The organism is Methylobacterium sp. CM6247 (genome assembly GCF_054817925.1).
The window spans coordinates 2,603,926-2,717,030 of sequence record NZ_JBTXKX010000003.1 but is presented as its reverse complement, the minus strand read 5'-3'; the positions used below and the strand labels follow the sequence as shown (position 1 = coordinate 2,717,030).

The 113,105-nt window shown below is 61.9% G+C and carries 86 protein-coding genes, 1 tRNA gene and 41 pseudogenes (2 of these 128 only partly in view); 53 read left to right on the top strand and 75 right to left on the bottom strand.

Annotated elements, in window-relative coordinates; genetic code table 11:
• Both ACYQOP_RS13715 and ACYQOP_RS13710 read right to left on the bottom strand, forming a co-directional pair.
• A protein-coding gene (locus ACYQOP_RS13715) for a cupredoxin domain-containing protein (RefSeq protein WP_461222708.1) crosses the window boundary here: on the bottom strand, positions 1-90 show its 5' end (the start). The gene continues 246 nt to the left of window position 1, outside the view; 90 of the gene's 336 nt are visible here — the first part of the coding sequence; the start codon lies at positions 88-90; its stop codon lies beyond the left edge, outside the window.
• 8 nt (positions 91-98) lie between these two features.
• Positions 99-662, bottom strand: a complete 564-nt coding sequence (locus ACYQOP_RS13710; protein WP_018042582.1) for an iron transporter — start codon at positions 660-662, stop codon at positions 99-101.
• Positions 663-1,401: 739 nt separating this feature from the next.
• Between ACYQOP_RS13710 and ACYQOP_RS13705 the strand changes: the two genes are divergently transcribed.
• Entirely contained in the window at positions 1,402-1,641 is a 240-nt protein-coding gene (locus tag ACYQOP_RS13705) for a hypothetical protein (RefSeq protein WP_461222707.1), read from the top strand.
• Positions 1,642-1,669: 28 nt separating this feature from the next.
• Here the strand turns inward: ACYQOP_RS13705 and ACYQOP_RS13700 are convergent, their stop codons facing one another.
• The 3 genes from ACYQOP_RS13700 to ACYQOP_RS13690 all read right to left on the bottom strand — a co-directional run bounded on the left by ACYQOP_RS13700 (position 1,670) and on the right by ACYQOP_RS13690 (position 4,870).
• Positions 1,670-2,854, bottom strand: a complete 1,185-nt coding sequence (locus ACYQOP_RS13700; RefSeq protein ID WP_461225314.1) for a glycosyltransferase family 2 protein — start codon at positions 2,852-2,854, stop codon at positions 1,670-1,672.
• A 151-nt stretch (positions 2,855-3,005) separates the two neighbouring features.
• Positions 3,006-4,391, bottom strand: a complete 1,386-nt coding sequence (locus tag ACYQOP_RS13695; RefSeq protein WP_461222706.1) for an MATE family efflux transporter — start codon at positions 4,389-4,391, stop codon at positions 3,006-3,008.
• Positions 4,382-4,870, bottom strand: a complete 489-nt coding sequence (locus ACYQOP_RS13690) for a gamma-butyrobetaine hydroxylase family protein (protein ID WP_461222705.1) — start codon at positions 4,868-4,870, stop codon at positions 4,382-4,384. Before ACYQOP_RS13690 ends, ACYQOP_RS13695 begins: the two co-directional genes overlap by 10 nt.
• Positions 4,871-5,044: 174 nt before the next feature.
• Here ACYQOP_RS13690 and moaA point away from each other — a divergent pair, with 174 nt between their 5' ends.
• Positions 5,045-6,079 carry a GTP 3',8-cyclase MoaA gene (gene moaA, locus ACYQOP_RS13685; protein WP_461222704.1) on the top strand — a complete coding sequence of 345 codons (1,035 nt, stop codon included), beginning with the start codon at positions 5,045-5,047 and terminating at the stop codon, positions 6,077-6,079.
• A gap of 75 nt (positions 6,080-6,154) precedes the next feature.
• Positions 6,155-7,021 carry an NAD(P)-dependent oxidoreductase gene (locus ACYQOP_RS13680; RefSeq protein WP_461222703.1) on the top strand — a complete coding sequence of 289 codons (867 nt, stop codon included), beginning with the start codon at positions 6,155-6,157 and terminating at the stop codon, positions 7,019-7,021.
• Here the strand turns inward: ACYQOP_RS13680 and miaA are convergent.
• Positions 6,999-7,952: a tRNA (adenosine(37)-N6)-dimethylallyltransferase MiaA gene (gene miaA, locus ACYQOP_RS13675; protein ID WP_461222702.1), complete on the bottom strand. Its 954-nt coding sequence runs from the start codon at positions 7,950-7,952 to the stop codon at positions 6,999-7,001. The two genes, ACYQOP_RS13680 and miaA, sit on opposite strands and share 23 nt — an antisense overlap.
• 17 nt (positions 7,953-7,969) lie before the next feature.
• Here miaA and serB point away from each other — a divergent pair, with 17 nt between their 5' ends.
• Positions 7,970-8,866 carry a phosphoserine phosphatase SerB gene (gene serB / locus ACYQOP_RS13670; RefSeq protein ID WP_461222701.1) on the top strand — a complete coding sequence of 299 codons (897 nt, stop codon included), beginning with the start codon at positions 7,970-7,972 and terminating at the stop codon, positions 8,864-8,866.
• A gap of 10 nt (positions 8,867-8,876) precedes the next feature.
• Here serB and ACYQOP_RS13665 read toward each other — a convergent pair whose 3' ends face one another.
• The 7 genes from ACYQOP_RS13665 to ACYQOP_RS13635 form a co-directional block, all read right to left on the bottom strand.
• Complete coding sequence (locus ACYQOP_RS13665) at positions 8,877-9,242, bottom strand: CCDC90 family protein (RefSeq protein WP_461222700.1); 366 nt, start codon at positions 9,240-9,242, stop codon at positions 8,877-8,879.
• 136 nt (positions 9,243-9,378) lie between these two features.
• Positions 9,379-10,902 (bottom strand): Do family serine endopeptidase, encoded by a 1,524-nt coding sequence (locus tag ACYQOP_RS13660; RefSeq protein WP_207412669.1) that lies wholly within the window; start codon positions 10,900-10,902, stop codon positions 9,379-9,381.
• A gap of 81 nt (positions 10,903-10,983) precedes the next feature.
• Positions 10,984-11,937 carry a protease modulator HflC gene (gene hflC / locus ACYQOP_RS13655; protein WP_056424635.1) on the bottom strand — a complete coding sequence of 318 codons (954 nt, stop codon included), beginning with the start codon at positions 11,935-11,937 and terminating at the stop codon, positions 10,984-10,986.
• Positions 11,934-13,109 (bottom strand): FtsH protease activity modulator HflK, encoded by a 1,176-nt coding sequence (gene hflK / locus ACYQOP_RS13650; protein WP_056424630.1) that lies wholly within the window; start codon positions 13,107-13,109, stop codon positions 11,934-11,936. The genes hflC and hflK overlap by 4 nt, the downstream gene beginning before the upstream one ends.
• 185 nt (positions 13,110-13,294) lie before the next feature.
• Complete coding sequence (locus ACYQOP_RS13645) at positions 13,295-13,801, bottom strand: dihydrofolate reductase (protein ID WP_461222699.1); 507 nt, start codon at positions 13,799-13,801, stop codon at positions 13,295-13,297.
• On the bottom strand, positions 13,801-14,595 hold the full coding sequence (locus tag ACYQOP_RS13640; RefSeq protein WP_461222698.1) for a thymidylate synthase: 795 nt from the start codon (positions 14,593-14,595) through the stop codon (positions 13,801-13,803). Before ACYQOP_RS13640 ends, ACYQOP_RS13645 begins: the two co-directional genes overlap by 1 nt.
• Before the next feature lie 54 nt (positions 14,596-14,649).
• On the bottom strand, positions 14,650-15,450 hold the full coding sequence (locus ACYQOP_RS13635) for a lysostaphin resistance A-like protein (RefSeq protein WP_461222697.1): 801 nt from the start codon (positions 15,448-15,450) through the stop codon (positions 14,650-14,652).
• Between the two features lie 323 nt (positions 15,451-15,773).
• On the opposite strand from ACYQOP_RS13635, the gene ACYQOP_RS13630 reads away from it, so the two are divergent.
• Positions 15,774-16,418, top strand: a complete 645-nt coding sequence (locus ACYQOP_RS13630; RefSeq protein ID WP_207413685.1) for an SspB family protein — start codon at positions 15,774-15,776, stop codon at positions 16,416-16,418.
• Between the two features lie 45 nt (positions 16,419-16,463).
• On the opposite strand, the gene ACYQOP_RS13625 is transcribed toward ACYQOP_RS13630, so the two are convergent.
• Positions 16,464-17,858 carry a cytochrome P450 gene (locus tag ACYQOP_RS13625; protein ID WP_461222696.1) on the bottom strand — a complete coding sequence of 465 codons (1,395 nt, stop codon included), beginning with the start codon at positions 17,856-17,858 and terminating at the stop codon, positions 16,464-16,466.
• A gap of 143 nt (positions 17,859-18,001) precedes the next feature.
• On the opposite strand from ACYQOP_RS13625, the gene fumC reads away from it, so the two are divergent.
• The 3 genes from fumC (at position 18,002) to ACYQOP_RS13610 (ending at position 20,014) form a co-directional block, all read left to right on the top strand.
• On the top strand, positions 18,002-19,426 hold the full coding sequence (gene fumC / locus ACYQOP_RS13620) for a class II fumarate hydratase (protein WP_461222695.1): 1,425 nt from the start codon (positions 18,002-18,004) through the stop codon (positions 19,424-19,426).
• 11 nt (positions 19,427-19,437) lie between these two features.
• Complete coding sequence (locus ACYQOP_RS13615; protein ID WP_207413679.1) at positions 19,438-19,629, top strand: DUF4169 family protein; 192 nt, start codon at positions 19,438-19,440, stop codon at positions 19,627-19,629.
• 166 nt (positions 19,630-19,795) lie between these two features.
• Positions 19,796-20,014 (top strand): ribbon-helix-helix domain-containing protein, encoded by a 219-nt coding sequence (locus ACYQOP_RS13610; protein ID WP_056424607.1) that lies wholly within the window; start codon positions 19,796-19,798, stop codon positions 20,012-20,014.
• Between the two features lie 12 nt (positions 20,015-20,026).
• On the opposite strand, the gene ACYQOP_RS13605 is transcribed toward ACYQOP_RS13610, so the two are convergent.
• Positions 20,027-20,794, bottom strand: a complete 768-nt coding sequence (locus ACYQOP_RS13605) for a helix-turn-helix domain-containing protein (RefSeq protein ID WP_419952318.1) — start codon at positions 20,792-20,794, stop codon at positions 20,027-20,029.
• An 86-nt stretch (positions 20,795-20,880) separates the two neighbouring features.
• On the opposite strand from ACYQOP_RS13605, the gene ACYQOP_RS13600 reads away from it, so the two are divergent.
• Positions 20,881-21,855 carry an MBL fold metallo-hydrolase gene (locus ACYQOP_RS13600; RefSeq protein WP_461222692.1) on the top strand — a complete coding sequence of 325 codons (975 nt, stop codon included), beginning with the start codon at positions 20,881-20,883 and terminating at the stop codon, positions 21,853-21,855.
• Positions 21,856-21,950: 95 nt separating this feature from the next.
• Here the strand turns inward: ACYQOP_RS13600 and glcF are convergent, their stop codons facing one another.
• From glcF to ACYQOP_RS13575, 5 genes are all read right to left on the bottom strand, one after another.
• Positions 21,951-23,336 (bottom strand): glycolate oxidase subunit GlcF, encoded by a 1,386-nt coding sequence (gene glcF / locus ACYQOP_RS13595; protein WP_461222691.1) that lies wholly within the window; start codon positions 23,334-23,336, stop codon positions 21,951-21,953.
• Positions 23,337-23,789: 453 nt separating this feature from the next.
• A complete protein-coding gene (locus ACYQOP_RS13590) occupies positions 23,790-24,458 on the bottom strand; it encodes a hypothetical protein (protein WP_461222690.1) in 669 nt (222 codons plus the stop codon).
• Position 24,459: 1 nt separating this feature from the next.
• Complete coding sequence (locus tag ACYQOP_RS13585; RefSeq protein ID WP_461222689.1) at positions 24,460-25,647, bottom strand: FAD-binding protein; 1,188 nt, start codon at positions 25,645-25,647, stop codon at positions 24,460-24,462.
• A gap of 88 nt (positions 25,648-25,735) precedes the next feature.
• Entirely contained in the window at positions 25,736-27,184 is a 1,449-nt protein-coding gene (locus ACYQOP_RS13580) for a lipopolysaccharide biosynthesis protein (RefSeq protein ID WP_461222688.1), read from the bottom strand.
• 102 nt (positions 27,185-27,286) lie between these two features.
• Entirely contained in the window at positions 27,287-28,288 is a 1,002-nt protein-coding gene (locus ACYQOP_RS13575) for a magnesium transporter CorA family protein (RefSeq protein WP_207413668.1), read from the bottom strand.
• Positions 28,289-28,502: 214 nt separating this feature from the next.
• On the opposite strand from ACYQOP_RS13575, the gene groES reads away from it, so the two are divergent.
• Together groES and groL are read left to right on the top strand one after the other, a co-directional pair.
• A complete protein-coding gene (gene groES / locus ACYQOP_RS13570) occupies positions 28,503-28,790 on the top strand; it encodes a co-chaperone GroES (protein WP_018042554.1) in 288 nt (95 codons plus the stop codon).
• A 93-nt stretch (positions 28,791-28,883) separates the two neighbouring features.
• On the top strand, positions 28,884-30,527 hold the full coding sequence (gene groL / locus ACYQOP_RS13565; protein WP_056424589.1) for a chaperonin GroEL: 1,644 nt from the start codon (positions 28,884-28,886) through the stop codon (positions 30,525-30,527).
• Between the two features lie 232 nt (positions 30,528-30,759).
• On the opposite strand, the gene ACYQOP_RS13560 is transcribed toward groL, so the two are convergent.
• The gene (locus tag ACYQOP_RS13560) at positions 30,760-31,491 is read right to left on the bottom strand and encodes a hypothetical protein (RefSeq protein ID WP_461222687.1); all 732 of its coding nucleotides are present in this window, start codon (positions 31,489-31,491) and stop codon (positions 30,760-30,762) included.
• Between the two features lie 302 nt (positions 31,492-31,793).
• Between ACYQOP_RS13560 and ACYQOP_RS13555 the strand changes: the two genes are divergently transcribed.
• Both ACYQOP_RS13555 and ACYQOP_RS13550 read left to right on the top strand, forming a co-directional pair.
• Positions 31,794-32,126: an HdeA family protein gene (locus ACYQOP_RS13555; RefSeq protein WP_246748126.1), complete on the top strand. Its 333-nt coding sequence runs from the start codon at positions 31,794-31,796 to the stop codon at positions 32,124-32,126.
• A 143-nt stretch (positions 32,127-32,269) separates the two neighbouring features.
• Entirely contained in the window at positions 32,270-34,381 is a 2,112-nt protein-coding gene (locus ACYQOP_RS13550) for an ABC transporter ATP-binding protein/permease (RefSeq protein ID WP_461222686.1), read from the top strand.
• 9 nt (positions 34,382-34,390) lie between these two features.
• On the opposite strand, the gene ACYQOP_RS13545 is transcribed toward ACYQOP_RS13550, so the two are convergent.
• The 3 genes from ACYQOP_RS13545 to ACYQOP_RS13535 all read right to left on the bottom strand — a co-directional run bounded on the left by ACYQOP_RS13545 (position 34,391) and on the right by ACYQOP_RS13535 (position 36,035).
• Positions 34,391-35,107 carry an LrgB family protein gene (locus ACYQOP_RS13545; RefSeq protein WP_461222685.1) on the bottom strand — a complete coding sequence of 239 codons (717 nt, stop codon included), beginning with the start codon at positions 35,105-35,107 and terminating at the stop codon, positions 34,391-34,393.
• Positions 35,104-35,499, bottom strand: a complete 396-nt coding sequence (locus tag ACYQOP_RS13540) for a CidA/LrgA family protein (protein WP_461222684.1) — start codon at positions 35,497-35,499, stop codon at positions 35,104-35,106. Before ACYQOP_RS13540 ends, ACYQOP_RS13545 begins: the two co-directional genes overlap by 4 nt.
• A gap of 68 nt (positions 35,500-35,567) precedes the next feature.
• Positions 35,568-36,035 carry a tellurite resistance TerB family protein gene (locus ACYQOP_RS13535; protein ID WP_056424570.1) on the bottom strand — a complete coding sequence of 156 codons (468 nt, stop codon included), beginning with the start codon at positions 36,033-36,035 and terminating at the stop codon, positions 35,568-35,570.
• A 202-nt stretch (positions 36,036-36,237) separates the two neighbouring features.
• Between ACYQOP_RS13535 and ACYQOP_RS13530 the strand changes: the two genes are divergently transcribed.
• A tRNA-Thr gene (locus ACYQOP_RS13530) sits at positions 36,238-36,313 on the top strand.
• A gap of 95 nt (positions 36,314-36,408) precedes the next feature.
• On the opposite strand, the gene ACYQOP_RS13525 is transcribed toward ACYQOP_RS13530, so the two are convergent.
• The 11 genes from ACYQOP_RS13525 to ACYQOP_RS13475 all read right to left on the bottom strand — a co-directional run bounded on the left by ACYQOP_RS13525 (position 36,409) and on the right by ACYQOP_RS13475 (position 43,074).
• Positions 36,409-36,645, bottom strand: a complete 237-nt coding sequence (locus ACYQOP_RS13525) for a hypothetical protein (protein WP_461222683.1) — start codon at positions 36,643-36,645, stop codon at positions 36,409-36,411.
• A gap of 38 nt (positions 36,646-36,683) precedes the next feature.
• Positions 36,684-36,965, bottom strand: coding sequence for a hypothetical protein (locus ACYQOP_RS13520; protein WP_461222682.1), 282 nt, complete (start codon positions 36,963-36,965; stop codon positions 36,684-36,686).
• Positions 36,966-37,025: 60 nt separating this feature from the next.
• Complete coding sequence (locus tag ACYQOP_RS13515; RefSeq protein ID WP_461225312.1) at positions 37,026-37,955, bottom strand: DUF7146 domain-containing protein; 930 nt, start codon at positions 37,953-37,955, stop codon at positions 37,026-37,028.
• Between the two features lie 4 nt (positions 37,956-37,959).
• Positions 37,960-39,480 carry a DEAD/DEAH box helicase gene (locus ACYQOP_RS13510; protein WP_461222681.1) on the bottom strand — a complete coding sequence of 507 codons (1,521 nt, stop codon included), beginning with the start codon at positions 39,478-39,480 and terminating at the stop codon, positions 37,960-37,962.
• An 85-nt stretch (positions 39,481-39,565) separates the two neighbouring features.
• Complete coding sequence (locus tag ACYQOP_RS13505; RefSeq protein WP_461222680.1) at positions 39,566-40,378, bottom strand: hypothetical protein; 813 nt, start codon at positions 40,376-40,378, stop codon at positions 39,566-39,568.
• 14 nt (positions 40,379-40,392) lie between these two features.
• Entirely contained in the window at positions 40,393-40,731 is a 339-nt protein-coding gene (locus tag ACYQOP_RS13500) for a hypothetical protein (RefSeq protein ID WP_461222679.1), read from the bottom strand.
• An 89-nt stretch (positions 40,732-40,820) separates the two neighbouring features.
• Positions 40,821-41,108, bottom strand: coding sequence for a hypothetical protein (locus ACYQOP_RS13495; RefSeq protein WP_461222678.1), 288 nt, complete (start codon positions 41,106-41,108; stop codon positions 40,821-40,823).
• A 914-nt stretch (positions 41,109-42,022) separates the two neighbouring features.
• Positions 42,023-42,259 carry a RusA family crossover junction endodeoxyribonuclease gene (locus ACYQOP_RS13490; protein WP_461222677.1) on the bottom strand — a complete coding sequence of 79 codons (237 nt, stop codon included), beginning with the start codon at positions 42,257-42,259 and terminating at the stop codon, positions 42,023-42,025.
• Positions 42,252-42,395, bottom strand: a complete 144-nt coding sequence (locus ACYQOP_RS13485; protein WP_461222676.1) for a hypothetical protein — start codon at positions 42,393-42,395, stop codon at positions 42,252-42,254. The genes ACYQOP_RS13490 and ACYQOP_RS13485 overlap by 8 nt, the downstream gene beginning before the upstream one ends.
• A gap of 7 nt (positions 42,396-42,402) precedes the next feature.
• The gene (locus ACYQOP_RS13480) at positions 42,403-42,519 is read right to left on the bottom strand and encodes a GapR family DNA-binding domain-containing protein (RefSeq protein WP_461225310.1); all 117 of its coding nucleotides are present in this window, start codon (positions 42,517-42,519) and stop codon (positions 42,403-42,405) included.
• Between the two features lie 207 nt (positions 42,520-42,726).
• Positions 42,727-43,074 carry a hypothetical protein gene (locus ACYQOP_RS13475; RefSeq protein WP_461222675.1) on the bottom strand — a complete coding sequence of 116 codons (348 nt, stop codon included), beginning with the start codon at positions 43,072-43,074 and terminating at the stop codon, positions 42,727-42,729.
• Positions 43,075-43,097: 23 nt separating this feature from the next.
• Here ACYQOP_RS13475 and ACYQOP_RS13470 point away from each other — a divergent pair, with 23 nt between their 5' ends.
• Positions 43,098-43,325, top strand: a complete 228-nt coding sequence (locus ACYQOP_RS13470; protein WP_461222674.1) for a hypothetical protein — start codon at positions 43,098-43,100, stop codon at positions 43,323-43,325.
• Positions 43,294-43,780 (top strand): annotated as a pseudogene (locus ACYQOP_RS13465) (IS630 transposase-related protein); the annotation flags it as partial. The gene ACYQOP_RS13470 and the pseudogene ACYQOP_RS13465, both read left to right, overlap by 32 nt.
• A gap of 361 nt (positions 43,781-44,141) precedes the next feature.
• Here ACYQOP_RS13465 and ACYQOP_RS13460 read toward each other — a convergent pair.
• The 4 genes and pseudogenes from ACYQOP_RS13460 to ACYQOP_RS13445 all read right to left on the bottom strand — a co-directional run.
• The gene (locus tag ACYQOP_RS13460) at positions 44,142-44,414 is read right to left on the bottom strand and encodes a hypothetical protein (protein WP_461222673.1); all 273 of its coding nucleotides are present in this window, start codon (positions 44,412-44,414) and stop codon (positions 44,142-44,144) included.
• Positions 44,415-44,457: 43 nt separating this feature from the next.
• Entirely contained in the window at positions 44,458-44,811 is a 354-nt protein-coding gene (locus ACYQOP_RS13455) for a hypothetical protein (RefSeq protein WP_461222672.1), read from the bottom strand.
• A gap of 11 nt (positions 44,812-44,822) precedes the next feature.
• Entirely contained in the window at positions 44,823-45,104 is a 282-nt protein-coding gene (locus tag ACYQOP_RS13450) for a hypothetical protein (protein WP_461222671.1), read from the bottom strand.
• A gap of 727 nt (positions 45,105-45,831) precedes the next feature.
• Positions 45,832-46,098 (bottom strand): annotated as a pseudogene (locus ACYQOP_RS13445) (IS66 family transposase); the annotation flags it as partial.
• Positions 46,099-46,157: 59 nt separating this feature from the next.
• On the opposite strand from ACYQOP_RS13445, the gene ACYQOP_RS13440 reads away from it, so the two are divergent.
• The 5 genes and pseudogenes from ACYQOP_RS13440 to ACYQOP_RS13420 all read left to right on the top strand — a co-directional run bounded on the left by ACYQOP_RS13440 (position 46,158) and on the right by ACYQOP_RS13420 (position 51,548).
• A complete protein-coding gene (locus ACYQOP_RS13440) occupies positions 46,158-47,228 on the top strand; it encodes an IS630 family transposase (protein ID WP_461222640.1) in 1,071 nt (356 codons plus the stop codon).
• Positions 47,229-47,239: 11 nt separating this feature from the next.
• Positions 47,240-47,685, top strand: a pseudogene (locus ACYQOP_RS13435) (DDE-type integrase/transposase/recombinase); the annotation flags it as partial.
• Positions 47,686-47,995: 310 nt separating this feature from the next.
• A pseudogene (locus tag ACYQOP_RS13430) lies at positions 47,996-48,852 on the top strand (IS5 family transposase).
• A gap of 416 nt (positions 48,853-49,268) precedes the next feature.
• Positions 49,269-49,622 (top strand): hypothetical protein, encoded by a 354-nt coding sequence (locus tag ACYQOP_RS13425; RefSeq protein WP_461222670.1) that lies wholly within the window; start codon positions 49,269-49,271, stop codon positions 49,620-49,622.
• 540 nt (positions 49,623-50,162) lie between these two features.
• On the top strand, positions 50,163-51,548 hold the full coding sequence (locus ACYQOP_RS13420; protein WP_461222669.1) for a calcium-binding protein: 1,386 nt from the start codon (positions 50,163-50,165) through the stop codon (positions 51,546-51,548).
• A gap of 304 nt (positions 51,549-51,852) precedes the next feature.
• Here the strand turns inward: ACYQOP_RS13420 and ACYQOP_RS13415 are convergent.
• Positions 51,853-52,091 (bottom strand): annotated as a pseudogene (locus tag ACYQOP_RS13415) (IS5/IS1182 family transposase); the annotation flags it as partial.
• Between the two features lie 57 nt (positions 52,092-52,148).
• On the opposite strand from ACYQOP_RS13415, the pseudogene ACYQOP_RS13410 reads away from it, so the two are divergent.
• Positions 52,149-52,343 (top strand): annotated as a pseudogene (locus ACYQOP_RS13410) (IS481 family transposase); the annotation flags it as partial.
• Between the two features lie 44 nt (positions 52,344-52,387).
• On the opposite strand, the pseudogene tnpC reads toward ACYQOP_RS13410, so the two are convergent.
• From tnpC to ACYQOP_RS13390, 4 genes and pseudogenes are all read right to left on the bottom strand, one after another.
• A pseudogene (gene tnpC, locus ACYQOP_RS13405) lies at positions 52,388-53,893 on the bottom strand (IS66 family transposase).
• Between the two features lie 96 nt (positions 53,894-53,989).
• Positions 53,990-54,343, bottom strand: a complete 354-nt coding sequence (gene tnpB, locus ACYQOP_RS13400) for an IS66 family insertion sequence element accessory protein TnpB (RefSeq protein WP_461222668.1) — start codon at positions 54,341-54,343, stop codon at positions 53,990-53,992.
• Positions 54,340-54,546: a hypothetical protein gene (locus ACYQOP_RS13395; RefSeq protein WP_461222667.1), complete on the bottom strand. Its 207-nt coding sequence runs from the start codon at positions 54,544-54,546 to the stop codon at positions 54,340-54,342. The genes tnpB and ACYQOP_RS13395 overlap by 4 nt, the downstream gene beginning before the upstream one ends.
• A gap of 71 nt (positions 54,547-54,617) precedes the next feature.
• Positions 54,618-54,752: pseudogene (locus ACYQOP_RS13390) on the bottom strand (transposase); the annotation flags it as partial.
• Here ACYQOP_RS13390 and ACYQOP_RS13385 point away from each other — a divergent pair.
• Positions 54,729-55,667, top strand: a pseudogene (locus ACYQOP_RS13385) (integrase core domain-containing protein). The pseudogenes ACYQOP_RS13390 and ACYQOP_RS13385 overlap by 24 nt on opposite strands.
• Positions 55,668-55,846: 179 nt before the next feature.
• The gene (locus ACYQOP_RS13380; RefSeq protein WP_461222666.1) at positions 55,847-56,977 is read left to right on the top strand and encodes a hypothetical protein; all 1,131 of its coding nucleotides are present in this window, start codon (positions 55,847-55,849) and stop codon (positions 56,975-56,977) included.
• 726 nt (positions 56,978-57,703) lie between these two features.
• Here the strand turns inward: ACYQOP_RS13380 and ACYQOP_RS13375 are convergent.
• A complete protein-coding gene (locus ACYQOP_RS13375; protein WP_461222665.1) occupies positions 57,704-58,807 on the bottom strand; it encodes an IS5 family transposase in 1,104 nt (367 codons plus the stop codon).
• Between the two features lie 93 nt (positions 58,808-58,900).
• Positions 58,901-59,856 (bottom strand): IS630 family transposase gene (locus ACYQOP_RS13370; RefSeq protein WP_461222664.1). Its coding sequence is split into 2 segments (ribosomal slippage): positions 58,901-59,505 and positions 59,505-59,856, totalling 957 coding nucleotides; the frame shifts between segments, so codons are not numbered across the junction.
• A gap of 803 nt (positions 59,857-60,659) precedes the next feature.
• Between ACYQOP_RS13370 and ACYQOP_RS13365 the strand changes: the two genes are divergently transcribed.
• Positions 60,660-61,553, top strand: a complete 894-nt coding sequence (locus ACYQOP_RS13365; protein ID WP_461222663.1) for a glycoside hydrolase family 5 protein — start codon at positions 60,660-60,662, stop codon at positions 61,551-61,553.
• An 827-nt stretch (positions 61,554-62,380) separates the two neighbouring features.
• Positions 62,381-62,593: a hypothetical protein gene (locus ACYQOP_RS13360; RefSeq protein WP_461222662.1), complete on the top strand. Its 213-nt coding sequence runs from the start codon at positions 62,381-62,383 to the stop codon at positions 62,591-62,593.
• Positions 62,594-63,150: 557 nt separating this feature from the next.
• On the opposite strand, the gene ACYQOP_RS13355 is transcribed toward ACYQOP_RS13360, so the two are convergent.
• Positions 63,151-63,405, bottom strand: coding sequence for a hypothetical protein (locus ACYQOP_RS13355; protein WP_461222661.1), 255 nt, complete (start codon positions 63,403-63,405; stop codon positions 63,151-63,153).
• Between the two features lie 42 nt (positions 63,406-63,447).
• A pseudogene (locus ACYQOP_RS13350) lies at positions 63,448-63,932 on the bottom strand (IS5 family transposase); the annotation flags it as partial.
• 74 nt (positions 63,933-64,006) lie between these two features.
• Between ACYQOP_RS13350 and ACYQOP_RS13345 the strand changes: the two are divergent.
• Positions 64,007-64,979: pseudogene (locus tag ACYQOP_RS13345) on the top strand (IS110 family RNA-guided transposase).
• Positions 64,980-65,223: 244 nt separating this feature from the next.
• On the opposite strand, the pseudogene ACYQOP_RS13340 reads toward ACYQOP_RS13345, so the two are convergent.
• Positions 65,224-65,563 (bottom strand): annotated as a pseudogene (locus ACYQOP_RS13340) (transposase); the annotation flags it as partial.
• 55 nt (positions 65,564-65,618) lie between these two features.
• Between ACYQOP_RS13340 and ACYQOP_RS13335 the strand changes: the two are divergent.
• The 8 genes and pseudogenes from ACYQOP_RS13335 (at position 65,619) to ACYQOP_RS13300 (ending at position 70,695) form a co-directional block, all read left to right on the top strand.
• A pseudogene (locus tag ACYQOP_RS13335) lies at positions 65,619-66,242 on the top strand (lysozyme).
• A 220-nt stretch (positions 66,243-66,462) separates the two neighbouring features.
• A complete protein-coding gene (locus ACYQOP_RS13330; protein ID WP_461222660.1) occupies positions 66,463-66,636 on the top strand; it encodes a hypothetical protein in 174 nt (57 codons plus the stop codon).
• 205 nt (positions 66,637-66,841) lie between these two features.
• Positions 66,842-67,185 (top strand): annotated as a pseudogene (locus tag ACYQOP_RS13325) (IS630 family transposase); the annotation flags it as partial.
• A 2-nt stretch (positions 67,186-67,187) separates the two neighbouring features.
• Positions 67,188-67,891, top strand: a protein-coding gene (locus ACYQOP_RS13320; protein WP_461222659.1) for an IS5 family transposase whose coding sequence is annotated in 2 segments (ribosomal slippage) — positions 67,188-67,464 and positions 67,464-67,891 — 705 coding nt in all. Because the reading frame shifts where the segments join, the coding sequence is not laid out codon by codon here.
• Between the two features lie 190 nt (positions 67,892-68,081).
• A complete protein-coding gene (locus ACYQOP_RS13315; RefSeq protein WP_461222658.1) occupies positions 68,082-68,615 on the top strand; it encodes a hypothetical protein in 534 nt (177 codons plus the stop codon).
• Between the two features lie 124 nt (positions 68,616-68,739).
• The gene (locus ACYQOP_RS13310) at positions 68,740-69,336 is read left to right on the top strand and encodes a hypothetical protein (protein ID WP_461222657.1); all 597 of its coding nucleotides are present in this window, start codon (positions 68,740-68,742) and stop codon (positions 69,334-69,336) included.
• 224 nt (positions 69,337-69,560) lie between these two features.
• Positions 69,561-69,997 (top strand): annotated as a pseudogene (locus ACYQOP_RS13305) (iron chelate uptake ABC transporter family permease subunit); the annotation flags it as partial.
• 2 nt (positions 69,998-69,999) lie between these two features.
• A complete protein-coding gene (locus ACYQOP_RS13300; RefSeq protein WP_461225308.1) occupies positions 70,000-70,695 on the top strand; it encodes an IS110 family RNA-guided transposase in 696 nt (231 codons plus the stop codon).
• Positions 70,696-70,904: 209 nt separating this feature from the next.
• Here ACYQOP_RS13300 and ACYQOP_RS13295 read toward each other — a convergent pair.
• A pseudogene (locus ACYQOP_RS13295) lies at positions 70,905-71,491 on the bottom strand (transposase); the annotation flags it as partial.
• 224 nt (positions 71,492-71,715) lie between these two features.
• Between ACYQOP_RS13295 and ACYQOP_RS13290 the strand changes: the two are divergent.
• A pseudogene (locus ACYQOP_RS13290) lies at positions 71,716-71,880 on the top strand (transposase); the annotation flags it as partial.
• A 112-nt stretch (positions 71,881-71,992) separates the two neighbouring features.
• Complete coding sequence (locus tag ACYQOP_RS13285; protein WP_461225513.1) at positions 71,993-72,199, top strand: hypothetical protein; 207 nt, start codon at positions 71,993-71,995, stop codon at positions 72,197-72,199.
• 91 nt (positions 72,200-72,290) lie between these two features.
• Here ACYQOP_RS13285 and ACYQOP_RS13280 read toward each other — a convergent pair whose 3' ends face one another.
• From ACYQOP_RS13280 to ACYQOP_RS13250, 7 genes and pseudogenes are all read right to left on the bottom strand, one after another.
• On the bottom strand, positions 72,291-73,334 hold the full coding sequence (locus tag ACYQOP_RS13280; protein ID WP_461222655.1) for an acyltransferase family protein: 1,044 nt from the start codon (positions 73,332-73,334) through the stop codon (positions 72,291-72,293).
• Between the two features lie 866 nt (positions 73,335-74,200).
• Positions 74,201-75,006 (bottom strand): IS5 family transposase gene (locus ACYQOP_RS13275; protein WP_461222654.1). Its coding sequence is split into 2 segments (ribosomal slippage): positions 74,201-74,676 and positions 74,676-75,006, totalling 807 coding nucleotides; the frame shifts between segments, so codons are not numbered across the junction.
• A gap of 405 nt (positions 75,007-75,411) precedes the next feature.
• Positions 75,412-75,779 (bottom strand): annotated as a pseudogene (locus ACYQOP_RS13270) (transposase); the annotation flags it as partial.
• Between the two features lie 279 nt (positions 75,780-76,058).
• A pseudogene (locus ACYQOP_RS13265) lies at positions 76,059-76,215 on the bottom strand (IS21 family transposase); the annotation flags it as partial.
• Positions 76,216-76,548: 333 nt separating this feature from the next.
• Positions 76,549-76,926: a hypothetical protein gene (locus ACYQOP_RS13260; protein WP_461222653.1), complete on the bottom strand. Its 378-nt coding sequence runs from the start codon at positions 76,924-76,926 to the stop codon at positions 76,549-76,551.
• Positions 76,923-77,702: a WecB/TagA/CpsF family glycosyltransferase gene (locus tag ACYQOP_RS13255; RefSeq protein WP_461222651.1), complete on the bottom strand. Its 780-nt coding sequence runs from the start codon at positions 77,700-77,702 to the stop codon at positions 76,923-76,925. Before ACYQOP_RS13255 ends, ACYQOP_RS13260 begins: the two co-directional genes overlap by 4 nt.
• Positions 77,703-77,957: 255 nt before the next feature.
• Positions 77,958-78,542: a sugar transferase gene (locus tag ACYQOP_RS13250; protein ID WP_461222650.1), complete on the bottom strand. Its 585-nt coding sequence runs from the start codon at positions 78,540-78,542 to the stop codon at positions 77,958-77,960.
• Between the two features lie 246 nt (positions 78,543-78,788).
• Here ACYQOP_RS13250 and ACYQOP_RS13245 point away from each other — a divergent pair.
• Positions 78,789-79,557 (top strand): annotated as a pseudogene (locus ACYQOP_RS13245) (IS630 family transposase); the annotation flags it as partial.
• Between the two features lie 101 nt (positions 79,558-79,658).
• On the opposite strand, the pseudogene ACYQOP_RS13240 reads toward ACYQOP_RS13245, so the two are convergent.
• Positions 79,659-79,811 (bottom strand): annotated as a pseudogene (locus tag ACYQOP_RS13240) (NAD-dependent epimerase/dehydratase family protein); the annotation flags it as partial.
• 153 nt (positions 79,812-79,964) lie between these two features.
• Here ACYQOP_RS13240 and ACYQOP_RS13235 point away from each other — a divergent pair.
• Positions 79,965-80,600, top strand: a complete 636-nt coding sequence (locus ACYQOP_RS13235) for a transposase (RefSeq protein ID WP_461222648.1) — start codon at positions 79,965-79,967, stop codon at positions 80,598-80,600.
• On the top strand, positions 80,569-81,102 hold the full coding sequence (locus tag ACYQOP_RS13230; protein WP_461222647.1) for a hypothetical protein: 534 nt from the start codon (positions 80,569-80,571) through the stop codon (positions 81,100-81,102). The genes ACYQOP_RS13235 and ACYQOP_RS13230 overlap by 32 nt, the downstream gene beginning before the upstream one ends.
• 79 nt (positions 81,103-81,181) lie before the next feature.
• On the opposite strand, the gene ACYQOP_RS13225 is transcribed toward ACYQOP_RS13230, so the two are convergent.
• The 3 genes and pseudogenes from ACYQOP_RS13225 to ACYQOP_RS13215 form a co-directional block, all read right to left on the bottom strand.
• Positions 81,182-82,345, bottom strand: a complete 1,164-nt coding sequence (locus tag ACYQOP_RS13225) for a glycosyltransferase family 4 protein (RefSeq protein ID WP_461222646.1) — start codon at positions 82,343-82,345, stop codon at positions 81,182-81,184.
• A gap of 520 nt (positions 82,346-82,865) precedes the next feature.
• Positions 82,866-85,667 (bottom strand): glycoside hydrolase family 5 protein, encoded by a 2,802-nt coding sequence (locus ACYQOP_RS13220; RefSeq protein WP_461222645.1) that lies wholly within the window; start codon positions 85,665-85,667, stop codon positions 82,866-82,868.
• 161 nt (positions 85,668-85,828) lie between these two features.
• A pseudogene (locus tag ACYQOP_RS13215) lies at positions 85,829-86,212 on the bottom strand (transposase); the annotation flags it as partial.
• Positions 86,213-86,277: 65 nt separating this feature from the next.
• Here ACYQOP_RS13215 and ACYQOP_RS13210 point away from each other — a divergent pair.
• Positions 86,278-87,223, top strand: a protein-coding gene (locus ACYQOP_RS13210) for an IS630 family transposase (protein ID WP_461225306.1) whose coding sequence is annotated in 2 segments (ribosomal slippage) — positions 86,278-86,633 and positions 86,632-87,223 — 948 coding nt in all. Because the reading frame shifts where the segments join, the coding sequence is not laid out codon by codon here.
• Between the two features lie 85 nt (positions 87,224-87,308).
• Positions 87,309-87,925: pseudogene (locus ACYQOP_RS13205) on the top strand (transposase); the annotation flags it as partial.
• Here the strand turns inward: ACYQOP_RS13205 and ACYQOP_RS13200 are convergent.
• Positions 87,925-88,197 (bottom strand): annotated as a pseudogene (locus ACYQOP_RS13200) (IS110 family transposase); the annotation flags it as partial. The pseudogenes ACYQOP_RS13205 and ACYQOP_RS13200 sit on opposite strands and share 1 nt — an antisense overlap.
• Between ACYQOP_RS13200 and ACYQOP_RS13195 the strand changes: the two are divergent.
• Both ACYQOP_RS13195 and ACYQOP_RS13190 read left to right on the top strand, forming a co-directional pair.
• Positions 88,180-88,572, top strand: a pseudogene (locus ACYQOP_RS13195) (IS21 family transposase); the annotation flags it as partial. The pseudogenes ACYQOP_RS13200 and ACYQOP_RS13195 overlap by 18 nt on opposite strands.
• Positions 88,569-88,700, top strand: a pseudogene (locus ACYQOP_RS13190) (ATP-binding protein); the annotation flags it as partial. The pseudogenes ACYQOP_RS13195 and ACYQOP_RS13190, both read left to right, overlap by 4 nt.
• A 57-nt stretch (positions 88,701-88,757) precedes the next feature.
• Here the strand turns inward: ACYQOP_RS13190 and ACYQOP_RS13185 are convergent.
• A pseudogene (locus ACYQOP_RS13185) lies at positions 88,758-90,304 on the bottom strand (ISL3 family transposase).
• Positions 90,305-90,394: 90 nt separating this feature from the next.
• Here ACYQOP_RS13185 and ACYQOP_RS13180 point away from each other — a divergent pair.
• Positions 90,395-90,688, top strand: a pseudogene (locus ACYQOP_RS13180) (ATP-binding protein); the annotation flags it as partial.
• A gap of 15 nt (positions 90,689-90,703) precedes the next feature.
• Here the strand turns inward: ACYQOP_RS13180 and ACYQOP_RS13175 are convergent.
• Positions 90,704-91,659, bottom strand: a protein-coding gene (locus ACYQOP_RS13175) for an IS630 family transposase (protein ID WP_207414330.1) whose coding sequence is annotated in 2 segments (ribosomal slippage) — positions 90,704-91,320 and positions 91,320-91,659 — 957 coding nt in all. Because the reading frame shifts where the segments join, the coding sequence is not laid out codon by codon here.
• Positions 91,660-91,751: 92 nt separating this feature from the next.
• Between ACYQOP_RS13175 and ACYQOP_RS13170 the strand changes: the two are divergent.
• Together ACYQOP_RS13170 and ACYQOP_RS13165 are read left to right on the top strand one after the other, a co-directional pair.
• Positions 91,752-92,072 (top strand): annotated as a pseudogene (locus ACYQOP_RS13170) (ATP-binding protein); the annotation flags it as partial.
• Between the two features lie 958 nt (positions 92,073-93,030).
• Positions 93,031-93,432 (top strand): VanZ family protein, encoded by a 402-nt coding sequence (locus ACYQOP_RS13165; RefSeq protein WP_461222644.1) that lies wholly within the window; start codon positions 93,031-93,033, stop codon positions 93,430-93,432.
• Positions 93,433-93,493: 61 nt separating this feature from the next.
• Here ACYQOP_RS13165 and ACYQOP_RS13160 read toward each other — a convergent pair.
• The 3 pseudogenes from ACYQOP_RS13160 to ACYQOP_RS13150 all read right to left on the bottom strand — a co-directional run bounded on the left by ACYQOP_RS13160 (position 93,494) and on the right by ACYQOP_RS13150 (position 96,244).
• Positions 93,494-94,449, bottom strand: a pseudogene (locus ACYQOP_RS13160) (IS481 family transposase).
• 106 nt (positions 94,450-94,555) lie between these two features.
• A pseudogene (locus tag ACYQOP_RS13155) lies at positions 94,556-94,833 on the bottom strand (IS110-like element ISMno7 family transposase); the annotation flags it as partial.
• A gap of 388 nt (positions 94,834-95,221) precedes the next feature.
• A pseudogene (locus ACYQOP_RS13150) lies at positions 95,222-96,244 on the bottom strand (IS110 family RNA-guided transposase).
• A 20-nt stretch (positions 96,245-96,264) separates the two neighbouring features.
• Here ACYQOP_RS13150 and ACYQOP_RS13145 point away from each other — a divergent pair.
• Positions 96,265-97,251, top strand: a complete 987-nt coding sequence (locus ACYQOP_RS13145) for an IS481 family transposase (protein ID WP_461225304.1) — start codon at positions 96,265-96,267, stop codon at positions 97,249-97,251.
• Here ACYQOP_RS13145 and ACYQOP_RS13140 read toward each other — a convergent pair.
• A pseudogene (locus ACYQOP_RS13140) lies at positions 97,251-97,916 on the bottom strand (IS110 family transposase); the annotation flags it as partial. The gene ACYQOP_RS13145 and the pseudogene ACYQOP_RS13140 sit on opposite strands and share 1 nt — an antisense overlap.
• A gap of 150 nt (positions 97,917-98,066) precedes the next feature.
• Between ACYQOP_RS13140 and ACYQOP_RS13135 the strand changes: the two are divergent.
• From ACYQOP_RS13135 to ACYQOP_RS13125, 3 genes and pseudogenes are all read left to right on the top strand, one after another.
• Positions 98,067-98,857, top strand: a pseudogene (locus tag ACYQOP_RS13135) (IS5 family transposase).
• A 211-nt stretch (positions 98,858-99,068) separates the two neighbouring features.
• Positions 99,069-99,874: pseudogene (locus ACYQOP_RS13130) on the top strand (IS5 family transposase).
• A gap of 446 nt (positions 99,875-100,320) precedes the next feature.
• Positions 100,321-101,364: an acyltransferase family protein gene (locus ACYQOP_RS13125; RefSeq protein ID WP_461222643.1), complete on the top strand. Its 1,044-nt coding sequence runs from the start codon at positions 100,321-100,323 to the stop codon at positions 101,362-101,364.
• A gap of 951 nt (positions 101,365-102,315) precedes the next feature.
• On the opposite strand, the pseudogene ACYQOP_RS13120 reads toward ACYQOP_RS13125, so the two are convergent.
• Together ACYQOP_RS13120 and ACYQOP_RS13115 are read right to left on the bottom strand one after the other, a co-directional pair.
• Positions 102,316-103,097, bottom strand: a pseudogene (locus ACYQOP_RS13120) (IS5 family transposase).
• 107 nt (positions 103,098-103,204) lie between these two features.
• Positions 103,205-104,782: a flippase gene (locus tag ACYQOP_RS13115; RefSeq protein WP_461222642.1), complete on the bottom strand. Its 1,578-nt coding sequence runs from the start codon at positions 104,780-104,782 to the stop codon at positions 103,205-103,207.
• A gap of 1,152 nt (positions 104,783-105,934) precedes the next feature.
• Between ACYQOP_RS13115 and ACYQOP_RS13110 the strand changes: the two are divergent.
• Positions 105,935-106,497 (top strand): annotated as a pseudogene (locus ACYQOP_RS13110) (helix-turn-helix domain-containing protein); the annotation flags it as partial.
• A gap of 35 nt (positions 106,498-106,532) precedes the next feature.
• On the opposite strand, the pseudogene ACYQOP_RS13105 reads toward ACYQOP_RS13110, so the two are convergent.
• From ACYQOP_RS13105 to ACYQOP_RS13095, 3 pseudogenes are all read right to left on the bottom strand, one after another.
• Positions 106,533-107,721: pseudogene (locus ACYQOP_RS13105) on the bottom strand (IS3 family transposase).
• Positions 107,722-108,027: 306 nt separating this feature from the next.
• A pseudogene (locus ACYQOP_RS13100) lies at positions 108,028-109,071 on the bottom strand (IS110 family RNA-guided transposase).
• Between the two features lie 118 nt (positions 109,072-109,189).
• Positions 109,190-109,336, bottom strand: a pseudogene (locus ACYQOP_RS13095) (IS110 family transposase); the annotation flags it as partial.
• A 1,228-nt stretch (positions 109,337-110,564) separates the two neighbouring features.
• Between ACYQOP_RS13095 and ACYQOP_RS13090 the strand changes: the two are divergent.
• Positions 110,565-111,140 (top strand): helix-turn-helix transcriptional regulator, encoded by a 576-nt coding sequence (locus ACYQOP_RS13090; RefSeq protein WP_461222641.1) that lies wholly within the window; start codon positions 110,565-110,567, stop codon positions 111,138-111,140.
• A 105-nt stretch (positions 111,141-111,245) separates the two neighbouring features.
• On the opposite strand, the gene ACYQOP_RS13085 is transcribed toward ACYQOP_RS13090, so the two are convergent.
• Entirely contained in the window at positions 111,246-112,316 is a 1,071-nt protein-coding gene (locus ACYQOP_RS13085; RefSeq protein WP_461222640.1) for an IS630 family transposase, read from the bottom strand.
• Between the two features lie 55 nt (positions 112,317-112,371).
• Positions 112,372-113,105: pseudogene (locus ACYQOP_RS13080) on the bottom strand (IS481 family transposase); it runs 222 nt beyond the window's last position.

Below are 113,105 nucleotides of genomic sequence, written 5' to 3'. Positions count from 1 at the left end.
CTTGATCACCGGCATGTCATTGGCCGATGCAAAGCCGATGCCGGCTGCCATGAAGGCGCAGGCGAGTGCAAGGCTGCGGACGTGCTGCATCACGGTGCTCAATACGCGCCCTTCTTGCCGGTGCCGGCGAAGGTGAAGTCTTGGATCAGGTCGAAGGGCTTGAACCATTCGGCGACACCCGTCTCCTTGTCCACGTGGCGGCCGAAATGCTGGTTCTTGCCGGGAGGCGCCACCGTGAGCTTGAGCCGGTAGCGGCCGGGGCCGCTCAGCTTGACGTTGTCGCCGTAATGCGGGCCGTCATTGGCGACCATCGGCATCAGCGAGCCGCTCACCTTCGGACCCGTGGCGGCCTCGCCCTCCAGCTTCGTCAGTTCGAAGCTCACGTCGAGGGAGGGCAGCCAGTCGCCCTCGGCGAACCCGTTACGGTTGTCCTTGGCCGCGCGGATATCGGCTTCGAGGTGGATGTCGGATTGCGCGGCGGCGCGCATCATGTCCGGCGGGTCCATCTCGATCGGCTGAAGATAGACCGCCGTCACTTCCAGTCCGTCCTTGAGCATGGGAGGGCCGATCGGCGTCTCCTTGGCCGAGGCGAAGCCGGTGCCCAGGGCCGCGAAGGCCAGCAGGGAGGCGGAAATCAGTGCGGAGTGAGTGATCTTGCGCATTGTCGCTAGCGCGTAGCCCAGCGATCGTCGGAAGCAAAGCCGGTTCTTGAGAAAAACCATATATCAGAATACTTCCAATGTGTTGCGCCTATAGGAAGCCAGGGTGTTCGCCCGGCCTTACCCTGACGGACAGGGCTGGCGTCGGTTTTTCAGCCCGATGGCGGGAATCACCCATCATCGGGAATTTTCTAAGGCACCTTCGATACCGTTGCGGCTCATCCCACGCCGGATGGTCGGTTCGCGGCGGGCGACGGCCGGGCGTTAACGGACGCGCGACCAATCCGTGAACAATGGGATGCGCTGGCTGGGGGGCTTGGCCGGAGACATCATCTCGTCCGCTCCGTACGGTTCGGCCGGGAAATCCTCAAGCTGTTCACGACCTCGCAATCGGAGCGCGCGACGGCGCCCGAAGCGATGCATGGCATGACGGCGGCCTTCCAGGCCCTCTCCGTCACGACGGCACAACGTGTGGTTCGCATGAACGCCGCGCGATATCCGGCCAGCACCAATCATGGCTGATCGGTGCGACTTTGCGCACGATTTTGCATGCCATATTTTGTTGACGAACAGAGACTATCCTCACGGCCTATGAAGTCCAACCCCGACCGACCTTATTGTCATGACGCAGCTGCACAAAGACATCGCGACGAGTTTCGTGAACGTTCGCATGAAGATCGAAGCTTATGCTTCCGTGGGTGAGGATTTATCTGGCGAGTTGAGGCGGTGGACCGATAGTGCGATGCGGTTCATCGAACCCGACCCTACGATCCACTCGCTTCACCGCATCGTCCTGGAAAGTACGGACGACCTTGTCGGCCTGATGATGGAGCAGCCCCGTCCGCGCGCCACGACCATCCTGACGGCCAAGACCCATCTCACGAAAACCTTCGACGAACTCGAAGACGCCATCTTGAAGCGAGGCATCCTTTCGGTGAGAGGCGAGAAAGTCGGCCTGGGGATCGCAGGCAAGCCGATCTGAAGGCGTCGTCTTTGTCGAAGCGCGAGGCTCAGCGAGAGGCGGGATCGACCGCCATTGTCTTGGCTTCAGGCAGTGTCTTGGCTTCAGGCAGTTCGGGGGACGGCAGTTTGCGGTTCAGGGCCGAAGCAGCGCGTAGGAATGTAAGGACGACCGTTGCCAGGCGGATATGGCGGGGCAGTTGCCGAGGGCCGAGCGGGCGGTAGACTAGTTTGGGGCTGACACGCTCGATCTCGGCGACCGCGAGTCCGACGAGAGGCTGCTTGGCGATCCGCACGGCATCCGCCTCGGGGATCGACAGTTTGCGTGCCCAGGCCGTGGTGGTCGCCAAGGCGCTCGAGGCGTGGAGCCGACGAAGGCGGCGTCGCCACAGATAGCGGTAGAGCGCGCGGGGAACCGCCTCCATACGTGCATCGCAGAGGCTGTCAGGCACCTCGCAGCGCGCGCGTATCGTATCGGCGACGCCACCGGGCGCGCGGCCGACCAGGCGGCCGGAAACGGTGACGACGACGTCCTTGGCGTGCCGGACCCGCAGCCCGTGCTGCAGCAGGGCTGCTACGAAAGCGCCGTCCTCGCCGAGAGCGATCATCGGCATGCCCCCCACCTTACGGTAGGCCGAGAGGCGGACGGCGAGCGTGGCGCCGATCGTCGTCCGGTGGCACGGCCAGGGATCGTGCGGATCGTGATCGATCCGTGCTTCCAACTCGGTCAGGAGATCGCTGTAGGCATCTTCGAGCTTGCCCCGTGCGCGAAGCGACTTGGGCAGTGCCGCCCATTCGTCCTCATCGATCTGGATGCGCCCCGCTACGGCATCGGCCCCGGCATCCAAGGCTGCGAGGTTGCGCGCAACCCAATCCGACGGCACCCGGCTGTCGGCATCCGAGGTCAGGATCGTTCCGGCGGTGCCGTCCGGGCCGATCCATTCGGCAGCGGCTTCCATGGCCGCGCGGCGCGCCCATCCGGCATGGGCGCCGTCGAAGGTCACCATCCTGACCCGGACCGGGATCGACATGTCCTGTACGAGTTCGGCAACGATCCGATCCGTGCCGTCGCTGCAATTGTTCAGGAACAGATAAAGCCCGAGGCTGCCGGGACGCACGCCCTCCTGCGCGTCGATGGCGCGGAGGCAGGCCTCGATCCGCTCGGCCTCGTTGTAGACCGGGATCGCGATGACGGTGTCGGGAACCGAGGAAGCGAAGCGCGGCGACGTATCGATGGCGGGGGCGACGTCGGAGAGGGTGGTATAGGGCACGGAGGACTCCGATGAGGCGGCGCGGATGGATACCGGCGCCGATCCCCGGCAGGTGAGACGTGCTCAGTGTATCGATCGAAGCTGAACGGCACCAATCCGGCTCGGACGGCGACGGTCAGGGCGTGCCCACCTCCCTTGCTATAGGCGCAGTATCGAAGGTCCGGCGGGCGAGCCCCGGATAGGCCAGGGCCTGACTGGCGCCGCGTGCCGCCAGCAGAATCAGGAACGAGAGCCACAGACCCATATTCCCGAAGCCTGCGGTGTGAGCGATGCCGATCGCCACGGCGTAAACGCCGGTGGCCGCGATCATCAGATTGCGCATGGCCCGTGTCCACGTGGAGCCGATGTAGATTCCATCGAAGGCGAACGGCACGGAGGCAACGAGAGGTGCGAGTGCGGCGGGCGCCAGATACGCACGCGCCGTTTCGCGCACCTCCGGGCTCGTCGTGACCGTATCGATGAAGGCCGCGCCGAAGGCCAGGAACAGTGTCGCCACCGCTAGGCCGAAGGCAACGCACCAGATTACGCTAAGGCGGGCCGCGCGGCGGAAACCGGCTTCGTCACGCGCGCCGACCGCCTGCCCGCACAGCGTCTCGGCCGCGGTGGCGAATCCGTCGAGGAAAAACCCTCCGATGAGGAAGAGATTCCACAGGACGGCATTCGCCGCCAGGATCACGTCGCCCGAGCGCGCACCGAGCGCGGAAAACAGGGCGATGGCACCGACCAGCAGCAGGGTGCGGATCATGACGTCGGCATTGACGCTGAGCATGCGCGCCAATGCCAGGGGATCGCGAATGACGGCGAACGGTACCGCGAACGGACGCGAGCCGAGCCGGGCCAGCAGGACGAGCCCGATGCCGGTTCCGGCGGTTTCGGCGACGAGCGTGGCCATGCCGGCTCCCGCGACGCTGAGATCCGCCCAGAGCACGAGGATGAGGGTCAGGACGATGTTGACGAGGTTGATCGCCACCTGAAGCAGAAGTCCGAGATCGGTCCGCCCACGACCGAGCACCGAGCCGAGGATGGCATAGTTCGCCAGCGTGAATGGGGCCGCGAAGATGCGGATGTGGAAATAGGTGGCGAGACCCGCGATTACTGCCGGGCTCGCGCCGCTGAGCGCGAAGGCCCCGGTCGCGATCGGCACCTGAGCGGCGACAATGACGAGCCCCACCAGGATTCCGGCCGCAAGCGAGCGGGCCAGGATCCGGTCGATCTCGGCCGAGTCGCGGGCACCTGCCGCCTGAGCCGTGAGCCCCGCCGTCGCCATGCGAAGCGAGCCGAAGGACCAGAAGATCGCATCGAACACCACCGCGCCCAGCGCCATGGCGCCGAGGAGAGCGGCATCGCCGAGTCGCCCGATCACCGCCGCCCCGACGAAACCGAGGAGCGGGGTGGTGACGTTGGCGAGCGTCATCGGCAGGGCCAGCGCCAGGATGCGGCGGCTGGTGGCGGGAGTCGGGGTCGCGATACCGTTCGGGTCCGCGGTGGCGGTCAGTGACATCCGCACCCGCTTCCGCAGCTTCCTTCGCTCTTCGGAGGCTCGCCCTTTGCCGGATTGGTGGCCGGACGCCGGGCGGCATCGCGCACGAGGCCGCGCTCTTCGAGCTCGGACAGGTACGTCGCCCACCGGTTCCGGTACTCACGGCCGAGGTCGTAGAGATAGCCCCAGCCGAACAGCCCGGTATCGTGCATGTCGTCGAAGGTCAGCTTCACCGCGTAATTGCCCACCGGCTCCACCGAGAGGATCGCCACGTCTCGCTTTCCGCCGATGACCTTGCGCTCGGCGGGGGAATGTCCCTGAACCTCGGCCGAGGGGCTCGAGACGCGCAGATATTCCGCTGGCAGCGCGAACTTGCCGCCATCCTCGAAGGAGACGTTCAGCGTCCGCTTGTCGCCTGACAGGCGGATCTCGGTGGGCCACCGCTCCGGTGCGGCGACCTGCTGTCCGGTGGGGAGGGGATCGGCGTGATGCTGGCTCATACTGGAACTCTCATGCCTGTAACAGTCTCGGATGCAATATATGTGTAGAGCGTACGGGGCATGCGTCGGCATGCGCTTGCTCCCTGGCCACCAACGCCTCATATGCCAGTGATGCTAGGTTCCTCGCGCGACCACGCTTCAGAAATCTCCCCAGCCAAGAGCCACGAGTCTCCCATGGGTGTTGCCTATGCCGAACCCGTAGCTTCGAAAGCGCAAGCGCCCCTGATAGACCCGTTCCAGCGGGCTATCACCTATCTTCGCATCTCCGTGACCGATCGCTGCGACCTGCGATGCGTCTATTGCATGTCGGATGACATGACGTTCCTGCCCAAGCGTGATCTGCTCACGCTAGAGGAACTCGACCGGCTCTGTGGCGTGTTCATCGACCGGGGCGTGCGCAAGCTCAGGATCACCGGCGGCGAGCCGCTCGTTCGCCGCGACATCATGCATCTCTTCCGTCGTCTGTCGCGCCATCTGGGCACCGGCGCCCTGGAAGAGCTGACGATGACGACGAACGGCACGCAGCTCGGTCGCTTCGCATCGGAACTCGCCGAACTCGGCATCAAGCGCGTGAACGTGTCTCTCGACACGCTTGACCCGGACAAGTTCCGCGCCGTGACGCGGCGCGGCGACCTCAAGGTCGTGCTCGACGGCATCGAGAAGGCCCGCAAGGCCGGGATCAAGGTCAAGATCAACGCCGTGGCGCTGAAGGGCGTGAACGAAGACGAGATCGCCGACATGATCGCCTGGGCCCATGGCGATGGCATGGACATGACCCTCATCGAGGTGATGCCCCTCGGTGAAGTGGATGGTGACCGCACCGACCAGTTCCTGCCACTGTCTGTTGCCCGGGCACGTCTCGAACAGCGATACACCATGATTCCGCTGCCGGACCGCACCGGTGGCCCTGCCCGCTATGTCCGCATTGCCGAGACCGGGGGGCGGCTGGGCTTCATCACGCCTCTGACCCATAATTTCTGCGAGAGCTGCAACCGTGTCCGCCTGACCTGCACGGGGAAGCTCTACATGTGTCTCGGCCAGGAAGACGCGGTCGACCTGCGTGAGGCCCTGCGCGCCTCAGCGGACGACGCCCTCGTCACTCAAGCCGTGATCGATGCGATCGCGCGAAAGCCCAAGGGCCATGACTTCGTCATCGAGCGCGCCCGTCCGGCCGCCGTGCCGCGCCATATGAACGTCACCGGCGGCTGAGTCCGTCTCGCGTTTGACCCCTACGGCCATCGAATCTAGACCCGTCGCAAACGTAGTGACGGATGGAGACGGATGATGGCGAAGGTCGCGTTCCTGGGCCTGGGTGTGATGGGCGGCCCGATGGCGGGTCATCTCGCCAAGAATGGCTACGACGTCACCGTCTACAACCGGACCACCGCCAAAGCGGAAGCCTGGGTGAAGGCCAATGGGGGCGCCTTCGCTAAGACCCCGCGCGAGGCGGCTGCCGGACAGGAAATCGTCTTCGCCTGCGTCGGCAACGACGACGACCTGCGCGGCGTGACGCTGGGTGAGGACGGTGCCTTCGCCGGAATGGAGGAGGGCGCGATCTTCGTCGATCACACCACGGCCTCGGCCGAGGTCGCGCGCGAACTGTCCCAGGCCGCGTCCGAACTCGGCCTTGGCTTCATCGACGCTCCCGTTTCCGGCGGACAGGCCGGCGCCGAGAACGCGGCGCTCACTGTGATGTGCGGCGGGGACGAGGCCACCTACGCCAAGGTCGAGCCCGCGATCCTCAGCTTCGCCAAGGCCTCACGCCTGATGGGACCGGCGGGCTCCGGCCAGCTCACCAAGATGGTCAACCAGATCTGCATCGCCGGCATCGTCCAGGGCCTGTCGGAGGCGATCCACTTCGCCAAGCGTGCCGAGCTCGACGTGGATGCGGTGCTCGACGTGATCTCGAAAGGCGCGGCCGGCTCCTGGCAGATGGAGAATCGCGGCCGGACGATGAATGCCGAAAAATTCGATTTCGGCTTCGCCGTCGACTGGATGCGCAAGGATCTCGGCATTCTCCTCCTCGAAGCCCGGCGCAACGGCGCCAAGCTCCCGGTCACCGCCCTCGTCGACCAGTTCTATGCCGACGTGCAGGCCATGGGTGGCAACCGCTGGGATACGTCGAGCCTCATCGCCCGCCTGGAAAAATGAGGCTGGTCGCCACGGCGAGGGCCGCGTCGGGATCGGTCCAGGCCCAGTCCTCGCCCATCTGGTGGCGGAACCAGGTGAATTGCCGCTTGGCGTAGCGCCTTGTATCGCCCTGGCCGCGCTGGATCGCCTCGGCGAGGGGGATCGTCCCGTCGAGATGGGCGATGAGGCCCGGAACGCCGTGGGCGCGCATGATTGGCAGGAGCGGATCGAGGCGGCGCTCCCGCAGGGCCGAGACCTCGTCGAGGGCGCCCTCCTCGATCATCGCCACGAAACGTCGGTCGATCCGGGCGCGCAGGGTCTCGCGTTCGGGGGCGAGGAACAGCTTGAGCAGACGTTTGCCCGCCAGCGGCCCGGCGACGCGCTCGCCATGAAACGCCGAGATCGGTCTCCCGGTGGCGGCGAAGATTTCGAGCGCTCGCATGATCCGGGCGCGGTCGGTGGGGCGCAGGGTCGCCGCTCCAGCGGGATCTACCTCCGCGAGGTCGGCATGGAGCAGGTCGGTGGCCCGGTCCTCGGCCCGTGAGCGAAGCGCGGTTCGGATCTCATCGGGGACCGGCGGCAGGTCCGACAACCCCTCTTCCAGGGCACGAAAATATAGGCCGGTGCCGCCGACGAAGATCGGAAGCCGGCCGTTCAGGTTGTCGAGGAGGTTCGCGGCATCGCGGGCGAAGTGCCCGGCCGAGTAATTCACCGCGCCATCCACTTCGCCGTAGAGCCGGTGAGGCGCCAGCGCCTCCTCCTCGACGCTCGGTCTCGCCGACAACCGTCGCAGGTCGGCATAGACCTGCATGGAATCGGTGTTGATGACCACGCCGTGGTGACGGCGCGCGAGTTCCGTCGCGAGCCCGGACTTGCCCGAGGCGGTAGGCCCTGCGATGAGGATCGCCGCCGGGGGCGCCTGTCTGTGTGATCCGTCCGTGACCGGCGGCAAGGCGTGGACACTCCCCGATGACCCTCGTCGCGACCCTGATAGCAAACGAGAGCCGGCCCGCCATCACCGATGCGGTTCTCGCGGAAGCCCGTTCCGTGCTGCGGACCGATCATCAACCGCGCATCCTCCATGGCGAGGTGGCGGCCGAGATCCTGTTTCCCGGCTCCGGTGAAGAGGTTTCCGCGATGGCGCGGCGGCTACGGGCGGCCTTCGCCGCCGAACCGTTCGACGTCGCCGTGCAGGTGGCCGGCTCCCACCGCCGCAAGCGACTGTTCCTGGCCGACATGGATTCGACCATGATCGAGCAGGAATGCATCGACGAGCTCGCCGACACGATCGGCCTGAAGGACCGCGTCGCCGCCATCACCGAGCGGGCCATGCGCGGCGAAATCGCCTTCGAGCCGGCCCTGCGCGAGCGTGTCGCCCTGTTGCGCGATCTGCCGGTCGGCGTGGTGGACGATCTCATCCGGGACCGCATCACCCTCACACCGGGGGGCCGCGTCCTCGTCCGGACGCTGAAGGCCAACGGCGCCCATACCTGCTTGGTCTCCGGCGGGTTCACCCTGTTCACGGGACCGATTGCGGCGACGATAGGTTTCGACGAGGCTCACGCCACCACCCTCGGGGTGAAGGATGGTCATCTCACCGGCGAGGTGCTGGAGCCGATCGTCGGCAAGGAGACCAAGCGCGCGACGCTGATCGCCCTGCGCTCGCGCTTCGGCCTCGACCGTGAGGACACGCTGGCGGTGGGCGACGGGGCAAACGATCTCGACATGCTCGGCGAGGCCGGGCTCGGCGTGGCGTTTCGGGCCAAGCCCAAGGTCGCGGCGGCGGCGGATGTCCGCATCGACCACGGCGACCTGACCGCGCTTCTCTACCTGCAGGGTTACGGGGCGAACGAGTTCGTCGCGTAGGACTACGCCGTCAGCGGACGATCCGTGCCAGGGCAATGACGGCGCCGAGGATGATCAGGGTCTGAAAGCCGATCGTGCCGAACATCCACTTGATGATATCGGCCTTCGTGGCTTCGATCTTGGCTTCCAGCCGTGCCAGGGCTTCGCGAAGGTCTGATCTCGTGGACAGCCGAAGAGCTTCAATATCCACTCGTGTCGACAAGTGAAGAGCTTCGATATCGACTTTCACCGATCCGATATCGGACTTCGTGGCGATGTCGCCCTGAAACAGTTCGGTGAATGCGTCCGCGAGGCCCTCGGCCTGTTCGGACGACAGCTTCGCCTTCTCGCAAAGGGAGCGGGCGAATTTCAAGGTGTCGAAGGCGACCGCCGTCATCGGTTGTCTCGTCTCATCGTGAAGATGAGCCTACGCGCCGGCCGCCGAGTCGCACAAGCCGAATGTCCCGGCCGGGCGGCATAGCTAGGCCCATCCCGCGCACGGGACGGGCCGATATTGTCGATGGAGACAGCGCCTATTCCAGTCCAATCGCCACGAAGCGCACATCACCCGATGCGGCCGCCACGAGGAGGAGAACCGATTTGCGGTTCTCCTTCTTCAGCTGATCCACCCGCTTCGTCACGTCGGCGGGAGACGAGACCGATTCCTGACCAACCTCCACGATCACCTCACCCGGCTTGATCTGCTTATCGGCGGCGGTGGAATTGGGGTCGACGCGCGTGACGACGACGCCCTTGACGCTGTCCTTGATGCTGAAGCGGCGGCGCAGCTCGTCTGTGATCCCGGACAGGTTGAGTCCGAGGGCCTGCCGAATCGCGGGCTCCGCCTCAGGCTGCTTGGCATTGGCGAGTTGCGGCTTCTCAGGATCGTCCAGGCGGCCAAGGGTGACCGATTTGGTTGTCTCGGTACCCTTCCGGACCACGATGACCTCGACCACCTTGCCGACCGGCGTCGATGCGACGATGCGGGGAAGGTCGCTGGACGATTTCACCGTCGTTCCGTTGAACTTGGTGATGACGTCACCGACTTCGAGTCCGGACGTCTTTGCAGGGCCCTTCTCGTCGACGCCCGCGATCAGCGCGCCCTTGGCGCCGCCCTTGAGGCCAAGGGCGTCGGCGGTGGCGTCATCGACGTTCTGGATGCGTACGCCGAGCCAGCCACGACGAACCTCGCCGAACTCACGAAGCTGGTCGATGACCTGCGAGGCCGTAGCGGAAGGAACGGCGAATCCAATGCCGACCGAGCCACCCGTCGGCGACAGGATCGCCGTATTGATGCCGATGACTTCGCCATCCATGTTGAACAGTGGGCCACCGGAATTGCCCTTGTTGATGGCCGCATCGGTCTGAATGTAGTTGTCGTAGGGGCCGGACTCGATGTTGCGGCCCCGTGCGGACACGATGCCGGCTGAGACCGAGCCGCCGAGACCGAACGGGTTGCCGATGGCGATGACCCAGTCGCCGGGGCGCATCTTCTCTGAATCGCCGAAGGGCACAGCTTTCAGCGGCTTGTCGGCCTCTGGCTTCACCCGCAGAACGGCAAGATCGATCTTGGGATCCTTGCCGATGATCTCTGCCTTCAGCTTGGTGCCGTTGTGCAGGATCACCTGGATGTCGTTGGCGTCTCCGATGACGTGGTTGTTCGTTACTACGATGCCCGACGCGTCGATGATGAATCCCGAGCCGAGGGAGTTCGACTTGCGCGATTGCGGACGCGGTGAATCCCCGTCACCGCGCTGACCACGCTTGCTGAAGAACTCTTCGAAAAGATCTTCGAATGGTGTGCCCTGAGGCAGCTGCGGCATCGTCCGGCCAGGCGTCTTCGACTCCACAGTGGTAGAGGCCGAGATGTTGACGACGGCGTCGGTCACCTTTTCGGCAAGATCGGCAAGGGATTCAGGTCCCTTCGCCAGGGCCGGAGTCGCGAGGCCCGTGAACGCCACCGCGGTGGCGAACGACACGGCGGCGAAGGCCGAGCGTGCCGTCTGGTGGAACGCTCGGGGACGTCGCGCCGTTCTGGCGCTCGCGGCGGAAATCATGGTCGACCTCTTGTTGAGACGAGGCTTAGATCGTCCGCCGAAGCGGACGATCAAGGGTAGGTCAGTCAGTGGACGCCCGTTTCAGCGGACGGTCCCGGTCGTCGGAGCCGCATCCGCCGAACCCGATGCGCGCGGTGCAGTTGCCGGAGCACGCCCCTGCGGATCGTTGAAATAACGGAAGAAATCCGAGTTCGGGTTGATGACGAGGCGTGTCTCGGGCCCCTTCAGACCAGTTTCGTAAGCCTGCATCGACCGATAGAAGGCGAAGAAATCAGGGTCCTTGCCGAAAGCCTCCACGAGAATCCGGTTCCTGTCGCCGTCGCCCTGGCCTCGCAGGGTTTCAGCAGTCTGGTTGGCCTCCGACAGGACGACGGTGACGTCGCGGTCCGCTTTCGCCTTGATCGTCGCAGAGATCTGATCGCCGTTCGCGCGGATATCGGCGGCCTCACGGTTACGCTCGGTGATCATCCGCTTGTAGACGGCGGTCGAGTTCTGCGCCGGAAGATCGACTCGGGTCATGCGCAGGTCGACGATTTCCACGCCCAGCTCTTTCGCCTGATTGTTCACATCACCCTGGATGACGTTCATCAGATGCGAACGCTCGGTCCGCACGATGGCGTCGCGGGTCGAACGGGCGAGCACGTTACGCAGGGCCGAGTTGGTGAAGCTCGCCAGAAGCGTGTTGGCGCGCAGGACGTTATTTGCGGACTGATAGAAGCGCAGCGGATCGACGATGCGGTAGCGGGCGAACGCATCGACTTCCAGATTCTGCCGGTCGGCAGTCAGAAGCGTCTGAACCGGAAGATCGAGATCGAGGACGCGCTTGTCGAAGAGCACCACGTTCTCGATCAGCGGAACCTTGAAGTACAGGCCCGGCTTCTCGGTGCCGGTCTGATTGAGGACCGTGCGGACCCGGCCGAACTGGATCACCAGGGCCTGCTGCATCTGTCCGACGGTGAAGACCGAAGCATAGAGCGCGACGGCGAGCACTGCGAGGAGGAAGAGGACGCCGGTGCGAAGAGCGGGATTGTTCATCGTCCAGCCCCCGTATTGGTGTTGCGATTGCCGAATTCGGTCAGCGGAAGCACCGGAACGACGCCTGCGCCCGTTGCTCCACCGGCAACGCCGGTTCCGTTCTGGTCGATGATGACCTTGTTGACCGAGCCCAGGACCCGCTCCATCGTTTCGAGGAAGATGCGCTCACGGCTGACAGCCGGTGCGAGCTTGTAGGATTCGTAGACCTGCTGGAAGCGGGCCGCCTGACCAGTAGCGTCCGCTGTCGCCTGGGTCTTGTAGGCTTCCGCGGCCTGGACGATCTGCGAGGCTTTACCGCGAGCCTGCGGAACCTCGCGGCTCGCATAGGTGCGGGCTTCGTTCTGAGCGCGTTCCGCATCCTGCTGAGCCGCGTTCACGTCGATGAAGGCGGGCCGAACATCCGGCGGCGGGTTGACGGCCACGAGCTGGACGACTTCGATGCGGACACCGGCGCCGTACTCGTCGAGAGCCTTCTGGGTGATCTCCTTGACCTCCTGGGCCACGCTGGACTGCTCGTTGGTCAGGATCGCCTGGATATTCCGGCGACCGATCACTTCGCGCATGGCGCTCTCGGAAATTGCCTTGATCGTCCCTTCGGGATTCTCGAGGTTGAAGACGAAGTCCGACGCCTTCAGCGGATTGATGCGCCACTGCACCTCGAAATCGAGGTCGACGATGTTCTCGTCGCCCGTGAGCATCAGGCTTTCCTCAGGCATGTCGCGGCCCCGCGACTGGGACCCGGCGCCTGCGCGGTAGCCGATCTGGACGCTGTTGACCTGACCGACATTCGGCTTTGTGACTGCGCCGATCGGATAGGGAAAGTTGTAATGCGGCCCCTGGCCGGTGGTGTTCGTGTAGCGGCCGAAGATCGTCTCGATACCGACCTGCTGCGGCGCGACCGTGTAGATGCCGGTGGCGAGCCAGATGAACAGCACGATGCCGCCGGCCACAGCGACACCCTTGCCGCCGCCCATGGAACCGCCGGGGATGATGCCACGCAGACGGTCCTGGCCACGACGGAGGATCTCTTCGAGGTCGGGGGGCGTTTTACCGCCGCCGCCTCCACCGCCGCTACCCCACGGGCCGCCCCCGCCTCCATTGCCGCCGCCGCCACGGCCCCAGGGCCCTCCCCCGTTGCCGCCACCGCCGCCGCTTTGATTGCTCCAAGGCATGCTCGCCGATATCTCCCGCTGAGGCAGTGACGTTCGAGTTCGGACCGGCGCGTTGCCGCTTCGGGCCGATCCGTCTCACGGTACTGAGTGTCGCCACTCCGTCCTGTCAAGGCTGGCAAGTGGGCATCATGAAGGGGAAAGGCAACAGCGCCGGGCGCTCTTGCACAATGCGTCGCGGCGTAGAGTTACCGGACCCGTTCCATATCAACGAATGCGAAGGCGCATTCATCCCGATCGCCGGACGGGTGTGCGACCCGGGATGTCTCGCGGAAGGTACCTCTGTCGAAGCTGGGGAAGACGGTGTCTCCCTCAGGAGAAATGTCGACTTCCGTCATGTAGATGCGGTCGGCATGCGGTAGCGCCAGGGCATAGATCTCCCCCCCACCGGCCACCATCAGATCCTCCGCATCGCCGGCCGCCGCGATGGCCCCTTCCCAATCGTGCACGACATTGACGTCCGCAATCGAGAGTGACTGATCGCGGGTGAGAACGATGATGCGTCGGCCGGGTAATGGTCGTCCGATGGATTCGTAGGTCTTCCGGCCCATCAGGAGCGGCTTGCCCATGGTGAGTGCCTTGAAGCGGCGCAGGTCGCTGCCGAGGCGCCAGATCAGGCCGTTGTCGCGGCCGATGACGCCATTGCGGGCCATGGCGACGACGAGGCTGATGAGGGGGCGGGAGGAGACAGACATCAGACCGCCACCTGCGCACGGATGGCGGGATGCGGCGCGTAGCCTTCGATGGCGATGTCTTCGAACCGAAATTCAAACAGCGAGCGGACTTCCGGATTGAGAACGAGGCGTGGCAGCGGGCGCTGCTCACGAGTCAGCTGTAACCGCGCCTGGTCGAGATGGTTCACGTAGAGATGGGCGTCGCCCAGGGTATGGATGAAATCGCCGGGCCTGAGACCGGTCACCTGCGCGATCATGGCAGTGAGCAGCGCGTAGGACGCGATGTTGAAGGGCACGCCGAGAAACACGTCGGCCGAGCGCTGATAGAGCTGGCACGAGAGCCGTCCGTCGGCGACATAAAACTGGAACAGGCAATGGCAGGGCGCCAGCGCCATCCTATCGAGGTCGGCCGGGTTCCAGGCCGAAACGATCAGGCGACGGGAATCGGGGTTCCGCCTGATTTCGTCCACGAGCCAGGAAATTTGGTCCACCGCACCGCCGTCGGGCTTAGCCCAGGAACGCCATTGCCGGCCATAGACCGGACCGAGATCGCCGTTGGCGTCGGCCCATTCGTCCCAGATCGTGACGCCGTTGGCCTGGAGCGCCCGCACGTTGGTGTCACCGGTGAGAAACCAGAGCAGCTCGTGAATGATGGAGCGCAGATGCAACTGCTTCGTCGTCACAAGCGGGAAGCCCTGCGCCAGGTCGAAGCGCATCTGGTGGCCGAAGACCGAGAGCGTGCCTGTGCCGGTTCGGTCGTCCTTGCGCGTCCCCTCGGAGAGGATGCGTTCGATGAGCTGATGATAGGCGTGCATCGGGATCCCATTCTTGTCTCCTGCGATACCGCGAAGCGGGTCGGGAGGCGAGCGTCAGGCGGACGCCGGCCACAGCAAGTAGGCGACGACGGCGAGATTGCTCCAGACGTGGAGCAGGATGCATGGCCATAGCCGCCCGGTCCGCCAACGCAGCCAGCCTAGCATCAGGGCCAGGGGGACTAGGGAGACCGGACGGGCGATGCTGCCGACCTGGAGATGAAGCAGCACGAACAGCGCCGAGGTGGAGAGGATGGCTCCCCACGGCTTGAGGAAGCGCGATGCCCTCTCGAACATGGCCCCGCGCATCAGCAGCTCCTCCGCCACGGGAGCCAGGACGATCGTGAAGGCGAGCCAAGCGACCGCGCCCGTCCTGCTGAGCAGGGGCGACAGGCCGACATTGCGTCCGAACGCCATGTGAAAGGCATCCGCGGTCGCGATCACCCACAGAATATGGAGGAAGGGCCAGAACAGGATGATGGCGAGAAGCCTCGAAGGAGCGAGGCCGGGTGCGTCGACCGGACTGAGCGCGAGCTTGGCGCGCCAAGCCTTGCCCGCGGACCAGATCGCCGTACCGATGACGATGGTGACGATCAGGCATTGTCGCAGGATGTCGCTCGCCACCTCCCGTAGGACCATCTGTTGCGGATAGAGCCGGGGTCGGCGGACGTCGCTGGCCAGCGGATCGATACCCTGCAGGATGTCTGCGCCGACTCGAACGATGAGCATCGCGGCGATGGCCGCGACGACCATGATGGACAGCGTTACCAGGACGAGGCCGATGGCATCCCGAAACGCGGTCGCGGCCAGATGGAACGACGAGCGCCTCGACCGCCCGTCGCCTTCATGGCGAGCCATTTCAGCGATTGCCCGCTCCGCGGACATCTCCACGACAGGATCGGGCTTCAAAAGCGACGCCTCTCCCTCTATATTCAATCCGCTCGGTCGAGAGGCCGGGCTAGGCGCCTGACAGACTTCGGTGAAAGCCGATGGACCCAGGCGTTTTCAGCAGAATTCTGGGTACTTGGATACGGTGTCAATTCACCGCCCCCCGTGGCCACCACGGCGGCAACGGCGCGATTGAAACCTGGGCCCGAGTCCGGCAAGCCTTCACGTCAATTCACCGACCCGGTGCGCCACCAGCGCGATATTCCGGCAGGTACCGGGCAAAGCGACAAGCGATGGCAGACGATCTGATCCGTTACGACCTTCTGGTTCAGGATGCCCTTCGCGGCGTCGTGCGCAAGGTATTGACCGACGCGGCCCGCGAAGGCCTCGCGGGGGAGCATCATTTCTACGTATCGTTCCGGACAGAGGCGCCGGGGGTGCGGATGTCCCAGCGGTTGCGGGAGAAATACCCTCAGGACATGACCATCGTCCTCCAGCATCAGTTCTGGGACCTCGGCGTCACCGAACATGCGTTCGAGGTCGGTCTGTCCTTCTCGGGAGTACCAGAGCGTCTGCTCGTACCGTTCGATGCTCTGAGCGGGTTTTTCGATCCCTCCGTGCAGTTCGGCCTGAAGTTCGACTTGAACGAGACGGCTGAGGATGACGCTTCGGACGATGCTCCACAGGTCCCGGGCTCGAAGAACGCGCCGCGTGGCGCCGCATCGGAGCCGAGCGAGATCATGCCGAAAGGCAATGCCGTCGCGGCGATCGGCGCAAGCGTTCCCAAACTTCTGCCCGCGCAGGGTGCGAGCCAGAACCTCGACAAGACCGAGGATGGCGCGGACGGAAAGCCGGCCCGGCCAGCGGCCAAGAAGCCCGAGGGTGGTGAGGCCGGCGCCGAAGTCGTGAGCCTTGATGCGTTCCGCAAGAAGAACTGAGCCGAAGCGCGCTTCGCTTATCCCATAATGGTGCCGCGGGTCAGGTCAGGCCCGCCGCTCCACTCGCATCCGTAAGCCATGTTCTGGTCGGAGCGTTACGCGCTGCAACGGCGTCACCGGGGCATGATCCGCCGGCAATGTGAAGCGTACTCGACGGATCATATGCGCCAGCACGATGACGGCTTCCTGGAGCGAGAAGCTCTGGCCGATACAGACGCGCGGTCCGGCTCCGAACGGCAGGTACGAAAATCGCTGCACCGCCGCTCTGTTCTCCGGCAGGAAACGTTCAGGCATGAACGTCTCGGGCTCGTCCCATAACGTCCGGTGGCGGTGGAGCACGTAGGGTGCCACCATGATCAGTGATCCCTGCGGGATCTTGATCCGGCCGATCCGATCCTCCGCGATGGCCTGCCGGCTCATGAACGGAACGGGCGGGAACAGCCGCATCGTCTCCTCCATCACCGCCTTGGTGTAGGGGAGTGCGTCGGCATCGAATACATCACCCTGCACCGCATCGACTTCACGCTCCACGTGAGCTCGGGTATCGGGGTCCTGCGACAGACAATAGAGAGCCCAGGTCAGCGCATTCGCCGTCGTCTCATGACCGGCGGCGATGAAGGTGACGATGTTGGCGCGGACTTCGAAGTCGCTGAGACCTTTGCCGGTTTCAGGGTCCTGAGCCTGAAGCAGCAACGTCAGAAGATCGGAAGGCGCCGTTCCACCATCGAGTTGCGCGCGCCGGCGCTCGATGAGCGCGTTCACGACCTCCTCGAAGAAGCGGATCGCGGGCCTCGCCCGAAGGCGGCCGATACGCGGCACGAAGGCGGGGACACCGAATACGTCCATCGGGTCCACCGGCCCGACCGATTCGAGGAAGCGCGTGATGGCGCGGCCGAGAGCGTCGGGATCGCTGGAGAGCCCCTCGGTGAAGATGGTTCGTTCGAGCACGTCGAGGGTGACCCGGGTCGTTTCCAGCGCCACGTCGACGGTGGTGCCATCGCGTCGGGCGAGGCGACGGCCGATTTTCGCCCCGGCCTCATTCATGGGAGCGGCAAAACCGAGGACGTGGCGGGCCGAAAAAATCGGCGCGAGGGTCCGCCTCTGCAGTTTCCACTCCTCGCCCTCCGCCGTGAGAAGGCCGTTGCCGAGGCCCGGCGCGAGAACCCGGCGCTGCAGGTCGTCCTTGCGGTAATTGGCAGCGTTCTCGACGAACAGGTAGCGGATCAGGGCAGGGTCACTGACCACGGTCACGCGGCCCATCGCACCCTCTCGCGCCACGACCGGCTCAACGAAATGCTCTTCGAGCCACGTGGTGATCGGATTGGCGCGCACCGCCTTTAGGAAGGCGAACAGCCCCGGCTGTTCGCGAAGCGGGCGGGGAACGGAAGGACGGAAACGCGGTCGGGCATCGGGCTCCATGGTCGCTGCGTCCACGGGCATCGGCATGTATCCTCGTTGGATTCGACGCGGGGGCGGTGCCTGACTCCGGCACGGACCTGTGACGCCTTTGGTAAAAGCACCATCGCGGTTTGGCCCCGCACCGTCTAAGTAGGGCCGCATACTCCGCCATCTAAGAGGCCACGATGTCGCCGCTCGAAAGCCCCACCGAAACGTCCGCCACCCGGACCGAGTCCGACACGTTCGGCCCCATCGAGGTTCCGGCCCATCGCTACTGGGGCGCGCAGACCCAGCGCTCGATCCAGAATTTCAAGATCGGCACCGAGAAGATGCCGGCCCCCCTGGTCCATGCCCTCGGGATGGTGAAGCAGGCCGCCGCCCTGGTGAACCAGGATCTCGGCGCCCTCGACCCGAAGGTGGCTCAGGCCGTCGCCGCCTCCGCCGCCGAGGTGGTGTCCGGTGAGCACGACCACGAATTCCCCCTCGTGGTGTGGCAGACGGGGTCGGGCACCCAGTCGAACATGAACGCCAACGAGGTCATCGCCAGCCTCGCCAACGAGCTGCTCGGCGGAAAGCGGGGCGGCAAGTCACCGGTCCATCCCAACGATCACGTCAATCGCGGCCAATCCTCCAACGACGTGTTCCCCACGGCGATGCACATCGCGGTCTCGCGCGAGATCAACGACCGGCTGCTGCCCTCCCTGAAGCACTTGCACGACGCGCTCCAGGCGAAGTCCGAGGCGTTCTCGTCCATCGTCAAGATCGGCCGCACCCATTTGCAGGACGCGACTCCCGTCTCCCTCGGCCAGGAATTTTCCGGCTACGTCGCGCAGGTGGCGTTGGGCACCGAGCGCGTGAAGGCGACGCTTCCGGGTGTGCTGGCTCTCGCACAGGGCGGCACGGCGGTCGGCACCGGCCTCAACGCCCATCCGGAATTCGCGGAGAAGTTTGCGGCCAAGGTCGCCGAGCTGACCGGCCTGCCCTTCACCTCGGCCGCCAACAAGTTCGAGGCGCTGGCAACCCACGATGCCCTCGTCTTCACGCAAGGTGCGCTCTCGGCCCTGGCGGCGGGCCTATTCAAGATCGCCCAGGACATCCGCTTCCTCGGCTCCGGCCCGCGCTCGGGCCTCGGCGAACTCTCCTTGCCGGAGAACGAGCCGGGCTCCTCGATCATGCCGGGCAAGGTCAACCCGACGCAGTGCGAGGCGCTGACCATGGTCTGTGCCCAGGTGATCGGCAACGGCACCACGGTGAGCTTCGCCGGCTCCCAGGGCAATTTCGAGCTCAACGTGTTCAAGCCGGTCATCGCCAATGCGGTGCTGCAATCGATCCGCATCCTCGCCGATGCCGCCGTGAGCTTCGCCGACAATTGCGTCGTCGGCATCAAGGCCAACGAGGACAAGATCGCCGACCTGATGAGCCGCTCGCTCATGCTGGTGACGGCGCTGGCCCCCTCCATCGGCTACGACAAGGCTGCCGAGATCGCCAAGACTGCGCACAAGCGCGGCACCACCCTGAAGGAAGAGGCCCTGCGCCTCGGCTACGTCACGGAGGAGGAGTTCGATCGGGTCGTGCGCCCCGAGACCATGCTGGCACCGAGCGTCGACTGACGAGGTTCGATATGGCCGAGATCATCAACCTGCGCTCGGTCCGCAAGGGCAAGGCGCGGGCCGAGAAGGAGGCGAAGGCGGAGGACAACCGCATCGCCTTCGGCCGGCCGAAGAAGGCCAAGACCCTGGCCGAGGCCAAGAAGGCCATCGAGTTCTCGCGCCACGAAGGCCACAAGCTCGTGGGACCGGATTCGGACGGGTGACGACCCTAAAGCGCTCGCAAGTCTCCCCTCCCCCCTCTGCGGGGGAGGGTGGCCCTCGCATGAGCGAGGGTCGGGAGAGGGGAGCGCCATCTCCGGAGAGGTCGTCCCCTCTCCCGCCTGCTCCGCAGGCACCCTCCCCCGCAGAGGGGGGAGGGATGCGCGCTCGATGACCACCGGCACCACCAAACGCTCAGTCATGATCGCCGGCCACCGGACCAGCGTGTCGTTGGAGACGCCGTTCTGGGAGGCTTTGCGCGAGATCGCCGCCGCCCGCGAGCAGTCGGTGCAGGTGCTGATCGGCGAGATCGACGAGGCGCGGGGCGCGCAGAATCTGTCCTCGGCGATCCGGGTGTTCGTGCTGGCTGAAGTGCGCCGGCCGAACTGAGGCCACTGGCGTCTATGGCCGCCGGATACCGACGAGGCTCGCCGAGGCGGGTGCACCGAATGTCTGCCGGAACGCGTTGGCGAAATGGGCCTGATCGGCGAAGGCCGCGTCGTGGGCCGCGACCGTGAAGGTTTCACCCCGAATGACGGCGTCGATCGCCCGCCGCATGCGCAGCCACGAGCGATAGCGCCGGAATGGAACTCCCACCTCGCGGGTGAACAGGTGCTGCATCCGCGAGGAGGACAGCCCAACGGATGCCGCGAGGCGCGGCGCCGACATGCTCGCGTCCTGGCGGGTGCCGAGGCCGGCCATGATTCGAGTGATGCGCCCATCGAGCGTCGGTTCGTTCCGACGCATTGCGAAGCCGGCGAGATCGGCGATGGCCTGCCCCGCCCAGACCGTGGCGCGCCGGCATTCGTAGAGCGAACGAAGCGGCTCGATCTCACCCCGCATGGCGACGCGTGCGCCGTCGATGTCCTCGCCGGCGGCGATCAGGCCCAGGAGAGCCCGCGCTCCGGCCTCCGGCTCGAGATAGAGGACGCCCAAGGGATCGCCGGCGCAATCGAGTTCGTGCCGCATCCCGGCCGGGACGAAGGCCGTGCGGCAGGCGATCCACGGACCAGGCCTGAACCGGATGCGGAAAGATCCATACAGGCCGGCCAGATAGACCGGCGCACCATGCTGGTGGCTAGCGTTGTAGCCGAGCGGTCCGGCAAAGAAGGTGTGCCCGCCCTCGACGTGCCAAAGGGGGCCGAGCGCTGGGCCAGCACGTTCGTTCAAGCGGTGCCCCCTCCCCACGCGCTAGGCCGGTGATCCCCGCCTCGCGGCCCACCGGCGCGGTTGGGTCAGCCGGAGATCCTGTCACGATGATCACATTGAGCCGCCGCCTTGTCACGGGCGCCCTCGCGGGCTTCGCTCTTTCCGGCGCGAGGCCGGCCCTGGCCGGGGCGGCTGCCCTCGCCGAGGCACCTGCATCGCGACGCATCCGGCTCGGCGCCTTCACCATCACCAGCTTGCTCGATGCGGACGAGACCATCGACGGGCCATGGCCGATCGTCGGTGAGGACCGGCCGAGAGAGGAGGTGCAAGCGCTGATGCGGGAGAACCGGCTTTCGCCGGACCGGTTCACGCCGGGCTTCACCCCGACGCTGATCGAGACCGGCACACAGCGCATCCTCTTCGATACCGGAAACGGCGAGGTCGGCTTCATCCCCAGGCCGGAGGGAGGTAGGCTGGGTCAGGCGCTACGGCGCGCCGGAATTGCGCCGGAGACGATCGACCTCGTGGTGATCACGCATTGCCATACGGACCATATCGGCGGCCTCCTGGAGGGCGGCATTCCGCAATTTCCCAACGCGGCCTACGTCGTGGGAGAGGCGGAATACCGCTTCTGGACCCCGGAGGAGCGCCTGTCGGCGCCGGCGGACAGCAACACCTACCGATCGGCCGCAGTGGTGCGCAGCCATCTCGTCCCGCTGCGCGAACGCATCCGCTTCGTCAGACCCGGCGACACGGTCGCGCCCGGCATCGACGTTTTGGCCGCCTTCGGGCACACGCCGGGGCACCTTGCCTTCCATTGCGAGAGCGAGGGGCAGCGAATGCTCGTGTGGGGCGATTGCGCCCATCACGAGGTGGCGTCCCTGAGCCACCCCGAATGGCACGCGTTGTTCGATCTCGACAAGGATCAGGGCATCGCTACCCGTCGGGCAATCTACGCGCTGGCCGCCACCGAGAGGCTGCTGGTCGCGGCCTATCACACGGCGTTCCCCTCGCTCGGCCATGTCGAACCGCGAGGGACAGGCTATCGCTGGATTCCGCTGACCGGATCAGGAACCCCTTGAACCCCGTCTTCCCGTCCGTCCGCTGCCGATCCGAGCCATCGACAGGAAATGCGCAGATCTTGGGGAAATGGTCAGGTCTTGGCGTCGCTTCGGGCTTACTCCGCCGCCTCCAGCACCCGCGTCCCGCCCAATCCCTCGAGCACCGCCGGCTTCGGCCCGCCCGTCGCCCAGTCCAGCAGTTCCACCGTGTGCACGATGGGGATGCTCGTGCCGTTCCCGATCTGAGTGGCGCAGCCGATATTGCCGGTGGCGATGAGGTCGGGGCGCATGCGCTCGATATTCGCCACCTTCCGGTCGCGGAGCCGCCCGGCGATCTCGGGCTGGAGGATGTTGTAGGTGCCGGCCGAGCCGCAGCAGATATGGCCCTCGGGCACGTCCTTCACGGTGAAGCCGGCCTTCTTGAGCAGGTTCTTCGGCTCGGAGCGGATGCCCTGGCCATGCTGCATCGAGCAGGCGGAATGGTAGGCCACCACGAGATCGCTCTCGAACAGAGGCGGCATCAGGCCGAGGCTCGCCACATATTCGGTGACGTCCTTGGCGAGGCCCGAGACCCGCGCCGCCTTGTCGGCATAGGCTGGGTCGTCGCGGAACATGAAGCCGTAATCCTTGATCGTCGTGCCGCAGCCCGAGGCCGTGACGATGATCGCGTCGAGACCGCCGCCGTCCATCTCGGCGATCCAGGCATCGATGGTGCGCTTGGCCTGGGCGTGGGAGGTTTCGGACTTGCCCATATGGTGGGTGAGCGCGCCGCAGCACCCCTCCCCCTTCGCCTGCACCACCTCGACGCCGTGGCGGGTGAGAAGCCGGACCGCCGCCTCGTTGAAATCCGGCCGCAACACGCTCTGGGCACAGCCGCGCAGGAGGGCGACCCGGCCGGCGCGGGCGGGGGCGGCCTCGCCCTGGAGCAGGGCGCTCGCTTCCCGCGCTCGGTTGTCGGCCGGGAAGGTGCCGGGCCGGTCGTTGACGGTGCGGTTCGGCAGGAGCGCGGGGGCGAGGTCGAGCATCGCCGCGAGGCGGTTGCCGACACGGGGCAACTGGGCGACGAGGGGCCGGAACGGCGAGCCGATCTTGGCGGTCAGAAGCGCGAGGCGGAAGCGGTTCGGATAGGGCAGCACGAAGGCGAGCACGCTGCGCAGGAGCCTGTCGCTCAAGGGCCGGCGATAGGTCTCCTCGATATGCGTGCGGGCATGATCCACGAGGTGCATGTAATGCACACCGGACGGACAGGTCGTCATGCAGGACAGGCAGGACAGGCAGCGGTCGACATGCTTGACCACTTCCGGCGTGGCCGGTTTGCCGCCTTCCAGCATGTCCTTGATGAGGTAGATGCGACCTCGCGGGGAATCGAGTTCGTCGCCGAGGAGGAGATAGGTCGGGCAGGTCGCAGTGCAGAATCCGCAATGCACGCAAGTACGCAGGATCTTTTCCGAAGCGGCCATCGCCGGGTCGGCAAGCTGCGTCAGGCTAAAATTGGTCTGCACGGCGTTTCCTCAGGGTCCCGATACGTCAGCCCGCCCGGCGATCTTCCGCCGCCCGGCGCTGTTTCCCGCAGCTTAGAGGGAATTTGGTCAGAAGCCGAGGCTTGGAACGGCTCTAAGCGGCAGCCTGCCGCACCCTGTTAATTCGGGAGGCGTGCGTCGGAATGAAGCGCGTTGAGTGTAAGGATTTGTCGCGGATGCAGATAGCGAACCCAATGCCAAGCCCGTCGACGCCAACGCTGTCAGCCAGCGAGCCAGCCCTCGACGATCATGATGGCGATATTTCCGAGAAACGCTAAAATCGGTTATGCGCGCGAGAACTGGTAGATCTTAGTCAAGAAATAAAAGAGGGATCTTGGGCTATCCATGACAACTCGCGACAAATCTCATTTCTCTGCATAATTTGGAGGCTGCCATCGGGGTATGAAGTCATTAGTAAATCCATTACATCGCAAACTAGTTATTTCGATCGCTTCTTCTCAAATAGACGCAAACGGCTCCGCCGACCCACCAAGAGGGTTCTTCAAAGCTTTTTGGCTCGTCGTCAAGATAAAAGAAATCGACGACGTCGATATCTGCTTCATCGTGTAGATACTCGATGCATTGATCTTTCTTTGATTTGATATTCTCCAAGCATTTTTCTCTTGTGCTACCTTTTCCGAATATAAATCCACATATCAAGCCATATTTGACTGACCCGCTCGATAGGGTGTCAGAACGCTTTAAGACACCAAGAATACGCTTTGCGTCCTTAGCAAACCCTACGGTGGCTGCGTTTCTTTTAACTTCAATCGGAATGATCGGTCTTTCTTTCTTATCAAATATCACTATGTCTACACGTTTTGCGCCATCAACTAGTTGTGGAATTGCGCCTCGTATTTTATTGGCACCGGATTGTTCAAATATTTTTTTAAATGGATACTCCATTACAATAAATTCTTCGTCCAAATTTCCCTCATTATCTTTGAGCAGGGAATCATAGATCGACTCGGCAATTTTTGTCTGTAAAATACCTTCGACGCCGGAATCATTTATAGAAAAACCTTTGGTAATCTTCTCATAGAAGTCGTTTGCGCCTATAATTCCATCTAAAACAGCGTCAATGAGTTCGTCTTTTTTTATCATCTCAAATCCCCGCATACATCCGGCCGGGGTTGAACACTCCCTTTGGATCATGGGCCGCCTTGATCCCGGCCGTCATCCGCAGCAGCGGATCGGACAGGGGCTCGAACACGGCGTTGGCCGCGCGGACCGCGTCCGGCGCCCGCACCAGGGTGGCGTGCCCGCCGGTGGTGCGCAGGACGTCGCGGATGGTCTCGGCGCCGGCATCGCCCTCGGCCGAGGTGGCGAGCCAGACGAGGCCGCCGCCCCAATCGTAGAACCAGCGCGCCGGGCGCCGCTCCGCGATGGCGGCGGTGACGGCAGGGCCTTTGGTGGGCGTGGTGGAGATCCGCCACACAGCGGCATTGCGCGGCTCCGTCAGCGGGATCACGTCGCGGATCGCGGCCCAGAGGACGGCGCCGATTCCGTCCTCGATGATCTCCGGCTCGCCGAAGCGCCGCAGGAGCTTGCGCAACTCGCCCAGGCGGTAATCGAGGGAATCCGAGAATCCCTCCAGGCGCATCAGGGTGCGGGGGCTCGGCCCGTCGAGGCCGCTCGGGAGGTGAGCGGCGCCGGTGAGTTCGAACGGCGATCCGAGGGCGGCGCTGAGGGCCGCCACCGCCGTGGCGTCGTCCAGGCCGGAAAAGGCCAGGGTCGCCGTCCGTTCCTGCACCGGCAGAACCTTGAAAGTCACCTCGGTGAGAAGGCCGAGGGTGCCCCACGAGCCGGCCATCAGCTTGACGAGGTCGAGGCCGGTGACATTCTTCATCACCCGGCCGCCGGACTTGATGGCCTCGCCCCGCCCGTTGACGAAGCGGACGCCGATCAGGCTGTCGCGGGCCGCTCCCGCATTGATCCGGCGCGGTCCCGCATTGTTGGTCGCTGCCACGGCACCGAAGGTCGGCTCCCCGGCCGAGCCCATCAGGATGCGATGGTCCATCGGCTCGAAGGGCAGCATCTGGCCGCGTTCCGCCAGCAAGGCCTGGACCTGCGCGAGGGGAGTTCCGGCCCGGGCGGCGACCACCATCTCGGCCGGCTCGTAGAGGGTGATCCCAGTCAGACGAAGGGAAGAGAGGGTGGCTTCGTCCTGGGCGGGGCGGCCGATCGCGGCCTTGGTTCCCCCACCAACGAGCCGCATCGGCTCGGACCGGCCGGCGGCGTCGGCGACGATGGCTTGTGCCTCGCCCTCGTCCTGAGGCTCGTATGACCGCATCGTTTCCTGCCCGCTGCGATGCTCGACGGCATCTTCAGGCGACCATATGCGTGAAGGGATGCCCCGCTTTCAAGCGGTGCGTTCTGTCTCACGCCGCCGGGGTGACGGCGCGCTGCCGCAGATAGGTCGTCACGAGGCCGCGTAATCCGGCGATGTCAAACACCGCAACGAGCAGGGCATAGACCAGCACACCGAGAGGCAGGCAGATGGCGAGTGCCATGGTCGGATCCATGTGCCTGAACGGTGCCAGGCAGGCCATCATCGCCAGGGTGGCGGTACAGGCGGCAAAGATCTCCCACCAGTCGATCCGCAGGCGCTCCGGACCCGCGAGGGCCCGGACTGCGAGCCAGAGCGTCGAGGCGACGAGGCCGGCGCTCTGCGCCATGGCGATGCCGGGCGCCCCGAAATGCGAGGGCAGGACGACCAGGCAGATGGCATTCACGGCAAGGCCGACAAGGGCGGCGGCGATGACTGGCACCGTCTTGCGCCGGATCTGGAAGATCGGGTTGAGCCCGAAATTGAGCAATGTGCCGCAGAGCAGGCCGGGGATAAGGATCAGCGCATAGAGGGCGAAGGGGCCGCGATAAGCCTCCGGCACGACGAGCCCTTGGAGTGCTGGAAGCACAGCCCAGAGTCCGCCGGCGCAAGGCACCATGAGCGCCACCACGATGGCCGCATTTCGGCCGATCTGGGCCTCGGCCGCCACATGGCCCTCGTGCTCGTCCACCCGCACGGCGAGCTGGAACAGGATAAGGTCCAAGGCCGTGCCGATCATGCTGAGGCTGCGCGAGGCGACATCCGCCGCAAGGGTGAAATAACCGGCCTCCGCCAAGCCGAACGACATGGCGATGGCGCTACGGTTGAGGAACGGCGTGATCTGGTAGATCGCGTTCGCCACGATCAGCGGAAGCCCGTAGGCGCGAAACAGCCGCCAGGTCTCCCCCATCCGAACGCGCACGATCGGCACGGGCGGATCGAGCAGCGGCTTGCGCAGCATCACGACGGGTAGAAACTGGCTGAGCCCGCAAGCGACCAGCACCCAGAGCGGCTGCGGAAACAGCCAGGCTGCGCCCGCCATGAGCAGGAATGACAGGCCGTTCTTGATGAGGGTGAGCTTGAGATAGAGGCCGCCGTCGAATCGCGCGCGAGTGAGGGCTGCGTGATAATCGAACAGGCCGATGCCGAAGGCGGCGAGCCCAGCCCCCGCCGCGATGGCGAAACGGCCCTCCGTGTTCATTTCCACAGTCGCGCCGACGACGGCGCAGAGAGCCGATGCGACCAGGAGGAGGACGGCCAGGATGGCGTAGGCCCGGTCCAGCCCATGGCGGATCCAAGGTTCCTCGCGCCGGACGCGATTGGAATAGAACCGTGTCGCCGACAGCCGCAGCCACTCGAAGACCAGGGTGTTGAGCACCACGGCACCCGTGGTGGCGAGGCCGAACAGGCCGAAATCCGCCGGCCCCATGAGCTTGGCCAGAAGGAGGCCGAGGCCGAAATTGAGCCCGGCATTCAGGATGAAGGCGACGATTACGGCCATGCGGTCGACTCTGGTCGCCGGATTGCCGGCGATGCTCCCAATCCTTGCGCGCTGGGCCGAAAAGATTTCCCTAAACCCCGAAAACGCTCGATCGAACGCGCGTCAGAACCAGCCGCGCAGCTTGAAGAAGACGATGGGGATGATCGCGCTGATGACGATCAGCGATAGACCATAGGGATAGCCATAGGCCCAGTCGAGTTCCGGCATGTGCTTGAAGTTCATGCCGTACATCGACGCGATCAGGGTCGGCGGCACGCCCACTACCGAGACGACGGTGAGCACGCGAAACGTGTTGTTCTGCTCGATGTTGATGAGGCCGAGAGTGGCGTCGAGCAGGAACTGGACGTTTTCCGACAAGCGGATCTCGAACTCGTCGAGGGAGGCGATGTCCCGGCGTAGGGTCTCGAAGCGCGGCATCTCGGCCGCGCCGAGCAGGTGTTCGCACTCGCCGGCGACGAACGGGAGGATGCGCTCAAGGCCGAGCAGGCTCGAGCGGATCTTGCCGAGCGCCTTGCCCCGCCGACCGACGCTGCGGAGGATGCGGCGCAGCGCGAGGTCGCGGCGGCGCGGGGTCTTGCCGGAATCGCCGGCGACGCCCCCTGCCCTCACGTCGAAATCGAAGATCCGGGTCGAGAGCGCGTCGAGATCGGCACCCATCTCCTCCAGAGCGTCGGCGAGGCTGTCCACCAGTTCCTCCACCAAGAGGAGGAAGATCTCGGTGCCGGTCTGGCAAGCGCCGTCACCGTCGCCGATGCGCTTCTTGACCTCCTCGAAGGCGCGCAGTTCGTTGAACCTGACGGTGATGAGCCGGTCCCGGGTCAGGACGAAGCCGAGCGGGGTCAGCTGCGAATCCACCTTGTCGAAGGTGATCATCGGTGTGGAGAGCGAAAGACCGTTCTTGAGCCGGCGCAGGCGGCTCGAATTCTCGACCTCGCTCAGAGCCTTTCGCGAGGGGACGCGCAGGCCGGTGGCGGCCTCGATATGCTCGGCCTCCTCGGCGCTCGGATCGTTGAGGTCGATCCAGATCGCATGGCTCGGCACGCCGCCGCCATTGGCTGCGCCGGAATGCTCGACCGCGCCCTGCGGTCCCTGGAGGCTGATCATGGGGTGATTGTCATCCGTCTGTCAGCGACAGGAGAGCAGAACATGCTGCGCAAACGCGGCATGACGCGTCGTCCGCGTCTTGACTCGCAAGGAGCTTGAGCCTACCTCCGCCCTTGCTTTGGCACTCTTCGCTCGGGAGTGCTAACAGCCTGGGTTGGGCGAGCCCTTCGGCCGCATCAACGCCATCCATGAATTTGAAGCAAGAGGGCAGCTCATGAAGTTCCGTCCGCTGCACGACCGTGTCGTCGTCCGCCGTATCGAAGGCGAAGAGAAGACCAAGGGGGGCATCATCATCCCCGATACCGCCAAGGAGAAGCCGCAAGAGGGCGAGATCGTCGCCGTCGGCCCTGGCGCCCGTGACGAGGCCGGTCGCGTGAACCCGCTCGACGTCAAGGCCGGTGACCGCGTCCTGTTCGGCAAGTGGTCCGGCACCGAAGTCAAGATCGACGGTCAGGACCTCCTGATCATGAAGGAATCCGACATCATGGGCGTCGTCGCCTAAAGCGACCCGGCCCTCTTCCTTCTTCCATTCGAGCCTTTCGAGCGCGCCCTTCGGTGAGCGCCTCAAGGCTCTCAACCTGATGAGGATCTATACATGGCAGCGAAAGAAGTACGCTTCGGCTCAGATGCCCGCGAGAAGATGCTCCGCGGCGTCGACATCCTCGCGGATGCCGTCAAGGTGACCCTCGGCCCCAAGGGCCGTAACGTCGTCATCGAGAAGTCCTTCGGCGCTCCGCGCATCACCAAGGACGGCGTCACCGTCGCCAAGGAGATCGAGCTCGCCGACAAGTTCGAGAACATGGGCGCCCAGATGGTGCGCGAAGTGGCCTCGAAGACCAACGACATCGCTGGCGACGGCACCACCACCGCCACCGTCCTGGCCCAGGCCATCGTCCGTGAAGGCGCCAAGTACGTGGCCGCCGGCATGAACCCGATGGACCTGAAGCGCGGCATCGACCTCGCCACCACCGCCGCCGTGAAGGACATCACGAGCCGCGCCAAGAAGGTCGCCTCGTCCGAGGAAGTTGCCCAGGTCGGCACCATCTCGGCCAATGGCGACAAGGAAATCGGCGAGATGATCGCCCACGCCATGCAGAAGGTCGGCAACGAGGGTGTCATCACCGTCGAGGAAGCCAAGACCGCCGAGACCGAGCTCGACGTCGTCGAGGGCATGCAGTTCGACCGCGGCTACCTCTCCCCGTACTTCATCACGAACGCGGAGAAGATGGTCGCCGAGCTCGAGGACCCCTACATCCTCATCCACGAGAAGAAGCTCTCGTCGCTCCAGGCGATGCTGCCGGTTCTCGAGGCCGTGGTGCAGACCGGCAAGCCGCTCGTCATCATCGCCGAGGACATCGAGGGTGAGGCTCTCGCCACGCTCGTCGTGAACAAGCTGCGCGGTGGCCTCAAGGTCGCTGCCGTCAAGGCTCCGGGCTTCGGCGATCGCCGCAAGGCCATGCTCGAGGACATCGCGATCCTGACCCAGGGTCAGATGATCGCCGAGGACCTCGGCATCAAGCTCGAGAACGTCACCCTCCCGATGCTCGGCCGCGCCAAGCGCATCCGCATCGAGAAGGAGACCACCACGATCATCGACGGTCTCGGCGAGAAGGCGGACATCGAAGCCCGCGTCGGCCAGATCAAGGCGCAGATCGAGGAGACCACCTCGGACTACGACCGTGAGAAGCTCCAGGAGCGCCTGGCCAAGCTCGCCGGCGGCGTCGCGGTCATCCGCGTCGGCGGCGCGACCGAGGTCGAGGTCAAGGAGAAGAAGGACCGCGTCGACGACGCGCTCAACGCCACCCGCGCTGCGGTGGAAGAAGGCATCGTCCCCGGCGGCGGCACCGCCCTCCTCCGTGCCCGTGAGGCCGTCCGCGCTCTCCAGAGCGACAACCCGGACGTCCAGGCCGGCATCAAGATCGTGCTGAAGGCCCTTGAGGCCCCGATCCGCCAGATCGCCGCCAACTCGGGCGTCGAAGGCTCGATCGTGGTCGGCAAGATCACCGACAACACCTCTTCGATCACCTACGGCTTCAACGCCCAGACCGAAGAGTATGTCGACATGATCCAGGCCGGCATCGTCGACCCGGCCAAGGTCGTGCGCACCGCTCTGCAGGACGCCTCCTCGATCGCCGGCCTCCTCGTCACCACCGAGGCCATGATCGCCGATGCTCCGAAGAAGGACAGCGGCGCTCCCCAGATGCCGGGCGGCGGCGGCATGGGCGGCATGGACTTCTAAAAAGTCCCTATCGTCACGTGGAATGGATGCTCTCGCGGTTACCGCCGCGAGAGCGGAGAGGGTCGTCGCAAGACGACCCTCTTTTCGTTACGGATGATCGGACAAGACCGGGCGCTGGGCGGTTAAATGTCGTCGCGCGGACGGATTTGGCCGAATTGAATCCGTGAAACCTTCGCCCGACATTTCAGCCCGTCACGGCAGAGAGCCGGCGAGACTTCAGTATCGGCGGTATTTACCCGGCGCGGCGATTGCACCGGACGTAAGAGGCGTCGCCCTTGGCGCTCGACCATGTCAGACGGTCGCCTTCGACGATCAGCTTCACTTGGGATGTCCAGCGCCGGCCGCCATCGCTGCAGGATGCCGCCACGCTCCAACTCGCGCCCATGCGCCGCCCGTCGCGGAAGGTACAGACGGTATTTCCCGCCCGCGCGCCATTCTCGGTGATCCGCGCCGGAATGTATCCACGGCGCCGCGCGCCGCGGCGGCATGCCACCTCGTTCGGCCCCCAGACGCCGACATAAGCCGCCGCCTCGATCGGTGGAGAAGCGGCAGCGGGGGCATCGGCGCGGGGCGTCACTTCCGTATCCTGCTTGAGCGCGACCGGCCGGATGCCCGGCTGGGCAGGGGATGCAGCGAGCCTGTCCCGGGCAGGCGCTCCAGCGTGAGCAGAGCCAAGCCCCACATCCGACCAGGGCGCATTGGCACGGGGCAGGCGTGAGGATGCCGCCGTGTTCTCGAACGGACCCGGCTCGTTCAAGGCAGCCTGTCCCGTGCCGGTCTCAGGGCGGACAGGGGTATCGTTCGTCAACAGAACTGTGCTGTAGCCGAGGAGAACGCCCCAGCCCATAGCGAGGGATACTGGGAGTATCAAGGCACGGCGCGACCCTCCCGACGGTCCGGTCACCGTCACTGACGGCGTGCCGTCCTCGTTTCTCATATCCTCGCTTTCGATGCCGGCGGCCATCGTTGTCTCCCGTCAAGCCCGACCCTGAGGCCGAGCCAATCCCGTGCGCGCCAATTTCTCGGCGGCACCCACCACCTCACTATTCCGCGACATTCGATCCCCCACCCCGTCCGACATGCAGGCCGTTATCATTCTCAAAGTTGGCTCTCGTCAGGACAGGTGTGTGATTATTCTGTCTCGGTGCGTTTGATAGCGGTGGATAGACTCCGGGAATAGGGCGAGCGAACGGCAAGGCCTTCCCGTCGCTTGCCAAAACTGCCATGCTCAAGCTTGTGAGAAACATACCAGCGCGCAGATCCATCGTGACGAGACGCCTCGCCATCGCCGTCTGCGTCGTCATCGCCACCTCGGCCGGCGCTCAGACGCCTCCCTCCACTCCGCGGATGTCCTGCGCGGACGCGATGGCGCTCGTGAAGCGCGACGGATCGGCGGTCCTGTCCTGGTCCGTGGGCAAGGCGGATAGGTCCGGCAGGGGGGAGCAGCCGGTAAAGACGGAACGCTTCGTCAGCGATCGCAGCCTTTGCGGCCTGACGGAAATCGCCGAGCTGCGTTTCGTCCCGACCCGCGATAATCTGGAATGCCCCGTGGGGTACCGCTGTCGCGAGCCCGATTACGGCGACTGGGATTGGCCCTGATCCGATCTGACGCATCCGGCGGGTGAAGCCCTCGCCACGATCTCGCCACGACCGGCCGTCACTGCCGCCGTCACGACCGGGTGCTAATCCCGCGGGCGAAGACCCATTCGCACATTTGAATTTACCGAGTTGAGGAGACGCGCGTGGCCGTACTCAGGACAGGCCTCGGCCTGCAGGCCGCCATAACGGCGCTCTTTGCCCTCGTTCTTCTGATCCTGCCGGGCACCTCGACACCGCTCTACGTCAGCCTCAGCGGCTTCGCGATGGTGGTGATCCTTTTTGCCTCCGCCAAGCTCTCAGATTATCTCAAGGTATTCGTTTCCGTCTACGGTATCGGGTATTTGTTCCTAGCCGGTGCCAAGCAACTGGCAGCATCCGGTTTTCTGCCGGAGACGCTGGCGGCACTGCTGCCACCTGCCTTCGCGGCCACGGGCGCGGTGGTCTTCGCAGGCATCGTGTTCGGAATTTCCCATCTCGAACCCATCCGCGCGATCACCCGCATCGCCGATCCGTTCTTCGCCGCACGCGAGGAGCCGAACCGGGAAATCCGACCGTTCCGTTTCTTCGGCGGTACCGAAGGCCGCGTCGCACGGCGCCTCGTTGCGCTTTCGATCTTCATCACCTTTGCGCAGGTTGCGCTACAACTGCGCCTGAACTTCTGGTACCGCGACCTCTTCAACGCGCTGCAAGAGTATAACGCCGACGCATTCTGGTATCAGCTCGTCTGGATCTTCGTGCCTCTTGCGACGATCTGGGTCATCATCGGCATGTTCGACACTTTCGTCGATGCTTCGCTGCATATCCGCTGGCGCACTTGGCTCGCACGCAGCCTCTACAGCCGCTGGCTCGATGGGGGCACGCATTACCGCATACCCTTCACCGACGAACCGGCCGACAACCCGGATCAGCGCATCCAGAGCGACGTCAACCTCTTCATCCAGCAGACGACGAGCCTGTCGATCCGGCTCCTGTCCCAGGCCGCTACCCTGGTTTCCTTTATGGTTATCCTTTGGGGGCTGTCGCGGGATTTCGTTCTTCCCTTCACCGACATGGTAGTGCCCGGCTTCCTGGTGTGGCTGGTCATCGTCTACGCGGTGGTCGGAACTTGGCTGACCCATCTCATCGGCCGTCCGCTCATCGGCCTCGACTTCCGGCAGGAGAAGGTGGAGGCCGATTTTCGCTTCTCACTCGCGCGGACCAGGATCTATTCCGAGCAGATTGCCCTGCTGCGCGGTGAGCGGTCGGAGACCTTGCGACTGCGCGAGCTGTTCCGGGAGATCATCGAGAACTACCTCGCCATCATCTACCGACGGATCAAGATCGGCAGCTTCACCCTGTCCTACAACCAGATCAGCGTGGTGTTTCCCTACATCCTCGCTGCTCCATCCTACTTCCTGAAGAAAATCACCCTCGGCCAGTTCCAGCAGACGGCGAATGCCTTCAGCAGCGTCCAGGGTTCCCTGTCCTTCTTCATCGATTCCTACACCACCATCGCGTCGTACCGCGCCAATACCAACCGTCTGACGTCGTTCAAGCGGGCGATGACGAAGGCGGAGGCCCTGTCCGGTGCCGGATACGGCTTGGTGCAGGGCAGTGGACCGGGCCCGGCCGTGACGGCGTCCGGCATGACCCTGGCGCTGCCCGATGGTCGCGAGATTGTCTCCGCCAAGTCGTTTACCCTCACCAAGGGTGCCGCCACTCTCGTCACCGGCCCGTCTGGATCGGGCAAGTCGACCCTGTTCCGGGCGATCGCCGGGATCTGGCCGTTCGGCAAGGGCCGGATCGACGTGCCCGAAGGTCAGTCGGCGCTGGTGCTGCCGCAGCGGCCGTATATTCCACTCGGAACCTTGCGTGGCGCGGTGGTCTATCCCAGCACCACCGACCAATTCTCCGACGAGGCGATCCGCGAAGCCTTGATTGCCGCGCAACTGCCGCAGCTCGCCGACCGTCTCGACGAGATCGATGCCTGGGACCAGCGACTGTCCGGCGGTGAACAGCAGCGTTTGGCCATTGCCCGCGCCGTGCTGGCGAAGCCCGCCTGGCTTTTCCTCGACGAATCCACCGCCGCCCTCGACGAGCCGAGCGAAGCCGGCATCTACCGCATGCTGCGCGAGCGGTTGCCGGGGACGACCATCGTTTCCATCGGCCATCGCTCGACGCTGCACGCCCTTCACGACACGCGCATCGACATGAAACCGGGCCAGGACGGCCGCTTCATCCCGACGGAAATGCCTGAAGCTGCGCTCGCCAAATAGGAGGTGACGTCAGCGCAAAAACGTCACGGCGAGCGGTGCGAGGATCGCCGTGATGAAGGCGTTGAGACCGAGTGCGATTCCCGCGAAAGCACCCGCCACCTCGTTCACCTGAAAGGCCCGTGCGGTGCCGACACCGTGCGCGGCGAGACCCGCGGCGAAGCCTCGTGCCCGCATGTCCTGAATGCGGAGTAGGTTCATGAGCGGCGTTACCAGGATTCCGCCGGTCATACCTGTCAACATCACTAGTACAGCCGCCAGGGTCGGATCGCCGCCGAGATTCTGGGCAATCCCCATCGCGACACCGGTCGTCACCGATTTCGGGACGAGGGCGATGATGACGTCGTGCGGGATGCCGAAGGCCGTGCTCAACGTCATGGCAGAGATGAGAGCTACGACGGAGCCCACGAGGAGAGCTGCCAGCATTGGCGCCAGCGAGCGGAGCACGGTGGCGCGGTATTCGTAGAGCGGGATCGCCAGGGCCACGGTGGCGGGACCGAGCAGGAAGTGAACGAATTGGGCACCGTCGAAATAAGTCGCGTAGGGCGTTCCGGTCAGCTTAAGCACGCCGGCCATCAGGATGATGGCGACGACTACGGGATTCGCCAGGGGATGCCTGTGCGTTGCCGTGGCGACGCGGTCGGCCAAGGCATAGACCATCAGAGTCACGGTCAGCCACAGCAGGGGCGTGCGCGAGAGATAGACCCAGAGCGCGAAATCGCCGGTCATGGATCCCTCACCGGGGCGACCCAACGCTTGACGGCGACGAAGGTGAGCGCCGTCGCCGTGAGGGTCGCCAATGTCGAGACGACAACGACGCAGGCCAGCGCCAGGCCATGAGCTTCGAGCACGTCGAGCCGTCCGACGATACCGGCGCCGGCCGGGATGAACATCAGCGACAGATGGGCGAGCAGCCCTTTCCCGGAACGCTCGAGGGTGCCGTCCACGAGGGGCGCAGCGAGGACGCGTGAGGCAATGCCGGACCAGCGGTCGCGCAGCATCATGAACAGGAGAAGCAGTGCCATCCCGATGACCGGTCCCGGGACTGAGAGGGCCGTGGCACGTGCGAGCACCTCTCCGACGAGTTGGGCCAGGAGGATCAGGGTGAAGCTGACGATCATCGCGTCGCGATTCTTTCTTCCGGCCTGATCCAGCCCGGCGAAGCCGAGGATCGTCTGCCGAGCTGCCGCTAGGAGACCGCCCCCGATTCTGCGCCGGCCCTGGCGAGACGGATCGCCGTGTCATCGAACCGGAGCAGGCGACCGAGCCGCCAGACCAACGCCTCTTCGAACTCATGAACCGTGCCATCGGCGCCGGCCACCGACCATGCCATGGAGAGCAGCCGCGCGCGCTCCGTCTCGCCGAACTCGTGGCCCATCATTTCCACGAGCAGCGCCATGTCGCGGGTCTGGGCATCGACACCGGCTGCGCGAGCGATCAGCGCTTCGGCCTCTTCTCGGTTGCCGGCATAGCGTCCCTCGACTAAGCGGCAGAGCCGCTCCGACTCGGCCCCGTCGAGAACGCCATCCACCCGTGCCACATGGACGAGAAGAGCAATCGCCGCCAAGCGCTCATCTACAGCTTCCGAATCGTCCGGGCTCGCGGACAGGCCGAACGCGTCGGCAGCATAGGCTCGCAAGCGGGCAATGAGGGACATGGCTTTTCCTGAAACGTGCCGCGAGCCTTCGAAGCCGCATCGCTCCGCGTCAAGGCAGCATGGCGCATCGCGGGACAGTGATGCACCGTCCGTGGCACAGTTGCATCACGAAGACGACGCGGGCCGCCTTGCCATCGGTCGAGCGTGCGGATATGAAGCCGCAACGATCCGAAGCGACACCAGCCGTCGCACTACGGATCTCGCCGCAATAGCTCAGCTGGTAGAGCACCTCATTCGTAATGAGGGGGTCGGGGGTTCGAATCCCTCTTGCGGCACCAACGTTGTTTTTAAACGCTTTTTTGCCCTCCGTGACCTCGTTTAGGCACCGTCTTTAGGCACCCCTGCAGATCCAATTCGGTCGTTCGGGCTTCCTCTACATCCACCGGAGCCGGAACTGGAAGCCGACCGTGGCGTCCACGTCTAGGCGGTACTTGAGCGTCTTTTCGGCGATCAGAGGGTAGCCTCGGGACGACCACCAATCCCGAAATTGTTTCGAGTCTCCGGCCCTACCGAGGGATTTGAACGCGACGTGGTTAACGAAGATGCCCCTCGGATCGCCAAAGGGGACCATCGCGAAGATGAAAAATCCCTGCTTGACGAGGATCTCCACGGTGTAGCTCGCGTCGAAGTCGGTGACCTACCGACCCATCAAAGCCAGCGCATCCGGAAAGCGAACGCGTCGTCGTGAGAAAGGTGAAAGCGGTGATCGAACTGCGTCGAACCGAAGTAGCGGCCTCGCTCCGCCCACCACGATCTGAAGTCGTGAGCATTTTGCCCGAAGCAGGCCCGGATGGGGACCCCGACATTGGCGAAGGCTCGCTGGTCGCCGTAGGCTACCATGCTGTAGACGATCTGCTGAGCGGCCGAGATCACGACCGTGTGCGTCAGTGGATCGGGCGGCGGCAGCAGCGCTCCCGTGAAGGGAGGCATCAGCCAGACAGTCGGGTCCGACAAGTTTGATGCGCTCATAGCCGGCTCCCGGTCTCTGTTTTAAGCGGCTGCCGTGGATGTATCGAAACGCTTAACAAGCACATCGGCCCAGTCGGTTCCGGTGGTGGGCGGGATCTCGACCGCGACGCGGAGGCCCGTCTTCGGCCGCGCCAACCGATGTGCTAGGGTAAAGGCAGCGAACTGACCGGTGAAGCTTTTGTCGTTGTCGCCGAGGATGACCACGTGCTCGACGTTGGGTGGTGGGGACCACGCCGCGAGCCGCCCTGCGTTCAGTGCCGCCCAGACCGGAATCTCGAAGATGCGGCTCGCAGCCAGCGCGGTCTCGATCCCCTCCGCGATGCCCAGCGTTGGCCCTGCCCTGGACAGGCGGACGGCCGATCCATCCGGAAGCGGACCGAGCGACAGCCGGGCCTTGGGGACATCCGCCTTCTTACCCTCGGCCGTAAGGTACGTTCGGTGGATCGCTACGGGATTGCCGGCGTGATCCAGAACCTGAGCAAGCATCGCGGGATGGAAACTCGGCGTCGAAACCTCGTGGCTATAAGCGAGACAGGAGATCGCCCGGAGGCAGCGAGGCGCAGGGTCGGTGTAGACGCGGCGATACCTCAGCCATCGAAGAGCGGCAGGATCTCCCTCCTCGACCGACCCGACCGAGCGCCAGAGCTTCCTGAGGTAGGCGTAGAGATCGCCTTCCGGTCGCGCGGGGGCCACCGGCATCGCGGTGATCGTCCCGAGCATCGGCTCGACCAGTTCGGCGAGTTCCCGGAATCTGAGGCCAGTGACACGCATCGCCAGTTCGGCGCCGTCACCGGCGCCGCAGTCGTTGCAGATCCAGGTCCCGCGCCCTTGAAGGTTGTCGAATCGGAACTTGGTCTTCCCGACGCACATCGGGCAGGATCCCTGCTTCCCTGTAAGGAGGTGCCCAGGGACTCCCAGGGCGGTCAGGAAGCCGGTCCAGCGGCCAAGCATGCGCTCAGATAGCGGCTGATACATCACGGCCTCCCTGATTCTTCTGACGTGATTTGGCTGCGCGGATGTTCTGGGACTTGATCCAGTTCAGGATCTGCGGCGTCGGGGTGAGGTCCGGCGCGACGACGCGGCGATCCGGCCATTCGCCATATTTCGCCTTAAACTTCTGTGCGGCGTATCCGGGCTTGTGGCCGTAGCACTTGGCGTACGCCTGGAGCTGACCGAGGAACGAGATCCGCTTTGCAGCGTCGGCCTTCGCATGGACGGCGGTCCGCTTTGTCAGTTCCATCAACTCGCCGTCGTCGCAGCGGATGTCGGTCTGCCGGGTGGCCTTGAACCCGCATGCCGGACAGATCGGCATCCTCGGGGGCTTCAGGAAGTCACACGCGGGGGAGGCGCACAGCTTCGGGAGAGCTTCTTCCCGCTCCTCGTCCTTTCGTGTGCTGCTCTTCCGCTGCTGGCCATCGTCGAGTTTGTCGTGGCGGATGTGGTCTACGAAACCGATGCGGGCGGTCGTGTCGCTATGATCGAGGATGAGAAGGTCGTCTTTACCCTTCGCTGTCCGGAGCCCGCGTCCGATGATCTGGACGTAGAGCATCTCGGATTTGGTCGGGCGGGCGAGGACGATGCAGCGAACGTCCAGGTCGACGCCCGTGGTGAGGCAGCCGACGCTGGCGATCACGCGGATCCCCCCGGCGGTGAACTGCCGGAATAGCGCCTCCCGATCGGCCGATTTTGTGTGGGCGTCGATGTATCCGCAGTGAACGCCCGCTTGGGTAAATTCAGCCTGAAGGTGCAGGGCGTGTGCACGGTCGACCGCAAAAACGAACGTGGGGCGATCTTGTGCGCGGGAGAGCCACGTCTCGACGATATCAGCGACGAGTTTCGGCTGATCCATCGCCTTTGAGAGATCGCCCTCGTGGAAGTCGCCAGCCACCGTCCGGACGCTGCTCAGGTCAGGTGTGGCCGGGGCGAACACCCGGAAGGGCGAGAGGAATCGCTTCTCGATCAGTTCGGCCGTCGAGGTCACGGAGATCAGGTCATCGTAGAATCTGCCGAGGCCCTTGGTCCACGGGGTCGCCGACAACCCGATGAACGGCACCGAGGTCCAGTCCGCGTCATCCATCCATTCGCCGGTCAGGTCGTACCAACGGTGCGCCTCGTCGATCACCACGATGTCGGTTGGCTGGATACGGCCCTTCTGGTGGAGGGTCTGGATCGTCGCGACCTGGATCGGTGCAAGAACGTTCGTCCGAGGGTGACGGGACTGGATCACGCCGATGTCGCTGCAGGGGATGCCCTCCGCTTCGAACGTGCGAACCGTCTGGTCGATGAGGGAGAGCGCCGGAACCACGAACGTCAGCCGCCGGCTCTTCTGCAACGCGCCCAGGACGAGGTTCGCCGCGAGGACGGTCTTCCCCGCTCCGGTTGGGAGGTGGAGCATGGGCCGGCTCTTCCCGTGTTTGAGGGAGGCTCGGAGAGCGGCAATCGTATCGATCTGATGCTGGAAAAGGGGCCGGCTCATAGGGGCGATCCGAGTCTGGAGAGGGTGGCGGTCCTGGTTGCGTCCGGGCGAGTGAGATGCCTCGGTGGTCTAGTGCTTTCGTTTTTCAAGTCGGAGCGGCGCAGTCGTCCAGATCCAAGCCGTGTTCGAGGCTTTGAGATCGGTCGGCCTTCTTCGACCGAGGGGGTTGTCCATCCTCGGGAGGGCATCCCACCCCATCTTCACGGCTAGGTTTTTCGGCTGAGCCAGAAATGTCGGTGAGAGATAGAAAGAGTACGGGCGACATTCCTGGTTCACGGTCCGGCGGGGTACCGTGGAGAGCCAGATTCCGAGCGTGCGCGATGTGCGTGGCCCGCTTCTCTTTCGGCATCCGTTTGAAGGTCGAGCGGGAGATCCCGAGCCCGATCCAGGGGGCCAGCCGCTCGATTGACAACTCGCATGGCATCAGTGACGTGCCGGCGGCGTGGCGCTTTGCTTTTAGGGCAAGAGCCTTGCGCTTCCGGGCCTTAGCGGCACGCTTCCGCTTGTTGCATCCGACCGGCGTGATGTGCGTGAGCCCGAGGCGGTCACGCTCGCCCTCGGTGACGTTCAGGCGTGCACCGATGGAAGCCGAATCGTAGCGCGGCGGCGCCGGCAGAATGCGAGCGCAAGCGTCCTCGATGTCGTCCTCGGTGAGGCCCGGCGTATTTAGCCGGACCCAGTCCGCGGCGACGAAGGTAAACGACTTTGTGGACGTGGTGAGCCGGATGAGTGGCAGGATCTCGTCCAGCCAGACCGTCGCATCATCGGCGAAGCAGGGACCGTTGCCGAACCTGTCCCGAAGGAGCGCGGTGATCTCCTGCCGGCGCTTCCGAGCGATAAGTGCGATGGTTGGGTTGGTAGAAAGCCGCGTCCTGAACCGGGGCGCCTCGGCGTACACGGTGGATGCCACGCTCATGCGTTGCCCTCCGGGGTCATCGACGCGAAGCCGAGAGTTTCCGGAGGCACGGGGGCTTGCTGACAATCCAGCGAGCCGGACATCCACTGAGCGCGGACTCGATCGACGGTGCGGGTGGCGTATTTCCCCTGCTTCTCGATTAGCCCGCCCTTCTCGGCCACGTGTGAGAGCAGGCTCGCGATGAAGCCAAGGTCCTTGTCGGCCGCGTCCATCACTGCGATCAACCAGCGGAGATAGTTCACCCAGCCATCGCCCGTATGACAGGCAGGCACGCAGTCCGCTTCGAGGAGGTAACCTCGGCCTTCGTCGTCTTCGCCTGAGTATGGTTCGGCCATAGGGCACCGTTCCGGGAACGGCCTCTAGGCCTCCCGATGATCACGTTGATGAGGATAGGCGGACAGGTCCGGCGCGGGGCGCCTTCAGATCACGTGGGCGGTCGGAGCCTGGGCGCTTCGGCGATCCGATCGCGCGGTCGTACGAATACCCTCTGAGGCCCGCGAGGTGCCGCCGCCGGTTCCTTTGGGACGAGGCGGCGGAGATGCTCTGCGGTGAGGCGATGGGCCTTCGCCCGCTTGAGGTTTCTCTTCACCGCCTCGGGCCAGCCTTGTGAAGCGCATGACTTCGCCATGGTGGCGTCTGCCTTCGCGCGCTGCTCGTGCCAGCGGATGAGGAAATTCACCTCGTCCACGTCTACTTCGGAATACGGGATCATCGATTGCTCGCTCCCGTCATGTGCGCCGAGACCAAGGTCTCGTAGTTCAGACTGGTGATCCCGCGCTGGTCAGCGGCTGAGATCAACCTGTCCCAGTGGTGAACCGGGGTCGAATTGCGCCACACGAAACCGGATACATGCTCTTTCCGCCGAAGCCCCATGTCCGCTGCCAGGACATTATAGGACGGCCATTTATTGAAGATTCCTTGGATGTTCATCTGAGTTCACTAGGTCTCTGCCTGGATGCGCATTATCTAGGCGCCAAAACTTCGGGTAGTCAAGTGTAGCATATTGGCTATACTTGAATTTCTCGGAAAACGGTGTATCGTCGGGAAGTAAATTAATCGTTGCCTTCCAAGTGCAGGATCAGTACAGGCACGGCTTAATCATAAAAAAACAGCGCTATCGGCTACATCCGGAAGAGAGAGGGGAGCATAGAATTATTTTTTTACTGATGTCATGTTTGAGCGCTCGACCCAGCGGCGGCACGAGGGCGTATCGTGGGGGAGACCGGCTCCGGCGGCGCCTTGCATGAGCCGGCTGAACTGGACGCACCGACGCGGCAGAAGCTGGCCCTTGCGTCACCGGAGCCGCTTACTTTTGCCCCAATACAAGCATCCACCGCAGGTTCGATCATCGGGGCCGGTGCCGGCAAAGCGCGCCATGCCAGGCCAAGAGACGCCGAGGCGATGCGCGAGCACCGAGTCTGGAGTGGTCAGCCCCGGCGTCAGGAGACCTCGCAGGACTGGCTGGGCCTCGGTCGTGGCTCCACTTTTTTCGAATCGAGAACCATGACACAAGCGCCCTCGACGCAGGTCGTCCACGCCGCATCGATCCGTTGGCAGTTGCTATCGTCGGCGACCGCCCCGGCGAGGACGAGTGCGTCGTTCAGCGGCTGGATCAAATTGTCGAGGTCAGCGCCGTCGCCGATCTGGTCGACCGATGTGGAGCTTGAGACCGTAAGGGCTGGCGATGCCCCTCCCCTTCGTCTCAGCATGAATGAGGTCGACAGCGGCCTTCGGCCACTTCTCGTATTCCGCCGAGCGCAGCACCTTACGGCCGACGTGTCTCCACATCCGGCTCGCGCTCGGCGGATACGGCAACGTGCCGATGACGTGCTGGAGGCCAGTCACCGCGACTGGTTCAGCCATCGCGCTTGTCCCGGACGTCCACGATGTAGGAGCCGGGGAAGGCACGCAGGACGGCCTTCACAAACTCGCGAGATGGGGTTTCGCGCGGCGGCGGCGGGGCCGGAACTGGGCGATCCTGGTCCTTGGCAGCGGGCATTAAAGACTCAAAGCTTTGCTTTGGAGTGGACGATTGCCGGCTCCTCTTGCCGCTCAGCCTGATCCTTCTTCCGAAGGGCGAAGATCCGGCGGAAGGTGACGACGTCGAAGCCGGCCCCTTTTATCCGGCAGACGCAGGGCGTTGACGCGTTGGTGCGGAAGGCCGGCGATACGGTGCACCGGCCTTACCGTATCTGTCTGACCTCGGCTAGTGCCACCGGATCGTGAGTTGAGCGAAGACATGACTCTACCGTTCCAGGAACGGCCACCGGCCTCCCGACGAAATCGAATTGATGGGACGGGCGGATCGGGCGGTCGCGGTGCCGGTCGGGTCACGGCGGAAGACGAAGCTTCGGCGACTCGTCTACAGATCGCATGTGGCGCGTAAAGACGTTCGTGGGGCGGTTCGGGTGCAAGCGTCCCGGGGCCCGTGGATAGGCGAGGTCATGAAGCAGGGACAAGCACTTCACCTTGACGTCGGACCGGTTGGAGCGGACGCGGTTCTTGTCCGAGGCGAACCTCAGGCCCTGGCCGTAATCGTCGCCAACGGGAAGAACACGATGGGCCTCGATATCGGCCTGATCCAAGAGGGATCTCGCAAGGCAGGCCTCGCTCTCGGCCAGCCCGCGGTGGTACTTATTGAGACGGTCGATGACCGCTGCGGGCGGAGATTCGGTCATTGGACCGCCCTCACCCGATACTGATGGCTGACGAACCACGCGGTCAGCATCTATTCGCAGACAACGGGATCAAGAGCATAGAGACAACCTTCCGCTTCATCCCGGAAGTACGCGTCGGTCCGCTCGGCGATCTGGCGCTCCACCTCGGCCTTAGAGCATGGTCCGAGCGGCTTGAAACGGATATCGGGCTGAAGGGTTGGTCGGTGAAGGAGAGCGCCGATATCCTCAGCTCTGTCCGTCGATTTGCGTAAACGTGTTGTCGGGGCCGTTGCAGCCGGGGCCTCGCGGCATCAAGCAGCCGTACGCTTCGGGGTTAGCCTTGCCAGCGCGAGCCGCTGGTGCGGGCTGCTTGCGCGTCAGGGGCATGTTGCACCCAAGCCCATGGGTGGAGATCAGCGCTCGCATCGGGTCGAAGCCCGTGCCGACCAGATCCTGGAGCTCTATGAGCGACGGCCGGGCATCTTCTTGCATGAACTGAAGGCCGCTCTGGCCGAGCATGGTCTCCACATCGCCCAGAGCAGCCTGTCGCGTTTCTTCAAGCGCCACGGCATCACGCGAAAAAAAGCACCGGCCGTGCCTCGAACCAGGCCTCCCGGACGTGAAGGCGGCCCGGGAGGCCTGGTTCGAGGGCCAACCCGATCTCGATCCGGACCGCCTCGTGTTCATCGACGAGACTGCAGCCACCACCGCCATGGCTCGGCGCTATGTGTGCGCGAGCAGCGTCCGTGTAGTTGCCCATTGTGGTCAAGATCTCGGTGGGCATTGGAATGATGGCATCGAAGTCCAGGCACACCTCATCCGAATATGCATCGGCCTGCTGCCGTATACAAGTATTATGGAATCGCCTGATCTCTTCGGCGCGTCCGGAAAGGATTAGCCGGTTCGTAATGAAATTGGGCATTAGAAAATTTTTCGTAAGCAATGAGATAAAAAGCAATTATAAATATAAATGCAAGCTGAGTGGATGCAAAATGGATATTGATTCTATTCATAATCATGGACGGCCAGAAACGTTGCGACTGCGTTCCGAAGGGCGCGAGAAGTGCGCCGCAGCGCGACGCAACGGATCATGTCACGCCAGCCTTCGCTCCCTCCGCGGTCGTGAACGTGTGCACGTCCACTTCCTCATACCACCCGCCGTGCCCAGTCGCTTCCTCGTAATGCTCATGTAAAGCATCCTCAGACAGGCCCCGCAGATCCACCTCACCCGCATGCTCATCAACGTTGAGGATGTCGGAAATCATCTGCTCTGAGTAGCAGAGTTGCGCGCTCTGCTGAGTGGCATGGAAGGTGCTCCAGCCGTCGCCGTCATTGCTGAAGTAGACCTGCCAGATCTTCATGCTTGTCCTCCTTATGTGGTACGATCAGCCGTAGCCCGAACGATCACGCCGTTCTTACTTCGACTCCTGGATCGAGGATGCGTTCTACGACATCGACCGCGAACATGACCGTATCAGAGTCCGCGATGAAGAGCTCGATCAGCTCATCAGTTGACTTTGCTTCGAGCTGCATCTGTATGGCGCTCTCCTCCCTACTGTCGTCACCTGCCATGAGGATGGTCAGATGCCAGATCAGGGTTTCACGAAAGTAGACCTCCGCTTCCTTGCGCGTCGAGAACACCTCTACGTCGTTCAGATGCTGGCAGTCCTCGTTGGCGATGCGAACGATCCACAGGGTGCGCGGGTCGGGTATTGAGCTCGGTTCCTCTCGCATAAGCTTATTGGGCTGAACGCTCATTGAGCACGACATCAGAACCTCTTCGTTCTGAAGTACGTCGGGATGCTTTCAAGTCCGACATCTGTTTCGATGTCACGCAAGGCCTCTTTGGGACTGCCCCTGCCCCACTTGAAGGCATCTTCGCCGTCACCGACTTCAACGTTGACCCAATCGCCAAGCTCATCAATGTAGTCGTAGTACTCATTGATGCGCATACCCAACGGCCTAGCCTGGAACTGAGAGATACGGTGGGCCATTTGTACGAGGTCATCGTACGGGCACATACCAAAGACCATGTGTGAATCGTCGCTCATAATACAATATCTCTCTCTATGAATCTAAATTCTTGCCGTTAAAAACAACGGCATCCAATGAACCCGATAACTTGTACAGGGTGTCTCAGGTAGTGTCTACAACTTTTTCAAGATTAATCGATATATGTCTGAATCTTTGCGGGAGATGGCGTACCACGCCGATCGCTATAGGGTGGATTCAGAGCCATGAATCTTCATACATGCCTGAAAGTTATAGCTGAATCTTGGAATGCTTGATGCGATTATGTGGATTCACTGTGCAGATTCTATCGATGGCCCTGAACAGTTCCGATGCATATGAGCTACTGCGGCCTCAAACTGGCAGCATGGTGGGCCTCATTCGCCTGCATCGGCGCGGGACGAAGGCATGCGCACACAAAGCCTCTTTCCCATCAGGCTATGAAGCACAGATGCCGGCTGCAGGACTGTTCTGTGCCTCGATGCGGCATTGGGATGCGCCGTCGAGCTATATGTGGCGCTGCCGTGGGGGGACCTGAAAGCCGTCTGCCATTCACCGGCATGGCGGCCACGTATCAGGGCCGCGAACTGCGGCGCCAGCGCACTACGCCGTCTCCGGATCCTGCTCGCTCCACGTGATTGCGGCGGCCGCGATTCTCTCCGTTCGCAGTGAGCTGACGTTGGCGGCTTGGGGTCATGTTGGAGACGCAGCACTGTGTGAGTCGATTTCGATCCGCCCGTCATCAAGGAACAGGCTCGGGCCCGCCTAGCGGGTCAGCCCGTAGCGGATCGCCTCAGCCAACTTACTCTTCTGGCTGATCGGCTCGAGCCGCTCCTGCAGCCACGGCTCCCTCACCGCCAGGATCGGACGGCTGCGGGCCCGACGCACGGCGCACCGCTCGTCAGCAGGGCGGCCGCGGGTCTCGGCCTCGATCCGGTAGAGGCCGGCAATGCGCGCCAGCACCTCCATCGCGATCGGTCCGTCCAAGTCGTAGAAGCCCCGGCGCACGTGGCTCCAGCAGAAAGCAAGCTGCACCTAGTGCACTGACGCGGTCGGAGGATTCAGGCGGGGCGTGATGCATGCGAGTCTGGGCGATGGCTCAGACCGTCTGTGTGCTCCTCGACGACGTCACGAAGTCGGCGCTGTCCGCGATCGCCGGAGATCGATCCCGCCCCCTCAAGCACATCCTGCGGGCGTGCATCGTCCTGCTGTCGTCCGAACGGTTGAGCGTGCAAGACGTGGCGCGGCAGGCTGGCGTCAGCCGACCCGCCGTTTGGCGCTGGCAGCAGCGCTTCGCCGAGGAGGGCGTCGAGGGCCTGCTGCACGATAAGACCCGCCCACCCGGCACCCCGCCGCATTCCATACGCACAGTGGCGAAGGTGCTGGCGCTGACCTGTTCGGAACCGCCGGACGAAGTCACTCACTGGACCGGGCGCGCCGTCGCTGCGCGGACCGGCATCTCACTCCGCTCCGTGCAGCGGATCTGGCAAGAGCACCGCCTGCAGCCGCATCGGGTGCGTACCTTCAAGCGCTCGCACGACCCGGCCTTCGCCGAGAAGGTGGAGGATGTGGTCGGTCTCTACATGGATCCGCCCGCCCACGCCGTCGTGCTGTCCATCGACGAAAAGTCCCAGATCCAGGCTCTGGAGCGAACCCGTCCCGATCGGCTCATCGGTCCCGGACATCCTGCCGCTCAGACGCATGACTACACCCGCCACGGTACGACGACCTTGTTTGCCGCCCTCGACGTCTTGGAAGGCACGGTGCTCGGCCGCTGCATGCAGCGCCATCGCCACGGTGAGTTCATCCGCTTTCTCATTGCCGTCGAGGTTGCGGTCCCTGCGGGCAAGGTGATCCATGTCGTGCTCGACAACTACGGCAGCCACAAGCACCCGAAAGTTCGCGCCTGGCTCACCCGCCACCCGCGATGGACCTTCCACTTCACACCAACCTCAGCGTCCTGGCTCAATGCCGTCGAGGGCTTCTTCTCCACGCTCACGCGCCGCCGCCTTCAGCGGGGCACCTTCACCGGCATCGTCGACCTGCAGGCGGCCATCAAACGCTATATCGCCGAGCACAACCGCAGCGCCCATCCCTTCGTCTGGACAAAGCCCGCCGCCGCCATCTTCGATGCCATCAACCGAGCCCCTGAACCATCCGTCTGAGTCAGTGCACTAGTCGCAGATGTGTGGAGCGTCTCATGCGCCGCCATGGCATCCGGGCCCTGGCAGGGCGTCGATTCCGACCCTGCACCACCGTCACCTGCCACGATCTGCCGATTGCGCCCAACCTACTGATGCAGCACTTCTCAGCCGCACTGCTCAATACGGTCTGGCTGGCGGAACCGAACGACCGCGTAGGGATGTCACCTAGCTGCCGACGGGAGAGGGCTGGCTTCACCTGGCTGCCGTCCTCGATCTCGCCACCCGCAAGATCGTCGGCAGGTCCATGCGCGATCACATGCGGACTCAGCTGACGTCGGTCGCCCTGATGATGGCTAGCCAACGGCAAAGACCGAGTGCCAGCCTCATCTGTCATTCGAATCGCGGCAGCGGATACCAGTCGAGCGAGACCGACATCCAGGGCAAGTCAGCCGCTTCGGCAAGGCGCCGGCCATCGCGGGCGCCGCCTGACCCAGACACGCCTAACCGGTCGAACGGAATGCCGGTAGGCCAGACTTCACTCGCGAGGGTGACCCGGATCGTTTCCGTGAGGACGATGGGTGAGGCGATCTTATTGATAGCCCCGAACCGGTTCGTTACAGCAGGCTCAGTCGTGAAACAGATTAAGACGCTTCGTTCTCCCGGCCGCATTATGCGGCGGCTCCGCGCCGACTGCGAATAGAAGCGCGTCACTCACGCGAGCGAAACATCGGACTAGGGTGTCTCTGCAAAGGGTTCACACGCTGGGTGACGGTCCCCATGTTGTGGGGATGCGACGCTACGAACTGACTGATGCGCAGTGGGAGCAGATCGCCCCGTTGCTGCCTCCGCAGAAGCCGCGCACGGGCCGGCCATCGGAGGATCATCGCCAGGTCCTGAACGGTATGCTTTGGATCCTTCGCGGGGGTGCGCCCTGGGCCGATCTGCCGGCCCGCTACGGTGCTGTCGGGACCGTGTCGAGCCGGTTTTATCGCTGGCGGCAGACCAATGTGTTCGACCGGGTGCTGCCGCGCGTGCAGGCGCAAGCCGATGCCCGAGGCGATCTCGACTGGAACCTGCACTTCGTGGACGCCACGGTGGTGCGCGCCCACCAGCACGCCGCCGCTGCACGCCGGTCCGGCGCCATCGGGGGAGGGGACGGCGGAGAGGGTCGGTGAAGCGCTCGGGCGCAGCCAGGGCGGGTCCTCATCCCGAGCTTGTCGAAGGATCGACCAAGCTGAATCTGCGCGCCGAGGGCGGCGGTAAACCGATCGCGGCGGTGCTGACGGCAGGCGAGCGCCACGAGCAGTTCGCCCTGGACGCGCTGATGGACAAAGGCGTCGTGCCGCGCTCTGGCTTAGGCCGACCGCGCCTGCGTCCCCGCCGAACGGCCGGGGATCGGGGCTACTCCAGTCCGCCGGCCCGTCGTCGCTTCAGACGCCATTGGATCGAGCCAGTCATTCCGACCCGCAAAGATCAACCGCGGCAGCCCAGCTTCGACAAGGCCGCGTACCGGGAGCGCAACAGGGTCGAGCGGCTGATCGGACGCCTCAAGCAGTATCGTCGCATCGCCACCCGCTACGAGAGGCGCGCGGCCAACTACCTCGCCATGGTCACACTCGGCATGACCATGCTCTGGCTCACATGACTTTGCAGAGACGCCCTAGAAAAGGGCGATCCGTTTACATTGAGAGCCTCAATCGGTCAATGCTACTAGACCACGGTCGATCGTCACGATCTCGACATGAACCAGATTAAGCCAGTCTGAGCCACATAGTCGGCAACGAACAACGAGGGGGCCAGATCAACCCCATTGATTGTTCAAGCCGCAGGCTGCCACTGGCGCAGTCTTACTCCGCCGCAGCGGTCCAGAATTGGAACACCCGTTATAATACACCACGAGTTATCCTGCATCCCCTCGGTTGTACAGACACTTTTCAATCAAACTGTGCGGAATAGGCACATGTATTCCACGCCATATTATATAAATGTTAAAATATTTCTGTACAACGTGGAAACAAGGGTTCACGTTCGCATTTACAGTCATATTCGAAAGGGCTCTTCGTGTTCTCATTGATGCTCGCCGCGATTGGCGGGGGGGGGGTAACTGCGTTGATTGTGGTGCCGTTAAGCCCGGCGTTAGCCATCATCGCTGTGCCTTTTGGAGCAAGTCTGTGCGCAGCTCTTGCCGCGATTCACATCGCACGTGAGCGTGGTTGTGGATGGCATAGCCATATCCAACTGGATGAGCAAACTGACGCCGATGAACAAATGGACGCCATGGTGGCATCCCTCCACAGCGTCGCTGTGCAGGCAGGCTTGACCGTGCACGAAGAAATGAAACCGCTTAACTGCAATAAAAGCAGAATAGGTCCTGGAGTCAACGCAGGAATACTCAACCTTAGGAGCCGCACCTAAGAGACTTGTGCAAACGCGAGATGTCCACCCTAAATCGACAAGGAGGCTTTATTGTACCCTCAGGTTTAAAATGTCGCCCATAATCTTATCGCTCTTTGTTGCGAAGCTGAAACAGCGCGCCAAAGCTAGACTTCATGGGTATGCAACTACTACACCTTCCTCGTTTCTATCATGATGCCATCTTTAATAATATTAGACAAAACCACGCGAAATTCATGTCATGCGTCTCAATCATTAGTATCACATTTATGTCACAAGTGCTTGTAAATTACTTATACCAAACGAAGTGATGTTTCGCCAACACAACGGCACATCTACGGATCCCTCAGTCACAGTGCGTGCTAAGGAACTCGAATAGCAAAACGCCGATCTCGAAAGCATTCGCGATAGATAGCAATCGCCCCGAGAACGCGCCTGAGGTTACTTTTTTGTAACGACTTAATGGAATAACCACCATTTAGTTATACCTCCGTTTGAGAAGTTTGCTTTCTCAACGAGTACCCTCGTAAAATCGATCCCAAAATTCGAACAAACGCAAGATTGGATGAAAAAGTGATTACTGTATTTAAAAATAGTAAATACGTTGTTTCTAGCAACTTAGGCAAAGAAATCATTGAGGGCAGCAGCCCCGCCGGAATGAATGGGGTGAACGTATCGTTTCACATTGAACAGGTTCATCCAGTATACAGTTTTTTTTATTGGGAAATTTCTCCAATTACCGGCAGCTTTAGCGATTTTTGGGCACATTCCGGTGGCAATTTTATCGATGGAGAGCCTGGCAATTGGTACAATCTTGGGGGATTTACAAGTACCGGTCATCTGACGTTTAAAATAAACCCTGACCTACTCCCGGAGCTAGATGAAAGATTTGCCGTCAAATTTTATACATCCGCAGCAGATCCTGGTTTCGGCGTAGCTCCTGTCGCCTCAGTGACATTCACAATCATTGACGACGACCCAATCCGCGTCGTGGGTAACAACTCGGCAAATATCCTAAAGGGGCAGAGTGGATCCGATACGATCCTAGGCAAGGGTGGCGACGACACGCTCACTGGAGGGCGCGGCGACGACCTCCTTGATGGCGGTGCAGGTGTGGATAGGATGACCGGTGGCCTCGGCAATGATACGTTCGTTGTCGATAACGTTCTGGATCAGGCTATCGAAGCGGCTAAGCAGGGAATTGATCTGGTCAAATCTTCTGTGTCGTTCACGCTTGGAGCCAACGTCGAGAACTTGACGCTGACTGGTGCTAGCGGCCTCAATGGATATGGCAATGAACTCGCCAATACTCTGACCGGGAATGCCGGTAGCAACATTCTCGATGGTAAGGGCGGCATCGATACCATGCGCGGTGGTGCTGGGAACGATGTATACTACGTCGACAATGCCAAAGATCAGGTCAGTGAAGCTGCTTCGCAGGGCAACGATAAGGTCATCAGCGGTGTAAGTTATGCTCTGGCAGCTGGGCAAGCGATTGAAACACTCCAGGCGGCAACTGGAAAGGCCAGCATCACCCTAACGGGCAATGAGAAGGCAAACGCGCTCATCGGCAATGCCGGCGCGAACCGGCTCGATGGTGGTACGGGCAAGGACATGCTGACCGGTGGAGCCGGGGCAGATACGTTCGTGTTTTCGACCAAGTTGGGCAGTGCAAACGTTGATCACATCAGCGACTACGCAGCCACTGGCGATACCTTTGAGCTTGCGCAAGGTGTGTTCAAGGCGCTGACACTCGGCGATCTTGCAGCCAGCGCATTCAAGGATATTGCATCGGGCGCGGTGGATACGTCAGACCGCATCCTCTACAATCATGGGACGGGCGAATTGTACTATGATGCTGACGGAAACGGGGCAGCGAAAGCGATACTATTCGCCATTGTTGATACAAAAGTGACATTAAATTACCATGACTTTTTGATCACATAAAATCAGATTTTTATCTACTTTCACTTTAAGAAATTCCGCATATGTAGCCGATTAACCAACTATTTTTGCCCTTGCTAAGCAAGTCCGAGACTTATAAATCTTTCACGCTCGTTTTTATTTTAGTTAATATCTCTTAAGCAGGCCTTTGAACTGAATACGTGGTTCCGTGCCGCCTTATCAATAGGCGGGACGACGTTTAGGTCAATGTTCATGCAACGAATTTGTGCGGTAGGAACAGCGCTTTGATCGGGGCAGATTTGAGCGTAGGTTTCAAGCTCGACGCCCGGTTTTCGCAGACGTGATGAAGGTGGTGGGCGGTGTAGATCATCGCCCACTCGTCTCGGACCTGTTGGAGGCCACGTAGCAGGATCTGTTGGAAGCTTCGGGCCTGCTTGATCTACCTGAATGGGGATTCAACAACCCGCTTGCCCAGGGTGGGCGGCTTCGGCGCCTGGCCCGCTTCAGTCACGTGGCCGTCGCATACATCAGCAGTGTCTTCAGCAGCTTTTGACGACCGGCTACATCTGCTTCATCGTGGCGCGCTAGATGTTTGGTCCCGCTGTGTGGTGGTACAACTGATACCACATGGAGGGACGCACTATGGGACAGGTTCTCTACGTCAGCGCCACAACGACTGAGACGGTCCGTCGGGCAATCCAAGCTCGTCAAGAGAGCGTAAGGGCGGCCTCCAAGCGCTACGGCATCAGTGCCACGACGGTGCAGAAGTGGCGCTCACGCCAGACCTGCACCGATGCGCGTATGAGGCCGAAGGAGCTCCGCTCCAGCGTGCTCAGCCGTACGCCTACGGTGAAGGCCGCGGTTGTGCTTCCGACGGGGTATCAGGCTGCGATCTGCCGGGTCTGAGGCTGGGTCCAGTTCCACGGCAGAAGGTCGTCGATACGCCGGGCCGGATGGTCGGGCAGACGCCTGAGCACATCGGCGAGCCAGGCCTGCGGATCGATGCGATTGAGCTTGGCGGTCTCGATCAGCGTGTAGAGGGCAGCCGTGCGATGCCCGCCCGCATCCGAGCCGGCGAAGGTCCAATTGCGGCGGCCCACCGCGATGGGACGGATTGAGCGTTCGGCGGCGTTGTTCGAGAGGCAGATGCGCCCGTCGTCGAGGAACCGGGTAAAGGCGGTCCAGCGCTTGAGCAGATAATCGATCGCTACTGCCGTGGGCGCTTTGGCCGAGAGTCTGGCGCGGTTCTCCCGCAGCCACGTCTCCAGGTCGGCGACGAGAGCAGCCGAGCAGGCGCGGCGGTGCGCGCAGCGTTCATCGGGGGCAAGACCATTGGCGGCGCGCTCGATGGCGAAGATCGCATCGATCCGCGTCACCGCCTCGATGGCGATCGGAGACTTCTTTAGATCGACCAGCTCGAAGAACTTGCGTCGGGCATGGGCCCAGCAGGCCGCCTCGCGGATTGGGCCCGGCTTGCGGCCGGGGTCGTACAGCCGGACGAACCCAGAGAAGGCGTCCGCCTGCACGATGCCGTGGAAGTCGCCGAGCCAGGTCTCGGCATGCGCGCCGGAGCGGTCGGGAGAGTAGAAGTAGGCCGCCGCCGGCGGCTCGGGTCCACCGAAGGGGCGGTCGTCGCGCACCACCGTCCAGAGCCGGCCCGTGCGGGTCTTACCCTTGGCCAGAACCGGCTCCGGCGTGTCGTCGAGATGGAGGCGGTCGGCTCCCCGAACATGGGCCTCGATCCGGGAGACCAAAGGCGACAGGGCGGTGGTGACGGCCCCGACCCAGCCAGCCAGGGTCGAGACGTCGATCGGCATGCCCTCATGGGCGAAGCGCTGGCTCTGGCGATGCAGCGGCAGGTGCAGGCCGAACTTGGCCATCATCACCTCGGCCAGGAGGTTTGGGCCGGCCCGGCCCCGCGGGATCGGGTGGAAGGGAGCCGGGGTCTGCGCGATGGTCTCGCAGTCGCTGCAGAAGAAGCGCTCGCGCACGTGCTGGATCACGACCCAGCGCGCCGGGATCCGCTCCATGGTCTCGGTGACGTCCTCGCCGAGGTGGCGTAGGCGTGCCCCGCCGCAACAGGCGCAGGTCGTCGGGCCGGGATGGACGACGCGCTCGCGCGGCAGGTGCTCGGGGAGAGGTCGACGAGCGGGCTTGCGCCGCGAGGAAGCTACACCGGGGAGCGCATCGGGCTCGACAACCGCCTGCGCGTCCGTCTCGGCCAGCGTCTCCTCCAGATCCTACAGCGTCAGTTCGAGCTGGTCGATCCGGGCGCTGCGTTCCGAGGAGGCCCCGAAGCGCTCCCGTCGCAGCCGGGCAACCTCCAGCTTCAGCCGTTCGACCGCGATCTCGGACACAAGCCGCGCCGCCCGCTCGGCTCGGATCATAGCGTGGGTGGCAGTGAGATCGGTGGGAAGCGGCGGGGGCTCGGACGCGTTCGGCACGCCCGAGAGAAGAGCATATTGCTCAGGCTTTGTAACGCGTTATCCTCCGCCGACGGCGCTCGGACGCCAGCTTGTCCTCGGCATCCGCCAGTCGATGCCCGAGAGCAGGTAGCCGAGCTGCGCCGTCGAGATCGTCACGGCACCGTCGGCCGCGGACGGCCACAGGAAACGGCCGCGGTCGAGCCGCTTGGTGTACAGGCACGCGCCCTGGCCATCGTGCCAGATCACCTTGATCAGGTCGCCGCGCCGGCCGCGGAACACGAACAGGTGCCCGGAATGGGGATCGCGCTTCAGCGTCTCCTGGACGATCATCCCCAAGCTGGAAAAGCCCTTGCGCATGTCGGTGTGGCCGGTCGCCAGCCAGACCCGCACGTTGGCCGGCAGCGGGATCATCGGCCCTCCAGGGCATCGAGCACCCGACGCAGAGCTCCGGCGTCGACGTCCCGGTCGACCGTGAGACGCCGACCGCCGCCGAGATCGATCTCGATGACGCCGCTCTTGCGACGAAGCCGGCGCGGCGGCGCTGGAGCACGCGGATCATCCGACTGTGCAGCGGGAATAGGAAGTGAAGGCTCCGGGGCGATCGCGACGGGCACGAGGACCGGGCCTGCGCGTCCCCGCCCAAACGGCCCTCCCGCGCCTGACGCCGCCAAGTGAACAGCAGGCCTTGGGCGATCCCGTACCGGCGCGCCACCGAACACACCGACACGCCTGTCTCAAACGAGGCTTCGACGATCCGCGCCTTGTCGTCGAACGACCAGCGTCGCCGCCGTTCGGCATTCTCCAGGAGCTCGACCCGCATCATCCCGACCCGCCGACCTTAACGCCAGCATTAAGGTCAGGCTTCAGCGCAGAGCGCGATGGCCTCGACCGTGGCCCTCACCGGAGGCGTACGCTCAGCCTGGCGGACGAGGCGGTCATCGTCGCCTTCCGGCGGCATACGCTGCTGCCGCTGGACGACTGCCTCTACGCGTTGCAGCCGAGCCTGCCGCATCTGACCCGCTCGTCGCTGCATCGCCGCCTGCAGCGTCACGGCATCGGCCGCCTGCCGGATGTCGACGGCGACAAGCCCAAGCGCTCGCGCTTCAAAAGCCTACCCGATCGGCTACTTCCACATCGACATCGCGCAGGTCAGCCCCGAACAGGGCAAGCCGAACCTGTTCGTGGCCATCGACGCACGAGCAAGTTCGCCTTCGTTCAACTGCACGAGAAGGCGACGCAACGGATTGCGGCAGCCTTTCTACACGATCTGGTCGCTGCCGTGCCGTACACGATCCACACCGTGCTGACGGATAATGGCATCCAGCATCCAGCTCGCTGACAACCATCCGGTGGACGAGGAAGCCGAGGCCAAGGCGGCCGCCGATTGGGCAGAGCGCGACGAGCCGCGCATCTACCGCTGGCACTCGTTCGATTGGGCGTGCGAGCAGACCAAGATCGAGCATCGCCTAACCAAGTCGCGCTGCCCGTGGACGAACGGTCAAGTCGAGCGCATGAACCGCACCATCAAGGAGGCGACGGTCAAGCGCTACCATTACGACAGCCATGACCAGCTCCGGCCGCCCTGCAGCTGTTCGTCAACGCCTACAACTACGGCCGCCGGCTCAAGACCCTGCGCGGTCTCACGCCCTACGAGTTCATCTGCCAGACCTGGACGATAGAGCCCGAACGCTTCAGGCTCGATCCGTCACACCACATGCTGGGACCGAACATCTAGCTAACACGACATCACTCGGACCGTAACAGCACCGATCTCATGACAAGGCGCAAGGGAAGGGCAAGAACTACCTCCCTATGCGCCTAAGCTGCGGAAGAATACTTATTGCGGCTGAATGGTGCTGCAAAGCGAGCTGTGCTGTGAGATTCTGACTGACTCAGGCACTTACGGAGATGCGATTGGAACTCACACTTCTGCACACGTCCCAGCCCCGCCCCTTCGGTGGCTTCTACCTCGAAGTCGCCAGCAAACTCGACATCGCCTGCCCTGGCTACCTCAATCGCGTGCTGCACGCCTCGACCCTGAAGCGGTCGATCCAGTTCGCCGCCTACCCCGAGATCGACTTCTCCCAGCCCGAGCTGATGGTGGCTCGTCTCCGTGCCTTGGCACCGGATGCTTGCTGCCCCAGCCTTGATCCGGTTACGCAGATCGCCCGCGGGCTGCTCGCGCTCTACCCGCGCAACATCGCGCGTGCAGCGTTCGGTTCGGTGCCGGAGGGTTTCCTCGGCATGCTCGGTCGCATCGGTGACGATCCGCTGCCTGACCCGGCCGATTACCGGCTCGCTTTCCATCTCTTCGCAGATCCGGTCAATAAGGCGCGGGCCAAGCTGCTGCGGCAGAAGGCCGGACAGATTTCTGCTAAGCACCTACGAGTGGCCACGGTCCTCTCGCCCGTGCTGGTCCATCAGCAGGTATTCGAGCGCATCCGCAGCGAGTTCTCAGCCGAGAGCCTGAACATGGCCGCTGATCTAATCCGGCAGCTTCACCCGGCTGTGACCGATGAAGCGCTACACGCCTCTCTCGATGGTCTCTCGCCCAAGGATCGCGATCTGTCCGAATGGGTCGGCACCTGGCTGAGCAAGGCCGAGATCGTGCCGATGACGTCACCCTTTCCCATAGAAGACCCCGACCTGCAGCTGATCACGCCGGCCAAGCTCGCTGAACTCGGGCGGCGCTTCAAGAATTGCGCTGCTTCCTATGCGAGCTATCTCGCGCTGGGAACGCACCTCGTCTTCGAGTGGACGCGGCCCGGCCAGACCGCGGTGATCGTGCTGCGCAGCCTCAGCGACGGCCGTTGGCTGATCGAGCAGGTTCGCTCGCAGAGCAACGACGTGCCGGCTCATGACACCCTGTTGGCGATCCGGGCGAAGCTCCAGAGCCATGGCATCCTGCGATACGGCGGCTCGGGCCGCGCAGAGATCACGAAACGCCTAGTTCACTTCCTGCGCCTGTATGGCCTCGAGGGCCACGGTGATCTGCTCGACGAAGGCCTGCCGGATCCCTTCGAGGACCTGATGGACGCGGCTTGATGCTGGTCGCTCGAAGAGGCGGGCGCTGATATGCAACGCGCCCGATGCCTTGATCATCGGGGCAACGATCCAGACCGCACCCTTTTCTCTCGAGCCGGCGATCGACCCCTCGCTGTCACGAATTCGACCTCTCGTTTGTTCGAGTAGTTTCAACTTTGAGTCAGATCCGCAGTTGGTCGAGGCAAAGCCAAGAGCGACGTAGGGTCGAGCGCCGAGCGAATTGCCGAGGAATCTCCTTATTGGTCGAGTGCTCCGAGACCTGACGTAGTTGAGAGCGGGCGAAGCTCGCGAAAGGTAGTTGTTGCCGAAGGCGGAACACATAGTACGACATAGTTACCCTTTAGGTAGTACTATGTAGTACTATGTGTTATGACACTTTTTGTTTATATAAACGTAAGCAAAATCAAGTCGAAATAGCCATCAAACTGGATCACGAGCCGATCATTGATCTACTGAATTGCTTTCGTATCAGCTCGGATCGGGGCGATCGATTGCTCATTGGTCATTCGCGTAGTCGCCCCGCATGGTATGGGTCTGGATACCACCGTCAGGGAACTTGTTCCCGGCGTGATCGGTCTCTAGCAGGCCGCTGAAGAAGTCTGATTTGGATCTTGTCGTGGATGATGTCGGCTGTTTTGGCGGCGACCGGCGCCTTCGAGGGGGGGGTCGTCACCTTCGGCGGCCTCTCCGTTTCAGGAGGTGGGCCCCGGCCCCCGGGCTTTCCCCTCATCCCGTCGCCTTGGCCAGTAGCCTGGGCAGGCGCACGAGGTTGTAGGCGACGGCCGCGAAGGTGAAGACCGCCTCGACCTTGAGCTTCGACCGGACCTTCACCTTGGCCAACCCCGCCTGGACCTTGATCCAGCCGAGGACCTCCTCCACGCGCTTGCGGCAACGCAGGCTGATCGCGTAGCCGGGATGGTGCGTTGTGCGACCACCGATGGCCGTTTTGCGCGGCTTGCCGGATTTGGACACCGCCCCGTTGATGGCGATGTGGGGCGTGACGCGGCGCGCCCGCAGGTCGCCGACGAAGGCCCGGACATCGTAGGCCTTGTCCGTCCCCAGGGTGATCCGATGCCGGCGCGGACGCCGGTCGAGCATCGTCAGCGCCGCCTCGCGCTCGGCGGTCCCCGTGGCATGGGTCAGCGTCGCGTCCACCACGAGCCCGTTGCGGTTCTCCATGAGGGCATGGCCCATGAAGCACAGCCGGCTCTCCTGGCCGGCGCTCTTGCGATAGAGCCGGGCATCCGGATCGGTGGTCGAGGCATGGGTCTCGTTCGAGCGCGTCTCCTTGCGGAAGTCGCGTTCGCCGTTGCGGCCCGGTCCCGGCGGTTCGCCCGAGCCGTCCTTGGGCCGGAAGCTCTTCATGCTCGCCCAGGCCTCGATCAGCGTGCCATCGACGGAAAAGTGGTCGCTCGACAGGAGCCGCTTGACGGGCTTCAGGGCCATCAGGCCCGACAGGAAGACGCGGGCGACATCCGCCTCCAGCAGCCGGTCGCGGTTGTGCGTGAACACCGTCGGATGCCAGACGGCGGCGTCCATCTCCAACCCGACGAACCACCGGAACAGCAGATTATAGTCGATCTGCTCCATCAGCATCCGCTCGGACCGCACGGAGAAGAAGGCCTGCAGCAGCGTCGCCCGCAGCAACATCTCCGGCGGGATCGAGGGCCGCCCCGTCCTCGAATACAGCGCCTCGAAACGCTCGTTCAGTCCGGCCAGAACCTCGTCCGCCAGCGCCCGGATCGGCCGCAAGGGATGATCGGCCGGAACGCGTTCCTCCAGGCGGACGTAGCTGAACAGGCTCTCCGACCAATCCTCACGCCCGCGCATCGCCCTACCCCACTCTTACCCCGGACAGAGTGAATCATCTTCAGGACATGCCGACCACCGACTTCTTCAGCGACCTGCTAGAGCCGTGCCCGCTCAGCTTGGATCATAGGCATCGTATCCAGCGGCGGTGAGATAGTTGCGGCACTCGTTCGGCCGGAAGGCAGAGAAAGCCTCTCGAATGGCGATGGTCAGGTCGTCGGCGGTTCGCGCTGCGGCGGTCCGAAGGAGGGCTTTGACCTTGGCAAAGACTTGCTCGATGGGATTGAACTCGGGACTGTAGGGCGGGAGGTAGAGAACTCGTGCGCCGACCGCCTCGATGGCCTCGCGCACCCCAGCGACCTTGTGGGCGTTCAGGTTGTCGAGGATGACGGTATCGCCGGGCTTGAGCACCGGAGCCAGGGTGTCGGTGACGTAGGCCCGGAAGCGCATACCATTCGTGGCTCCATCGAAGACGGTTCTGGCGATCAGTCCCGTGGCGCGCAGGGCGGCGGTGATGGTAGTGGTCTTGTAGTGCCCGTGAGGCACGGCGATCCGGCAGCGTTCGCCGCGCGGAGCACGACCATAGCGGCGGGCCATCTTGGTCGTGGCGGCCGTCTCGTCGAGGAAGACCAAGCGATCCGGATCGAGATCGGGTTGGCGCTCGAACCAGTCCTCGCGTGCGGCCTTCACATCCGGCCGCTCCTGCTCGGCCGCGTGGACAGCCCCTTTTTACGGGTGATCCCATGCCGGGCGAAGAAGCGTGACAGGCTGCTCGTGCTTGCCCGGACGCCCCGTTCCGAGAGCCTGTCGCGCAGTTCCCGCAGGAAAGAGAGCGGGTGCTCTTCGTAGATCCGAAGGATCAGGGTCGCCTGCGCTTCCAGGCGCTGCGAGTTGCGGTCGCCGCCCATGGGCCTGGGCGCGATCCGCCCGTCCTGCCGAAAGCGCTCGTGCCAACGGATCGCGCTGGCTGCCCCGACCCCGAAGCGTTTGGCAGCCTGACGCCGCGATGCACCTGCTTCAATCGCGGCGACCACACGCTCGCGCAGATCGACCGACAGGGCTGACGGCATGGCAATCCTCCCTCATAAGCCCGTCCAGTGAATCACACGCCAGCCAGATCGCCTACCCCAAGCGATTCAACCCGCCAGGGCACGGCTCTAGGTTGCGCTATCCAAGTCTTTTGATGCTCAGGCAACGCTTCCCCTGAGTAGATTGGCTTCATAAGGCCGTATTTTTCGTACGTCAATGACTGCGCCCACCAAGTCGCTTATGGCTGCTTCAGCTCGGGCTGTATGCGCGAATAATATAATCGACAATTCTTAAGGAGCGCCGCTCAGAAGCACCATTAGCAACCTGTGCATACGCGAGGATCCCAGGCCGACTTCCTCTTCGGTTGATACCGGAACCCAACGAACTCTGCGGACACGGTAAGTTCCGGCAGTTCGACCTCTACGGAATTGCTGAGACGTGCACTTTGCGACTTCGTTAGCGCCATGCCGCCGATCCTACGCGGCTGGATGCTGCCGGTCGCGGTCACTTCGGCTGAGAGTGACCCTGTTGCGACGAGACTGATGACAAGGCTCATCACAACGGGGCTTGTTATACGCATGTTCAAATTCCCTCTTGCGGACGAGCAGCGGACGAAGCATATTTCGTTGTCACTTTCGGATCGGTTACGCTGCCGGTTATTCATCTTCTCTGCTTTGGCATGGGTCACAACGAAGGCTCAGATGATCCGCTTCGTCTTCTGGCTCCCGGCTGCTGATCTCGGTACCGCTCTCGCGCTCGTAGATACCTACTTCGCTCCTGGTCTCAGCGACGAGAGGTTGCTTAAGGCATGGCCTTTATGAAACTTCTGTGGAAATAGATGCAGATGGAACGCGGCATCTGCATGACCCCCTTCGGCGTTTGGGGCGACTACCCAGGGCAATGGCCCAACGAAGGGGTGGTGCCGTACTATGGAGCGTGTGGGTTCCGACTTTTTCGGTGCGCGCTGGACTGGGAGCGGTTTCAGCCAGAACTCAACGGTCCGCTTGATCTGACATACATGTCGCGCTTGACCCGGTTCGTTCAAGCGGTGACGAAGGCCGGCGGCACCGCCATCCTCGACGTGCACAACTACATGCGCCGAGATGGTAAGATCATCGGTCAGAGTGATGTCACGGTTGGTCACCTCATCGAGTTCTGGCTGAAGCTCGCCAAGCCCTTCGCCGACAATCGCCAAGTCTGGTTCGGCTTGATGAACGAGCCGCACGATGTTGACTCTTATAACCTCGCCCGCAGCCTTGGCGCGTTGGCCGAAGCGCTTCGTCGAGCTTACGGTGACAACAACGCCATCTTGATCCCCGGCAACGATTGGTGCTGTGGCGAGCGCTGGCTCAAGTCCGGCAACGACGTGCTTCACGATCGTATCCCGCCGATTAACAACAGCATCGTCGAGGTACATCAATACCTCGACGACTGGGGCTCAGGAGCGTCACCATACAGGCCGGCGCAAGTCGGATCGAGCAAGCGTCTTGCGACCGTGACGGCCTGGGCCGCGAAGACAGGTCGGCGCCTCCTGCTCGGAGAAACCGCCTGCGGGTTGGATGTGCCTTCACTTGGTGAGATGCGCAGCATGCTCGCTTTGATGAGTGCGTCTCCAGTTTGGGTCGGCTACTGCTGGTGGTCGTCCCTTGGATTCTGTGCCGACCCCAGCCGCCGTTGGTACAATCTTGATCCTGTTGACGGGCAGGACGCGCCGCAGATGGCGTTCCTGCGCGGCTAATGAGTGACGTCGCTGCTTCGCCCGATCAAAAGACTTGCGACAAGAGCCAGTAACCGGACCACGCAATGGCTCCGCTCCAGGCCACGGTAACCATGCCTCCGATCGCGAGCCCAGCGATCATGGCCAGGTCGAAACTTCGTTGGGTTTCTCGAACCTGAACATTACGTGTTTCAGCAACTGACACTTCACCGCCCTCCGCGTTTCGATGGACGATAAATTGCAATTGGCTGGCCGAAATTGGGCAGGGATTTGGTAATTTCACGATAAGGTTGCCATGAAGCGCTTCGCACTATGGACGCCGTCAATCTGAGTCGTTGCTTCTGCCACAGAGGCGGCGGGCCCCGGTGGTGAAAACGCCATCGACATGTCTGCCTATCCGACCAAAGCGGATATGCAGGATACTTTGGCGACCATCCAGTCTGCCATGCCAAAACCGGCCTCGACGGTTCCACCTGCGGAGATGACCGGGTACGCCGTCGGCAGCCCTGGCACCTACCGTCCGGCCGATGCGCGTCAGCCCCGTATAACTCGGAGCAAGACCGTCGTTCTCGACGTGAACAGGGCGGCCACCTTCGATTGAACGGCTTAGGGTGCCTTGAGCGTTCCGGTTCAGGCAGCCACCATCGCGTTCTACACTGGCACCGGCTTTGTAAAATGCTAAACCACGGCCATAGTCGCCACCTCAGTTTCGATCAAGTGCGTGGTCGAGAACAACACGCTTCTCAAGCTCGCAGCGATCACGGCCGGCATCAACCTGAACGGCGGCTCGGCGGCTGGTATGCCCATCGGGGTCATCGTGCTCCCGCCCTCGTAGAAAGTGAGACCCGATGAGCGTCACCGTGATCACGCCCGCCAAGCAGAAGCAGCTCACCACACCTGCGAACGTGCGCGGGGATCTCGGCCTGTCTGCCGGAGCGCCGTCCGACGCGCAACATCTCAGCTGGATCGACCAGGCCTCGCAGCAGGCCGCCTCTTACTGTCGTCGCGTCTTCGGCCGGGAGACGGTGCGCGAGACCACTGACACCTCCGACAAGATCTAGTCGGTTCGCAACCTCCGTGACGAGTTCCAACTTGGGCAGGACGTCTATGGCGCGTACAATTTTGGACTGAACTACGGCAATCTCGACGACATGCTAGAGGGTGCTCTTTTCGGCACTTGGGCCACGGACGTTCTCAAAAACGGCACCGACGCGAAGTCCTACACCTTCGAGGAGATGCTGAACCTCGACGGCACGATGCGAACCGTCTTCATTAGGTCACCGCCCTCATGATTTTGAGAGTGCATCCATCGACGTCGTTGAAGACGGCCCGGTAGGGCACGCTCAGCATGACGTCGACGTTGATCCCTACCGGCCGGCGCTCGCCATTGCCGAGGATGAACTTGGGGGGGTCGGTCTGGTAACGCTACGAAGCGGCGTTGCCGACTTTGAACGACAGCGCGGCGCTGCCGTGATCCAGCACATTGTAATAGAGGTCGTTGGTCTCGAAAGATAGCTCCATCGTCCGCGTGGCCTCGCATCGGCCGTACCCCGTCGTCTTCGGCCATTACCGCCGACCGGGCCCCGTCATTCGCGAGCTTCCGTACGAAAAGCCCCGGTCAAGCCAACAGCCAGCGGCTGAGATGCACGATGCCAAAGATCGTAAGACCAAGCCCGACTGCTTCCACGGCAACGAGGCAACACAAGATCGCGTCCTGCGCAAAACGATCAGCAAAATGCTCTTCCGGCTCTGGCAGGTGCCCATTGTCGAAATGCTGCATCCCAAAATCTGCCTCGGTCAGGAAGGCCAACCGTAGGCAGTTAATTTTGCATTCACTATGCGGGAGACTACGCATGGCCGTGTCCTCCATCATTACACCGCTTGGCCTCGCCGCGCTTAAGAGCGCCTAACAGAACTATCTGTACTGGTTGAGGGTGATGAGGCTGGCCGCGAGGCTTGTGAAGGTCTCGTAGATGTCGCTTCGCGGTCCTTCGGTTCGGCGCGTCGCTTGTAGCGGATGGGCAGGCGCGGGAAGCGGTTGAACCAGGCGTGGGTACGCTCGACCACCCAACGGTAACGACCAAGTTTCTCGCTGCTCTCGATGCCTTTTCGCGCGACGCGCCACACGATCCCCCGCGCCGGGCATTCGTGCCGACGGGGTCTGGCATCGTACGCCTTGTCGGCGTGCAGCTTGTCCGGGCGGCGTCGCGGTCGCCCGCGCCGGCCGCTCCGCAGAGGCGGGACGGCATCGAAGGCGGCCACCATCGTGACGCTGTCGTGCCGGTTGGCCCCGCTCAGTCAGAAGCCGAGCGGGGTGCCACGCGCGTCGGTGACGAGGTGGCGCTTCGTGCCCGGTTTGCCCCGGACTGTTGGGTTCGCGCCGATGGCAGCCCCCCTTTTATGGATGGCCCGCCCCTCACCGTGCCTCGCTGCTACGTTTGCAGTTCGGCTCACATCGGGGACGGAGCAGTACGATGACCATCGCGATACTGGGGATCGATCTGGGTAAGAAAAGCTGCAGTGTGGTAGGGCAGGATGCGACCGGTCCGGTCGTCCTACATCGTCGCCATGGAGGCGTGCTGCAGCGCGCATCACATGGGCCAGGCGCTCACTGCTCAAGGCCACACCGTCCGACTGATTTCTCCCGAGTATGTGCGGCCCTACGTCAAAGCCCAGAAGAATGACGACCGCGACGCCGAGGCGATCGCGGAGGCCGCCACCCGTCCGACCATGCGGTTCGTCGCGCTTAAGTCAGAGGCACAGTTCGACATGCAGACCTTGCACCGGGTGCGCGACCAACTCTTCGGCGAACGCACAGCCCTGATGAACCAGATCCGCGCCGTCCTGCTGGAGCGTGGCCACATCGTCCCGCAGGGACGCGCCAAGCTCGCGGCCTGCCTGAACGACTTGCTCGATTCCGACAGCGACTTGGATATCACGCCACGCATGCGCATCCTCGTGGCGGACGTCCGAGAACGCTGGCAGTTCCTCGACGCGCGCATCGCAGCACTCGACACGGAGTTCGCCGAATATGTCCGGACCGACGAAAACGCTCGCCGGCTCACCACCATCCCAGGCATCGGCGCACTCAATGCTACAGCGCTGGTCGCAGCGATCGGCGATATCGGCACTTTCGCCCGCGGACGTGATCTGGCGGCCTGGCTCGGCCTCGTCCCGCGTCAGGTCACCACTGGTGGACGACCACGCCTCCTCGGGATCACGAAACGCGGCAGTAAGTACCTGCGCAAGATGCTGATCCAAGGTGCACGGGCCGCGATGCCGATCCTCCACAAGAGCGAGACGCGGATCGGCCTGTGGCTACGGGCCCTGTTGGTGCGGGCGCACGTCAACACCGCCGTTATGGCACTGGCGGCTAAAATGGCCCAGACCGTCTGGGCGCTGCTGCGCCACGAACGCGTCTATGAGCCGGCAGCGGCAGCTGCCTAAATTGAGCTTGGTCGGCGAAGCCTTCGTCGGCCTTTCGATGTCTGCGAGCGGTGAGAGGAAGATGGCCTGACAGTCGATCGGTGTTCTGGAACCCTCTGGCGTAAAATGGTGCTCGACGCCGACCCCTTTATGAGGACCAGGGCGCGCGGATCTCCATCTTGGCCAACGGCAGCGCCGGAAGGCCGGATACGTTTATGCAGACTGCTCGGACCAGCGGATCATAAGCCACTTGCGGAACGGGAGGGCCATACGTTTTGGCCGGGACAGACGCGCTGTCCAGGCAAGCCCGGCTCCAGTCGATCTCACCCGCCGTGTGCACACGCTCCAGCAACACGTATGCAGGCGGTTCTACACGCTCGCCGCCTGCCAATCCCGCAGTCGCCGCAGCAACTCATGCCGGAGCCGCAGCTCATCTCGGCCGGCAATATCTCCCACGGCAGCCCCGAGCGCAGCACGAACAGGATGCCCGTTAAAGCAGCCCGGTTCTCGATAGGACGGCGCCCGCCCTTCGGACGCGGCCGAGGCGGCGGGAGGAGCAGAGCGATCTCATTCCAGAGATCATCGGGGAGAAGCGGTCTGGCCATGCCAAACTAACGCTGAACTTCCAACTCCGTGCCGTTCTGTTAGGCGCTCTAAATCGTGGGAAGGCGCCAGCTGAAAGCCTACTTAGGCAGCGTCGGCGTTCCGACGATTGGCTACGGCCACACCATGGGCGTCAAGCTCGGGCAGATCATCACGCAGGCCTAGGCCGATGCCTTCTTCCTCGAAGACCTCGCCTGACACGCGCAGCCGATCCTATCGGCTATCAAGGTTCCGCTCGCTGACCACGAGTGGGACGCCCTGATCTCCATTGCCTTCAACATCGGCTTGGGTGGGTTCAAAGGATCGACCTTCCAGCACCTGTTCAACACGGGTGACCGAAAGGGCTGCGCCACCGCGATCATGTCGTGGAAGAAGACTAAGGATCTGATCTCACAGCGCACTGCCGAGCGCGATCAATTCATGTCGCCCTACACCAACGTGGCGCCGAAGGTTCGGAGTACCGATGCGAAGCCGGCTGGCGCACCGCTGTCCATGCTGGTGCCGCTGGACGCGCCGCCAGTCGTGTTGGTCCCGGCCGCTTCGGTGGCCCCGCCGGCTCCGAAGCCTCTGCCTGAGCCCGCTGCGGTCACCCAGCCGCTTCCGCCTGTTCGCTATCCCGACAATCCGTTGCCATGGGCCCGGCTAGGTCGCTCGCTGTTCGACTGGCTGCCGCGGTGCTGAGGGAAGCCCCCTGATCGAGGTTGGAGCCTGCCGTCAGATGGCCAAGCCTCGCCCGAAGTAGCCCAGAACCAGCAGGCCAGCGACCACTACGAACAGGACATAGAGCTTCACGTACGAAGATCTGACGCGTCCACCAAACGCCCCCAGGGGTCATTGCAGGCCCTCCCATGATTCCAAGCCCCGGCGGTACCGGCGTATCTCACCCGTGAAAGATCATACCATGACCCGCATGCTTCTGCTCGCGGCAATGGCGTTCGCCTGTGCCATCTCTGTCGCGTTCGCGCAGGTCGCTATGCCCTCGCCGACCGTCCTCCCGACCCAGTGGGGCGACACGGCCGACGGCTTGTTCAAGGTCGCGCTAGAGGCCCTGACCCCGTCGCGCCGGCTGCTTTAGCCAATGCTGCCTGTAAGCTGCCCTGGTGGGTCCATGATGGCCTAGATCACAAGTTGCTCACCAACGGCTTGGTTCGCATGCGCAGGGGCTAGCTTGCCCCATCGCAGTAGCTTTTCGAAAGCACGTGCGACGAAAGCCGCGCTGCTGTGCGCTCCGCGCGTCACCGGCCCTGGGTATGACGTGCCGATGATCCTGACCCTACAGCCTGAATCTGCGCGAGCGGGTTTCGGATGTCGCGGCGGCGACCTCACGGCGTCAGGCCGCGGCGCGCTTCAACGTCGGGATCGCCACGGTCATTCGCCGGATGGCTGCCGTCGAGACGAACGGCACGGTGGCGGCCCGGCCGCAGGGTCGCCCGCGCACCTCGAAGCTCGATCCGCACGAGGCATTCCTGCGCGGCCTGCTCGACGGACAACACGAACCAAAGGACCGCGCAGCGACATCACCCTGGAGGGGATGCACGCTCGCCTGGACACGGAGCAGGGCCTGACGGTGGGTCTGGGCATGCTGTGGCGCTTCCTCGACACGCGCGATCTCACCTACAAAAAAGCATGCCGGTCAACCAACTATGCCCCGATCGCAAGGACGACTGGAAGATCATCTCGGGCATCCTGCATGTGCTCACCTCAGGCTGCCGCTGGCGGGATTGCCCGGCGGAGTACGGTCCACGCACCACGGTCTACAATCTCTTCAACCGGTGGTCTCAGCGTGGCTTCTGGCGGGCAATGCTGGCCGCCTTGGCCAAGGCCGGGTGGTCGGGCGAAGCGGCAGCCATCGACAGCACTTACGTCAAAGCGCATCGCTCCGCCCACGGCGGTAAAGGGGGGGCAAAGCGCAGGCCATCGGCCCGTCGCGTGGTGGTCAGACGACCAAGATCCACGTCCTCACCGCTGTCCTCGGACGCCCCGGCGTCCTCCTGCTGACATCCGGCAACGCCAGCGACGTCCTCACAGCCCCGGACGTGCTGGCCGAAGCCCCAGGCTGTATCCGCCGCCTGACAGCCGACAAGGGCTACGACGCCGACTGGCTGCGCGCCGATCTGCGGGAGAAGTGCATCACCCCCATCATTCCCGGTAAACGTAGCCGCAAACGGAAGATCCGCCACGACAAGCGCCGCTATCGCGAGCGCTGGCGCGTCGAGGCCACCTTCTGCCCCCTCAAAGACTTCCGTCGTATCGCCACTCGATACGACAAGCTGGCCCGCAACTATGCATGTGCCGTCGCGCTCGCCGCAGTAATCGCCTTCGGGTGCTGATTGAGTCCGGACCCTAGGAGATATGGGGCCGGATCACTGACCTCTGGAAGGCGGCCAATCCGGGCTGGGACGATCGCGCTTCGCCGAGCTATTACCTTGACAACGTTTCCGGGCAGAACCCTCGTAAGACCAATTGCGGGTGGAACGCCGCCTATGGCGTTTCGAAGCGCCGCATCAACTACCCCCCGGCATGTTCCGGCAGGCCATGGTCGATGTCTTCGACCATCCGAACATTGAGGTCCGGCTGAACGTGCGCGTGACACGTGTTCACAAGCTCAACGGCTTCAACACCGAGATTGAGAGGTCGGCCGGCTACACCTACACCACGCGCCTTTTCGAGGACATGACCCACGCTCTTAAGTTGTGGCGTGCGCCCGGCGCCAACGTCGGCAGCGATTGGTCTCGCCCGCATGTGGCGCTGCTCAACGAGCAACGCGGCGGCACCCCGGCACACCCCGTGGCCGAACTCTCTGATATTGATCTGACCGTTATCGGAGACGCCGGTATCGAGATCGGCAAGGGAATCAACTTCTTGTACCAGCCCCTAATCGTCGACCGTCTGACCGATCCCATCTCGTCACTCTGCATCAGCGTCTATTCAGCCAAGGCTGGTGCCGGTGTGCAGATGGTCGCGCCGAACACGTTTCCGATCTTCATCGGGCCGCCCAAACCGGTGTACACCAAGGAGCCATTTTGTGCATTCAACTTGGCGGCCTCCCAGTAATGAACCCGTAGTGGATCTACCATCGGATCATGACAGCCAACGGCACCCCCGCCAAATGCCGAGCGACGATCCATACGGACATCGTCGATCCGTCACCTTCGTCTCTCGTGCTTGGCGATCAGCCATGGCGTTGAAGCAGTATCGCACCCGCAATGAAGACAAGATAGTCATCTTCATCGATGAACTCGATCCCGATCCGAACTCGGAGAACTACGTGACCATCAGCACCAATGAGGGCTTCCCCCTCATGCAGACCAACGTTGGTGAGATCGGCCAGCGCCGGAATGGCGAGGCGTTAGAGGACGTGTCGGCTGAGAAATTGGCACGGATCGAGGCGGCCAACAAAGTTGCCCTGAGGCGTTCGCTCGTGGCGCCGCGCAGGAATGACTCTTGGGCCGCTCTCTGTACCGAAGAGGACGGGCTGAAGGCGGCGCAGCTGGGAACCGCCCCCATTCGGCCCCTAAGGTCGGCGGCAGGGAAGCATTCACCAAAACGGGCCGGACGCCCTGCGCGAACATCCGACCCGCTGACGCCCCGCATGCGTGTTGTGAGAGGAGCGTCCGAGGCGACGCGGTGGCAGAAGCAATCTAATACTGAGGCGGTCAACGCCCCCCAAGCCGGCCGGTCGCCGCGCAGCGCTAGCCAAATAGCCAACGGCCGAACCGTAGAATGCCGAACGCTATCGCTGCTAGGATCGACGCCTCAATCGAAACCCAGATAACGCAACCAGATACGCCCGCCACTTTGTCGCGGAAGCTCTCCTCGGGCTCCGGCGAATGTTCGTTGTCGAAGTGATTCACCGGTGCTGCCTCAGGCGAAGTGATTGAACAGAAGTAGGGCGGTAGCAATTAATTAACCAGTCTGGTGAACAGCCACGGCCGCGTCTGCCCCCATGACGCCGTTCGGCCTTGCCGCGCGTAAATCGCGCGAAGGCGTGCGGCTGAAAGCTTGTCCGCGCTTGTCCTCTGCGAGATACAGTTGCCTCGCGCCTTGCGGGGGCCCTCGTCGGCTTCAGCCTGGGGCTGACCAGAACGGCGATGTAGGGCTACCTGCGCAACCCGCTCGCCGATCCCGGCATACTCGGCATCTCATCGGCTGCGGCCCTCAGGGCCGTGATTGTGTTCTATGGGGGATTCGCGGCTTGGCTCAGCTTCGCCCTCCCGCTCGGCGGGATCGCCGGGGCCGCCTTGGCGGCGCACGCCCTCAACCTCGTCGCTGCCCGCGGTGGCACCACGCTCGGGCTGATCCTGGCTGGTGGCGCCCTCTCGAGCCTCGCGGCCGCCCTAACGGCTCTGGCTCTTAACCTGTCGCCGAACCCCTACGCGGCCCTGGAGTTCGTGTTCTGGCTGATGGGGTCTCTCACCGACCGCAGCATGGACTACCCATTTTAACCCGCCCGTATTCGAGCGCGAACTCCCAATCGTCGACCCGCGACGTGCTGGTCGGCCAGCGCACCCAGCTCATCAACGCGATCCGCGGCCATCTTGCCGAGTACGGCCTGATCGCGCCGCAGGGGCCCGCCCATATCGAGCGGTTGATCGCGCAGATCGAGGATCCCGCTTCGGACATTCCTCCAGCCGCCCGCGCCAGCCTTGCCGTGCTCGTCTGTGCGTTCCGCCACCTGCAGGAACAGACCGCAGCCCTCGATGCCGAGATCGCCACGCGCGCGAAGGCCGACGATACGGCTCGGCGGCTTATGAGCGTGCCGGGCATCGGCCCGCTGATCGCCACTGCCATCGAGGCCCTGGCCCCGCCCGTAGAGACGTTCCGTTCGGGGCGCGACTTCGCCGCCTGGGTCGGGCTGACACCGGTGCAACGCTCGACCGGCGGCAAGGAGCGCCTCGGCCGCACCTCGCGCATGGGCGAGCGGACGCTGCGACGCCTGCTCATCATCGCGGCCAGCGCGGTGGTACGCTGGGCCAAGCGCAAGGGCGTGCCGGCCGACTCATGGCTCGGCCAAATGCTCGCGCGCAAGCCGCCGATGCTGGTCATCGTAGCTGTGGCGAACAAGAACGCGCGCATCGCATGGGCCCTTCTGACGAAGGGTGGGATCTACCGAGCTCCGGCCGTCACCGCGTAGGCGGGACGGACGCGAGGCTGTCGGAGGGCGTGAGGAGGTCGACGGACAGGTATGGCGCAACGTCGGTGAGACGGAGTTGGGAGAACCAGGCGCACGGGGAGCGCTTCGAGCGCGCTGTAGTGATGTGGTCCCGACTCTCGCACTCCCATACGGGCCCGCGGCATGTGACCCGCCGCATCAGAGGCCGGACACATGGCAGCACCCGATCACGCACCGCACCCGTCCAGAGATTTTGCTTGCACCCGAAGGGGCGTCCACACATGACCGTGCGGGATGGGCGAGCGCAGCCGCTCGCCGCGCGGTGAACGCCCACGGGTGCGAGCCATGTTGCTGGAGGTCCAGGTCTCGTCGAGGAAAACCAGGCGCGCAGGGTCGAGATCGAGTTGGCCCTCAAACCACGCCTCGCGCGCGGCCTTCACATCCGGGCGTTCTTGCTCGGCGACGTGAGCTGTCTTTTTTTGTAGGTGAGATAGCGTGCGTCGAGGAAGCTCCACAGCGTGCCAAGCCCGACCTTTAGGTCGTGCTCGTCCCGCAGTCGGGCGCGCATCTCTTCCAGGGTGATGTCGTCCTTCTCGTCGATCAGTCCGCGCAGTAACGCCTCGTACGGATCGAGCTTCGAGCGGCGCGCCCGCCCTGGCGGACGAGCGGCCACCGTCCCGGTCGTCATGAGCGCGGCCATCCAGCGGATCGAGGTCGCGATGCCGACGCCAAACCGCGCGGCCGCCTGGCGGCGCGAGGTCGTTGCCGCGGCCTTCACCCCGCGCTGGCGTAGGTCCTGGCTGTAGGGTCGGCCCATGCTTCGCTCCTTCTCAAAGCGATCAGTGAGTCAGCCAAACAGCTTCGCGTGAACCCCAGCTGACCGATTCAGCTCAGCCCGAAAACGCTCTAGCAGGCTTCCCACCCTGGCGCACGGTCTAAGGCTGGTTCCGGCGCTGGATTGGGAAAGGGCTGTTCGAGACCCAGACGCGGGCGCCGGCCCGCCGCCAGCGATGGTGTCGCGGACGCTGCACGGAGCCGCGGTTGGCGATCATTGACACGCAAAGCGTCAATTGCGTCGGCGTGCGCGGGCCGCACGGCTACGATGGGGCCAAGAAACGGGTCGGCCGCAAGCACGTGGCGCTCGTCGACGCCGAGGGGCGCTTCCTGGCTTTGGCGGTGGTACCGACCTACGTGAAGGATCGCGATGCGCTCCCAGCCGTCGATGACGGCAAGGTGAAATGGTCCAGCCTACGTCTGGCCCTTCCGCGACGATACCTTTACGGCCCAGCGCTGCCAGAAGTGGTGCAACATTCACCGCATGCGCCACCGCGTCGTCGAGAAACAGTTGGATCAGAAGGGCTTCGGTTTGCTGCAGTGGCGCTGGGTTGTCGAGCGGAGCTTCGGCTGGCTCAGCCACGGGGGTGACCTAAACAGCGAGCGCGTCGGTCGACTCGACATTGCAAAAGGTCGTCTCGCCTGCGTCGCCAGCCTCATGGCCGCCAACGCTCCCAACAATCGAGCCTGAAATCAAAACGTCACGCAGGCTCTTGAAAAGATGTCCTAACCACACCAACCCCTACAACATTGGCACCCGATCACCCATATAATAAATCTCGTTAAACACTTCTCTTGATACGCTTTACAAATTTTGACTCGACTAGTGTCCACGAAACAAATCCGATAGCATAGGAGGCTAACAAAACGAAATATAGCCAATAAAACGACATCGTGAATCCGGCGACTACCAAAATGTTCACTATGAGACCATGAAAAAGATATACGCCGTAAGATATATCATAACCATGAAGCCAACTAACGCGGACCCATGTATACGCAGTGGACAAAGTTAATACCCCAAGTGCAGCTTGACTTAATACAACAGTAAATGCGGAGTAAGGCAAAACATTGTACATAAGAACGACTAGCGCTAGCCAATATATTGCCCTGCCACATAATAAATTTTTAACTTTTGGAAACAGATAGTAAGCGACAGCTCCAAGTAAAAATTGGAAATAATGAGTAATGAATAAGTATCTCCATATTTTTTCAAAAAATAACTCGGGACTTTCCTGCTCTTTGATTATAGAAGGCACCCAAATCCTAATTGCTATAGCAATAAAAACACAAATAATCAGCAGAACGACTAAGCATATGCTCTTATTGCGAGTGCGATGTATCATAAAAGATAAGAGCGGTACAGTCGCATAAAACTGCAACTCAACCGGTATTGTCCATAGACTACCATTATATGAACCGAAGCCGAAAGATTGTAAAAAAACGGGCGTGTAGATTAAACCTCCAAGTTGACTAAAAAACCAAGTTGCGCCCTGAAGCGAGAGGAGAGGATACCCTAGAGAAAGCAGCAGCGCACTCGTAACAATAAGACATAACCACAGCCCCGGCATGATACGGCGCGCCCGCTTTTCAATGTATGACCCGATAGAGGAACTTCTCTCGTAGGAAGACGTAATAAGGAAGCCGCTGACGACAAAGAAGATCGGCACACCAGAGAATGGTGCGAAAAGGGTAGTCCAGGCTGGGGCTTCGAGTTGTAGATGATGCAGGACGTGAAAAATAACTACCTGCGTAGCAGCAAAAAGTCGTATATAATCAAAATTGTTGCGACCGGGTTGCTCAACTGCCATCTTTTCGATGCGCATGTTGCTAAACGTTCGGGTAATGCTAAATGGAACGTTCACAATTCAATCCCGTTACCGTGGCGCCACATGGCTACCTGCCGACCGTGGTGGCCGACCTCTTTTCTTCCTTAACATTTGCCGAGCAAAAGATGAAACCATATGGGCGCTAACTTCGCGTCATCAGTTATGGTTGGAGTCGCCCCCCAGCGCTTTTTACAGATGTGCATTACGCGTTTCTAGGTTGTGAGACCCCGTTTCGTAACGGGCTGTCGGACCGTCGCCCCAGCACTACTTTGGCAGACTAATCTAACAGCGGCGGGTAGAAGGCGACCCCACAGCGCGATTATCGCCGCGGTGGTGGCCGGCTAAGGTGATCCAGGATGGTATTCCGGATCGCGGGCATCGGGGGCTGCGATGGTGGGCAGGCAATTCTTTTCCTCCGCCAGGCCACTGAGAGGCGCTGGGAGTGGAGGAAGGGGTAGGCCATGATCGTCATCAGCGCGTCCCGAGGCAGTCCAGTCCAAGAGCGGCGCTCTGAGTGGTCGAATCCGAGTTCCCCCTTCATCTACTGGTGGGCCCGTTCGCAGATCCAGCGGACCTTGGTCGTGGTGGCGAGCTGCTTGAGGGTCGCATTGGCGCGCAGCTAGTTGCCCGTAAGACTCGGCCTGACGTTGTTCTTACCCGAGAGCTGGACGGGCGCCCCGGACCGACTGGTCAGGGCTGACGTTTAAGGATCAGCGCGGCCCGGACCAAGCTCGAGATCGCGGTCGCGGAGATCGATCGCATCCGAGAGGGTGACGTACGCTTCGGCTGCGAGCTTACTGATGCCGGTTAATGCTGCTCTGAGCCGTTCCAGAAGGCCCTCAACGAACGCAGCCTAAGAGCGCCTAACAGAACCGTTTGATCTGGTTGAGAGTGATGAGGCTGGTCGCGAGGCTCGTGAAGGCCTCGTAGATGTCTGCACGTCGCTCGTAGCGGATGGGCAGGCGGCGGAAGCGGTTGAACCACGCGTGGGTACGCTCGACGACCCAACGATGCCGACCAAGTTTCTCGCTGCTTTCGATACCCTTCCGCGCGATGCGCGGGACGATGCCCCGCGCCCGGCACTCCTGGCGGCGGGGTCGGGCATCGTAGGCCTTGTCGGCGTGCAGCTTGTCCGGACGGCGTCGCGGTCGCCCTCGTCGACCACTCCGCAGAGGCGGAATGGCATCGAGGGTGGCCGCCATCATGACGGTGTCGTGTCTGTTGGCCCCGCTCAGGCAGAAGCCGAGCGGCGTGCCGCGCGCGTCGGTGACGAGGTGGCGCTTCGTACCCGGCTTCCCCCGGTCCGTCGGGTTCGGGCCGGTGGCAGGCCCCCTTTTTTAGCCGGGACAGACGCGCTGTCCAGGCAAGCCCGGTTCCAGTCGATCTCACCCGCTGCGTGCAGGCGCTCCAGCAGCACGTGATGCAGGCGGCTCCATACGCCCGCCGCTTGCCAGTCCCGCAGCCGCCGCCAGCAACTCATGCCGGAGCCGCAGCCCATCTCGGCCGGTAGCATCTCCCACGGCAGACCCGAGCGCAGCACGAACAGGATGCCCGTCAGGGCGGCCCGGTTCTCAATCGGACGACGCCCGCCCTTCGGACGGGGCCGAGGTGGCGGGAGGAGAGGAGCGATCTCATCCCAGAGATCATCGGGGAGAAGCGGTCTGGCCATGCCAAACCAACGCTGAACTTCCAGCTTCGTGCCGTTCTGTTAGTCGCTCTAAGGTGGACTGGCGGAATCACGGGGAGCAATAAGGTCGACCCAGCCCATGTGGCGCTGATCTTCCCTGTCGCGGGGCGTAGGCGGCGGCGCCAGGGGCATGTGCCGAATCAGGTCTCGATCGAGGCCAAGAATATCCTGGCGCATATGACCAGCAGATCCGCGACTTGGCGGCACGGCACCGGGGGACGGCTGCGGGGGACGGCTGCGGGCTTGGTTCTGTGTGCTGCGTGTCCGAACGGCTGATGGCCCGATGAAGCGGATCAGCACACAAGGCAAACAGCACCCGACCGGGGAAGCCGTCTTACTGGTGCTCGAAAAGCGTGACACAGGCGAGTGCGAATTCTGAACCTAGAACCCGCCCGCCAGCGTGAGCGACACCAGCGTCTGGCAGTTGGCGATCTTTTCTAACGTCGTGGCGTATTGCCTCGCGACCCCGTCCGAGCGGTTTCCCTCCTTCGGCAAGGCGGTATCATCGACGAAGAGGATCGCATCCTATCCGCGGACCAGGCGATCGACCTCGCGGAAAAACGCCTGCTGCAGCGGCGCCTCGTCCCAGATCCCGGCTGCATAAGATGGTGCAGTCGGTAGTAAGGGAGCCCATCGGCTCGCGCCGCCGTCGGTCGGACGCTCTTGCGATCACCCAGGCCGATGATCCCGGCAACGTAGAGCGAGCACATCGCCCGGCGTGCCGGATGCAAAAGCCCCAACAGGAACGGCTGCAGCCACTGATCTGGATCGTCACGTCATTCCGAAGCCGTCAACATCGCGATCACCCATGACCATTGCAATAGCAAGCGAATCTTCGAAAACTGGCCGTTTTCCCTCTGTCTGCCAGAGTAGTGCTAAACTGCTCGCCGCCGAAGTGGATGTCGGTTCGGCGAAAAGAGCGCGCCAAAACAAGGGGCTAGAGTTTTGTTCCAACCTAACATCGTCGCATGTAGCTCTAGGATTCGGTTGTTTACGCCGCCGGTGGTGGCGACCGCTTCGCCGAAGTCTAACTACGCGTGGCCGGGTCGGGAGCGCTGACGGCAAGAAGGCATCTTGCCCGCTTGCGCGTGCGCCTTCGACGTTGTCCTTCACTACAGTGTAGCCGCCAGCATAGCCCTGCTTGTCATGCAAACGTTCGAAGATCAGCTTGACCGTTTGCCGCAATTTTACTTATGCGGCATTGCAAATAGCCAGAGCGTCGGTCCCCACTGTTGCGTCATGGAACGAACGCGTGCCTTATTCACCCTTTCCGCCGCCTGCCAATCCGCTACCAGCAGAGCAGCGACATGTCCCCGGCCTTCATCAGCCTCGCCGCAAGTCTCACAACTCTAACCCAGATCGGACGGTTCTGACGCGCGCTCCTAAGCGGTTTAGCCGCGAGGAGCTGATCGAACAGGTATTGGGACTGCAGCGTCCGTAAAAAAAATTTGCGCACATCTTCAATGCTGCCGGCGACGGACTACGATGAAGGACGCGAGCGAGCCGTGAAGGCCTACGGCATGATTAGGGGATGATACGGCCGTCATTTCGCGAGCAGCATCTCGACCGCTGCTCGTGAAACAACGGCAGCTGGACGAAAATCTTGTCGCCGGGGTCGTCAGCGTCTTCGAGCGGATCAAATCGCTCACTGTGGCGCAGCGAAAGATGCAGCGTCAGCGCCTCGCCGTTAACTGGTGATTCCAAAGGCTGCTGCGTCCGTATGCCGTCCAGCGGATGATGACCAGCGGCTACAGCGCGCTGTAGCCGGCCAACGGCAAAACTGATATTCGCACTGTTGATGATACCACGCTTCTCCGCGGCGGCAGCCCCTTCGCCACCATACTCAAGTCCGTCAGCGTTTGAATTCCCGTCTATTGGGAAGGGCAAGCTCGCTGGGGTCATAAAATTTTAATCGAAACTGACCTTTTATTCGATGCTTTTAAAGCCGACATTATTAAGAAAGCGCGACCAATAAAGAGCATGCCGCCAACAACATACCTTCTGAATAGTCTTCTAGGCTCCATCATCAATCGAAAAAGCCACTCGAGCCGCACAGACCTTACTACCTTAGGCGCTCGAACGAAACGTCCCGCGATGAAGTCTATAATTGCTCCACCGTTGATAATCAAACATGGCCAATCGATGTGAGATTTGATTAGGTGGGACAGGGCCTCCTGACGTGGCATTCCCATTCCCAGTATAATGATGCCTGGCTTTGACTTAAACAAGACCTCAAGATATTCACTATCCGCTGCAAACCCATGCAGAGTAGAACATACAACATGTCCAGACAGCTCTGTGTTTTTCTTCGCGATGGAAAGCCAGTGATCGGATGTGCCAAATAACGCTATAGATCTCCCTTTTGAGTACTTTAATATTTCTGGTATAAGGTCGGTTCCATTGCAATTCATTCCAGGATCACGCCTAAGCGATCGGAACATAAGCTCCATCCCAATACCATCTCGGAGCAAAAAATCCGATGCCTTTAGATGGTTTCTAGCATTCCAGTTCGACCAAGCAATGTTAAAAGCGTGATGATTAATAAACGACACCACGGTAGGCCCTGACGGCGACGATATCTTGCCAATCAAATCTGACATGCTTTTATAATCATTGACGAGATTCATACCTTCTAGTAGACGACACATCTCAGAAACATTATTGTAAGCGAGCGCCATTGGTAGTTGTCCCTGTGAATTAACGTAGCGAATGTTGATTAACTTACAAAATACAACTAATCTAAGGTCTCTTTGTATGCCGATGAACCCAATCTGATACGCGATTTGCGAATCGATTTTGAATCGCTCCCTAGCAAGGTGATCTTAATGCTAATCCGAACGAACCTAAGGTTGATGTGTTTGGTTGCCCCCTTGAGCAGATAACAAAAACAACGATGAGGAGGTGGCAACCAAAAATAACGTCTCCGGTTAATCTTAAAATGCGTCCGTGCGGCGAGTGATTTCTGCAAAAATCGTCCGCGCGATGATTAGCATGTTTAGCCCTACACTTCGGTTTTTAATGTAATATAAATCCAGTTCTGCCCGACGCTGCATGTCTGCGACGGTTGGAGTTGGCCCGCGCGAGCCGTTTACCTGAGCCCATCCTGTAATGCCCGGCTTGACTGAAAAACGGTTATTGTAAATTTGAATTTTCGCGCCGTAAAGTGCGTCATGCGCTACAGCATGGGGGCGCGGCCCAACAAGCGCCATTTCGCCCCGAAGAACATTTATAAGCTGAGGTAATTCATCTAAGCTAGCTATGCGCAGGTAATAACCAACGCGGGTCACCCGAGGATCTCCTCTAGTTGCCTGTCTCACTATAGCGCAATCCTTGTGTACCTGCATAGTGCGAAACTTGTAGATACGAAACTGCTTTCCATTCAGACCCGTCCGGGTCTGGCAAAATAGTACCGCCCCCTTACTGTCAAGGCGAATCAATATGGCAACTATCACCAACAACGGCAGGAGCATCAACAAGGCGGCAGCAGCTAGCCCGGCGTCGAGCGCCGAGGTGATCATTAAGGATCGACTGCTGAAGCATCTCTCAACCGAGAGTATGCTCGCCTGTGAGCTCTCAACTGTTTCGCTCCCGAGTGCTTCCATGATACCAGCCCTTCGCCCGCGTTTCGTTTTCGTTAACTCATTTACGTGCTGCAGCGCATCATCCAAATGGACTAGAGCTGTGCCCTAGCGGGTTGAATCGTTTGGGGCAGGCGATTTGAATCATGTGTGATTCACCGGACGGGCTTAAGAGGGAAGATCGCCATGCCTTCAGCCCTGTCGGTCGATTTGCGCAAGCTGTCGTGGCCGCGATTGAAGCATGCGCATCGCGGCGTCAGGCGGCCAAAAGCTTCGGCGTCGGCGTGGCCAGCGCGATCCGCTGGCACGAGCGTTTTCGGCAGTAAGGACGGATCGCGCCCAAGCCGATGGGCGGCGAACGCAACTCGCAGCGCCTGTAAGCGCAGGCTGCCGTGATCCTTCGGACCTACGAAGAGCATCCGTTCTCCTTCCTGCGGGAACTCTGCGACGGGGGCCGGGACCACGGCGTTCGGGCAAGCACGAGCGGGCTGTCACGCTTCTTCGCCCGGCATGGGATCACCCTTAAAAAGGGCCTGTCCACGCGGCCGAGCAGGAGCGGCCGGATGGAAAGGCCGCACGCGAGGACTGGTTCGAGCGCCAACCCGATCTCGTTCCGGATCGCCTCGTCTTCCTCGACGAAACGGCCGCAACGACCAAAATGGCTCGCCGCGACAGTCGCGCGCCACGCGGCCAGCGTTGCCAGATCGCCGTGCCTCACGGGCAATACAAGACCACCACCATCACCGCCGCCCTGCGGGCCACGGGACTGATCACCAAGACCGTCTTCGACGGAGCGACGAATGGTATGCGGTTCCGGGCCTACGTCACCGACACCCTGGCTCCGGTGCTCAAACCCGGCGACACCGTCGTCCTCGACAATCTGAACGCCCACAAAGTCGCCGGGGTGCGCGAGGCCATCGAGGCGGTGGGCGCACGGGTGCTTTACCTCCCGCCCTAGAGAGTTTTCGGTGTGTGCTGAATCGATGGTGTGGGGTTCACGAAGAGGTCACGGGCTGATTCACTGATCGCTCTATAGGAGGAGCGATAGATGGGACGACGCGGATTGCCGTCGAGGGACGCCAGCGAGATCGGGTTGGCCGCGTAGGTCAGTGCATCGAGTGTCGCGACCTCACGGCCGAGATCCTCGACGAGGTGCAGGACCAGCGCCGAGCCGATGAAGCCGCATCCGCCCGTGACCAAGATGCGCATGGTATGAATTGATCTCTCAAGAAGGGAGCGGGCCAAACCCACGGAACCGCGACTTTCTCAGACAAAGAGCCTGTTTGAGGTCCTCCGCGGGCCGTCCCCATCTGTTTCCTGTGCAAACACAAATTCCGCCTGGCGGGGCGGAGTGGAGAGCAGATGTGGACGGACCGACATCAGACACGCCATGAGGCGCGCCTAAAGGACATGGTGCTGCAGGCAGGCCTGGACGAGGTGGCCGGTTTCCTGGAACGAGCCGATCCGCCGATCCGACCGGACGCGACAGCGGCGCGCCACGTGTTGGCGGGGATCGCCTGGCACCTGCGGACGGGCGGAGGGTGGCGGGCGCTGCCTGCGGGCTTTCCGCCCTGGCGCACGGTCTACGGCCGGTTCCGGCGCTGGATTGAGAAGGGACTGTTCGAGAGCCTGATGCGGGGTCTGGCCCGTCGCCAGCGGCGGCGCTGCGGACGTCGGCCCGATCCGAGGCTGGCGATCATCGACACGCAAAGCGTCAAGTGCATCGGGGTGCGGGGACCGCGTGGCTACGACGGAGCCAAGAAGCTGGTCGGGCGCAAACGCGTCGCGTTGGTCGACGCCGAGGGGCACGTGCTGGCGCTGGCCGTCCTGCCGGCCAACGTGCAGGATCGCGACACGCTGCCGGCGCTGGACGCGGGCAAGGAGAACTGGCCCAGCTTAACGTCTGGCCCTCCTCGACGGTGCCTTCACGGCTCAGCATTGCCAGGAGTGGTGCAACCTCCACGGCATGCGCCACCGAGCCGTCGAAAAGTGGCTTGACCAGAAAGGCTTCGTCGTTCTGGAGCGGCGCTGGGTCGTGGAGAGAACCTTCGGCTGGCTCACCCATTGGGGGGGACCTGCAGCGCGAGCGCGCTGGCCGCATCGACGTCGCAACTGGGCGTCTCGCCTGTGCCGCCAGCTTTATGGCCGCCAATGCACTCAACAACCCAGCTTAAAAAAAGCTCAAACAGGCACTAAGAAATTTGATACGACTGGTGTTAGAAAAACGGTGGAAAGCGATAGGGTGCGGGGCGACCTTGCCCTGGGTATTATATGCCTCTTCGCTCGCCCATTAATGATTTATCTCGGCGTTGCGCGCCCGCTCGGTCAGTGCTTTCCCCAAAATCGTCGGGCAGACCATTGGCGTCTATGGCCGTCTTGGGACCAACCTCAACCAGCAATCTGTCCAGAATTTCCCGTAGGATCTGCAGAGCTTTGTGTTACACTACCTGAAACTAGCAAACAATCCGCTGTGGCGGTTTGCAAACAAAATTTCTGTTAGCCCAAGGTATAGCCGCCAAATTCTCTCCACCTTTAAAGTAAAAATTCGAAATGATTCCCTGTTGCCAGTTTTGAAGAGTCTATCGTTTATTTGGAATCTCTAAACGGCTCACCAAAGTCACGAATAGGCAGCCAATTCGGTGCCACCCAATAGCATCTGAAACGCTGACGACTCCGGCTTCTGCACGGTCTTGCCACGTCTTGACCGAGACCGCACGGAAGGACGCGATCGCCGCCGCAATTGACTCCGCCGTCACCTCTCCGACGATCATCTCGCCCGCCATGCCTTCCGCGAACAGATCCGCAATCCCTCCTGCATAGGTCCCAATTACCGGCCGACAGCTGAGGGCGGCGACAACCGCTACGCCGCTCTGCGAATCAAAGCGGTCATAGGCAAGGACGAAGGCATCCACCTCTGCAAAAAAACCAGGTAGGTCCTCATCGGCAACGAATCGCTGCTCGATCTCGAACCCGTAAGGATCCTCGGCGATCTCGGATAAGCACTGCATCCAGTAATTCGTCTCTTTTGGGTGAGGCTCGCCGAGGATCAAAAGTTGAACATTATGCCCTCGGGTGCGGGCAAGTTTCACGCCTCGAATTGTCTCTAAGACGTTTTTGTTGCTCCTAATCGTACCGAACGCGAGGAGCCGGCCATTCCAAGGGATTGGCGGGAGGACGCCTACCGATAAAGGGCCATGTGGGATCACACTTACTTTGGAGGCTGGAATATTAAAGTTTCTCGCCAACGCATCACGCCCAGCGGGCGCGAGGACCACAATGTGATGCGCGAGTCGGTAAGATAGGGAATGAATCGCCTGTTCCGTACCTCGAAACCGATCTGGAAAATTCCAGGCGTGGGGTATGGGATCATGAACAATGAAGACGATCCGAGCACCAGATAGACGGAGAGCGAAAAAAAGAGGCAAGCTGAAAGGAAACGGTTCTGGAATTGTGAACACGAAAACTCGCGTCGCCCGCCGCTCAGCGAGGGTCCGGAGAATGCTCGTGAGTGATCGACGAAATGAGGCCCTAGCCCGACGCCAGCGCGAAGCCGGGCCGGTAATCTCGCGGGCAACGAGAATGCGCTTAAGGTTTGGATGAACAGGCTCCCGACTGGTTGGCTCTGCGGCCGGCGAAATGAATGTAACCTGACCACCCGCCTCTGCAATCGCGGCAGCAAGAAGCTGGGCATACCAGCCAGTGCCAGAGCGCCAGACCTTGGAAACGAGACAGAGTTTCGGCATATACTCGCACTGCTTTATGAACGATCAGATTTGCAATATGGTCCAACAGAGGGCCCGTGAATAGTCCCTCCAGCACAATCCTAGTAAATGGATATTATTTGAGGATTCGGGTAAAATTTTAACTCATAAGTACTCACTATTACAGCACTTTTGAACGTTGAAAGCAAGATGAATTTTGTCTTAGAGTTGATATTGTTTTAATCTGGATCATCTAAGTGCAAAATATCCAACTACGAGGGACGATTGGCCTAACTTGATTTGATATAGGTGCAATCGTCGCTATTGCGGTTTTAGATAAGGCGTCTTCTAAAAGACTATCTTTGTGTTAGAAGCCGATGGTTACTAGAGCTCGGCCAATGCATTGGTGGAAGAGACTCGGACAGCAGGACGTAGAAATGCATTATATGTTCACAATTTCCAGCCACCACCTGATTTGAAGAGCTAGTCGATATTCGTTCCGCGGCTGAAAGGTCAATGCCTAATCCCATAAGCCCTACGAGGGTCATGGTGACTTCATTGTTTATTCAATCGTCCAGCTAGCATAGAATACGTCGGCAAGCGCATGACTATACGCGCTATGATCCTGAATCATGTAAATCGCGCTCGATTCGTGGGCGTGGATTGAATCATGGCTCTGATTGAACTCAGATAGGAGACTGGTCGCGGTGTTGGACAGGGAGTTTACAATACCGGAGTCAGATTTGATGAGCGTCCGATTAAAATCGAACGTATCGGTCTGGAAGGATTTGTTCGAACCTGATGCGAACAGATCTACCTGATGAGTGCCGTCCTTGTTAACGTGGTCAATCGATATAATAGCTCCACTCTCATCGAGATAGAGCCGATCTATAATGTCCCAGTTCGTGTCGAAATTATCGATAATTGCGGGGTGCAGCGCGCCAGCGATCGCGTAGGTCGCGACCACATGCGTGCCGTTCGCTTCTTCGTGCAAGACGCTCGTGATGAGGCCCGCGCCATCATACGTGGTCCGACTTTGGAGGCACCCGTCTCCATCGTAGAACTCGCGCGTAGCGGCCAGCGTCGCGCCCGGTTCAAACGCGTCAACCGTGTGCGATCCATCCGCATTGATGTGGTCGATCGCCCTCACATGGCCAGACGCGTCCACTTGCGCCCGTGAGGTAATGTGCCAGGATGCGTCGTAGGTATCAATCGTCGATGGGTGGGCGTCGCCAGCCGACGCGTAGGTCGCGACCTGATGGCCTCCTCCCTGCACCTCGTGCAGGACAGCGGCCACCTTGCCCTGAGCGTCATATGACGTGCGGCTGATGAGATGCCAACTGCTATCGTATGTTTCGCGCGTAGCGGCCAGCGTCGCGCCCGGTTCAAACGCGTCAACCGTGTGCGATCCATCCGCATTGATGTGGTCGATCGCCCTCACATGGCCAGACGCGTCCATTTGCGCCCGTGAGATAATGTGCCAAGATGCATCGTAGGTATCAATCGTCGATGGGTGGGCGTCGCCAGCCGACGCGTAGGTCGCGACCTGATGGCCTCCTCCCTGCACCTCGTGCAGGACAGCGGCCACCTTCCCCTGAGCGTCATATGACGTGCGGCTGACGAGATGCCAGCTCGCGTCGTAGACCTCAAGCTGGGATACGGCCGCCCCCTTGTAGGTCGTCACCGAATGAGAGCCATCCGCATTCTCGACATTGGAAGATAGAAGCGTCCACGCTGTATCGTAGATGACACTCTTGATAATTTTGCTGCCCGCTTGGTACGTGTCGATCTGGTGTCCCCCACCGGCCAGAACAGCTTGCACCGACTGCAGAAGGCCAGCCGCATCGTAGGTTTTGGCGAAAGTCTGCTGCCAGGAGGCGTTATAGATGTAGGAAGACGTCAGATGCGTCCCAGCGCTATTGTAATATGCCAACGTATTCTCGCCGGTGGCACTAGTGCTCTGGAAGGTCGTAAGGCGGCCGGCGTCATCGTAGCTCGCCCGAGAAACGAAATGCCAGGCCGCGTCATACGTTTCAACCTTCGTGATGATGCCGTTTGTAAAGTCCGTAAGGACGTGGCCTCCGTCAGCTACGACTTGCTGTTTAGCCGTCAGGAGCCCCGCGGCAGAATAACTCTCCGTGCCAGTGAGCGTCCACTCGTTGCCGCCGTAGAACGTCACGACTTTAGAACCGTCGGCCGCTACGGCCGCGCGGCTGAGAAGTGTATAGCTTACGTCATAGATCTCCATTGTAGAAGGCTGTGACGACGATCCGGAATAGATCGCAACATTCAGGTGCCCAGCAGCATCCTTCGTCACGCAGCGGGTCACATGTCCGTCGGCGTCGAGGATGGTACGCGAAAGAATCTCGCCGTTATTACTTAAAACATCCTTGATGCTGGCGGTTTCGCGACCTTTCACAAAGGTGTTGACTTCGATGGTGCCGTTAGACGAAATGGAAGAGGAGATGTGCGACGTAGTGTAGTTTTTAAGAACTGCCATCTGCGGCAGATCGAGAATGCCTAGGTTGGGCTCGATAGAATACATGTAATCGTGCCATCCAAGACCCGCGGCCCAGTATGCTGCGCCTTGCCACACGTCGGCATTCTGTTCGACAAAATTAAGCATGTTGGTGAGAGCAGTAAGGGATAAGGCGTTGGCTGCGACTCCGAATTCACCAAGATAGAGCTTCGCGCCTGTCTCGCGCGCCCAGTTTGTAATGGCTGTTAGGCGTTCGACTCCAATCGTTTGAGACACTACCCAGTCGTGCTGGCCCGACGTGTCGTCAAGATACTGATGCACCTCAAAGATATGGTTGTTGGACGAGTCGACAATCGCTCCTGGCCTGCCTAGCACGGCGGCATTGTCCGTCTGCATCCAGCTCCAAGCGCCATCCCAATAGGTGCCTGACACGAGGATTCGCTGCGAGGTTGCGCCCACATCCCGGATGGCAGCGATCCCAGCATTGACGGCAGTCAGCCATTCACCAGCCGTCGCAAGTTGTGGCTCGTTCATTAGGCCAAAAGAGACGCCTGAGTCCGTCGCGAACTCGCCGGCAAGCTTGCCCCAGAAATCTGCGAATGCAGATACCGGCGTTGAAGCGCTGCCGATCATTTGGTCTTGGTAGGCGCCATAATTGTGCAGGTCGAGGATTACGTGCATTCCTTGTGACTCAGCGTATGACACGAAGCTGTGCAGTTTGGCAATTAACATGTTGTCGAGTTGGCCGCCGAGTCTTGGCTGTAGCTGCTCCCAGTCGAGTGGCAGGCGGATCGTTGAAAATCCCTGTGCGGCGAAGTAGTCGACACTCGCCGTTGTCGATAATAAGCCGTAAGCCGCGCCTGAAAGATTGATGCCAAGTTCCATGTTTTGCCCCCGTTTGTTTGGACCTCTGATATTGTGTCCGCCTTGAAATCGAGCCAAACAAATGGGAGGTTTTTATCAAATGGAGTTAGTAAATTTTTAACTATGCATCTCAAAGTCTCGCGCGGTGACTAGGATAGAGGCTGTTATGAACCACGTGCCAGTTAAGCGGCCTGTTTGAGCATGAGGCAGACGAAGGCGACGATGTAGAGAACGGCAAGAGTGCTGGGATAGCGCTCGTCATCCTTGTCGAAGCGGCGGAAGCGCGTCGCCCAGGCGATGGAACGCTCCACGACCCAGCGTCGCGGCAGCAGGACGAAACCGCGCTTGGCCTCCGGGAGTTTGACGACTTCCAGTTCGATGCCGTGTTCGCGGGCGGCCTTGGCTGGCTTTTCCCCGGTATAACCCTGGTCGACATAGGCCAGATCGACGCTGCCCCCAGTGACGACCTGCACGGCCTCGCCAGATGCCCGACCTGGGCCCGGTCGTCGGTATCGGCGGGGATGACGTGCAGGGCCCAGGAGATGGCCCAGGGTTTCGACGACTAGAGCATGATCCGAGCGGCTTGAAACGGATATCGGGCTGAAGGGTTGGTCGGTGAAGGAGAGCGCCGATATCCTCAGCTCTGTCCGTCGATTTGCGTAAACGTGTTGTCGGGGCCGTTGCAGCCGGGGCCTCGCGGCATCAAGCAGCCGTACGCTTCGGGGTTAGCTTTGCCAGCGCGAGCCGCTGGTGCGGGCTGCTTGCGCGTCAGGGGCATGTCGCACCTAAGCCCATGGGTGGAGATCAGCGCTCGCATCGGGTCGAAGCCCATGCCGACCAGATCCTGGAGCTCTATGAGCGACGGCCGGGCATCTTCTTGCATGAACTGAAGGCCGCTCTGGCCGAGCATGGTCTCCACATCGCCCAGAGCAGCCTGTCGCGTTTCTTCAAGCGCCACGGCATCACGCGAAAAAAAGCACCGGCCGTGCCTCGAACCAGGCCTCCCGGACGTGAAGGCGGCCCGGGAGGCCTGGTTCGAGGGCCAACCCGATCTCGATCCGGACCGCCTCGTGTTCATCGACGAGACTGCAGCCACCACCGCCATGGCTCGGCGCTATGGACGAGCCCCGCGGGGCGAACGCTGCCGCATGAGCGTGCCCCAGGGCCATTGGAAAACCACAACCGTTACGGCGGGGCTGCGCGCCAGCGGTATCACCGCACCCTGGTTGCTCGATGGGGCGATGAACGGCTCCGCGTTCCGTACCTACGTCGAGGCCGTGCTCGTACCCGACCTTAAGCCCGGCGACACGGTCGTGCTCGACAACCTGCCGGCCCACAAGGTCGGCGGCATCCGCGAGCGCATCGAAGCGGCTGGCGCGCGGGTGCTCTACCTGCCGCCCTACAGCCCAGACTTCAATCCGATTGAGCAGGCCTTTGCCAAGCTCAAGGCCCTATTACGCACCGAGGCGGCTCGCACCATCCCGGACCTCTGGGACGCCATCAAACGCGCGCTGACACGCTTCCAGCCAACCGAATGCCGCAACTATCTCGCCGCTGCAGGCTACGACGCGACCTGATCGGATGCCGCTCTAGATGTGAACTGACCCGCTGGCTTCACCCCGTGCTGATTGAGAGGATCAGCCAGGACCGAAGGCGCTGGACATGCGGCGAGGTCAGAAGACGGGTGCGGAGCGGGTGGTGCTGAAGCTGCGCCAGATTGAGGTTCAGACGGCACAAGGCAAGAGTTTGGCCCTAGCTTGCAAGGAAGCTGAGATCTCCGAGCTAAGCTTCTATCGCTGGCGCAAGGAACACGGCGGCCTGCAGATCGACCAGGCCCGTCGGATGAAGGATCTATAGCGCGAGAACGCTCGATTGCGGCGGATCGTGGCTGATTTGTCCTTAGAGAAGAAGGTGCTGGTGGACATCGCCTCGGGAGCCGAACGCCAGCGCCAGCAAAACTTGTAGCCCCCGAGCGACGCCGGCAGGCGGTCAAAGCGATCCAGGAGAACTACGGTCTCTCGGAGCGCCACGCCTGCCGGATCGTCGGCGAGCACCGGGGCACGCAACGCTACGTGCCCACGGTCCCGGCTGACGAGGATGAACTGACGCGCGCCATTGTAGCCCTTGCATCCAAGTACGGACGCTAGGGCTATCGCCGCGTTACCGCGCTGCTGCAGGCAGGCGGGCGGCAGGTGGGCAAGGACCAGGTCCAGTGCATCTGGCGTCGTGAGGGGCTCAAGGTCCCACGGAAGCATCGGTCGCGCAGTCGTCTATGGCTGGTCGGTCGCGAGACGGCTTCACAGATTGCCTGAGCGTCGGCCGCGTCGTTCTTCTGACGACGAACATAGGCCTTCACGTAGGCCGGCGGGATCAGCCGGACCCGGTGCCCGAGTGCGAACAAGGTGCGGCCCCAGTAATGCGCCGTGGCACAAGACTCCATCCCGACCAGACAAGGCGACAGGTCTTCAAAGTAGCGGAGGACCTCCGATCGACGATGCTTTTTCCTGAACACGACGCACCCGCCGGCATCGACGCCGTGGATCCGCTGCATGACCTCGCGCTGATCGAGACCAAACCGAACGCCCTCGATTAGGCGGCCGCGCTCCAGGGCTGGGATCTGCCCGAGGCGTTTCAGCATCTATGCGACCTCCTGGAGGCACGCATGGGTAACCGCAGCAAGCACAAGTTCATCCAAGTGCTGCGCCTGATGGAGGCGATGCCCAAGGACGTCTTTGCCTCGGCCTTCACCGACACGATCCGACTCGGGGCGATCGGTTTCGACGCGGTTAAACTGATCGCGCTGGCGCGGCTCGAACGCCGACCGCCCCGCCTCCATTTGGCGGCCTACCCGCATTTTCCCAGGAACATGGTGAGGACGGCCGTAGCCGCCGACTACACGGTGCTGGTGCCGGAGGTGGCGGTATGAGCGCGGCGCGTGACGAGACGATGCCGGGCGGCACCACCGGTGGCACGCAGGGGATCCTGCTCGCCCATCACCTCAAGCAGCTGAAGCTTCCTACGGTGCTGCGCGAGTACGACATGGTCACCCGGCAGCCCGTCCTAGCTGTGTTTCGGCGTGCAACTTTGGCTCCAACGCACTTCCGCTGATGATCAAGGCGTGAGCCCGATCAAGCGAGCTTGCAGCAGGTCGATGTTGCCGCGGCCGTACATCTGGCGCTTGACGAGCTTGAGCTTTGTGACCTGTCCTACGGTCTGGCCGTTCGACCATGGCAGTGTGATCGCGGCCTGAACTGCGGATCGGTCCTGACCGAAAGCCGCGCGAAGGAGGCGACGAGACTTGCCTCGGCCCGCCTGAGCCATCCTCCGAGCCGGCCGGGCTTGTTTCCTTGCACTATCGTCCGGAAGGCGCTGACCACCTCGCGTGTCTCAACCAGCGCCGGTACCCCTCCCTCGACAGTGGCCACGGTCAGCGTCTCCGCCCTGGTCAACCGGTCGCGACCCGTCGTTAGCAGCCGCGCCAAGGTTCGCATTGACGGCACACGCTGGAGCCGCTCGATGTTGGCCTACTCGGCGCGCCAGCGGCGCGTCGCCCATTCCCCAATCACGCTGAGTGATCCTCGAAAGCCCTGCGCCTTCGCCATTCGTTAGAGTTCGGCGGCATTGCGGCTGCCTGCGTCCTACTGGGCGTCGAGCCAGGGCAGATAGGTGTCGAGCGAGCTTTGGCGGACCCGGAAGACGTCCGAGCGCTCGCCGCGCGGGACCGCACGCACCACCTTGCGGCTGTGGCCCAAACGCTGGCCGAACCGGCGAATCGGAATGCCTGCTTCCGCGAGCGCGCGGATGGCCGCATCCGCCTCTTCTCTCCGCAGGTAGCCCTCGTGATGGATGCGCTCAGCCGCGGTGAGGAGCCCCGGATCAAGGGTGGTGGCGCCGACGACCTCGCGAACCTTGCGCACGGCGTAGAGGAAGCGGCAGCTGGCGTTCTCCATGAGGTGCCAGCGGTCGGCGACCTGGATAGCTTGCGGCAAGGCACGGGCGATGTCCTCACCATATCCACTGCCACGGTCGTGGGCGACGATCTGGATCGAGGTGTTCTCGTTCAGCCAAGTCTGCGCGGTGGCCTGTTCGCGATCTGGTAGGAGCGCCACGATGCGGCGGCGTTTGAGATCGGAGACCAAGGTGCCGTAGCGGTGATTGCGTCGCCAAGCGCAGTCGTCGATTCCGATGACGGCGAGTGGATCAGACCATGTAGCCGCCCGACGGCGGATGACCCGCAGGAGCGTGTGGCGACTGACTAGCAGCATGAGGCGCTGGGCGAGACCCGCACCGGGCCGACCACCAAGGGCGAGACCGAGGTGATAGACGATCTGCTCCAGCCGCGAGGTGCGTCGCGCGAAGGCGGGCAGGAACTCGTCGGGAAAGCGCTCGGCGAAGATCTTCCACTCGAAAGTCGCCGCGTCGCACAGGAAGCGTCGTACGACAACCTGGAGCTCGACGCGCCGGCTACCGAGAGGCAGGTCGACGGCACGACGCTGGTAGTGGCTTTGAATGCGACGCGAATGGGTCCGGCAGTTTGGGCAGGCCGTCGCCGCGGCTTCCGATCTCACGACCCGACCGATCCGGTCGGCGCCGACGTCGAGATGATCGACGATCAATCCAGTGGGTACGAGGCTCGATGACCGGAAGCGAGGGCGCATGCTACGGCTCCGTCGTGGATATCAGCAACCTCAACGTTGTCGGCATCAGCGAGAGTGAGTCAAAGCTCAGATTGGACGACGATTGACATCCAGGGCGGCATCGACCACCCGCGCTACCTACTCCGGCTTGTCGAACTGGAACTCATCGAACGCGAACAGCGCATGGTCGAACGCCGGATCCGGTCGGCACGCTTTTCGGCGGTGAAGAGCCTAGACACCTTCGACTTCACCGCGATAACGAGCCTGAACAACATGATTGTGTATGAGCTGGCGCGCTGCGGCTACATCCTCGGTCGGGAGAACGGCATCACACTCGGCAACTCCGGCACCAGCAAGACCCAAATCGCCTTGGCTCTCGGCTTGGCGGCTTGCCAGAAGGGCTTCTAGAGCGGCATCCGATCAGGTTGGATCGAAAGCATCGTAGCCTGCGGCCACGAGGTAGTTGCGGCACTCATTCGGTGTGAAGCGCCTGAAGGCCTGCTTGATGGTGTCGCAGAGTTCCACAACCGTGCGGGCGCCCTGGGCTCGCAAACAGGCCTTGAGCTTGGCAAAGGCCAGTTCGATCGGATTGAAGTCGGGCGAGTAGGCCGGCAGGTAGAGCAGGCGGGCACCGGCCGCCTCGATGCGTTCGCGGATGCCGCTGACTTTGTGGGCGGGCAGGTTGTCGAGCACGACTGTGTCACCCTGCTTCAGAGTCGGCGCCAGGGTCTCATCGACATAGCGGCGGAAGCGGACCCCGGTCATGGGGCCGTCGAAGAGCGCGGTCGCCGTCAGGCCGCTGGCCCGCAGTCCCGCTGTGACCGTGATGGTTTTCCAGTGACCGAACGGCACGGCCACCCGGCAGCGCTTGCCACGCGGCGCCCATCCGTAGCGACGCGTCATTTTCGTGTTGGTTGCGGTCTCGTCCAGGAACACGAGCCGGTCTGGATCGAGGTCGAGCTGGCCCTCGAACCAGGCCAGGCGCGCGGCCTTCACGTCCTCTCGATCCTGCTCTGCGGCGTGGCCGGTGTTTTTTTACGCGTGATGCCGTGGCGCTTGAAGAAGCGGGACAGGCTGCTGACCCCGACCCGCAGGCCGCGTTCGGCCAGATGGGTGCGTAGCTCCCGCAGGAACAGTTCCGGTTTGGCCTCATAGGTCCGCCGGATCAGGCCAGCCTGGGCCTCGATGGCGTGCGAGCGCTGATCGCCGCCCATCGGCTTGGCCCATGTGCGTCCTTCCCGCATGAAGGCCTCGTGCCAGCGCACGGCGCTAGCCGGACTAACCTCGAACCGTCTGGCGGCTTCCCGGCGCGAGGCTCCTGCCTCGATCGCCATCACGACCCGTTCACGCAGATCGACTGACAGGGCTGAGGGCATCCGGCTCTCCTCCTCGGAAAGCCGCGCATCGAATCACATCTGCGCCGCCCCCGAAACCCCGGTCGATTCAAGCCGATCGGACACCGCTCTAGGTCGCGTTCACCACTGCACCCTCTCTGGTCAACCAGCTTTTGGAGGCCCGTGACAAGCGTCGTCTGCAACGCGAACTTGTTTGCGTGAAGCTCCTGATTGTTGACGAACTCGGCTACGTGCCGCTCTCGCCGACGGGAGCCGAGTTGCTGTTCGAGACCATCTAGCAGAGCTACGCGCGCGGCTCCACCGTGGTGACCTCGAACCTGCCGTTCGAGGATTGCTCCTTGGTCCTGGGCTTGGAGCGGCTTGCCGGCGCATTGCTCGACCGGCTGACCCACCACGTCACCATCCTGAGCCTGTACGACGACAGCTGCCGCCTAAAAAACGGTTTCCTCCGGCTCGGCCCAGATTGTGCGGATAGATTCATGGATACAACCTTAATGTCCCATTTCGAGATAATCATGCCCCATATTATGACATGGTCACGATTCTTTGAACGAAAGCCACCGCTATTTGTGGTCACTTTTATATGCTTTCTGGCTGTTTTGCCTTGGGCATTAATATACCTATTTACTGGGAAAATCATTTGGCTTTGGTAAAAAGAATGCCAAACTCATTGTTGATCGCGCCCATATTTTATATAGATCCCTACTAAATATCCCGCTTGCAATACCGTTAAATATGCAAATATTATAACAAATTTTAAAAGAAAGATTTCCCCCCTTAGATGCCAGATACCAAAAAATCCAAAAAAAATAAAAATTGATGCGCATAATACAATCCAATATTTATAGTATGTTCCGCATATTGCGCCCACCACAAATAAAAATACTGAAATCAACATATAATATACTTTCTATTCACGTTGGGCCCATATTTTACGTTCAATCATGATGGCAACAAAGACGAAATTTCTCCACAACGCTTCCAATGCGAGCTGGTGTAAAAAATCAATAGGATATTGCTTCCTCAAAGTTGTTTGCGGATGAATATAAAAATGACAACTTAAATTTTTTCTTTTCTAGCGTTGTCATTTTTATTAAAAATTTCGCAATATGTTATAGGCGTACCTACTTGTCCGTGGTACAAATAATTCTATTGGTTTGTCACGATTTTGATATTGGCGGTCATTTGAGCGTTGCCTCTTGGTGCCGACTTTAGATATCAACCTTGGCGCGCCGTTCCCGCTTCGCGGTGTTTACGGACAGGATTAGGGGCCGGCTCCAACGCGGAGCGGCCAGCTGGCAGGTATGCCTGACGACCTGTGAACGCCGACGTACTTGGGTTTGCGATAGGAGTCACAAGACTTGCAGAGCTTGGGATGTTACACGGCCTGCCATGACTCTTAAGTTTGTTCTCACCGCCCTTAGAATGCTCCGCATCGCTGGTTGGCTGTGCATCGGCGTTCTCATAATGCTATCCTGGATCCCGCGTGAGCTGGAAGCGAGAACGGGCCTTCCCGGACAGATCGAGCATGCGATCGCCTATTGCAGCGCCGCTGCGATCTTTGCGTTCGCCTATCAGGACGCACACCGCTGGCGCCTGATCGCAGCGTTTGTTGCGCTGGCTGGTGTTCTAGAGACGGGTCAGTTGTGGGTGCCGGGCCGGACATCGCAGATCATTGACTTCGCCGCTAGCAGCGCCGGCGCAATCGCAGGAGTGCTTCTTGGCCGAACGGCCATTATCTGGCTTATTGGCTTCATTCTGCGCCCTCGGCGAAGGGATCTGAACCACCGCTAGATGTTTGATCCCGGGGTATGAGGTGCAATCTTCACATCGGAGTGGAGGGACGCGCTATAGGCTAGGTGTACGGTCCCGGGATGAGGTGTGACGGATTGATCCTGAAGCGCTCGGGCTCTTTCGTCCAGGCATTGAGGATGAACTCGGTGGGCGTCAGGCCGCGCAGCGTCTTGAGTCTGCGGGCATGATTGTAGGCATCGACGAACAGATGCAGATGCGTTCTCAGCTGAGCATGGCTGTCGTAGTGGTAGCGTTTGACCGTCGCGTCCTTGATCGTACGGTTCATTCGCTCGACTTGCCCGGTGGTCCAAGGGTGGTTCACCTTGGTCAGACGGTGCTCGATGCCATGCTCGTCGCAGACACGATCGAAGATGTGCTGACTGTCGTAGATATCCCGCTGGCGTGATGTGAACTGAATGCCGTTGTCCGTGAGCACAGTGTGGATGCGGTAAGGCACCGCTTCGATGAAGTTGCGGAGGAACTGAGCAGCCTCCATCTTGCCGGCGCTCTCGACCAGCCGCACGAAGACGAATTTGCTGGTTCGGTCGATGGCCACGAACAGCCTGAGCTTGCCCTCAGCGGTGCTGACCTCGGCGATGTCGATATGGACGTAGCCGATGGCGTAACTCGCAAAGCGCTGCTTTTTGGGTTTGCCGCCGTCGATCTCGGGCAGTCGGCTGATGCCGTGCCGTGCCGTTCCAGACAGCGATGCAGCGAGGACCCGGTCAGGTGCGGGATCGTCGGTTGCAGGCCATAGAGGCAATCGTCGAGCGGGAGCAGCGTGTGCCGTCGGAAAGCGACGATGATTGCCTCCTCCTCGACCGTGAGCACGGTGGAGCGCGGCTCCTTGGGTCCCATCCGGGCATCCGCCGTCGTCGCCCGTTTGCGCCACTTCTGCACCGTCGTCGGACTGACGCTGTAGCGCCGGGCCAGCGCCCTTACGCTCACTTCACGTAGCTGGATCGCGCGACGGACTGCCTCCGTCGTGGTGGCGCTTCCATGGAGAACTTGGTCCATAGCGCTTCCCTCGCAGCATGATGCGCAACCGTATCACCACACCGCGGGATCAAACAGCTAGGTTCTTCACGGCAGCGCCACAACGACGAAGCGGCCGTGTTGGAGGTCAAGCGGGGATCGACCGCCAGGACGTGCGGTCGCGGACGATGGCGTTGAGCGTCACCAGGAGCTTTCGCATCATGGCTACGAGGGCGCCTTCTTCGGCCGGCCTCGTTGGGTCAGCTGCTCGTAGAAGGGCCGAAAGGGAGAGCCTTGCCAGATCGCAGTCAGAGCGGCCATGTACAGCATGCCCCACACCGGGGTTCGTCCCCCCGCGATGGATCGTCGGCCTCGCATCAGGCCAAAGTCGCGGTTGCTTGGCGCGATGCCGACGAGGGCCACAATCTAGATGTTTGATTCCAGGGTTTGATGGTGCAATCTTCACGTTGGAGTGGAAGGACGCGCTATGGGCCAGGTTCTTCACGGCAGCGCCACGACGACTGAGGCGGTCCGTCGAGCGATCCAGCATAGTCATCTTTGGACGGCCCCTGCTCTGCAAGGGTGAAGTTGGGCTAATCTGACCATCGGTCGGGTGCAGTCATCTTTCCGGCCTGTTGGCGCGGCGCTAATGGCCGCTGGCCCTGATGGAGTCCGCTGACCAGGTCCGTTCAAGCGAGCGAGCGCGAAGCTCGGACTATGCTGCGGTGTGCCTGGTTTGCGGCCGCGTTCCGATCACCATCAACCCTCATGCACCCTTCCAGTCCAGAGCTGCGGGGCTACCGCAGCGATTTAGCTAAGCGTGGCTCGCCGTGCGATAGACGTCCCCACGTGCCAGCAGCGCCCAAGCGATGCGTGCCGTCTTGTTGGCCATGGCCACCGTCACAACGCGAGCTGGACGACGCTCAAGGAGGGATCGGATCCAGGCGGCCGCACCTTGGGTGCTCGTTCGCGCCCGGCGGATCACCGAGGTCGCCCCCATGACCAGCAACTTGCGTAGGTAGCGGTTTCCCATCTTGGAGATACGGCCTAGCCGCTCCTTGCCGCCCGACGAGTTTTGGCGTGGCACGAAGCCGAGGAAGGCTGCGAACTCGCGGCCCGAGCGGAAGTGGGTTGGATTGCTGACAGTGGCTACCAGGGCCGTGGCGGTGATGATCCCGACACCGGGAATGCTGGCCAGGCGCTGGCTCGCCTCGTCCTGCCGATGCCACACGAGCAGCACTCGCCCAAGTTGGTTGATCTGGGTCATGAGGGCCTCGATCTGTGCCACCATCAACAGCATCGCGGACGCTACGATCGGCGGGAGGCGCGCCTCATCGGCTGAGCGGATCTGTACGACGAGGTCGGCTAGGCGCAGCGCACCCTGCGGAGCGATGAGCCCGAACTCGGCGCAGTGGCTGCGCACGGCGTTGATGAGCATGGTGCGCTGGCGGACCAAGAGGTCTCGGCTGCGATGCAGCACCAGCACGCTCTGACGCTCTGCGGTCTTGATCGGAACGAATCGCATGGTCGGTCGTGAGACAGCTTCACAGATTGCCTGAGCGTCGGCCGCGTCGTTCTTCTGACGACGAACATAGGCCTTCACGTAGGCTGGCGGGATCAGCCGGACCTGGTGCCCGAGTGCGGACAAGGTGCGGCCTCAGTAATGCGCCGTGGCACAAGCCTCCATCCCGATGAGGCAAGGCGACAGGTCTTCGAAGAACCGGAGGACCTCCGATCGACGATGCTTTTTCCTGAACACGACGCACCCGCCGGCATCGACGCCGTGGACCTGGAAGACGTTCTTGGCGAGATCGAGCCCGATTGTGATGCTGCTCATTGCATAAACTCCTTGCCGAGGTGGACAGCGGCAACACTGTACCAAGCGCTGACGCCGGGTGCAGGGGCTGTCCACACCATCAAGCGAGCCTGAGGGCTCTCTCGAAACGCTACGGGATCAACCAGAAGACCGTCGCCAAGTGGAGGCAGCGGACCTCGGTCGCCGACCAGCGCACGGGTCCGAAGGATCCGCGTTCGACGGTGCTTTCACCTGAAGATGAGGCGGTCGTGGTCGCCTTTCGTCGCCACACGCTCCTGCCGCTCGACGACTGCCTTTACGCGCTGCAGGCCACGATCCCGCACCTGACCCGCTCGTCGCTGCACCGCTGCCTGCAACGCCACGGCATCAGCCGACTGCCGGAGGTCGACGGTGACAAACCCAAGCGGTCGCGCTTCAAGGCTTACCCGCTCGGCTACTTCCACATCGATCTGGCCGAGGTTCACACGGCGGAAGGGCGGCTCTACCTGCTCGTCGCCATCGACCGCACGACCAAGTTCGCCTTCGTCGAGCTCCATGGACGAGCGACGCGGCGGGTCGCGGGCGATTTCCTCCGGCATCTCATCGAGGCCGTGCCCTACCGGGTGCACACGGTGCTCACCGACAACGGCACCCACTTCACCACACCCGGCAACGTCGCCTCGGCCGCCTCCATCATCCAGGAGGCGATTGCGGCCGGCGAGACCTTCCGAGCTCACAGCTTCGAGCTTGCTTGTGCCCGCAACGATATCGACCATCGCCTGACCAAGCCGCGACACCCCTGGACGAACGGACAGGTCGAGCGGATGAACCGCACGATCAAGGACGCGACGGTCAAACGCTATCATTACGAAAGCCACGCGCAGCTTCGCGACCATCTGGCCGACTTCGTCAGCGCCTACAACTTCGCTCGCCGCCTGAAGACCCTGCGTGGTCTCACGCCCTACGAGGCCATCTGCAAGGCATGGTCCGCCGAGCCCGGTCGCTTCCGGTCAAACCCGCTCCGCCAAATGCCGGGACCAATCATCTAGTGGCGCCCGATGGTGCCGAACTCGGGCAACTGCGCCTGAAGCGCGCGAGCGGTGACGTCACCGATTCCGGGGACGGACTTGAGCAGCGCCTCGGTGTCGCACCGGTCGGGAGAGCCCTTGATGGCTTGTCCAATGTCGCTGTCGAGTTCCGCGAGTTCTTTCTCCAGAAAGCCGATGTGTCGCTCCAGCCGCCGGGTCAGCTGCTTGTCCGCGGCCTGATCGCGACGGTCGGTCTCCATACAGATCATCCCTATGATCTGCCGCCGCCGGCTCACAAGCGCGGCGAAGTGCGGTCTCTCCGGCTCCAGCAAGGGCCAGGCCGGTGGTCTGATGCGTTCGGCGAAGAGGGCAATGACCTCGGCGTCGAGCGCGTCTGTCTTTGCCAATCGGCCCATCGCTCTGGCAAAGTCGCGGATCTGGCGCGAGTTGAAGATACAGAGCGGCAGTCCGACAGCGGCCAGAGCTGCAGCCACGCTTGCCTCGAAGCCATTTGTAGCCTCCAGGACGATGAGGGCTACAGGTAAGCCACTGAGCCGACGCGCGAGAGTATCCAGCTCCTTTGTGTTACGCAGGACATGGGATGCCTCGTCCGACGGTCTGAGGTGAACGTCGAGGCGACCCTTGGACACGTCGATGCCGATGAAGACGGCGCGTTGTTCGTCCATGACCCTACCTTGCAAATGCGGGCTCTGATCCAAGCGGCTGTCCGGGTTCGGGACTAAAAAGGTCAGGGGCGCGCCATGCTCTGTCACGGGCTTACAAAACCCTAAATGCTGTTATGGACCTGAGCGGTCTGGACTCCAGATGGAGGAAGCATGACCTCTTCGCGCCAAGCCTATCCGTCCGATGTTTCCGATGATGAATGGGCGCTGGTTGCGCCCTACCTGACGCTGCTGCGCGAGGATGCGGGGAAGCGTGAGTCTTCGCTTCGCGAGGCGTTCAACGGGTTACGCTACGTGGTGAAGACGGGGGCACCCTGGCGGGGGATGCCCCACGACCTCCCACCCTGGGAGGCCGTCTACCAGCAGGCCCAGCGCTGGCTGGCGGCAGGCTGCTTCGAGCAACTGGCCGACGATCTGCAGGCGCTGCTGCGCCTGGCCTGCGGGCGTTCTTCTGAGCCGAGCGCGGCCATCCTCGACAGCCGAACTATGCGCTCGACGTCCGAGAGCGGCGAGCGGGCCGGCGACGATGGGGTCAAGCGTAAGAAGGGCTCGAAGGTCCATCTGGCCGTCGACACCTTGGGCCATCTCCTGGCCCTGCACGTCATCCCCGCCGATGCCGACGACCGGGCCCAGGTCGGGCATCTGGCGAGGCCGTGCAGGTCTTCACTGGGGGCAGCGTCGATCTGGCCTATGTCGACCAGGGTTATACCGGGGAAAAGCCAGCCAAGGCCGCCCGCGAACACGGCATCGAACTGGAAGTCGTCAAACTCCCGGAGGCCAAGCGCGGTTTCGTCCTGCTGCCGCGACGCTGGGTCGTGGAGCGTTCCATCGCCTGGGCGACGCGCTTCCGCCGCTTCGACAAGGATGACGAGCGCTATCCCAGCACTCTTGCCGTTCTCTACATCGTCGCCTTCGTCTGCCTCATGCTCAAACAGGCCGCTTAACTGGCACGTGGTTCATAACAGCCTCTAGGCAAACACGGGCTGACCCTCACCCTATAACCTCACTGGTGTCGCTCCAGCGGGCAAATCAAAGATACAAGGCGATACGCAACGTGATTGGGGAGAACGATGGGTGAAGAGGTGGTTGAGACTGAACCCGCATAAGAGCGCCTAACAGAACGGCACGGAGTTGGAAGTTCCGCGTTGGTTTGGCATGGCCAGACCGCTTCTCCCCGATGATCTCTGGGATGAGATCGCTCCATTCCTCCCGCCACCTCGGCCCCGTCCGAAGGGCGGGTGTCGTCCGATTTAGAACCGGGCCGCCCTGACGGGCATCCTGTTCGTGCTGCGCTCGGGTCTGCCGTGGGAGATGCTACCGGCCGAGATGGGCTGCGGCTCCGGCATGAGTTGCTGGCGGCGGCTGCGGGACTGGCAAGCGGCGGGCGTATGGAGCCGCCTGCATCACGTGCTGCTGGAGCGCCTGCACGCAGCGGGTGAGATCGACTGGAACCGGGCTTGCCTGGACAGCGCGTCTGTCCCGGCTCAAAAAGGGGGCCTGCCACCGGCCCGAACCCGACGGACCGGGGGAAGCCGGGCACGAAGCGCCACCTCGTCACCGACGCGCGCGGCACGCCGCTCAGCTTCTGCCTGAGCGGGGCCAACAGACACGACACCGTCATGATGGCGGCTACCCTCGATGCCATCCCGCCTCTGCGGAACGGCCGCCGCGGCCGACCGCGACGCCGCCCGGACAAGCTGCACGCCGACAAAGCTTACGATGCCAGGGCTCGACGTCAGGAGCGCCGGGCGCGTGGGATCGTCCCCCGCATCGCTCGTCGTGGGGTCGAGAGCAGTGAAAAGCTCGGTCGCCACCGCTGGGTGGTCGAGCGTACCCACGCCTGGTTCAACCGCTTCCGCCTCCTGCCCGTCCGCTACGAGCGACGCGCCGACATCTACGAGGCTTTCACAAGCCTCGCGGCAAGCCTCATCACCCTCGACCAGTCCAGACGATTCTGTTAGGCGCTCTAAGCCTCCAGCATCAAGAACGGGTGGCGTGTTGCCAAGCATAGCAGGCTCAATTCGTCCAAGATGCTTCTGCCGAATCGAGCGAATAAACCGCGCCGCTAAGCACACGACGGCTAAATATTAACACTACGACAGCCTCAAGCAAACCCGCGCTCATCTAACCGATTTCGTCAGCGCCTCAATTCGCATACGCCACCTAAAGACTTTACGTGGCCTCACCGCTACGAAGCCATCTGCGAAGTTATGGTCCACTGAGCCCAGCTGCTTCAGATCAAACCGCACATCCTGAGCCTGTATTCCCAGTTCGCCTTATTGTCTTAGACAACCGCACGAAAATCCGCGATAAACCGTTTCGTTAAGTTGCGCCGACATGAGAATGACGGTGGTCAAGTCGGTCCACGCGAATGGAGGCTATGCAAGTGTATCTACAGCCCGTCACGGTGCAGCGATCTAAGTTCGGCGGCATACAAGCTGGCCGCGCCGTGGCAGCGATCTTAGTCGTTTTCAGCCATGCTAGCACCATCATTGCCGAACCGCGATTCTACGGAACCGAGCCCTTCGGCGGACTTCTGCGGGGGTTCGGTGCAGGCGTGGATTTCTTCTTTGTCCTCAGCGGCTTCATCATTGCTTGGGTTCACTGGGGCGATATCGGTCGGCAGGGACGCGTTGGGCCTTATGCGCGCAATCGTTTCCTGCGCATTTATCCGCCCTATTGGGGCATTCTGCTGCCGCTCTCGCTGCTCTATTTCCTGTTCCCCAACACGGGCCAGCCGAGCCAGCACGACCCGATGAATTTTGTTTTTTCCCTACTGCTCGCTCCGTATCCTGAACATCCAATCCTAGGAGTCGCCTGGACCTTGGTGCACGAGGTAATTTTTTACATCGTTTTCGGTCTTTTGATCCGCCTCGGCTCGCGGGCGGTTTGGATGTTGCCGGCCTGGGGAGCGATGATCGTGGTGCTTCAACTGTCATTCGAGCGCTTACCGTTCCCGCTGACGATTTTGTTCAATGAATTCAACCTCGAATTCCTGCTCGGAGTTGGGTCGGCTCTATGGCTGATGCGCCGCAAGACCCTTGCTCCCGGCACCCTAGCAGTGGGAGGAGCTCTGGTGTTTCTGCTGACCATGATGTTGGGGAAGACAATCTACGATCATTCGCTTGCTGCCCGCATGATCTTCGGCTTATCCTCCGCCGCCTTTATTCTTGGAACCGTCGAATTAGAGAGAGCTAATCGCCTTGCCGTTCCTCACTTCACGCTCCTCCTCGGGGGAGCATCTTACGCGATTTACCTGATCCATGGTGTCACCCTATCGGCGTCGGTTAATATCCTTACGCGCTGGTTCGGACCGACGCTGCCACTAGGACCACTAGTTTGTCTCCTCGTCGTGGTTTCAACCGTCGTTGGGGTTGCGTACCACCTAGCCGTGGAGAGACCGCTGGGCGAAGCCTTACGTAGATCACTTCAGCTCCTCCCAAGATTTTAGGAACACCCTGATACGCCGTTACAGATGGGAAAGGTGCTCGACGACGAAAAGTAGACGCGAGTCCACCTCCGAGACTAAACGCGAGGCAGTGGCCCTTTTAGAGTGCCGCAGCCGACCGAAAATGCATATTGCTAGCCTAAGTTAGGATCGAGCCATCTATGCTTAAGTAGTGGTGCATGTCGCAGATGGGCGACTCTCCGCCATCGTGGCCGGCAGAATTGGCAGGAACTGTATCGATGTACCCGGTGGCTTCCACGTCCATCGGGCGGCGGAAACTGTCCTCCTGCGGTTTGAATTCCGCCGGCCGCAACGGTTCAACGCTACGACCACGGCATCCGCGAGCAGCCGAACTTTAAGCTAACAGCTCGCTTTGCGGCGGAATCCGCTTCCACGACGGAGATGAAATTTCCTTCATCACCGGTCGTTCCCGTTGGCCCACTTCTTCGACACCCCGCTTAGCCGCCGTTGGAAGCTCACTCTTTTCTCAGCGTTCCCCGGGCGATCCCGGCGAGCTCGGCTGCTAGCGCCACGACCATGACATCGTAGTGCGCACGCGCCAACAGTCTACGCAGCCATCTCCCGATCCCGTTCGCTACCTTCGACGGTGAGGCCAGCACTGAGCGCGATCCCTGGATGAACAGTCCTCACAGATAGGAGTTGCGTGCTTGCCAATGCCAAAAAAACTTCGGTTTGCTGCCGGTCGTATACGGTTGGGATACGAGGCCGAGGCATGCTGGCAGGTCGCGTACGGGTGCTAAGCCGCGTACATCGTCAATGGCCGTCATCGGGGCGATGGCTGGGGTCGACACCACGTTACGTGCTGCCTCATCAATGCAGAGATAAGTGACAAATTCTCGGTCGTAAGCACCATTACAACCATAGCGATACCGCTGCTACGTTTCAGCCGAAGAGACACGTTGAAGTACAGATGCCGAACTAGGTCGTAGACTCTTAAGATCGGAGCCAGATGCGGACGGCTGCGAGTTTGACGCTTGCGAGATAGTTGGCCGGGTCCTTGTCGTAGAGGGTGGCTACTGCTCTGAGGTGCTTGATCTTGTTGAAGAAGCGTTCGACGAGGTTGCGGTAGCGGTACAAGAATGAGCTGAAGGCCGGGACGTCCTTGCGGTTGGGCATCGGCCGGACATTGGCCCAGGCCACTTGCTGGGCCAGACGGTCTCGGCGTTCGTCGCTGTCGTAGGCCCGGTCGCCGAGCAGGGTCTGCCCCGGACCGAGCATGCTGAGCATATCGTCCGAGGAGCGACCGTCATGGGCCTGCCCCTCGGTCAGCTTGAGAGCGATGGGGCGGCCCTCGGCATCCACCAGGGCATGGATCTTGCTGGTCAGGCCGCCGCGCGTCCTTCGAGAGTCTCAGGATGAGGCGACCCATGCAACGGGATCGGTGGTCTTTTTTTAGCGGTGGCAGCATGCTGGTGCACCCGCACGCTGGTGGCGTCGATCATCTAGATATCGCCGTCGTAAGCCTTTGACACAGCATCGAGAAGTCGATCCCATACTCCGGCTTTGCGCCACCGCCGGAAGCGGTTGCCGCAGGTCGTTTGAGGTCCATACCGCACTGGGATATCGGCCCAGAGCGCGCCCGTACGCAGACGCCAAAAGATGCCGTTGAGCACGCGCCGGTCGTCCACTCGCTCGACACCGCGTGTGTCCGTCGGCAGGACCGGCTCGACCACCGCCCATTCCGCATCCGTCAGATCAAACCGAGCCATCGGCATCTCCTTCCAAAGAGGAAAACCCAATGATCGTCGTCCTGATCCAAATCCCCTTATGAGTTCACGACCTAAATCTAACCACGGTATGACAGCCGAACGGCCCACCATTTTCAAAGCATACGGCGTAGGCGTCCGATGCCAAACGCGATCGAGCGCGAAACAACTGATGCTACAACGGGCGAAAACAAATAGGCCAACGCAACAAGGACAGTCCCGGCTATGACACCCAATGCAAAGGCGGGCCCGATTGACAGCGGGATCGCTTCGGCCGTAGCATAGCAGGCGAGCATTAGGCCGCTCGCCGGGATTAGCGGCCGAAGGGCGCTGGCCCTCATTCCAGAACGATTCATTAGTAGACCTGCATCCGCGACCACGCGAAGCGACCAAGCTAGAGCTGCACCCACTATTCCCAGGTTGGACGACAATGTCCACAGCACAAGCACGAACGGTACGATCTGGAGTAGGTGGAGTTTGGCTGGAAGGTCCGGCCGGCCCTGTGCCTGCAGGAGACTGAAGGGGATAAATGCGAGCCCATTCATCCAGCCACCGATAAGAAGGATGCGCGCGACGGGCGCACCCAACTCCGCAAACCGTGGGCCAATCCAAAATTCAAGGAAGGGGCCTACCAGCAGGATGGCGGGCGCGCAGATCGCCGCATAGCCATAGGCTAGAACGACGAGAGACTGTTCAGAGATGATGCGGCCCTCCTCGGCTTGGAGCCGGGACATGCGCGGGAACAGGGAGCGGGCGAGCGCAACCGCGAAGAGCTGACTGCGTATGACGAGCCCCATCGGAACGGCATAGTAAGTAACTGAAGCAACGCCGAGTATGGAGCCAATAACTATCTGGTCGAGCGATTGCAGGATGGGGCTGACGATGCCCGATACTGTCACCCAGCCGCCATAACCGAGAAGGCGTCCAGCCGTTTCACGGTCGAGGTTGGTCGCCATCCAGGGGCCATTCCGGAATAGGACATAGCCGAAGATCAGAAGGACTCCGAATGCGCGCGACAGGACGGCAGCGGGAATGACGACTGACAGATCTGGGGCTATTAGGACCGCGCAGAGCACGGGAACTATCTGACCAGTCGTTGAGCCTACGAGTTGAAGAACGTTGGCTGCGGCAAATCGCTCGCGCGCCTCCAGCGTGCCGACCGCTACGCCAGATACGAGCGCGAGCGGCAGGAGAGCTGCGACCCAGGGAAGGCTTCCCTCAATTTCGGAATGGAGATCGGCCGGAACGGAGACGATGCGCTCGAGGAGAAGAAAGCCCGAGCCGTAAAGGATAAAGCCTCCGATCGCTCCGAACGCCAGATTTAGGACGATGGAGGTCGCAACGATCCGTGAACGCTCCTCGTCTGCCGTCGAATCGAGCTTTGCTAGTGCGTTCGTCGCGGCGCGAGAGAGGCCGAGGTCAAGGAAGCCGAGATAACCGAGTAACAGCCAGACAATCGAAAGAACGCCGTAGCGCGCGTCGCCGATCTGGTGGACGTAGATAGGGACAGTGACAAGAGACACGATCAGGCCAACGACCATGCTCGTGGAGTTGATAATGAAGTGGCGCCCCAACCCAGCCGAGCGCGACGCGGGCGCGAACGGCACCACCGCCTCGACGGAGATCTCCGCGACTGACTCTTTCGGTATATCTGATTTCACGCCCTCTCCTAAACTGTTGACCGCAGAAGCCATCGCGCCTGCGGATTCTGCCTTCTGCCCCGAATTTGGAGCGCGTGACTCTGCCAGAACATCAGCCGCTACAACCTCGGTTTAGGTTGGAGCGAGAGCATGCATGCTTCTTAGGGTCGCCCCGAGATCGACGTAAGGACTGGCATTAACGCAAGCTAGCCGCTGGAGGCCATCCACCTCTATGGTCAGACCAGACCTTTCGCAGGCTTCGGAGGGTGCTAGTGCGCGGCGGATATACGCCCCGCGGCGGACGCCGCACAAGCACTGAGCATCGGCACTGTCCTGCACAAGTCAACGCTCACGAGCATAGCCCGCTATCCACATGAAAGATTAACCGACCGAGTTGAACGGCATCCGCCCTGGACCAGGAGAAACTGAAGAAGGAGACCCAGGTACTCGACGCTCCGAACGACGTCGTCCCGGTCGGGGCAAGCGATCGGAACAAACAGCGTATTGCGGCTAAGTAGTGACATTGGCTCGACTGGATTAATAAATCAGCCATCTTTGACCTATCAGAAAGCACTTACCGTGAACAGCCCGACAACATTATCGCTACCCCGGCGAGATAGCCAGCACAAAAGATCAAAGTGTCGAGGCTAACGCAGAAAATATTAGGTTATACGCGCGCGCCGCTGCCGAACTAGCTTGCAGGATTGATGCCAACGGAGAAGCCATCCGGGGCGTTATTTGGATCTCCGGCCTGTAGGCTCCAAGAAGAAGGACCAACCGAATTCGGACGCCGCTGTTTGCGTCGACATAGGCAATTATCTCGTGGACACGGGGTTGTCGACTAAGGATTCGCGCAACGGCAACCGTTGACTTTGCTACTTCGATAATGTTTTGGCGGGGGTGAGGGTTCCTTCAGCCGAACTCTGCGTTGAGGCCCCGCGCGTGGCGCCATGCCCGCTAAGAGCCTGTGTGAGGTTTTGAATTTAGGCTGGATTGTTGAGAGCGGTGGCGGCCATGAGGCTGGTAACGCAGGCGAGACGACCAATTGCAACGACGAGGCGACCGGCGCGCTCGCGGTTCAGGCCACCCCAGTGGCTGGGCCAGCCGAAGCTCCGCTCGATTGTCCGACATCAGCACCTGTGGGACAGATTGAGGGTCTTCACGAACGGAGGATGGCTGAATTATCGTAGCTCCTGAGGAGCGAAGATGAAGCAGACATCCGAATCAACCAAGAAGCCAGCAGAAGCGGTAATCAAGGACATCCGTCGGACCACACGTTGTCAGTTCTCCTCCGAGTAGAAGATCCTTGTGGTGTTGGAAGGCTTGCGCCTCAAGGTTAGCATCGCCGAGCTTTGCCGGAGCGAGGGGATCGCCGCCTCGATGTACTACGGCTGGTCCAAGGAGTTCCTGGAGGCTGGCAAAAAACGCCTGTCCGGCGATACGGCTCGCGCGGCAACGGCGGACGAGGTGCGGGATCTGCGCCGCGAGACGGGGGCTCTGAAGGAGGTCGTAGCCGATCTCGTGCTGGAGAATCGCCTGCTTAAAAAAAGTATGAGCGGGGCTGGGGGCGACGAGGCATGAGGTATCCAGCCTGCGAGAAGCTGGAGATCATCCGGCTGCTCGAGCAATCCCATCTGCTGGTGCGCGCCACCCTGGACAAACTCGGCATCACCCGCTCGACGTTCTACCGTTGATACGACGCCTACCGACGCGACGGCCCCGAGGCGTTGAATGACCATCCTCCACAGCTGGGCCGGGTATGGAACCGCCGGGCCTGCCCCCATTCGGTGGCCCAGGTTCGAAGTTAGTGCATCGTCGGTCGCGTGACGATGGCGGGTTGAGCGAGCGGCGCTGAGCTGTTCGGTTCCGTTGGCCAAATGACGACCTCCGGCGCAGGCGAGTGGTAGCCGAGCGACGAGTGCGGTCGGATGCTGTTGTAGTGCCACCGCCATTGCTCGATCACGACGCTGGCCTCCTTGAGGGTGTAGAACACCTCGCCGTTGAGGAGTTCGTCCCGCAGCTTCGCGTTGAAGCTCTCGCAATAGCCGTTCTCCCAGGGACTGCCCGGCTCGATGTAGGCAGTCGTCGATCCAACCGCCGCGATCCAGTCCTGTACGGCCTTGGCCATGAACTCCGGCCCGTTGCCCGAGCGGATATGACCGGGCACACCGCGAAGACTGAATAGGTCCGAGAGCACGTCGATCACGTCCAGCACCTTGAGCTTACGGGCGACCCGGATGGCCAGGCACTCGCGGGTGAACTCGTCGATCACATTCAACATCCTGTACTTGCGCCCGTTGTGCGTGCGGTGCTCGACGAAGTCGTACGACCAGACGTGGTCAGGATGCTCTGGCCGCGGGCGCACGCACGAACCGTCGTTGAGCCAAAGGCGTGCCCGCTTCGGCTGGCGAGCCGGAACCTTGAGCCCCTCGTGGCGCCAGATCCGTTCGACGCGCTTCACGTTCACCGTCCAGCCGTCACGCCGGAGCAAGGCCGGATCCGACGGTAGCCGTAGCGCCCGTACTGGAGAGCCAAAGCGACGATGGCGGCCGTCAGAGCGGCCTCGTCCTCGACGAGGACGGCGACCCTGCGTTGCGTCGAACGATGCTGCCCCAGGACACGGCAGGCGAAACGTTTGGACACACCGTGCTCGGCAACGACGTAAGCGACACACGCCCGGCGGCGAGCCGGGCTCAGAAGTTTTGCTGGCGCTGCCCTTTGGGTCCCGAAGCTGTCTCCTTCAAGATGAGCTTCTCCAAAGTCAGGTCGGAGATCGCCCGACGAAGGCGCTGGCTCTCGATCTCCAGCGACTTCAGCCGCTTGACCTGGTCACCCTTCAGGCCGCCGTATTCGGAGCGCCAGCGGTAATACGTGACCTCAGTCACCTCAATGGAGCGGATTGCTTCGGCAACCTTACGACCTTGCGAGACCAGAACATCAAATTGGCGCAGCTTGGCGACAATCTCTTCAGCCGTATGCTTCTTCTGTCCCATGACAACATCCTCCACATGGCTCGAAGCCATATGTAGAACGGCCCTGCGGACAAGAGCGCTCAGCAACAGATCCCCCACCGAGAACGGTGCAGTCATATGTCCGGCCTTTGGGCGCTGTCATGGACCGCTGGCCTCGATGTAGTCCGCGAGGTGAATGGTAGATCATACCTGCGCGCTCGGAAGCGCATTGGCTTTGGAGGCCTGTCTCACTTCGGGGTGACGTCCCGTCGGGTCTCATCGCTGCTGTTGCACACCTTAACCCTGCCCGGCAGCGGTCCGCCGGTCAGCTCTGTCTGGTCTCTTCCGTCACGCGCCTATTGCGCTCGCTGCAGCGAGACCAGGATTCCGATAATGGCTACCCTTTGTGAGGAGAGCCCAGACGATGCGCCCCGTCTTGTTGGCCAGCGCAACGGCGGCGACCTTCGGAGAACGATGCGACTGGATCGCCTGCAACCACGGCGAAGCTTTTCCGCTATTGCGCGCGTGGCGCAGTACCGTGGTCGCACCCAGGATCAGCGAGGTTCGCAAGGTCGGATTGCCCATCTTCGAGATCCGGCCCAGACGCTCCTTACCTCCGCTGGAACGAGCGCGCGGTGTCAGGCTAAGCCAGGCCGCGAAGTGCCGCCCGGAGACGAACCTACTCGGATCGGGGACGAGGGCCTTCAGCGAAGCTGCCGAGATGGGTCCGACACCGGGGACCGCCGTCAGCCCCCGGGGGTCCGCGTCCTCCCGTGACTGGGCCACGATCTCGCGGTCCAAGCGGTGAAGGCGTTCGTTCAACGCTTCGATGTGATCGGCCAGATCCCCAAGCGCCTGCCGCGCGATGACCGGAAGCCGTACATCTTTAGGGTCACGGACAATCCCGATCAGACCCGCCACCCGGCTGACCCCCGTGCCGCTCACGATGCCCAATTCCAACAGGTGAGCCCGCAACGCGTTAATCACTTAGTTCCGCTGGCGTACGAGGAGGTCACGTGTCTTCAACACCATGGCGGCGGCCTGCTGCTCGGCTGTCTTGACCGGCACGAAGCGCATCGTTGGACGGCTCACCGCTTCACAGATAGCTTCAGCATCGCCAGCATCAGTCTTGCCACGCTTCACATAAGGCTTGACGTAGCTCGGCGGCATGAGGCGCACCTGATGGCCAAGCCTTGCGATCTTACGCGCCCAGAAGTGGGCACCGCCGCACGCTTCCATCCCGACGAGGCAGGATGGCAACTTGGAGAAGAATGCCAGCACCTGCGAGCGGCGCAATTGCCGTTTAACCGACACGGCTCCTTCAGAGGTGATCGCGTGTACCTTAAAGATCTGCTTGGTCAGATCGAGGCCGACGACGTGTATCTCAGACATGTCCGGATCTTCCGCGTTCGAGAACTGATCCGGAATGAGAACCCAGATCAGCACTGCCGCAAGCAGGGCCGTTCCACACCATCATACCTCAGAAAGGACCATTCTTCAGGAGGCAGGCGAGGAGGAGGCCGAGCTTCGTCAAGGCAGCGATGAAAGCGGGAGGCTCGCCGGCGGCCCGCATCTCCTTAAGGAGCCGTCCCGTCTCGTCGACCACGCAGATCGCGGTCTCTTTCAGAGAGATGTCCAGTCCGGTAAAGTACGTCATGGCTGCTCCATCCTGCTGCGGTGGCGATCCAGCTTCGACAACGATCTCACATCTCGATAGGAGCAGCCGGCTTCAGCGGACCCACTGCGTGACCCAATAACCCCATCTGTCCGAGTAATCCTCTAGACGGCGTAGCCGTGGGGTGATTCACTGGGTTCATGGTCAAGGTGTTTCCTAAGTGAGATGTGGATCGGGGCTGGTTGCTGCCGCCCTCTCTGCACGAGTTCGTGCCGCCGTGGCACAAGGCGCACGTTGTCCGTGACATAGTGCGGGAAGCTCTCAACCTCACGGCTCGGCGCTTGGCGCTCCACTCGCCATGGGCTGCTCCGGTCAGGCCGCTCACCTGTACCCTGATACAGCGCTCAGCCGCAAAACCCGCTCATTCCTCGCAGAAAATCCGCGTCGGTGCTCTGTTCCATCCGCCCGCATTGCGCTTTCATATCTTTGGTCAACGAGGATTTCTGAGATTCGGGGGTGGCTGTCACAACCTGTCCCTACCCCGCAATTATGGATATCTACCCTACAACGACATCACCTCCCAGGATACAACTGTTCGCTGCGGGCGCCAAGGGTTACAAATCCTGCTGCGACGATAGGGCTAGAACCCTGGAAGGTATCGCCCCGATCGGCAATGACCTCCTTGCCAACCTTTAGACATTGGCAAACTGATCCGCACGTCCTAAGCCGGCGATCGTGGCAGCACTTGATCAGCTATACTAGGCAGGGGACGCGACCTCTCGCAAAGCAGCATGCGTCGCCTCGCAATGCAAGACAAAAGCGCAACCATATGGAAGAGGCCCCTTGATGTAGCATCATCATAATGAATGATGTCGAAGTTTTAGAATCCCTTACAGTGCCGTTTTTTGGACGGGGCTTTTAATCGTGATTCAAGTGAGGTTCCAGACCGTCATCGCCGCCACGGAGCAGGCCTGCGAGACGGCCCAGCTTATTTGGGCCAATCAGCTCCTTGTTGCCGTACTTGTTCCCGCCGATGGTGGCTGGTTTCTCGAACTTGGGTTTGGCCGTTGTGCGGCTCATGCATTGCTATTTGAAACTCTTGCCGATGCCGGCGAATGGGCGAGAAAATGCTTAAGTACTACGTAAAATTCGCGTAAATACGTAAGTAGAATAACTTATGGTTCGAGATGTGGTTTTCTGAACTTGGGCTTGAAAATACATGCATTTTCATTTCTTATAAGAGAATTGCTGTTGAGGTTTGGATAGGCATTTGCGCGTAGGGCTGCCATTTTTAGAAGCATTAGATCGTGTTGGTTGTGGCGGTATTGTTTTAACAACGGATGGCCAAATCGCCACCATCAACGCAAACGCAAGGAAAATTCTGCAGCGGGAACTAGTGTTGGACGATACGCAGATAGCCAATTTGCCGCGAGAGGGGCGCGCGGTGTTGAAGTTGCTTTTAACGCGAGCGAATGGACGTTTCCGCCTCGACAGTGAAGACTGGATCGTAATTGAACGTTCCTCCATACGTCCCCTCGTATTGCAGGCAATGCGAATCCCTGAAGCCGGAATAACAGGAGCACACACTGCACTGATCATGCTCGACCTCGCGGAAGCACCGCAGCCAAACCTAGAAAAGCTTCAAAGTATATTTAGTCTTACTCCAGCCGAAGCTAGATTAGCTGTCCTGATTACGGGTGGCGCTACGCCTACAGAAGCCGGTAAGTTCCAGGGGATCAGCGTCGCTACTGTGCGTACGCAGCTTAGCGCAATCTACACTAAAACACACACGCACCGACAGGCAGAATTGGTGACGCTCGTAAGTCGCCTCTCTGTATTACCGTGAATGCGTCGACGTCAACGATTTTCGACCATTTAGAGCTGCTAAGCTTTCGATTCGACGCATATGAGTGGTATCTGCAAGATAGTCGGTGACCACTAGTGCACTGACTCAGACGGATGGTTCAGGGGCTCGGTTGATGGCATCGAAGATGGCGGCGGCGGGCTTTGTCCAGACGAAGGGATGGGCGCTGCGGTTGTGCTCGGCGATATAGCGTTTGATGGCCGCCTGCAGGTCGACGATGCCGGTGAAGGTGCCCCGCTGAAGGCGGCGGCGCGTGAGCGTGGAGAAGAAGCCCTCGACGGCATTGAGCCAGGACGCTGAGGTTGGTGTGAAGTGGAAGGTCCATCGCGGGTGGCGGGTGAGCCAGGCGCGAACTTTCGGGTGCTTGTGGCTGCCGTAGTTGTCGAGCACGACATGGATCACCTTGCCCGCAGGGACCGCAACCTCGACGGCAATGAGAAAGCGGATGAACTCACCGTGGCGATGGCGCTGCATGCAGCGGCCGAGCACCGTGCCTTCCAAGACGTCGAGGGCGGCAAACAAGGTCGTCGTACCGTGGCGGGTGTAGTCATGCGTCTGAGCGGCAGGATGTCCGGGACCGATGAGCCGATCGGGACGGGTTCGCTCCAGAGCCTGGATCTGGGACTTTTCGTCGATGGACAGCACGACGGCGTGGGCGGGCGGATCCATGTAGAGACCGACCACATCCTCCACCTTCTCGGCGAAGGCCGGGTCGTGCGAGCGCTTGAAGGTACGCACCCGATGCGGCTGCAGGCGGTGCTCTTGCCAGATCCGCTGCACGGAGCGGAGTGAGATGCCGGTCCGCGCAGCGACGGCGCGCCCGGTCCAGTGAGTGACTTCGTCCGGCGGTTCCGAACAGGTCAGCGCCAGCACCTTCGCCACTGTGCGTATGGAATGCGGCGGGGTGCCGGGTGGGCGGGTCTTATCGTGCAGCAGGCCCTCGACGCCCTCCTCGGCGAAGCGCTGCTGCCAGCGCCAAACGGCGGGTCGGCTGACGCCAGCCTGCCGCGCCACGTCCTGCACGCTCAACCGTTCGGACGACAGCAGGACGATGCACGCCCGCAGGATGTGCTTGAGGGGGCGGGATCGATCTCCGGCGATCGCGGACAGCGCCGACTTCGTGACGTCGTCGAGGAGCACACAGACGGTCTGAGCCATCGCCCAGACTCGCATGCATCACGCCCCGCCTGAATCCTCCGACCGCGTCAGTGCACTAGGTGTACGGTCCCGGGATGAGGTGTGACGGATTGATCCTGAAGCGCTCGGGCTCTTTCGTCCAGGCATTGAGGATGAACTCGGTGGGTGTCAGGCCGCGCAGCGTCTTGAGCCTGCGGGCATGATTGTAGGCATCGACGAACAGATGCAGATGCGTTCTCAGCTGAGCATGGCTGTCGTAGTGGTAGCGTTTGACCGTCGCGTCCTTGATCGTACGGTTCATTCGCTCGACTTGCCCGGTGGTCCAAGGGTGGTTCACCTTGGTCAGACGGTGCTCGATGCCATGCTCGTCGCAGACACGATCGAAGATGTGCTGACTGTCGTAGATATCCCGCTGGCGTGATGTGAACTGAATGCCGTTGTCCGTGAGCACAGTGTGGATGCGGTAAGGCACCGCTTCGATGAAGTTGCGGAGGAACTGAGCAGCCTCCATCTTGCCGGCGCTCTCGACCAGCCGCACGAAGACGAATTTGCTGGTTCGGTCGATGGCCACGAACAGCCTGAGCTTGCCCTCAGCGGTGCTGACCTCGGCGATGTCGATATGGACGTAGCCGATGGCGTAACTCGCAAAGCGCTGCTTTTTGGGTTTGCCGCCGTCGATCTCGGGCAGTCGGCTGATGCCGTGCCGTGCCGTTCCAGACAGCGATGCAGCGAGGACCCGGTCAGGTGCGGGATCGTCGGTTGCAGGCCATAGAGGCAATCGTCGAGCGGGAGCAGCGTGTGCCGTCGGAA

Bases quoted from the DNA above. Each gene is read 5' to 3' on its own strand.
- ACYQOP_RS13665 (WP_461222700.1), bottom strand. From the start codon at position 9,242: ATGACGGCGGTCGCCTTCGACACCTTGAAATTCGCCCGCTCCCTTTGC.
- ACYQOP_RS13545 (WP_461222685.1), bottom strand. From the start codon at position 35,107: ATGACCGGCGATTTCGCGCTCTGGGTCTATCTCTCGCGCACGCCCCTG.
- serB (WP_461222701.1), top strand. From the start codon at position 7,970: ATGACCCTCGTCGCGACCCTGATAGCAAACGAGAGCCGGCCCGCCATC.
- ACYQOP_RS13615 (WP_207413679.1), top strand. From the start codon at position 19,438: ATGGCCGAGATCATCAACCTGCGCTCGGTCCGCAAGGGCAAGGCGCGG.
- ACYQOP_RS13645 (WP_461222699.1), bottom strand. From the start codon at position 13,801: ATGTCTGTCTCCTCCCGCCCCCTCATCAGCCTCGTCGTCGCCATGGCC.
- ACYQOP_RS13440 (WP_461222640.1), top strand. From the start codon at position 46,158: ATGGCTCAGACCGTCTGTGTGCTCCTCGACGACGTCACGAAGTCGGCG.
- ACYQOP_RS13255 (WP_461222651.1), bottom strand. From the start codon at position 77,702: ATGGCGCTCGCTTACAATAATGTTTCTGAGATGTGTCGTCTACTAGAA.
- ACYQOP_RS13355 (WP_461222661.1), bottom strand. From the start codon at position 63,405: ATGATGGAGGACACGGCCATGCGTAGTCTCCCGCATAGTGAATGCAAA.
- ACYQOP_RS13560 (WP_461222687.1), bottom strand. From the start codon at position 31,491: ATGGCCGCCGGCATCGAAAGCGAGGATATGAGAAACGAGGACGGCACG.
- ACYQOP_RS13470 (WP_461222674.1), top strand. From the start codon at position 43,098: ATGGCTGACGAACCACGCGGTCAGCATCTATTCGCAGACAACGGGATC.
- ACYQOP_RS13485 (WP_461222676.1), bottom strand. From the start codon at position 42,395: ATGCCCGCTGCCAAGGACCAGGATCGCCCAGTTCCGGCCCCGCCGCCG.
- ACYQOP_RS13630 (WP_207413685.1), top strand. From the start codon at position 15,774: ATGGCAGACGATCTGATCCGTTACGACCTTCTGGTTCAGGATGCCCTT.
- ACYQOP_RS13375 (WP_461222665.1), bottom strand. From the start codon at position 58,807: ATGCGCGGGCGTGAGGATTGGTCGGAGAGCCTGTTCAGCTACGTCCGC.
- ACYQOP_RS13260 (WP_461222653.1), bottom strand. From the start codon at position 76,926: ATGACCCCAGCGAGCTTGCCCTTCCCAATAGACGGGAATTCAAACGCT.
- ACYQOP_RS13580 (WP_461222688.1), bottom strand. From the start codon at position 27,184: ATGGCCGTAATCGTCGCCTTCATCCTGAATGCCGGGCTCAATTTCGGC.
- ACYQOP_RS13710 (WP_018042582.1), bottom strand. From the start codon at position 662: ATGCGCAAGATCACTCACTCCGCACTGATTTCCGCCTCCCTGCTGGCC.
- ACYQOP_RS13315 (WP_461222658.1), top strand. From the start codon at position 68,082: ATGTTCCGGCAGGCCATGGTCGATGTCTTCGACCATCCGAACATTGAG.
- ACYQOP_RS13660 (WP_207412669.1), bottom strand. From the start codon at position 10,902: ATGATTTCCGCCGCGAGCGCCAGAACGGCGCGACGTCCCCGAGCGTTC.
- ACYQOP_RS13330 (WP_461222660.1), top strand. From the start codon at position 66,463: ATGACCCGCATGCTTCTGCTCGCGGCAATGGCGTTCGCCTGTGCCATC.
- ACYQOP_RS13475 (WP_461222675.1), bottom strand. From the start codon at position 43,074: ATGACCGAATCTCCGCCCGCAGCGGTCATCGACCGTCTCAATAAGTAC.
- ACYQOP_RS13510 (WP_461222681.1), bottom strand. From the start codon at position 39,480: ATGAGCCGGCCCCTTTTCCAGCATCAGATCGATACGATTGCCGCTCTC.
- ACYQOP_RS13705 (WP_461222707.1), top strand. From the start codon at position 1,402: ATGCGGTTCATCGAACCCGACCCTACGATCCACTCGCTTCACCGCATC.
- groL (WP_056424589.1), top strand. From the start codon at position 28,884: ATGGCAGCGAAAGAAGTACGCTTCGGCTCAGATGCCCGCGAGAAGATG.
- hflC (WP_056424635.1), bottom strand. From the start codon at position 11,937: ATGAACAATCCCGCTCTTCGCACCGGCGTCCTCTTCCTCCTCGCAGTG.
- ACYQOP_RS13515 (WP_461225312.1), bottom strand. From the start codon at position 37,955: ATGCTTGGCCGCTGGACCGGCTTCCTGACCGCCCTGGGAGTCCCTGGG.
- ACYQOP_RS13590 (WP_461222690.1), bottom strand. From the start codon at position 24,458: ATGATAAAAAAAGACGAACTCATTGACGCTGTTTTAGATGGAATTATA.
- ACYQOP_RS13285 (WP_461225513.1), top strand. From the start codon at position 71,993: ATGCGCCACCGCGTCGTCGAGAAACAGTTGGATCAGAAGGGCTTCGGT.
- ACYQOP_RS13500 (WP_461222679.1), bottom strand. From the start codon at position 40,731: ATGGCCGAACCATACTCAGGCGAAGACGACGAAGGCCGAGGTTACCTC.
- moaA (WP_461222704.1), top strand. From the start codon at position 5,045: ATGGGTGTTGCCTATGCCGAACCCGTAGCTTCGAAAGCGCAAGCGCCC.
- ACYQOP_RS13085 (WP_461222640.1), bottom strand. From the start codon at position 112,316: ATGGCTCAGACCGTCTGTGTGCTCCTCGACGACGTCACGAAGTCGGCG.
- ACYQOP_RS13610 (WP_056424607.1), top strand. From the start codon at position 19,796: ATGACCACCGGCACCACCAAACGCTCAGTCATGATCGCCGGCCACCGG.
- ACYQOP_RS13455 (WP_461222672.1), bottom strand. From the start codon at position 44,811: ATGAGCGTTCAGCCCAATAAGCTTATGCGAGAGGAACCGAGCTCAATA.
- ACYQOP_RS13230 (WP_461222647.1), top strand. From the start codon at position 80,569: ATGCGCCACCGAGCCGTCGAAAAGTGGCTTGACCAGAAAGGCTTCGTC.
- ACYQOP_RS13600 (WP_461222692.1), top strand. From the start codon at position 20,881: ATGATCACATTGAGCCGCCGCCTTGTCACGGGCGCCCTCGCGGGCTTC.
- ACYQOP_RS13365 (WP_461222663.1), top strand. From the start codon at position 60,660: ATGGAACGCGGCATCTGCATGACCCCCTTCGGCGTTTGGGGCGACTAC.
- ACYQOP_RS13680 (WP_461222703.1), top strand. From the start codon at position 6,155: ATGGCGAAGGTCGCGTTCCTGGGCCTGGGTGTGATGGGCGGCCCGATG.
- ACYQOP_RS13165 (WP_461222644.1), top strand. From the start codon at position 93,031: ATGACTCTTAAGTTTGTTCTCACCGCCCTTAGAATGCTCCGCATCGCT.
- ACYQOP_RS13220 (WP_461222645.1), bottom strand. From the start codon at position 85,667: ATGGAACTTGGCATCAATCTTTCAGGCGCGGCTTACGGCTTATTATCG.
- tnpB (WP_461222668.1), bottom strand. From the start codon at position 54,343: ATGATCCCGCTGCCGGCCAACGTGCGGGTCTGGCTGGCGACCGGCCAC.
- fumC (WP_461222695.1), top strand. From the start codon at position 18,002: ATGTCGCCGCTCGAAAGCCCCACCGAAACGTCCGCCACCCGGACCGAG.
- ACYQOP_RS13640 (WP_461222698.1), bottom strand. From the start codon at position 14,595: ATGCACGCCTATCATCAGCTCATCGAACGCATCCTCTCCGAGGGGACG.
- ACYQOP_RS13280 (WP_461222655.1), bottom strand. From the start codon at position 73,334: ATGCGCATCGAAAAGATGGCAGTTGAGCAACCCGGTCGCAACAATTTT.
- ACYQOP_RS13585 (WP_461222689.1), bottom strand. From the start codon at position 25,647: ATGCGGTCATACGAGCCTCAGGACGAGGGCGAGGCACAAGCCATCGTC.
- ACYQOP_RS13535 (WP_056424570.1), bottom strand. From the start codon at position 36,035: ATGTCCCTCATTGCCCGCTTGCGAGCCTATGCTGCCGACGCGTTCGGC.
- groES (WP_018042554.1), top strand. From the start codon at position 28,503: ATGAAGTTCCGTCCGCTGCACGACCGTGTCGTCGTCCGCCGTATCGAA.
- ACYQOP_RS13495 (WP_461222678.1), bottom strand. From the start codon at position 41,108: ATGATCCCGTATTCCGAAGTAGACGTGGACGAGGTGAATTTCCTCATC.
- ACYQOP_RS13250 (WP_461222650.1), bottom strand. From the start codon at position 78,542: ATGATCACCTCGGCGCTCGACGCCGGGCTAGCTGCTGCCGCCTTGTTG.
- ACYQOP_RS13310 (WP_461222657.1), top strand. From the start codon at position 68,740: ATGGCGTTGAAGCAGTATCGCACCCGCAATGAAGACAAGATAGTCATC.
- ACYQOP_RS13460 (WP_461222673.1), bottom strand. From the start codon at position 44,414: ATGAAGATCTGGCAGGTCTACTTCAGCAATGACGGCGACGGCTGGAGC.
- ACYQOP_RS13540 (WP_461222684.1), bottom strand. From the start codon at position 35,499: ATGATCGTCAGCTTCACCCTGATCCTCCTGGCCCAACTCGTCGGAGAG.
- ACYQOP_RS13520 (WP_461222682.1), bottom strand. From the start codon at position 36,965: ATGCCTCCCTTCACGGGAGCGCTGCTGCCGCCGCCCGATCCACTGACG.
- ACYQOP_RS13635 (WP_461222697.1), bottom strand. From the start codon at position 15,450: ATGGCTCGCCATGAAGGCGACGGGCGGTCGAGGCGCTCGTCGTTCCAT.
- ACYQOP_RS13235 (WP_461222648.1), top strand. From the start codon at position 79,965: ATGTGGACGGACCGACATCAGACACGCCATGAGGCGCGCCTAAAGGAC.
- ACYQOP_RS13575 (WP_207413668.1), bottom strand. From the start codon at position 28,288: ATGATCAGCCTCCAGGGACCGCAGGGCGCGGTCGAGCATTCCGGCGCA.
- ACYQOP_RS13690 (WP_461222705.1), bottom strand. From the start codon at position 4,870: ATGAGCCAGCATCACGCCGATCCCCTCCCCACCGGACAGCAGGTCGCC.
- ACYQOP_RS13115 (WP_461222642.1), bottom strand. From the start codon at position 104,782: ATGGCTTCTGCGGTCAACAGTTTAGGAGAGGGCGTGAAATCAGATATA.
- ACYQOP_RS13360 (WP_461222662.1), top strand. From the start codon at position 62,381: ATGAGCGTCACCGTGATCACGCCCGCCAAGCAGAAGCAGCTCACCACA.
- ACYQOP_RS13225 (WP_461222646.1), bottom strand. From the start codon at position 82,345: ATGCCGAAACTCTGTCTCGTTTCCAAGGTCTGGCGCTCTGGCACTGGC.
- ACYQOP_RS13450 (WP_461222671.1), bottom strand. From the start codon at position 45,104: ATGAGCGACGATTCACACATGGTCTTTGGTATGTGCCCGTACGATGAC.
- ACYQOP_RS13625 (WP_461222696.1), bottom strand. From the start codon at position 17,858: ATGCCCGTGGACGCAGCGACCATGGAGCCCGATGCCCGACCGCGTTTC.
- ACYQOP_RS13695 (WP_461222706.1), bottom strand. From the start codon at position 4,391: ATGTCACTGACCGCCACCGCGGACCCGAACGGTATCGCGACCCCGACT.
- ACYQOP_RS13490 (WP_461222677.1), bottom strand. From the start codon at position 42,259: ATGGCTGAACCAGTCGCGGTGACTGGCCTCCAGCACGTCATCGGCACG.
- hflK (WP_056424630.1), bottom strand. From the start codon at position 13,109: ATGCCTTGGAGCAATCAAAGCGGCGGCGGTGGCGGCAACGGGGGAGGG.